The sequence below is a fragment of the Mesorhizobium kowhaii genome, assembly GCF_003253745.1.
Classification (GTDB): domain Bacteria; phylum Pseudomonadota; class Alphaproteobacteria; order Rhizobiales; family Rhizobiaceae; genus Mesorhizobium; species Mesorhizobium kowhaii.
The window spans coordinates 1-115,343 of the sequence record NZ_MZXV01000017.1; the positions used below are offsets into that span (position 1 = coordinate 1).

The window sequence follows — 115,343 nt, forward strand, 5'->3', positions numbered from 1 at the left end:
TTGTGCAGGTGGTGGGGTCGTGGTTGGTTGCTGTCCAGGGGTGGGAGCGAGTGTTCTGGGAGGGGGGGTTCGGAACGGAGCTTAACCTCGCGGGCTGGGCCCAAAAGCTTTCGGGTAAACCAGCTATCACTGTCGGTTCGGTGACGCTCAAGCGCGATGTCATTGATAGCCGCGGAGGCTCGGGCAGTGAGGCTGCCGACAATCTTCCTCTACTCTTTGAGATGATGGCGCGCGGTGACTTCGATTTCGTTGCGGTCGGACGCGCGCTGATCGCAAACCCGTCCTGGCCACAAAACGTACGCGACGGGCAGCCGATTCAGCCCTTCTTGGAAAGCGCGCTGGCGCAACTCAGCTAACGCTCAGACCCGAACCCGTCTTTTGCCGGCGTGAGATCAGCAAAAAATGCATTTGTTGCGTGAACTTTTGGAAGCGACGTCGCACGCCCAAATCTCGCCCGTTTCTGTTCGGCCCGCTGCTTTGGACGGGAACGCCTGTCTCCGCGTTGCATGGTGAATGGCCAATAACCATCGCGTTTTTCGATAAATCAAATCAGAAAATATTGTCTTCCTAGATGCATTGGCAGGAACCATATGGAAAGTGGAAGTAAACACGAAGCGGCCGAGGAACCGTTTCTGAGCCACAACCTTCGATATCAGGAGTATTTAAAATGACCAAAATCGCTCTTACCGCCGCCGCCATCCTGGTTGTCACTGGCAGTGCCTTTGCCGGCAGCGACAACTATGGCTCAAGCAATTCCCACGGAGGTCACGTCGACAGCACTTCCACGGCCTCCGTTCGCGCGCCCGCGACCGGCGTTGACCACAACTCCAACGGTGTCCGCGAATCCGGCCAGCGCATTTGGGGCCGTTGAGGCGCCTCGTTTAACTAGACGGGAGCTAACCCCAGATCAAAAGTCCGTAAGGCGACCGCGGTCGCTTCCACTACCACTGCCACCACTGCGCTTCTTGTTGCCAGCAACGCCGCGTTTACAGGCGCGGACCGTTCATACGGCTCGGCCAACGCCGCTTTGGTTGACAGATCATACAGCGTCCCAATCAAGAATCCGGACGCAATGCCCAGAAGCGTTGATCCGGGGCAGCGACCGCGATTTGTTCGGCACCACCAATGAGAGAACTTTCTGGAGAACTTTAAAGCGGTGGGATCGTCCCGCCGCTTTAAAGTCGTTTCCCAAACCAAACCACGGATCTGGCGGCGTAGAGCTACGGGCCCGAAGAAGATAGAAACAGGCGGTCCACACACCAGTCAATTAGAGGGCGTCCTGCGCACGGCCATTCCTCGTCACGCTTCACCGAAACGCAATCAAATGGGCTCGAGAGGTGTTGATATGACCGAGGTCAGCCACAGGACGGTGTCCCCCCTACTAGCTGCAGTTGAACAGCGCGCCTGGCGCGGCGAGTTCAGCCATCCCCGTCGGAGGCCACTGCCATCGGCTGTTACCAGGGGAGGGAAAGGAACCTCCGACCGCGAGGGGCGCTATCGGAGGTTCCAGGATCGGCATTTTTCCATAGCGGGATGCGCCGACCCCATGCACTTTCTTCCTCTGTTGGGGACCAGAGCGCGAGAGCGTAAATTGTCAATCCAAATTGATATTTCCAATGTCTATAAAATAGCATCGAGCGTGCATCGTGATAGCCTCTATCATTCGATACAACATATCACCTTCGCCGATACACGGTCGTTGATCACGTCCGAGAACCCCAGGACCATCGTGGAAGCGAACATGCAAGGTTGTTCCGCTGCGTTACGCAACGATCACAGCGTCCCCTCGCCCAGCGCCTTTCCGATTTCCTCGGCAAAGAGCCGCATCCTGAGATTAAGCCGGCGGTCTTCCGCGTGTACCAGAAAAATCCCCCATTCCGGCACGCCGAGATCCGGGAGAACGGTTACAAGGTCACCGGTCGACAGAGCGCCGGCCGCTACAAAATCGGGAAGCCGGCCGATACCCATACCTTTGCGGACGGCCTCCAACAGGAAAACGCCGCTGTTTGAATTCAGGAAGGGTTGACACTCGAATATGATCGGTTTTCCATTCTCAGTGATGAAATCCCAAGAGGCCCGCCGCGCATTGCCGAAGTACAGCAGCTTGTGCTGTCGCAAATCCTCAAGGGATGTCGGTTCTGAGTTTACTTCGAGATATTCGCTACTTCCGACAAGCAGATGCTGCATCCTGCCAATCTTTGTCGCCGACGCGTCTATTTCTTTGCCCGATGCGATACGGATTGCAAAATCATAGTTTTCTCGAGCCAGGTCGACTTTGCGATCGTCGAAATCGATCGTGAGTTTGATTTCGGGATGCCTTTGCTTAAAGGCAATCAGGGTCGGATTGAGGAATGCAAGGCCAAATTCACGGGGAACGGAGACAGACAAGGGTCCGGCAAGATTGCGTGGCGCATTTGCGAAGTCGCCGTCTATTTCTTCGACATCCCCAACGATACGAACCGCACGCTGGAAGAGCTCCCGCCCCGTCTCGGTGAGGGCCCAAACCCCCGGCGCGCGATCAATCAGTCGCGTACCGTATCGTTCTTCTAGCAAGTTGAGCCGCCGACTGACCGCCGACTTAGCGATCCGAAGCTTATCCGCAGCCTTCGAGATGCTGCTGTTCTCGACCACAAGCACAAACAATCGGAGATCTTCGACCTGTCCCAATCCGCTCTCCTTTTAGGCTCCTCGCTGCCTGTTTTTTTCCCTTATCAAATGCTTGGAACCGTCGGTTCTGAGCGTCCAGAAGCGAAGAAGCCCCCGCCAAGAAGTCATCGTAGATCAATCGTTCTTGCCGACATTTTCGCCGCGAGCGGATCCGCGCGGTCGCATCCGAGGGCCAAGTGCCCAGCGACTGAAAACGGGCGCGAATAGGTCATCGGCTCACAGAATCGCACCTCCGAAAATAGGCGATCAGATGTTCTAAAAATTAGAACATATCGGCAGAATTTTAGCGACTTGTCGTGAAATGAGGTCGGTATAACTTTGAGACAATACAGATCGCTGAGCGCTGTTGATGATTGAAGGGTGAAGACCATGTCGCCGAAAACGAAGCAATACGGATTGACCGCAATCAAGGTCGTGCTCACGCTGGCTTTTGCTGCGGCGGGAATCGCCAAGCTAGCCGGCGTCGATATGATGGTTCAGATATTTGGTGCCATCGGCCTTGGCCAGTGGTTCCGGTATCTGACCGGATCGATTGAAATCATCGGCGTGGTGCTTCTCTGGGTGAACGGTACGCAGTTTATCGGCGCGGGCCTTCTGCTGTGCACAATGATCGGCGCGCTGGTGGCGCACACCTTTGTCCTCGGGCTCGGCTCGGCCCCCCCTGCCGTCGTCCTTGGCGTGCTGGCAGCTGTCTTGGTCTTCACCTACCGCAAACAGAATCCAGTCGCCGGATTTTAGCGATAGGGCCGCAAGGACCGCACAATGGGATTCAACCACATTCTGGCGTTTTGCATGCCCATCCAACCGGAGGATGACGTCGGGCTTCATGCCGGGTGCTTTTTACCGATACCAAGCTGAGCAATTGTTGTCAGGACAAATGCGATCACCCAAAGCAGAGGACCCGCGAGGCCCGGCCACGGTGGGATTAATCCCGGCATCAGCACGAAAATGACGAATGGGATATCGGCAACAGCCAGAAGAACCGCGTTAAGCCAATAACCTCGACGATCATTGCGCCAGTTCAGCAAAACCGCGATCACGATGGCCGCCAGAGCAAAGGCCAGAAGATAAAACGCGTCCTGCTGAAGGCGAGCTCGGATCATTCCGTCCGCCTGCCCCGCGAGCCCATTGACGGCTTGGGCTGCCATCAAGTGAAAAATACCCCACAAGATGTAGAAAACAGCGCCAATTCTTGCAGCCCATTTCGACAATTCCGGCATCGTCACTCCCATTTTCCGTGCTGCATCCAGTATGCCGGCATCCGTTCGATCGGCAAGGAGATCCGCAGGACGTTTCCGTGACTGGATCCAACGATAATCCGCTCCTGGAGATGATATACCTGCGAGGCTCACGACCATTCGAGTTATGTTGATGATGACCGCAAGGTTCGGAATTTCCCGCGCTCTAGAGCCATGCAGCCAGCCGCGGATAACGCCGCTTTTCCTACCAGGAGAGGCGCAAATCAAGCCGTAGCCGCGCCGTCGACCGCCAATTCAGCCCCGCTGATATAAGCGCTCGCGGGCGAAGCCAAAAATGACACGCTGCTGGCAACTTCCTTCGGCTTGCCCAGACGGCCAAGCGGAATTGAGGCGCGCAGGCTTTCCAGGAACTCCTCCGAGTTTTCGTTCGCCATTGGCGTATCGCAGAGGCCTGGGTGAATAGAGTTTACCCGAATTCCCAATTCCGCAAGCTCTCTCGCCGCAACTTTGGTCATCCCCCGGACAGCCCATTTTGTCGACGCGTAGGCGATGGTGCCAGGATAACCCGTTAATCCGCCCGTGGAGGAAACATTGATGATCGAACCCCCGCCCTTCCTTCGCATCAGGGGGATCGCCGTTTGGATCCCAAGCAGGACCGAGAGTTGGTTGACCCGAAATATCTCGCCAAATCCTTCAGACGTTTCATCGGCGATGGCTTTTGGCCGGTAGATGGCTGCGTTGTTCACGAGGACGTCTAGACCCTGAAATTGCTCATCGAGAACATGCGCCAATGCAAGCCAATCTTCGTTACTGCTCACATCCATCTTCACAAATGAAGCGCTCGGTAGACTTTCGGCTAACGATCTCCCTGTCGGCTCGTTCAGATCGGCCACGACAAGATGAAAACCATCGTTCGAAAGGCTCGCCGCAATTGCGGCACCGAGACCGGAGGCGCCGCCAGTCACAACCGCGACGCGTCCTGGCGTGTCATTGACCAAGATAGCCTCCGTCGACGGGCAGTTGGACGCCGGTGATGTAACTTGCTTCATCGCTCGCCAGGAAAAGCACAGCGTTTGCCACCTCTTCAGGCAGACCAATGCGGCCCAGTGGTGTGAGCGAAACTGTCTGCGCCTGTCCCTCGCCGTCTCTAGCCCTTGCCATAGGGGTGTCGATAAGGCCGGGATGGATCGAGTTGACCCGAATCTTGTCCTTCGCGTAGGTCATCGCGGCGTTTCGCGACATCATCGTGACCGCGCCCTTGCTTGCGTGATAGGCCGCAATGCCGGCGACAGCTCCTAGTCCAAAGATCGATGAGATCGTGACAATGCTGCCGCCGCCACCGGTCTTCATCACCGGGACCAGGGCGCGAAAGGCGCGCATCAACCCGTTTTGATTGACCTCTATGACCTCGTCCCAGACGGAATCGGTAACCTCGTGATAGGCCTCGTAGGCCGTTATCCCGGCGGCTGCGACAAAAATATCCAATCGTCCGTGGGTCTGTTGGATCGCCCGGGCAATTGCCTTCCATTGGCTGTCCGAGCGAACATCGAACGGACGATAGTCAATGCCAGGCACGGCGAAGTCGGGCCCGTTCGACTTGATGTCAAGGCCAATAACCGTCGCGCCTTCTCGTGCGAGAAGCTCCGCCGAGGCTTTTCCAATGCCACCGAACGCGCCGGTGACAAGGGCGACTTTGCCCGAGACCCGCGTCGTCAAAGTGTTGAATCCCACGCCCTTGAACGGGCCGGTCCGGCGCCATCGGGAAGGCTCGGCGTCTTACCCTTTCTCCATTGTCGGGTATAGGCGTCGCAGGTCGAGAAGGATACACCTTCGTGCTTCACGACATGTTCAAGGAAACGCTCGAGCATCAGCATACGATACCCTCTACCGATAACCTGCGGATGCATGGTTATCGTCAAGAGGCCGGCGCCGATGTTCTGATAGAGATAGTCGAATTCTTCCTTCCACACAGTGAGAGGATCATTAGGGTTGCGCAGACCAGTGGTCGTCCCCATGGGAGTGACAACAAATTCAAAATAGGGCCAATCATCGAGATGCCAGGCAACGGGTACCTCGACCAGATCGACGGGTTTCCCGAAGCGATACTCTTCCGTGGTCGACCATTCATCACCGATCCGACACCAGTATGGCGTGAAATCTGCACCCATCATGCTGCTTTCGTATTCGAATCCCATTTCCAATAGCAGCGGTATCGTCGACGGGCTGTTGTCCCAGGCAGGTGATCGATACCCAACCGGCCGAACACCAGCAATTTTATCAAGCGCTTCGAGTCCACGCTCCAAGACGGCGCGTTCCTCGTCGGGCGCCAGGGTGATCGGATTTTCGTGAACCCAGCCGTGATGGCCAATCTCGTGGCCGTTGTCGACGAGTTCGCGGACGTGGTCAGGAAAGGCAAGGGCAGTGTGGCCAGGCGTGAAAAAAGTCCCTTTGGCGTCGTACCGTTTCAGCAAAGCTTGGATACGACGAACGCCGACCGGACCGAATTCGCCGCGTGAAAGCATGCTCGGCGATGTCGCCCCGAACGTCCCTATCCATGTTGAATAAGCGTCAAAATCGAATGTGAGGGCAATCGTTACATTCTTATGCGGGGCCATGGCGCGTGCTCCCATCTCGTTTTGAATTGCTCATGGTTTGGAAAAACCCTTTAGAGGCTTCCGACCGGAGGTTTGCGAAGCCAGTTCCTTGGCGGTGCTATTTGCGTCCACCACGCACGCGGGTCAGATAACCGGAGAACGCCACGGCAAGAAGCAGCATCGCGCCGTTGAAGAGATCCTGAACCCAGGGCGCGAACCCAAGCTGTTGAAGCCCACTGACGCCGGCCCCAAGCAGGTAGACACCAACCAGTGTTCCCCAAACATTGAAACGGCCTGGCGTGATGGTCGTGGCGCCGAGGAAGGCACCAGCGTAGGCCGGCAAAAGATACCCGGCCGCGGCAAGAGGCTGCCCAGAGCCGAGTAGGCTGCCGCTGACGATCGCGCCGAGCCCAGCCAAGACTCCGGCGATGACGAAGGCAACCGTCAGCGCACGGGAAATACTGATGCCGGCAAGCCGCGCTGCAGCTCTGTTGCCTCCGACGGCACGCATGTGCCGGCCGGTGCTGGTAAATTCAAACAGCGTGTAGAGCAATATTGCGACGATCACGACATACCAAATCGGCATTGGAATGCCGAGCGGGCTGATTTGAGCGAGATTATAGAACGCGTCCGGAAGCGCGCCCGTGACAACCATGCCGCCAGAGTAGCCGACGGCCAAGCCTCCCACGACCGTGGAGAGGCCCATGGTGGCAACGAACGAGCTCACTTGCATTCGCACGACCAGGAAAGCGTTGATGAGACCAGCTGCCAGGCCTAAAGCCACAACCGCAACGCAGGCAGTTGGCCAGCTCCACGAGCTGTTCGCCATCAAACCGATGACCATGACTTGGCACAATCCGAGAATGCTGGCGAAAGACAGATCGAATTCACCGACGATCAGAACACCTAGGATAGAAAGCGCAAGCAGCGCGACAATGGCCTGCGACGTCGCTATGGACAGCAGGTTGTCGACGGTGAAGTAGGTGTCCGGCTTCAAGATCGCGAAAACGCCTATCATCAGCAGGACAACCAGCACCAAGCCGTAGTTGCTGACTGCCGTATCAACGAGCTGACCAAGCGCAAGTCTTTTCGACTGTGGAGATTTGGTGGCTATCGAGTTCATGCTGCCTCCTGCTGCGCCAGTGTCGCGATTTGTTCTGCATCAAGCGGGTGGTCATCAAGAATCTGCGCAATCCTTCCTGCTCGGAAGACGTACACACGATCGCAGACTGCGGCCACTTCGTCGTGGTCGGACGATGCCACAATGAAACTTATGCCTTTGCGCGCGTGATCCCGCATGAGATCGTAAAGTGCGTATCGTGTTGGCATGTCGACGCCAGCGGTCGGATCGTCGAGGACGACAAGCTTGGGGGAACTTTCCAAGCCACGTGCAAACACCACTTTTTGAGCGTTCCCGCCGGACAACTCGCCGATAGCCTTGTGAGGCGACCGAGGCCTTACATCATAGTCGCGGACCGCCTGCTCGGCGCGCTTGCGTTCCTCGGTGCGGTTTCTAAGCCAGGATGAAAGCGACGTTCGCGTGGGGTGTAAAAACAGGTTCTCCTGAACTGTCATAGTGCGAACGATCGCCGTATCGCGGTCCCCGGTAATAAATGACACGCCCTTTCTGAGGGCGTCATCCACGTTGCGTGGCTTGTAGGTCTTTCCGTCGAGGGAAACGTCCCCGGTGAAGGGTGTAATGCCTGACAGCGCTCGCCCCAAAACATCCTGACCAGCGCCCCGAAGACCCACGCAACCCACGATTTCGCCTCGGCGAACCTCAATCGCGATATCACTGAGATTGCTTGCCGAAAGGTGCCGACACGTCAGCACAATGTCTTCATCGCTGTCGGATTTTCCCGGCTGGCGCACATGCCTTTGGACGGCTTCGGCGCCGATCATATGTTCGATCAGGTTGGTTTCGGTCAGACCTGCGACAGGACCATGAAAGCTTCGCCTGCCGTCTCGAACAACCGTGACCTCGTCTGCAATTGTGAGCACCTCACGCAGCCGATGGCTGACATAAATCATTCCCATGCCAGCAGATTTCAACCGCTTGAGGACGGCGAACAGCTTTTCCACGTCGTTGCCCGGAAGCGTTGCCGTAGGCTCGTCGAGCACGAGGATGCGGGCATCGAGTCTGAGGGCTCTCGCTATGGCAACAAGAGCACGGTCGGCTACAGCGAGTTCCGTTACCGGCGTTGCGGGGTCGAAGTCGGCTCCCACCATCGCCAGGCTTTCGCGAGCGGTCTTGTAGACCGCCTTCCAGTCAATCAAGCCGGCCATCCTGGGATATTCGTGACCCAGGATGATATTTTCAGCTGCGCTCAGTTCAGGCACGAGTCCAAGATCTTGATGAATGAAGACGATTGCCGGGTGATCACGACTGGATTTGACAATTTCGATCGTCCCCTCGTCCGGCTTGTTGATGCCGGCCAGGACTTTGATGAAAGTCGACTTCCCTGCGCCATTCTCGCCGATCAGAGCGTGAATTTGGCCAGGCTTCACAGTCAGGTCAAATTCCTTTAGCGCAACGGTCGCACCGAATGTCTTGGTAACATTCCGAGCTACAAGTAACGGCCTCTCTTCAATCGTCCTGCTCATTGTCCCGTCCTCGCTTTACTTGGCAATTCCCCATAGTTTGCGATATTCGGCTTTGTAATCGAATGTCGAGACATCTTCCGCCATGCCCGAGCCGGTGCATGTTTGCTTGGTCATAAGGAAGGCTGGCACGGCCTGCGGAGCCGCCTTTTCGCCGTTGAACGCGCGGTTGAGCTGATCGACCGCTCCCCAACCGGTCCAAGCAAGCATCGTCACGGCGATGGCATTCACTTTCCCTTGTTGGCAGAGCTGCATCTGCTGTTTGTTTCCATCATAGCCGACAACTTTGACTTCACTCCTGCCCGCAGCGCGAAGTGCCGGCACCACAAGACCATCAACCGTCCCGAAGGGAGCGACGATGTAGGTTGCGTCCTTTCCAAAGCGGGCAAGCAGGCTCTGGACCTGCTGCTGCATCACAGATGGATTCGTCGCCTGCTGGATCGTCAGGCCGACCTCGTCCAAGACCTTGCAGCCTCCACATGTCGCGAGCACCTTGGAAACATTGTCCTGACGCTCCTTGACTCCGGGAAACTCATCATCCCGAAGGATGATCACGCCGGCTTTGCCATCGCTATCGGCAATGATCCACTTTCCGAGCATGACGCCCTGATCGGTCCATTGATGCTCGACGCTTCCGAAGATAAGCGGATCCTTGGAGATAATGTCTGCGGCGTTGATGACCGGAATCTTGTGCTGCGTGGCGTAGCGCAAACCATCCTGAATGAGGGCCGAAGGAAGAGAAATGTCGATAATCCCATCGGCCTTTGCGTTGGTGGCGGAGCGAAGAGCGGCATTGTAAAGGCTTGGATCGCCCTTGCCGTCGACGATCGTTGGCGTCCAGCCGAGTTCCAATGCAGCTTCGTAGGCAGACTGTGCGTCGACGCTGCAGTTTGACGCCTGAGCACACGAAATGATCGTTACGGATTTTCCCTTGGCTACGGTCGGGGATGTTTTGGGACCCGGCCAAGCGCCAGGCATCGCCGAGACTTTCTCCACGTAGGCCTTGGCTTCTGAGATGACCGACGGCTCGGTCCCCGCGGCCATCACCGCAGAACCCAAAGCGGCTATCATTGGCACAGCAATAGCTGCGGAAGCGATGAATCCTCTTTTCATTTCGTTACCCCTGAGTTTTGAGCGTTCAACTGCCATAGGCTAGCGTGAACGAAGATGCCCGATCGGTCAACATATTTTTGCCAATCTCGGTCATTTCGGGAAAAGTTATGACTGGATCGTCAGAATCAGCCAATTTTTTCAATGCCGAATGACCGAGTGTGATACCTTCGTCCGTTGGCGACGGGATGCGAAGGGGCTCGTATCGTGGAACGCGACGAATGCGTTCCGGCTTACGGTGAGTTCGCTGGCTGGAACTGCGTCAAGACTGAAGACGCTGCGATGTCATCCCAATCATAAAGCATCGGGATCGCCTTTCCTTCTGCCCACAACTGGTTTTGATCACCACGGTGCCGGCTGAGAGGCACGCCGGAGGCCCCCTGGAAGACGATCCAACTGCAGTTCTTCCAGGCTCCAACATCAAAATTTGTACGAGCAAGCGCTGAGTATTTGGTGCTGAAATCCTCACCGGCGCTGAAGCCTGTCGCGAACACGGTGTCGTTGTCACCGCCGATTGGACCGCAAGACATGTTCAATTCGTGAGATGCCTCCGGGAAGACCGACGCAAGCGGATGCTTCAGGCTTGGCGCGTGCAGATGCGACCAAGGCTCGTCATCCGCAACCGCCTCCAACATCGCGAGCGCCTCGTCGAAGACCTGCGACCACGTTAAGCCGCCGAGCAAGTCCTCGTCTTGAGCTCGCAGCAAGGAAGGTACAGTCCACCATAGATGCTTTACCAGGGCATCCTTACTGAGAAGGCTCGAGTATAGCGAAGCGGCTCCGTCAACGAGACCGCTGCGTTGACCGACAACCAGCGCAACGGCAACCCTGAGCCTGGCGTAAACAGTGGCGGCTTTGGAGCCTGCCGCCATATGCCCATCCCAGCCCATCAGCAATGCCAGAAGCTTGTTGGCCTTTTCAGTTTTTCCGGCGTGATTGCGCAGTTGTTCCTTGAATAGAAGTGCAGGAGCACTCAGGACGTCCATGTAGATTGGCGACATTGTATCAATCGATGGCCTGTCCATTGCGCTGAGAAGTTCTGATATTCGTCGCGCGCGATAGGGTGGGTGGCAATCTGTGCAGAAGTAATGCCCTTTGTCGTCCGCTACGACACGATTGTTGGCCGTCACAACAAGCCCGTTAAGCGGATCGACACATTCGGGCATCTCTTCATGAGGGATCATGCCCCCCCATTCATATTCCCCGGTCCAACCGGGGACAGGCAACCAGCCGTTCTCCCTTGGTCGAATTGGGACTTTGGCACGAACCCGATGGCCAATGTGCCCATCCACGTCCGCAGCGACCAGATTGTGGTCGATGATGCCCCAGCCTTCTATCGCTTGATAAAGCTCACGGACGCTTTGGGACTTAAGCATCCGTGGCAAACAGTCAAAAGACGTGTCGGTCTCGGCAAACTGGACTGTTTGGATTGCAAGTGCCGAACCATCGCCGGGATTTCCCGCGATGACAGGGCCGTGGCGCGTCACCACGATATCGACCGAAACGTCGCCCGCATTTCGAACTCTGATTGTTTCTTGCCACCGTGCTGTCGGTTCCCACTGGCCCTTAAATAGAGCAGCGGCTCCATCGTCACGGAAGCGCTCAACGAAGAGATCATGGATATCCATGAATGCGTGGGTAACGCACCACGCAACGTTTTCGTTGTGCGCCACATGCGGAAATCCTGGAACTCCCGGGACTGTCAATCCAACCGCATCAAACGTACCGCAAGCGACATGCGCCTGGGCGTACATCGACGGAACCTCGAGTTCACGATGCGGATCCCCCATAAGGATGGGCCGGCCGGTAGACGACAGATTGCCGGAAATGACCCAGTTGTTACTGCCGCCACCGGTAAGGTCGGCTGCTTGCGACGCAAGCAATGCTTCGATCGCCGGCCTCAGTTTCGACAGCGTTGGCCCGACTGCTCGACCGTATTCCGCGCCAGGAGGAATGCATAACAAGTCGATCCCTCCGTCGTCATAACGGAGCTTTCCGATATTCTCAGGCCCAACGGCAGGCAATGCCATTGCTCTAAACAGCTTCAACCAGAATGATCCCATCAAGAATCCGATTTGCCGCATTGCTGCTATCGAATTCCACGGCTGCCACGCCTCAGGTGCCTCGCCAAGCAGAGAGTATTCTCTGGGAAATTCCCCCCTGTCGATGAATGCGTTGACACCAGCTGCATAGGCATCGAGCATCGAGCGCGCCTCATCGGTTAATGCGGCGTAGTCGCGCTCAGCTGCGCGCCGCCCACCCAGGCGCCGGGCAAGTTTGTCTGCCTCGATGCCCGCTGCACCACCCCATTCTGACCAGCGGCCGACAGCTCGCCGTCTCAGCATGTCCATCTGCCAAAGCCGATCTTGTGCGTGGGCGTACCCAAGCAGAAGAAAGGCATCCCACTCGGTGTCGGCCTTGATATGGGGTATGCCCCATTTGTCGCGCCACAGCGCTCCGTTGGCCTTGAGGTTGGAAATAGAGTGTTTCTGGTCGGAGGAAGTATGCATTTCTTTCCGGTCCTCGCTGACAGCCTGCGAAGGCAAGCCGAGCGTCATTCAAAACCCAGCCCAGCCACTGCAGTGGAGGTGCCTCCATAGGCAGCGCCGCGCAGCCTTGGGAGGCCCTGCGCGCATGCGAGGAGACCTCTGCTTGCCCAGCTTCCACACATCTCCAAGGAATAGGCCCCCTGTCAGATTATGCCTTCCAGCTAGACGCGTTTGGTGACCGCGCCGATCGGACCTCGACTCCGCATGTTTCCGCTCGGAGAGCCCCCGCGATAAATCCTGCTTAAAACGGAACTGGCCCCGGGAAGCAAAGCCGGGGCCAGCGAACTTTACTCTCAGACGCTTTGGCCGACGGCCTTTTCAGCACTGGCGATTTCACTGGCGCGTTTGGCGATATCGGCGCCGACCGGCGGGCCCTTGAAGCGGCGGCGTTCAATGCCAAACCACAATGCCAGCATCAACACGATTGCACCGATCGCGTAGTTGATCAGGATATCGAAGGGCGGTTGAATGCCGGCATACATCAGCACAAGAACACCCAATAGTGAGATGCAGGCCAGTGGCTTCGACCAGAAGCCAAGGCGGAATGGCCCGAATTCTGTCCACGTCTTGCCCTCGGCAAACAGACCAGCAGCGATCGGCATGGCATAGGACACATAGAGGAACAGTGCGCAGCCGGCAGCCAGCGCAGCAAAGGCCGGAGAGTAGAGGGTTGCGGCGACCGACAGGACAGCTCCAAGCCAGATGGCAGCAACCGGCGTGCGCCATGTTGGGCTTACGCTTTTCCAGAGGCTCGAACCGGGCAGGCCGCCGTCACGCGCGAAGGCGTAGATCATGCGCGACGTCGAGGTCAGACCCGCCAGCGCGCAGACAAAGTTGGCGGCGACGATGCCAATTGCCAGAACATCCTTCAGCACGACTGGCGCCGGAAGATTGTTGAAGAGATTGAACCAGGCGCTCCCACCGTCCTTGGCCGTCGCGGCCAGATCCGGGCTGGCCATCACGAAGGATGCCGCCATGGCTAGGCCAAACACCAGCGACCAGAACACGGAGTGCAGCATACCGCGTGGAACGGCCACGCGCGCATTCTGCGTCTCCTCGGCAGTATGGGCCGACGCATCGAACCCGGTGATGGTGTAAAGCGGGTAGAGAAGGCCTACCAGGAAGGCGATGATCGCCGGCCGAGCCGCTGGCACATAGCCGCCACCAAGATCACCCGTCGTGTTGACGAAGGTAAAAAGGCGCGAGACATCCCAGGTCGCCCCCCATATCAGGAACGTGCCGGTGAGTACGATCGCGATCACAAAGATCATATAGCCCGAGAAATCCGTGAGCATCGTGGTCAGCTTGATGCCGAAATGATTGATCAGAGCCTGCGAGACCGTGATCAGCGACACAGCCACGATCTGCGCCCAAATCGCATGCGAATTGATGGCATTGGCCTGATCGACGGACATGCCGGCCGGCAGCGGATCGAGTGACTGTACGGTGAGGCTGGTCACATCAACATGAAAAACGCCTCCCATGACGAGATCGCGGAAGAGCAGCCAGACGCCGACATTGACTGAGGCAACCACGAAAATCAGGCCGAGAAGGTTGATCCACGCCGTAGCCCATCCCCAGCCGCGACCGCCGAGGGTCGAGGACCAGTGATAAAGACCGCCGGCGGTCGGATAGGCTGAGCCTATCTGGCCGAGGCAGGCGGCGACCACGAGGGCGAACAGGCCGCCCACCAACCAGCCAACAAAGGCTTCGAAACCGAGCCCGGTGCCGAGCGCCAAAGGGAAGGAGGTGATGCCGCCAGCCAGAATGCAGATGATCGAAAAGGAAATGGCAAAGTTAGAGAATCCGCCCATTCGACGCGCCAATTCCTGCGCGTAGCCCATTGAATGAAGGACCTTTACGTCCTCGTCAGTTGCAGTGCTCATCCCAAAGTCTCCCAGCTGTTGGCGCGCTCACTCAAGAGCGATATATTTGTGTATAGGTGGGTCGACAGAATTATCCTTTGAATACAGAGATTTTGTACCATCAACCTCGTGTTTCTTCGGTATGCTTTGTAAAATCTACTTTGTAAAATCTACTGTCATAGCTCGAAACATACCGAAACCTAGGGGCAGCCTTTTTAGGCCCGGCCGAGACCGCCGCTCCCTCGTTTCGCTTTCGAGCGCCGGCCCTCCCCTCGTTTGGCTCGAGTCGTTGGACTGGCGCCTATATCCTGTCAGAGGAATGCCCGAATAGTCAATGCAAAACGTCATAATTTTGACGATATGACTGTTCGGTCACATCATTTTCCACAATTATCGCCATCAGACCTCCGAGTCACGAGCTGCGGCGTACCAACTGGCGGCAGGCCGAGCGTGCGCCCGGTCCTTCAAACTTTCGCCTCGTTTTTCTGGGCATGCGCGCACCGACGGAACTGATGCTTGTGTTGGCTCAGCGGTTGGCTTCAATTTGACGGAGTTGCCAGGCAGGCGCTCCCGGCAAACAGCCGCTTGGGAAGCGCTGCGGGCCATATCAACATACGCGGCGACCATACAGGCAGGAGGCTTACTGCAGCAACGTCGAGAGGCGTTGTTGGGGGGCGCTGCGAGGTTCAGCCATCTGGATGCGCGTTTCGCTGCCAACCTGGAATCGGCCGCGATCGCGCCGATGCCGACAACCACCAACAGCTCAACGGCTGCGGCAACGCAGCTATGTCGGCATGACGAGAGGATGTCGTCGCCCGCCGCCGCGCCGGGGCCGGTGGTGTGGACCGAGACGATCGTTCCATACGGCCCCTGCGCTGGCTGGAGGTGTTATATGTGTGCCGGTTAGGAATTACATTTATGCGAGAAAGGCTCTCACCAGGTGAGCGGAATACTGAACTTGCCGAGGCGCGCCACCTCGGAGGCGATGTCAGCGATCGTGACTTTTGCCAGTTCGCCTTCCAGCGCCTTGCGTGCGCGCATCAAAGTTGGCTGAAGCGCTTCCAGGATGTTGCCACCCACTGCACATTTCTCACAAGGCGGCGTCCTGTGCAGAGAAAACAACTCTGTGTCCTCCATGGCCTCATAGACGTCGAACAGCCTTATCTTTTTCGCTGGCTTCGCCAGCAACGCACCACCGCCGGCGCCGAGCTGTGAACGGGTCAAACCCGCATCATTAAGGCGCGATAGCAAACCTCGGATTACGACCGGACTGGTGTTGACAGAATAGGCCAGGTCTTCAGACCGCATCGGATTGCCATCGCCAACTGCGAGGGCAGCGAGGGTGTGAACCGCGACGACAAAGCGTGTGCTCGTTGGCATAGTTGTCATCCTGAATGTGTGTCAGTGCCATTATTACATATTTTCATTGACGTCAACATGACCCTCATGCGCTCGTCCGGATCGCTTTAACTGCTCGATCATCCATCGGCCTGCGGGCCCAGGGGGCTCAGCTTCCCGATAAATGGCAAACATCGGCAGCGCCAGTCCCCCGGCGGGCACATCTTGGACTGAAAGCTCAACAAGTCGGCCTTCGGCAATGTCCTTTGCCACCGTGTGAACAGGCATGCCGCCCCACCCCAGGCCACCGACAATGAAGGTGTGCTTCGCGAAGAGATCTGCCAAACGCCATGTTGAGGATGACATCACTCCGAATTCGCGACCTTCCGAGAGATTGGACCGATCCGTCAGAACGAGTTGGATATGTCGTGCCAGCTCTTCTGCTGGGATCATACCCCGATACGAGGCAAGCGGGTGATTGGCGGCGGCAACCATCATAAAGGTGACTTCCGTTACGCGCTCCCTGACTAGTCCAGCCGGGAGAAGCGGCAGGGAACCGACGATACCGAAGCTCGCCCGACCGTCTATAACCGGTTGGACTGCACCCCCCAATGCTTCGACATACAGACGCAATGGGGTGGCCGGAAACTGGATACGAAACGCTCGCGCGGCTTCGGCAATCTCCGAGATGGGAAGGAAAACGTCGACCACAGCCGTCAACTCGGCTTCGAGTCCCGCCGCCATGCCTTTCGCTCGTGCTCTCATGGCATCGACCCCGGAAATGACCGCCCGAGCGTCCGCAAGAAGGGTAACGCCGGCTTTTGTCAGCTTCGGGTATCGGTTTGCGCGATCAAACAAGCCGACACCGAGCTGAGCCTCGAGGCTCGCCACCGCCCCGCTAACGGCCGATTGGGTTCTTCTGACGCGTCGGGCGCCCGCCGAGAAGCTACCTTCATCTGCAGCGGCCACGAAGATCCGCAATTGATCAAGTGATACAGCTTCCAGCATTTCTGTTCCTCCAATCGGTCTGTCCGATAGGTTCCATCGACATATGGCGGCTATTTCTGTTAATGCAATCGTGCCATTTACACACCACCCCTTCAAGAGAAATTGAGGGCACTTTGTGTGCCTGCCGGCGAGCGCCGGCGGATGGGGTGAACAGATCGGTCGATCTATCGGCTCGCAAAGATCAGGGTTTTATCACCGGTCAAGCGTTGCTGGTCGACGGCGGGCTCTACAAGATCGGCTAGCACCCGGGGAGGCTGCAAAAGTCTCCATCGGTCCAGCCGATGGACAGCATCGAAATATGTTGGCTATCACGCGTTGTGAGGTCATGTCACTGACACATGACCATATTGTCGATAAGTGGCGGTTGGGCAGACTGGCCGTCCACCGGCAAACTGGAAGCACCCAAAGGTTCCAAGGATGCGACTGCGTAACAAAGTCTCTGTGATCACCGGTACCGGCGGCAGCATTGGACGTGCGGCGGCGGTGCGTTTCGCCCAAGAGGGCGCGCTGGTTGTCGGCTGCGACGCAAATGCGGCCGCCGCTCAGGACACTCTGGAAATCGTGCAGGCTGCCGGCGGGCAGATGATCTCCCTCCACCCCGTTGATCTGACAACAGTGGCCGGCTGCAGGGAACTGGTCGATTTTGCGATTCGCCAGCAAGGGCGGATCGACGTGCTCTTCAACAACGCGGCGATAGCTCATTTCAATTGGATTGAAGACATCACTGAAGACGAGTGGCGTCGCAACAGCCGCGACGAAGTCGACCTGGTCTTCTTCCTTACGCAAGCGGCGTGGCCACACCTGAAAGAGAGCCATGGCACAATCGTAAACACTGCGTCCCTGACGGGGTGGCGCACCTTCCGGCTGCTGGGCGGCCTTGCTCATGCAACTGCCAAAATGGGTATCGTCGGCATGACGAGGCACTTGGCGATGGAGGGGCGGGAGCACGGCATCCGTGCCAATTCGATCTCACCAGGCGTGATCGAGACCAATCAAACGCGCGAACAGCTCAAGGACAAGGAATGGGCCGATTACATGCTCGGCAAGACCCTTCTTGGCCGCCTTGGCAGGCCCGAGGAAGTCGCCAATGCCGCGCTGTTCCTCGCATCCGACGAAAGTTCATTCGTGACCGGCATCGATATCAAGGTCGATGGCGGAATGGCCGTGTGGTGACGCAGACAAGGAGAAGAGAAATGACCGCTGGCAACAGCAAAATTGCCTTGATAACGGGCGGGAGCCGCGGCCTCGGCCGCAGCACCGCGCTTGCTATCGCGCGAAGCGGCACCGACGTGATCCTCACGTACAACAGCCAGAAGAACGGCGCCCTTGAGGTCGTACACGAGATCGAAGGTCTGGGCCGAAAGGCGAATGCGCTTCAGCTAGATGCAGCAGATCTCTCCACATTCCCGTCCTTCGTCACCAAACTTCGTGCAACCCTGAACAAGACTTGGGAACGAGATAAGCTCGACATCTTGATCAACAATGCTGGTTATGGGCTTACAGCACCATTCGTCGATACGACGGAAGAAATGTTCGATCAAATGATGAACATTCATTTGAAAGGCGTCTTCTTCCTCACGCAAGCTATGGTGCCACACCTCGCCGACGGTGGTCGCATCGTAAATCTTTCGACTGGCCTGACGCGCTTTTCGTTTCCAGGATATTCGGCCTACGCGGCGATGAAAGGCGGTATTGACGTCTTCACTCGCTATCTCGCCAAAGAGCTTGGCTCACGCGGGATCGCTGTCAATGCTGTCGCACCGGGCGCGATCGAGACCGACTTTGGCGGCGGTGTCGTCCGCGACAATGCTGGCTTGAACAAGCTGATTTCGGATCAAACCGCGCTTGGCCGTGTCGGAAAGCCGGAGGACATTGGACCGCTGATAGCTGCATTGGTGTCGGACAGCGGGCAGTGGGTCAATGGCCAGCGGATCGAAGCCTCAGGTGGTATATTTTTGTAATGGTGGATTGGATCGGCGGCGCTACGGCAGAAACTGACTTGATCATGGCGATGATGTCCAGGCCGCCGCTGTCGCGCCGGCAAAGCAACAAATCGAGACGCTCGCAACGTGAGCGGCCGGCATGATTGAGATTGGCATCGACAGCTTCGCTGCAACCATCCCAGATCCCGCAACTGGCAGGACTCTGCCGCCGGTTGATCGAATGGAGAAACTGCTGGCAGAAGTTGAAACTGCGGATCGGGTCGGACTCGATGTGTTCGGCATTGGCGAGCACCACCGAAAGGAGTTCCTCGATTCCGCGCCAGCCGTTATCCTCGCGGCTGCGGCGGCCCGCACCAAGCACATCCGGCTGACCAGCGCTGTCAGCGTCCTCAGCGCAGCCGATCCGGTTCGCATTTTCCAGGAGTTCGCGACGGTTGATCTTATCGCCAGAGGCCGCGCCGAGATCGTGGTCGGACGTGGTTCATTCGCGGAAGCCTATCCTTTGTTTGGGTTCGCCATGGAGGACTATGACGCGCTGTTTGCAGAAAAGCTCGATCTGCTCCTGAAACTGCGCGACGAAACTCACGTGACCTGGCGAGGCCGCTTTCGCGCGCCCCTCACCGGCCAGGGTGTTTTTCCAAGGCCGCAGCAGAAAAAGATACCGATTTGGCTTGGGGTCGGCGGGACCCCGCAGTCTTTCGTACGCGCCGGCGTTCTGGGGCTGCCGCTTATGATTGCCATTATAGGTGGCGACTTCCGCCGGTTCCGTCCGCTTGTTGATCTCTATCGCGAGGCGGGCCGCCGAGCGGGGCACGCGCCTGATTCATTGATCGTAGGCGTTCATGCCATCGGCTTCATTGGCGACACAGACGCAGCGGCAAAAGACGCCTTCTACCCGGGTTGGTCCTACATGTTCACCGAGATCGGCCGTGAGCGTGGCTGGTCAGCGGCGACCCGAGCGCAATTCGAAGCTATGTGCAGCCCTGCCGGTGCGTTCCTGATCGGCGCTCCGAGCACGGTGCGGGACAAGATCCTCAGCGCGCAAGAGGCCCTTGGCGGCCTGTCTCGCATCACCTTTCAGATGAGTTCGGCGATGCTGGAGACCGAGGCAATGCAGCGTTCCATAGAATTGCTCGGCTTGGAGGTCGCGCCGGCCGTTAAATCGGCATTGAGTCAGAAGGAGGCTGTCGGTGGGTGAACTGATAGCGGGAGTCTGGCATCGAAGTGGCATAGAGCGTGTGCTTGCGGATGGGGCGTTGCGGCGCCCGCCATCTGTCTTCCGCAATTGGATTGCCGATTATGACTCAAGCCCTTTCCAGCCGGAGCCCAGGCGCTACCATCTCTATGTGTCCCTCGCCTGTCCTTGGGCGCATCGGACCATCATCATGCGCAACTTAAAGGGGCTCACCGACCTGGTTGGCCTCTCGGTGGTGCATTGGTTCATGGGCGAGGATGGCTGGACGTTCGCGCCAGGCCCGAGAGTCGTTCCCGACACTGTTAACAGGGTCGACATGCTGCGCGATCTCTATACGCTTGCCGATCCTGAATGTACCTCGCGTGTAACAGTGCCGGTCTTATGGGATAAGAAGACTCGCCAGATTGTCTCGAACGAGTCTTCGGACATCATGCGGATGTTTAACAGTGCCTTTGACGGAGTTGGCGCTGCGGAGGGAGATTTTTATCCTCTTCAACATCGCGCCGAAATCGACGTCGTCAATGAACGCGTCTATAGCAAGCTGAACAATGGGGTCTATCGTGCAGGCTTCGCCACGACGCAGGAAGCCTATGAAGCCGCCGTCAGCGATGTCTTCAGCACCTTGGACTGGTTGGAGGGCCGGCTTGAAGAACGGCGCTTTGTAGTTGGTGATCAACTGACTGAAGCCGACATCAGGCTCTTTACGACGCTCATTCGGTTTGATCTCGTCTATCATCACCACTTCAAATGCAATCTGCGCGCTTTAGTCGAGTATCCGGCATTGTGGGACTACAGCCGTTTTCTCTACCAGCTTCCCGCGGTCCGTCCGACGGTCGATTTTGACCATATTAGGGGTCACTATTACCAGAGCCATCCATGGCTCAATCCTAGCCGTGTCGTTCCGATCGGTCCCCGTCGCAATTTCGACGGTCTGTCGGACCGCGACGACGTTAGATGGCGTTCTCTGGATCGCGGCGTTCGGAGCAGGCATGCCATCTCATCGCCCCAGGGCACAAAGCGGCGGCGAACCTCGAACACGACGCCGCCGGTCCTGACACCCTCGGCTGCGTCTGGCGCAACGGGAAGCGAGATGAACCCCGAAAGAGGCGACTGATCGCCCTGTTGTCAGAGGACTGGTCGATGCGGACCGGCGCGGCGACAAGCGCAGTGAATTGGTCTCCAAATTCTCCTGTATTTCTGGCAGTGGCGACCTGCCGGACCCGCTGGCTGGAGGGTGCGAGAGATGTGCTGAAACGAGATGGCAAGTCATCGGGCCATCAATGATCACGACAGCACAGAGTCAAGAACGCCGAACTCATCGCAATACCTGGTGCGGCAACTCTCAACCCGGCGAGCAGCGCAATTCAGCTCGTTGACGACAAACATATGCAACGCGATCTTATCTCGGCATGAGGACGGGGACTGTCGCAGCGGCTTGCAAAGGCGGCCTTGAGCATCGCCTTGGAATTCGGTTTCGCGATGGCACCGGTGAAAAAAGGGACGCCTTGAATGGTATTCAGGGCGCCCCTTCCTCGGGATGATTTTCAGCCATTCGGGCCGTAGCCGTTTGGATAGTAGCCGCCATCGGCGCCGTTGCCGATCAAGAAGGCGCTGCCGGTTTCAGCCCGGAGCTTCTGGCTCAGATCATCGAGCTGATGCAGCAGCTCCTGATATTGCGGAGTCGGTATTGTGCCATGTCCCGCCGCAGCCGTCCTTTTGGCGGCCTGGTTGATGTGAGCGGCCCGCGCATGCAGGCCCTGCGCCACGGCTGGCTCGATCTTGTTCTTCTTGCTCGCGGCCGTGATACCTTGGTCCACGCCCTGTATTTGATTGATCAAGGCTGTCACGCGCGGGCCAGTGATGTCTTTGTCCACGCCCTGTTCCTGACCAATCGAGGCGGTGTAACTGTTGTCGATCGTGGCGTTGGCAAATCCATGGACGGCGTTGGTAGAGCCGTAGTTGGCGTCAGCAGAGCCATAATGATCGCTGCCGGCGAAAGCGGTACTCGTGCCAACAAGAAGGGCGGCGGCAGTGAAAGCGATCTTGAACATTGCAATAACTCCTATTTGATGTTGCTTATTTCAGGAGGCTGCTTGACTGCCGCCTCCATGTCACAACTCAGATATGGATCGCCATATTCATAAAACAGGCAATATTGTCCGATGTCATCTATCGATAATTGAGATACATTACCCCGGAGCACGAGACCGACGCTGCCGTGAACAGGCGGTGACCCGTGTCTGCAGTGGCCAAAGCCGCTCGACCTCGAGATTCGGAAGGGTCGACACTTCGGCCGCCACGATCGCCTCTGTGCTACAGCCCTTGCTGTCTATCTTCGGGAGCGTTCATGTCGACAGAAATTGCTGTACTTTCGCGTTAAAAGTGACTGGATCGTCGATCTGGGCAAAATGCCCGGCGTTTTGCATTGTGAAAAGCTCGGCATTCGGTATCTGCCCGACAAAAGCGTCGGCATAGTTCGGCTCACGCAGATTGTCCTGCGCCCCGGCGACAATCAGCGTCCGGAACGGTATTTGACTATAGTCCGGTTCAGTCCTGAACTCAGAGGCCACGCGGCCAGGAGACTTGAAGCGGGCAGCGGCGGTGCACTCCCAGGCGCCAGGTATCAGTGACGCCCGGTAGCGGCGCTCGATATAAGCCTCGTCGGAATGATAGGCCTTATTGACGAGCAGACGTTGCACCATCCCACGCATATAGGCGAGGCTGCAGTCATAGCCGTTCATGAATTCGCGGGCATCGTTGTTGGGAATTTTTCCACCGCCTGAAACCACCGCCATACGGTCGATCGGCCAGGGGCACTCAGGCATGGCAGCCACCGCCAGCAACATGGTTCCGCCCATCGAATTGCCGATGAAATGTCCATTTTGAACACCAATGGCCAGCAGGAAATCGGCGATATGGCGTACCCGCTTGGCCCACATGTCCTCGAAAGAGAACAGCTTCTCTGTTCTGCCATAACCGAGAAAATCGGGCGCGATGACATGGAAGTTACGGCTGAGCGCGTCCAGATTGAATTGCCAGGTGATTTCGGCGCAGCCGCCAAACTCGCCACTGTGCAGCAGAATTAAGGTCGGCCCCTCTCCGCCTTCGAGATAGTGCGTACGGATGCCGCGTGCGGAAACTTGCCGGCTCACAATTCTCGCTGCGGTATTCTTGGCCATTCGCAGGTCTCTGCTAATTGAGTACGGTCACCTGAGTTCGCCGCCCCTGGCCCGATCAAAGACGTAAATTCCGGCACTTCCCGGAAGAGCCTCCACCGCTACACAACAAATGCAGAATCCGCTCATGGCCCTCGCGGCTCAACCATGGGAACGCTTTTTGATGTCCGCGTCCTGCCATTGCCCGCGCCGGCGGCATCGACAGGACACGGGACCAAATCCTGCAACGGCTGGCTTACGCGGGACCCGATGTCATCCGTTTGCCCATCCCTCGTCGCCTACGACCGCGGCATTGCTGGACCGTTGACCGAAAAGAGCATCAAACGGCCTGTTCAACTCAGTGCCTCGCTTGACCGCATCTTCGACGACGCTGTCATTGGCAATCACCAGCACGCGAGCCAGCACAGTTTCGGCTGACACGCTGTGGAGGACTCCAGCTGGAACATGGACCAGATCGCCTGCGGCCACCGCAAGCCGACTGCCGTCTTCAAGCGTCACGACAAACCGGCCGTCGAGCCCATAGAAAGTGGTGCTCTGACCGTCATAGCGAGCGTTGGGTAGTACCCATCCACCCGGCGCCTGCCATTCCGATACGCTGAAGCGATCTTCGGTCTGCTCGCGAGTTGCCTTGAACTGGATCAAGGCGCCGTTGAGGCCGAATGCCGGGCCGGTATAGGCAGGGGCCGAGAAAATGCGGGCGCGGATCGCGGCCGACAATTCCCGAGGCTCAGCTTCCTGTTTCCAGCCGAACTTACGGCCCACGTCGATCACGCGCTCCAGGGGCGGCACGCCTTGGCCGCCATCAAAGGGCCAGGTTGGCGCCTTTGCCGGGCCTTCCGAAAGGTCGCGGAAAAACTCCTCAAATCCAGCCGGCGTTATGGTAACAAGGAATTTTGCCGTAGCGGATTTGACTAGAAATTCGTGCGGAACTGTCTTTGGTACATAAACGAAGTCACCGCGATCGCAGTTGAAAGTCTGGCCGCCAACCGTGATATCGACATTGCCCTCAATGATGTAGAAGCCTTCGGCCTCAAAGGTGTGGCTGTGCGGCGGCGCCATCATGCCCTTTGGTCCGATCCATTCCGACAGGCCAAGCTTGCCAGCCGTATCGCTAGAATCCGTCAGTATTCCCACATAGGCGCCGATGAACCAAACCGCATTCCCAGTTGCCAGTGCGACCCGGTAAGCATTTGCTTTTCTTGAATCTTTCACGGCTATTCCTCCTCGTACCGTGGCTGGTACTAATTCGAACTTGGGTGAACCGCGCTCATGCATCCGCGTCCGGCTGGCGCGACGGATGGGCGGCGGCGAAGGCCGGCAGGGCCTCGCACCTGTCGCGTACCGCGCGCAGGCGCGGCATCCGTTCGAGATCCACCCCGAAACGGTCGGCTGAGTACATCTGCGGCACCAGGCAAATATCGGCGAGGCCTGGAGCGTCCCCGAAGGCAAAGTCGAATTCGTTGCCCGCGATCAATGCCTCGCAGGCCATCAGTCCTTCCCCGATCCAATGCTGGCACCAGCGGTCCAGCTGGGCCTGATCAAGCTCCAGTTCTGAGGTCAAAAACCGCAGCACACGCAGATTTTGCAGCGGATGGATGTCGCAGGCGATTGCCTGCGCGAAACCGCGAACGAGGGCGCGTTGATCGCTATCTGCCGGCAGCAGCGGTGGTTCAGGATACCTCTCGTCCAGCCACTCAACGATGGCGAGCGATTGCGTCAACACCAGCCCAGCCGTCTCCAATGCGGGCACCAAACCCTGCGGATTTAGCTGTCGGTAGTCCGGCGTGTTCTGTTCACCGCCGCCGCGCCGCAGATGCACCGGTCTCAAATCATATTCGACGTGCTTGAGGCCGAAGGCGATGCGACAGCGATAGGAAGCGGAACTGCGGAAATAGCCGTGAAAGCGGATCACTCGGCTGCTCCGATGGTCAGCCTTATTGGCTCGAGACCGTCAATGCCGCCGGTGATGACATCCCCGGCTACCACAGCTCCGACACCCGCCGGTGTCCCCGTCATTATCAGGTCGCCTGGCTCAAGGTGATAGTAGTGAGAAAGATGGCTGACAATCTCGTCGACCTTCCAGATCAGGTCGCTGAGGTGAGCTTCTTGGCGAGTCTCGCCGTTGACCTCAAGATGAATGCGCTGCGGCCCGATTGTTGCGAGACCGGTGGCCTTCGTGATCGACGCAAGGACCGCAGATTGCTCAACGTCTTTGCCGAGGTCCCAAGGACGCTGCTTGGTGCGTGCGTCCAGTTGGAGATCACGTCGCGTCATGTCCAGGCCGCAAGCGTAGCCGTAGATCGCCTTCTGCGCGGTGGCGCGATCGGACCGGAAGACCGGCTTGCCGATAGCGAGGACCAATTCCATTTCATAGTGGAAGTTCGATGTGCCCGGTGGATAGGCAACGACAGCGCCGGTGTGCTCGGTGGCCAGCGCAGATTTCGTAAAATAGAACGGTGCCTCACGATCCACTTCGACGCCCATTTCGGCGGCATGTGCAGCATAGTTGCGACCCACGCAGAATATGCGATGAACCGGGTAGGCGCTTGCCTCGTCCTTTACAGGCACCGTTGGCCAGCTAGGCGATGGGAAAAGATTCGCTTTCGTCATCGGATTCATCCCTTGCTCTATGTCGGCGATCGTCAACTTCCCAACTCGGAGGGCAGGTCGTGCAGTCGTGCACCACTGTCCAATTGGAACGCCCCGCACCAAAGTCGGCGTGCGCGCTCCATGGCTGTGGCGCGCAATCGCCGTGGAATGCCCTCGGCATCGGTCGCGACCGTATCCCAAGCTGGCCCTGGTATGTCGCGCCAGACAACATTGAGATGGACAGCCGCGTGGTCGAACAGATGCCGTAGCGCCCGGCTGGGTAGGGTGGCGCCAAGCTCGATTTGTCCGATCCGTCCTGCATCGTCGTCGTACATGGGAGGCAGCGCCTCACCTGCCACCGCCGCCTCTGCTTGCCGACTGATTGCCCGTGCCTGATACGCGATGTCACAAATCACATGTGCTCGTGTCCATCCGGGAACTTTGGAGGGCTCATAGAGTGCGTCATCGCCAAGTTCGTTCAGCTTTCGGGCGAAGTAAGCGGTGCCTGACCGGGCAAGCCGCAACTCCTTCGCCGGCGCCTCTGGGGCGTCGTATCGTGCGCCGGACCCCTGCCGTTCACGCAGAGCTTCGCGCGCTGCATCGAGGTCGCTTATCAATTGCCGCTCTCGACAAGTGTGCGGTTAAAGTTCAGCCGCTCGATAATGGGAGCGTCCGAGAACCGGAAGAGGTCGAACTGCGTTCTCGCTTCGAGCGACCAGGGTATCCACGATGGAACCACGAAGATGTCGCCTTTTTCCAGCTCGTACGTTACCCCGCCCATGACGACAGCACCGCGGCCGTCGAACACTTGAAAGACCGAGGATCCGACTTCCCGCCTCGCTGCGGTCTCCGCACCGTCGCGGAGACGGTGGAACTCAGCGCGGATCGTCGGCATGACGTCGCCGCCGGTCGTCGGATTGACGAAGCGGACCGCAGCGTGGCCCTGCTCGACGGTGGCCGGCTGCCCCTCCTCCTCGAGCAACAATTGTTCGGTGAGCGCCCGGTCGGTATGTTCCCAACGATAGGCTGCGATTGGTGAGGAAACAGTGTTCTCCAAACCTGACAGGGGACGCAAGCCAGGGTAGGTCCATAGCCGCTCGCTGCGGGAAAACCTTGGAGTGGCATAGTCGGTCACTCGCTCGGAACCGAACTCGAAGAACCCAACATCGTTGTTGTAAGAGAAAGGAATGTCGAGACCGTCGATCCACGCCATCGGCTGGTCGGTCTCGTTGTGATGGCCGTGGAAATTCCAGCCCGGGGTCAACAAAAAGTCGCCCCTGCTCATGCGAACCGGGTCGCCATTGACAACGGTCCAGACCCCCTCGCCCTCCACGACAAAACGGAAAGCGTTTTGGGAATGGCGGTGTTCAGGCGCAGTTTCCTTGGGGCCAAGATATTGGATCGCACACCAGAGAGTTGGCGAGACATAGGCCTCGCCACCGAAGCCGGGATTGGCAAGGCCGATAGCTCGCCGCTCGCCCCCGCGGCCAACAGGAACAAGATCTCCAGAGGCCTGCGCCAATGGAAAGAGATCCCCCCATTTCCACACATGCGGCACCGCCTTGGGGCGTGGCTGGCGCGGCATCAAATCACCAAGCTGCGTCCAAAGCGGGTTGAGGTGGTGATCCTTGAAATCCGCATAGAGCTTGCGCAGCGCAGGCGTGTCTTCAGGCTGCATCGCACTGGTCATTGGCGTTCTCCAAACGATATTAGTACGTATACGTACTAATTCCGTTTGTCAATTGTTGTCGAGGCGGAGCGCTGCTAGGAGACCATCATGGCAATCATCCATCAGTTTCCTGGCTACCTGATCCGCCGACTGCACCAGCTCTCTGTGTCGATCTTTACCCAAAGGACGCAAGAGGCTGGCTTCGATCTGACCCAGCTTCAGTTCGCTGTGCTCTCTGTGGTGGACGAGAACCCGGAGATCGATCAGGCGAAGCTGTCGATCTTGGTTGATATGGACAAGGTAACGATAGGAGACGTGGTTTCACGGCTCGAGACTCGTCAATTGATCCGCCGCCTCATCAAGACTTCGGATCGGCGGGCTCGCACCCTGACGCTGACGAAGAGCGGCAAGGCTTTACTGAGAGATGTACAGCCGCACGTGATCAAAATTCAGGATGAAATTCTGCGATCGTTGTCGCCCGAGGAGCGCTTCAATTTCGTAAGTCTGATCACCAAAGCATGCCGGCCTTCCGACTGACTCGCCCTTTTGCATGATGAAAACAAGGCAATCTCAACCAGCCGGTGCACAGTGGTGCGCCTCTTGGAAACCGTCCCGTTAATGCGGTGATTTTTTCAGATTTAAATGTAATTATGTCATTGACACATTAATATTCAATTGGCAAGGATACGCACTGAGGGGAGCGGACAGCGTTGAGGCGCTGCCGTTCCGCAACTCACCCCCCCAACATCAATAGGAGCAAGAAATGAGTATCGGTATTATCGGAGCGGGCGCCCTTGGTTCCAACGTGGCGCGCATGCTGGCAAAGAGTGGTGTCTCAGCAACGATAGCCAATAGCCGCGGCCCGGATTCCCTGGCGGGTCTCGTCGCAGAACTGGGCCCGTCGATCACGGCCGGGACCACAAAAGAGGCCGCCAGCGCTGACATTGTCGTCGTGGCCGTGCGCTGGGTCGATCTCCAGAACACCCTTGGCAATCTACCGGCTTGGAACGGCCGCATCGTGATCGACGGCACCAATCCGGTCGAGTTCCTTGACCCGAACTCGCCGGACGCGAAGGACCCGAATAATCCGCTTGCTGCCTACGGCATCAAGGCAATCGATCTTGGCGGCCTGCATTCCAGCCAGGTGTTTCGCAAATTGGTTCCCGGTGCTCGGGTCGTGAAGGCATTGAACCACTTCGACGTCAATCTTCTGCCGGAGCCGGCAGTATCGGGTGGGCAGAGGGTTCTGTTCTACTCGGGCGACGACGCCGATGCGAAAGCTGAAGTCCGCAAGATTCTCGAGCTAACCGGCTCTTTCCCGGTCGACCTCGGCGTGCTCGACGTCGGCGGGCCGCTTGCATCGCTGCCGTTCGGTCCTCTCGCGGCGATCAATTTCATAAAGATCTGACATCACATCTCTGAACAGCCAACCGGCCTGGAGCGCCCATCGAGCCGCTCCGGGCTAACCGGCGACTTAAGCCGTTGTTGAAATCGGCCTATGCGCAATGCGACTCGCAGTTTCTAACGATCTTCAAGAGTTCGGTCGAGACTGGCCCTGGGAACGCGATGCTAGCGCCCCAAAGTCAACTGCAAATCCGGACACAGCGCTCCAGGAACCGGGGCAATTATTTGTGCACGGCTTCAGAAGGCAGTCGATGAATCCAGCCTTTGCGTGAATGGCCCTTCGCATATCCATAGGCGAAGAGCGAGCCCATATAGCTGGTGGAAAGCCCGTCCTTTTCCTGATCGGTAAATTCACTGCCAATGTAGGTTAGATTGAATTTGAAATGCTTGCGCCGGGCTAGGTTGTGAGATTCGAAGATCGCCCACCGCGTTTGCTGCTTTACAAGTGTGCTTGCGCTCCGCGCGGCGATGGTTCTGGTGTCCCCACGAACGACCTGGAAATCGCGATGGATCTTGTTGTTGATCAATATATAGAGATTGATCGGCGGTCCTGGCAGGTGTTGCCCTCGCAACAGGAATGGTTCTGGCAAAGTCAGCACCGGAGCCGTCACGCTGCCGTCGACGTGCATCTCCTGAAAATGGCGGCCGCCGGCCTCAACATCGATTAGGACCGGCGGAAAAATGACGGGAATGCTTGCCGAGGCGGTGACCACGTTACGGAACAGGGCCAGAGCCTCCGGCGTACCCACCTCAGCGATTTTACCCATACTCCAGATGTTGGTTCGCTGTGTATCCAGATTGGTCGTGATGATGAGAAGAATCCGTCCTTTGGCGCTCTCGTCGGCGACGGCGCGGAGCAGCTTGTCGTCGACATAGTGATCGACGAGGTGTTTCAAGCGATTGTTGGCGAACGGCCCCGCCGTGGAGAGCATGCTGAGAGGTCCTTGTCCGTCCAGCAGATTGGCGGCGATGCCGCTAGTGTAAAGCTCTTTGAGCGTCCCGTCATACTGAGGGCCGAGGAAGGCAAACGGGGCGATTAAGGCGCCTGTGCTGACGCCCGATACAGCTGAGAATTGGGGGCGCGTTCCTGAATCCGACAGACCGGCAAGGAAGCCGGCGCCGAAAGCCCCGTGAGCCCCTCCGCCGGAAAGTGCAAGGTAGGTAATCTCTCCGTCGAAGGTCGCGCGAGGTCGGAGTTGGTAGAGCGTCCGGCTGGGATCGTCGACGAAATACCGCAGATTGGACACGTCGAGGACGTTGGGCCTGGCGGCCTCAACGGCGCTGTATGAAGACCGTTGAAGGGTGCCATAGCTGGCCAAGGACAAGACGACGGTTGAAGCCAGCGATCTCGCACCGCCTGATTGACGAATTGTCATCGATTCCTCCGCGTCAACCTTTCCGCTCAGCCAAGGGGACGATCCGATTATCCAGGGCCGCAGGAACAGGAGATCGACCTTGCTGATCCATGGCGCTCCCGAACTTACGCGATGCGGGCTTCCCCGCTCTCGGTGCCCTTTCATCGCCCTTGCCAAAGGCGACAATGTCAGCGACGAGCTGCCTGGGAGCTGTCGCCGCGAGGGGGATGAACCCTTCGCCAAACCAGGGAGCGTTCGCGATGTTCCAAAGGACTTGCAAGCGCATGATTAGCCCGACAGCCAACCCGCAGATTGCAAGTAGCAGTCCGATCATCCTGATCCTTGCGCCGATTATGACCGTCGCTGCCCTGCCCAGTTCCCAGATGCCGACAAGATAGGCGAGCATCCTCGCTTCTGGCACGTGCAGGCTTGCGAGCAATCCGGCAAAGCTGGAAGGGTCAGTCAGCTTCCCCAGCCCGGCCGAGAAGAACAGTATTGCGAACACAGACCGCACAACAAACGGCAAAAAATTGTCGCGCATCGCTATCGTCTTTCCTCGTCAGGCAGCGTGCCTCAGGCTCCGAGTGTGGCCTTGGATCTTTGACCGGGCCGCCGCGATCGCCTGTTCGCGCTGAGCCTTCCCGAGCGCCAACCCTTCCGCGCGGACAAAGGTGATGTCTGTGATGCCGAAGAAGTTGAAAACGCTGCGCAGGTAGGTTTCCTGATGGTCGAGCGCGGCCATCTGGGTTTCGGGCCCGTAAAGCCCTCCGCGCGAGGAGGCGATGATCACGCGTTTGTCACCGGCAAGGCCTACCGGCCCTTTTTCAGTGTATCGGAACGTCTTGCCGGCAACGGCAAGACGGTCAATCCAGGCCTTCAACTGACTTGGAATGCTGAAATTATACATTGGGGCACCGACCACGACCACGTCGGCGGCAAGAAACGCCTCGAGGGCATCGGCGCCGGCGGCGATGTCTTCCGCCAGTGCTGACGTTTCGGGTGCCGAGCCCTGCCCCGCCGCGAGATGATGGCCTGTTAAGTGTCCGATCGGTTGGGCTGCAAGATCAAGCCGCTCGACCTCGAAACTCGGTTGAGCCGCCACTTCGGCCGCCACGATCGCCTGCGACAGCTGCCTGCTGACCGAAGCTTGGCCGAGAATGCTGGAGTCCACATGGAGGAGTTTCATGGCTTCTTCCTCTGCAATCGAGTTGAACTACAGAGGAAAAATGGGCCTCAACACTCCATCCTGTTAGCCTGTATAATCCGATGAGAAGTATCGAATTTTGAGATGGTACGCTAGCTGATCCAAGCTTGGTCTTCCCAGTTCGAGGAGCAGAGGCGACGGCGCCTAGAAAGACTCCGAATGGCGGGGAAACAGGGCCGCAAGCCGGCAAGATCGGGCAGCAATCCGCGGTGGGCCGGACAATCTCAGGGCTGGAGACGCAGCTCAAGATGGTGCTTTTCGAGCGACTGGGACGAGGCCGTCGGCAATCGTTAACTCGCCACTCCTGCCATTGGGCATCCTAGGGCCGGATCGATGTTTTGTTCAGCGCGTAGCTTAGGTTGAAAGCGCACCGGCTGCAGCGGCCTCAGCTTTGATTTCGCCAAGATCGCCAATGGTGAACGAGTGGACCTCATCACCGCGCCCATCTCTCAGCTTCGCGACCCAATCCGGATCGGCTAGTGTACTGCGACCGACCGCGACCAGATCGAATTCGCCTGCATTGAAGCCGCGGAGCAGTTCATCGATATTGCCGCCCAGGTCCTTGTGCCCCTCTTTGCCGTGAAACGTGTCGAACATATCGACGTCTAGTCCCACGCTCCCGACTGCAATCACTGGCGCGCCGCTGAGGCGCTTTGTCCAGCCGGCGAGGCTGAGACTGGAAGTGGGCCATTCTGGTTGCCAGAAGCGGCGAGAGGAGGCGTGGAGTAGATCGGCTCCCGCTTCCTGAAAGCCGTTCAGCATAATTCCGAGCTCTTCGGGGGAATTGAACACCCGGGCCTCTTGATCGGGAATCTTCCATTGCGAGAAGCGAAGTGAGATCGGAAACTCGGCGCCGACCTCTGCCCGAACAGATCGCACGATCTCGACCGGGTAGCGCAGCCGGTCGGCAATCCCGGGGCCACCATATTCATCATCTCTGTGATTGGTTTCTGCCCAGAGAAATTGATCGAGGAGATATCCATGGCATGCAGGGATCTCGATGCCATCAACACCAATCCGCCTGGCCAGTCTGGCGGCCGATACAAACGCATCCCGGATAGACTTCAGGTCCGCAGCAGTGGCTGCGCGCCCCACAGCAACCCCAGCGCTTCTGAGTCCCGAGGGGCTCAACGTCGGGTGAATGGCATAGCTGTCGTCGCCGGTATCAGCCCTAAGCGCTCCCTCATGCCCAATTTGCAGAAAGATATGACCTCCGGCTTGATGCACGGCTTCTACACACCGAGCCCATTCATCGACTGTGTCTTCAGCCAGTCGTCCGTATTTCGACGTGCGTGTCGCCGAGGGATGATCAATTGCGATGCTCTCGCTGATGACCAACTGAACTCCGCCACGAACGCGTGCGGCATAGTACTCGCCCAGTTTGCGCGGCGGATGTCCGTTTACCGCCCATCCACGCTGCATGCTGGGCATAACGAAGCGATTGCGGAGGTTGAGGCCACGGATGGAAAACGGCTGAAACAGCGGCGTAACGTCCGTCCGATGGACAGCGGATGACTGCGACGCAACACCACGTCCTTTTGCTGTCGGTTTCTCATTCATTCTTCAAATCCATCTACAATCGCGACCTTGACCAGGCTGACCCAAACAGCGCCGTGACGCTGTTTGGGCGAGTTCAAGGTCTTCCCGCAGTCGCGCCATCGACAAACTTTCATTCTCAAAAGAATGAGCCGCCAGAGACCTCAATGGTTTGCGCGGTGACCCAGCGATGACTGTCCAAAAGAAGCGCTGCGATCATCGGTCCGACGTCGTCTGGCACTCCCACCCGGCCGAGGGCGGTCTGGGAGGCTACGAACGCATTGATTTCAGAGTTGTCCCGCACTGCTCCTCCGCCAAAGTCCGTTTCGACTGCACCGGGAGAAATCGCGTTCACAGTGATCTTGCGAGATCCGAGCTCTTTTGCAAGGAACCGTGAAAGCGCGTCGGTTGCAGCTTTCATCGAACCGAGCACTGAATAACCCGCAAAAGTAACGCGCGTCAGGTTCCCCGTTACATTCACAATACGCCCACCGTCAGCCAATGCGGGGAGCAAGTTTTGCGTGAGAAAGAAGACACCCTTGAAATGCACATTCAAAAGCTGGTCGAAGGCTTCTTCGGTCGTCTCAGCGAACGGCGCCGCGTAGCCAATCCCAGCGCTGTTGACGAGCGCATAAAGATGCTCCTGATCCCAGCTCCTGAGTATTTCCTGGACCGATCGAGTGAAGGGCTCGAATGATCGAATGTCCCCCGTGTCGAGACGAAGCGCAAAAGCCTTGCGCCCCATGTCCTCGATTTCAGCCACGACCGTTGCAGCTGCACGCTCATTGGAATGGTAAGTGATGATGACATCAATGCCCATTCTGGCGATACTCAACGCTGCGCTCCGGCCGATTCCGCGGCCGCCCCCTGTAACCAGGGCTACCTTCTGAAAAGCCACAGTTGCTTGTGTCATAAACTCGATCCTATTTGTTTTTTTAAGATTGCTTTGCGTATCTATTCAAGCGAATGCAGCATGCTGATTGTGTAGGCACGCAGTTGCTTACCTTCGCGAATTCTGCTGGCCCAATCCGGATTGGCGATCATCGCGCGACCGACCGCGACCAAGTCGAAATCGCCTCGCTCCAGGCTCTTGTAGAGTGGGGCGAGATTGTCCTCGGGGGTACTGCCCTTGCCCTCCATCATTTCCATCATGGAGTTATTCAGGGTCAGCGAACCCACCGTTATGGTCGGCTTACCGGTCAGCTTTTTGGTCCAGCCGGCCAGGTTCATATCTGTGCCAAACTCACCTTCCCAGTAGCGGCGCTGGGAGACATGGAATGCATCAACCCCCGCCTCGGCCAGAGGCGTAACGATGGCGTTCCATTCCTCAGGTGTGGTTGCAAGCTTCGCTTTGTAGTCCTGCTGCTTCCACGTTGAGATGCGCAGCACTATGGGGAAGTCGGGACCGACTCGGCGACGGATTTCGCGGATGACATCCACGCCAAACTGGCTGCGTCCGGCCACTCCACCACCGCCATAGCGGTCGTTGCGGACATTGGTCTTGTCCCACAGGAATTGGTCGATCAGATAGCCATGCGCGCCATGCACCTCCAGGCCATCGAACCCGATACGTTGAGCAGCTTCGGCCGCGATGCCATAGGCTTCTATGATTTCTTCAATTTCCGTTTGCGTTGCCGGCTCACGGACTTTCTCGAGGGGGAGGCCATTTCCACCGATAATCCCGGAGGGTCCCAGTCGCTTCGTATCGTTGGGGTCGCCGTCAAAGAATCCTTCCGCGCCTTCGAGCACTGGTTTGCGAACCAACCCGACGTGCCAGAGTTGAGGAAATATCTTGCCACCAGCCGCATGGACTTCTTCGACAACATGCTTCCATCCGGCCAGGGCATCATCACCGTAGAAGCGCGGGGCGTTTTCATCATGCCCTGCACTCCAATGGGGAATGAAGGTCCCTTCAGTGACAATAAGACCGACCCCTCCCTCGGCGCGACGACGGTAATATGCGGCGACGTTTTTACCGGGGACACCTTTGGGAGACATGGCTCGCGTCATCGGAGCCATGACGATCCGGTTCTTGAGTTCCAGCGTACCAATCTTCACCGGCTGGAAGAGCATATCCTTCGCCTTGGACCGATCATGCCGCTCTAACGTGATGGTTGTCGTTTGCTCGCTCATATTTTATCCTTTTGCCGGACTGGGTACGAAAGCGCGCCAGCGTCGGCGATTCCTCTTCGTAAATGCATCATTCAATGTTACATTATGGTTTCGGATAATGCAATCGTAATAATTGCATTATGGCGCGCTAACGAGAAATTCAAGGCAAGTCTATGATTGATGTACGTTTTTCGACCGCCGTTCAGATGGTGCTGAGCATCGCGCTCGCCGAGCACGATGGCTTTCGCTGTACGAGCCAGACGCTTGCGGACGGACTTGGCGCAAATCCAAGTTTTGTCCGGACGTTGATGGTGCCGCTCAATCGTGACGGCCTTCTCCTTTCGACGAAGGGCAAAGGCGGCGGGATTCGCCTCGGCAGGCCATCCGACAAGATCACGTTGCGCGACATCTATTGTGCCGTGACCGAGGACAAAAAGCTCTTTGTAGCGCGCCCGGATGTCCCCGCGCGGTGCAGGATTAGCGCGAACATCGGAGATTTCTTCCAGATAATCACTCAGGATGCCGAGGGCGCCGTCCTCCACTCGCTTGAAAATCGAACCGTAGCCGACAGCCTCAAGAAAATTTTGCAAATTGATCGAAGACGACAGGCCAAACTCTCGTCGGGCGCTCCCGCGAAGCTTATACGGACCGCCACCTGACGCCATGTCCGATCTGCACCAGCTTTCCGGTGCGGCTCAGACCGTTCCCTTGAGCTTCAACAGGCGATCGGCATTGCCGTGCGCGATCTTTGCACGATCGGAAGGCGAGACCGGCATGGCGTCAAAAAACACCCTCCCTTGCTCGGTTTGGCTGAAAGGATAGTCGATGCTGAACATGATGCGGTCAGCCCCGAATGTGGCCAGGGCCAGTTGCAGCGGCGGCGTCGTGAACATGCCGCTTGTCGTGATGTAGACCCGCTCGACAATCGTCTCGCTAATCGGCCGTTGCAGTCCGCCATGACCTATCAGAATGTCGTCGGCGCGCCCGAGCATAAAGGGCAACATCTCGCCCATATGACCGACGATGACGGTGAGCTTGGGATGTCGCTCGAAAACGCCGGTCAGCACCAAGCGCAGGATGTGAATCGCGGTTTCCGAATGCCAGCCGAACGCGCCGGAGGCGAGCAGGGCCCCCGCTGGTCCGGGAAGTCCATCATAGTAGACATCATAGACCGCCTTCGGGGGCACGTTGGGATGAATGTAGATCGGAACCTCCAGGGCCGCGGCCCGCTCGAGAACGGAGTCGAACCGAGGATCATCGAGGAAGCGGCCTTGAGTCGGACCGTTGATCATCGCGCCGCTGAATCCCAGCTCGCCAACCGCCCGCTCCAGTTCATCCGCGGCCGCTTGGGGCTCGCGCATAGGCAGATGGGCGAAGCCACCAAGCCGTTGCGGGTGCCGCCGTATCGCGGCGCCGAGCGCGTTGTTAATGTCGAGCGCGAGTTGGATGCCGTCCTTCCCATCAAGAAGATCGGCTCCCGGCATGGAGGCAGAAACCACCTGGAAGGTGACGCCATGTTCGTCCATCTCCCCGATGCGTCCGTCGTCCAGATCGGCCAGCCTTGCTTTCCGCGCCGGGGAAAAGCCTGGATTGGTTGTCAAGTCGAAATGGTTCTCGATGAGCGAGGGAACCATGAAATGCTCTTCAAGCGCGACAATCCGCACGGTCTTCGCTCCCAACGCAGACAACGTCCGCTTCTCTTTCGGTTTGACGTCAAAGTCCCGCGAGCTGACCGCGGCGCGCGGCCGGAATTGCCGGCCAAGCGCCGCAGAGACCAGTCTCGGCTGGACTTAGAACCTGATGCCGACCGCCTTGGTCTCTGTGTAAGCCTCCACGCCCGCTCGGCCGAGTTCCTGGCCGATGCCGGACTGTTTGAAGCCGCCGAAAGATAGGACGCCCAAGTCGCCGCCATTGACTTCGAGGATGCCGGCGTCGATCGTCCGCACCAGCCGATTTGCATGGCCGATGTCGCGCGTCCAGACCGAGGCCGCGAGCCCGTAGTCGGTGTCATTGGCGAGGCCGGCAAGCTTGTCGAGATCGTTGTCGGAGAAGGTGGCGACACAAAGCACCGGTCCAAAGATCTCCTCACGCACGACGGTCATATCGGGACGGGTATTGGCCAGCAGGGTCGGCTCAATGAAATAGCCCGGGCCTTCGATCGCCCGCCCGCCGGTCACGAGCTTAGCGCCTTCGCGTTGGCCTGCGGCGATGTAGCCGAGCACGCGATTGCGCTGAGACTGCGAGATGAGAGGCCCCATCTCCGTATCGAGCGCCAGTGGCGCGCCAATCCTCAAGCGCTTGGCGCGCGCCTCGAAGCCCTCCACGACGGAGTCGTAGACTTTCTCGTGGACAAACACGCGCGTGTAGGCGGCACAGAACTGGCCGGTCTTGAAAAAGATCCCCGACGAGATTGCATTGGTCGCAGCGTCGAGATCGGCATCTGGGAAAACGAAGACGGGCGATTTGCCGCCCAGTTCGAGCGTGACGCGCTTCAGCGTTCCGGCGGCATCGACCAGGAGCGACTTGCCAGTATCAGTGGAGCCAGTGAAGGCAATCTTGGCAACATGCGGATGCTTGGCGAGCGCACGGCCGGCGACCGGGCCATCCCCGGTGACGACATTGAAGACGCCGGGCGGAAGATCGGCCTCGACCGTCAGTTCGGCGAGGCGCAGCGCCGTCAAAGGCGCCAAGCCGGCGGGCTTGAGCACCATTGTGCAGCCAGCCGCCAGCGCGGGCCCGATCTTGAACATTGCCAGCAGGAAGGGCGCGTTCCAGGGGGTGATCGCTCCAACCACGCCGAGCGGCTGCCTGATCGAATAGGATATCGATCCAGGCTGGCTGTCGCTCATTGGCACCTCGCCGCCGACCTTGTCGGCCCATCCCGCGCTGTGGCGCAGAATGTCGATGGCGCGAGCAATGTCGCCATAGCGGGTGTGGCTGACTGGATTTCCGCCGTCGATCGATTCCAGCGTGGCCAACTCGTCGACATTGCGTTCGATGGCATCCGCGAGCGCCAAGAGCTTGCGGGTGCGTTCGCGCGCCGGCATCGAGCCCCAAGCGCCGTTGAAGGCTCTCTGCGCGGCGCGTACCGCCCGGTCGATGTCCTCGGCGTTGCCCGAGGCGATCGAGGTCAGGACCTCTCCGGACGCCGGCTCGATCACGTCAGTGCGTCCCTTGCCAAGCGCGTCGACCCACTGGCCGTCAATGAAGAGATTATGCTTTCGCCTGATGAAGTCGGAGCGCAGACGGGTTTCGTGCTCCGCGAACGGATTGCTTATTGAAGTGTCCATTGAATCGATCCTTTTCAAAGATGGAGATGCTGCGGTCCCAGGCGACAATCTCGACACCGGACAGGCCGCAAGCCTCAGGAGATCTTGTACTGGCCGCCGTCGACGACGAGCGCCTGGCCGGTCATGAAGCGAGCATCATCGCTGGTCAGGAAGAGGATTGGACCGGCAATGTCGGCGGGCTCGGCGAAGCGCTTGATGGCCTGCCCCTCCCAGATGTTCTTCTTGAACTCCTCCGGCACGCCGCTGGTGCCGGGGGTGTTGGTGAGCGCCGGAAGGATGGCATTGACCGTAATGCCGTCAGCGGCGACATCATTGGCCAGACCGCGCACAAAGCCGATCACGCCCATCTTCGCCGCCATGTAGTGGCTCAACCCCGTGATAGGCAGGCCGATCGAGTTCGACGACAGATTGACGAAGCGCCCCCACTTTTTCTTGCGCATCCGGGGGACAAAGTGCTTGGCGCTGTAGAAATGCGAATCGAGATTCACCGCGAAGGTGCGGCGCCAAGCCTCCAAATCAAGCTCGTCGATCGTGATGTTCGGATAGATCCCGGCATTGTTGACGACGATATCGGCTTCGCCGAGTTGCTTGTCGACGGTCGCCGCCAGCTCCGCCCAACCGCTGTCGACTGAGATATCGGCCTGAATCGCGATCGCGCCGTTGCCAATCAATTCGGCCGTCTCGACCGGCTTTCTGAGATCGACGAGCGCGAGCTTGGCGCCGCGCGCGGCGAGTTGAAGTGAAATCTCCCGTCCGATGCCCTGGGCAGCGCCCGTGACGATGGCGATCCGGCCTTCATGTGTCCTGTTTGCCATGAGAATCCGTTCTCCCTTGCTGCTGTTAAAAGTCTTTGTGCCTTCTCACCGGCGCCTCACGCGCCCTTGGTGGAGGCGGCCTTTGCCTCTTCGGCAATATCGCCGAGATCGGCGAACTCGAACTGGCGGATGAGATCGTAGCGACCGTCGCGGACCTTCCTGACCCACTCCGGATCGGCGATGTTGCTTCGGCCGACGGCGATCAGATCGAATTCCTTCGCTGCGAAACGTTCGGCCAAAGCACCGAAGTTGATCTCCGCAGGTCCGTCATTGTCCTTGCCGGAGAAAGTCTCGACCATATCGACCGTGAGGCCAACGCCGCCGACCGCGATGACGGGTCTATCAGTGACCTTGCGTGCCCAACCGGCCAGGCTCAGGTCCGAGTCCGCCCACTCTGGCTGTCCGAAACGCCGATTGGAAGCATGGAACAGATCCGCGCCGGCCTCCCTGAATGCCGTCAGCATTGTTGCAAGTTCATCGGGCGTCTCAGCCGACCGAGCGTTGTAGTCGGTCAGCTTCCACTGTGAGAAGCGGACCGAAATCACGAAGTCAGGTCCAACAGCCTCTCGCACCGCCTGTATGACTTCAGCAGGGAAGCGAACCCGCTCCTCCATGGAGGCACCGCCATAGCGGTCTTCGCGGATGTTCGTGCCCGCCCACAGGAACTCATCAAGGAAATAGCCATGGCAAGCGTGGATCTCCACGCCGTCCGCGCCAATATCCTCCGCGATCAAAGCGGAACGCACAAAGGCGTCCTTGATGGCCTGCAGTTCGTCAAGCGTTGCGGGACGTCCAACGACCGTCCCCGGCTTCGAAAGCCCTGACGGGCTGAGGATCGGCGCGTCGGCAAAATAGTCGCCCTCAGCCGCTCCAAGCAGCGCGCCTTCATGGCCGATCTGAGCGAAGAAGCGCCCGCCCGCCTGGTGGATTGCACTAACGCTCTTGGCCCAGCCGGCTGCGGTATCAGGAGCCAGCCGCCCATATTTCCGTGTCCGGCCCGCCGATGGGTGATCGACCGCGACGCACTCGCTGATGATCAACTGCACCCCACCGCGGACACGAGCGGTATAGTAGGCGGCGAGACGCTCGCCCGGATGTCCATCGACACACCAGCCCCGCTGCATGCCCGGCATCACGAAGCGATTGGTGAGGCTGAGCCCCCTTACCGACAACGGATGAAAGAGCGCCGACAGGTCGATGTCCTGGGTGTTCCGGTCGAAGTCTGGGGAGATGTTTTCGGCAAGCGACATGAGAAGTCCTCTCAGTTTTGAGGCGGAGCCCAGCGGTTCGAAGCCTTGGGATCCAACGGAAAATCAAAATGCAATTCCTACTAACACATTTAGCTCCTTAAAGGCAATAGTCATAATTTCATTAAGGTCATGGTCTCCAAAGCCGGTAGAAATCTTCTGAGAAAGAACGGCTCAGCGGTGGGCGTGCGTCGGCTCTAAAGACATGGCAGGACGCGGATCACACAGCCGAGCGATGAGTCACTTGCAAAAGCAATAGTTATTGATACATTTCTCCCTACTAAATGCAAGTATGATGATGGCATTAACACCACGCCGCATAACGGTGCGGGAACAGGGAACTTGCGGGGACGACACCATGATTGATTTGCGTTTTCCGACTGCGCTCCAGATCGTGCTTGGCATTCAAATCGCTGAAGAGGACGGCGTGCGCTGCACCAGCCAGAAGCTCGCCGATTCGCTGGGCGTCACTGCGAGCTTCGTGAGAAGGCTACTTGTTCCGTTGACCCGCGACGGCATCGTGGAATCGTCGTTGGGAAAACGTGGTGGAGTCCGCATGGCGCGTTCGCCAAAAAATATCACCCTTCGCGATATCTACTGCTGTGTCACTGACGATAAACGGCTCTTGACCGCTCGCCCGGACATTCCGTGCCAGTGCGTGGCCAGCGCGAACATCGGCGAGTTCTTCGAGGGCGTCGCCAGTGAGGCGGAAGCCCTGGTGCTTGATATGCTCGCGCGACGCACGGTGGCGGACAGCGTCACTGAAATCCGTAAGCTCGAACAGATGAGGATCGGGCGAGCCAGTGCCGTCAACTGAGGCAACGACACTGGCAGCGCCCTGATCGCACAGACCACCACAGCGCCAGCTGGCTAGGCGTCCCACTGCACCCTTAAGCTTTTCAGCGATGGCACGATTATGCTTTCGGTGTAGCGGAGCGCCTCGTGATTTGGTGCCAAGCGCAAGTTCGGAAGCCTCTCCAGCAGCACCTCGAGCGCTTTCATCATCTCGAGCCGCGCCAGAGGTGCACCCACACAGGCGCGATTGAAGCCGCCGAACGAGACGTGCTTTTGCGCGTTCGCCCGCTCCATATCGAATGTCTCCGGGTGCTCAAACAGGCTCGCGTCACGATTTGCCGATCCCAGGTGCACATAGATCTTTGCGCCCTGAGGGATTGCAACGCCGCTCAACTCAACGTCGCGCATGACGGTGCGGATCACACCGCGAATCGGCAACCGTAGTCGCAGCACTTCTTCGATCATGGGCGCGCGCAACTCAGGATGCTCGCGCAGCTTCTGGAACTGGTCCGGATGGGTGAGCAGCATATAGACCATCTGGGCAATGGAATTCGCCGTTGTGTCGGTGCCAGCGGCGACCATGCCGATCATATTGGTTACGATCTGACGGTCGGTGATCGCTCCTCCGGCCTGCTGGACCTCGATCAGCTTGGAGATCAGATCGTGCTGGGGGTCGGCCCGTCGTGCCTCGAGCAGATCATATGCCCATTGTTCAAAGTCGATAAACCCCATCCAGCAGGCTTCAGCGCGCTCTGGCGAGAGCTTGTCGGATCCGGTAAGTTCAAACCAGTTCTCGGCCCATTCGTTAAACCGTTCGGTCTCCTCGTCGGCCGCGCCGATCAGGTGGGCAACGGTGCTGACCGTGGTTGGCCACGTGAAATTGGCGACCAGGTCCGTCTCCCCATCTTTGACGAAGCGATCGACCAAGCCGTTCAGCTTTGTTTCAAGCCAAGTGTCCATGCCCGGCAACGCCTTGTGGAAGACGCTCATCACCAAGCGCTTCACCGGGAGATGCTCCGGCGGATCCATCACATTCAAGCTGCCATCGACGGGAATCGACCAGTCTTCTCCAACCCGGTCGATGACAGCCTGGCTCTTGGGCGAAAGCGACTGGTGGTTGTTGCCGTTGGAGTAGGTCGCCAAGTCCTTGTATATGGCGAGCACGTCGTCGCGACGCGTCACGACCCACAAATCGTACTTCTCCATATAGAAAACGGGCTGCTCCTCGCGCGCCTTCGCCAAAATGGGAAAGGGGTCCGCCACCTGCCCGGGAGCAAGCGGATCGAACGCGTCGAAATGCGGGCAGCCGCTTGGCTTTACTCCAGTCGGAACTGTATTCATTCTATTCTCTCCCTAACGTCCCGCAATGCCAGAATTCGCGGGTATCTTTCTATCGGTCGAAGCGCGAACCAGCGAAGGCGCTACAAACGGCCGCTTCCGTTTTGCAAATTTCATACACAGCAAGAGACTGTTTCAACCGCCACAACTGATTGTCGGCTAAAACATTATTTTGAAAGATTATATTGATCATCACTCATCATATCGACTAACGTTATCTAATCTATCGATAACTTTTTATGATCGCCGACACGTCTTGCGAGAACAGCGGGAGCTGTTTCCCGCAGGAATAGTCCGCATGATGCGACAAGCAGTGACAACGCGACCAAAATCCATAACGCTGCGGTCAAACCGAAGCTGTCCGCGGCCGCGCCGGCGATCATGGGCGTGAAGACGCCGCCAATGAACTCTCCCACGCCCATCGCCAAACCAAGTACCGTCGCGAGATGAAGTGGGCTCACCGATTCTGAGGGCACGGTCGCCATCACAATCGGGAATACCCCAGTGATCACCGCGCCCAAGGCGAACAAGACGAACAGATGCCATAACGTGCCATCGGCGAAGAGAACCCCGAGCGGAAGGAGCGCCCCTAGGGCCGCCATGGCCACGATGACTGGCTTGCGACCAGCGACATCGGAACCACCAGGCACGAGAACTGAGTAGAGCATCGATGCAAGCCCGAACGTCGCCATGAGCCAGCTCATCGTCGTCTGATCGATCGTCTGATCACTCAACAGCACCAGCGGCATGAAGGCGCCGAAGACCATTATGAACCCGACAAGAAACACTGACATCATCATGCACAGGAGCACGTTTCGGTCCGAGAGCATCTCCAGCAACGCGCCCGTCTTGCGCGTCTTGCGACCGTTTGAAGGCGCGCTGGGCGGGTCCTTGACCAGCAGTATCAACAGGCCGGCCATCACCAGCCCGGGTAAGCCGGCCAGGAAGAAAGCATTCCGCCATCCAAAAGAGAGCGAAACCGCCACAAGGATCAGCGGAGCGAAAAAATTGCCCAGCAGATTCGATCCGAAGTTCTGCATCACGCCCATCGCCAGGCCGCGGCGCAGCGGATCGACCTCCTGCACGATCAGAGCTTGGCTAATCGGCATCACTCCGCCCTCCGCAACTCCCATAAGCAGGCGCGCCGCAAGCAAGGCAAAAAAAGATCCCGCCAAACCTGACAAGAAGGAGGTGCAGGAAAAGCAAAGCGTGCACATCACAAGGATGAGTTTGCGCTTGCCCAGCGCGTCCGAAACTCTGCCGACGAGGAGACAAGAGAGCGCCCAACTCAGTGAAAGCGCGGACGTAAACGCTCCCACTTCCGTGTTACTCAGCTGTAACTCGGGTTTGATGAACGGCATGAGGAAGCTCAGCGCATTGCGGTCGAAGAATACGACGCCGAAATTCAGACTCAACAGGCCTGCCAGCATCCACTGATAACGCACGGTCGGGCGTGCGGCTTCGGTCATCATGATGGCATCGCCATGGGATATTGATGATTGGGTGGTCACGGCAGTCTCCTGCGATGTGCCGTCGCCGCCAGCCGGCATTGCGCGAGCCTGAACACGCGGATGGTGACTTCCGCATGCCAGCCCAAACAGCCGAGCCGAGGAGCGCGCCGGTTGTGCCCGGCAAGCGGTCGTCGTAAATGTCAAACAGCTACGCCGACAAACCGTTCACGGCTTTGAAGTTTCTCATTCAGAGCGGTGACCCCGCCACAACAGCGACGGGGTCAGGCTGATCAATTAGGCCAGCTTCCCTCGAGCGGCGGTGACATATGCCGCTCGACACCTTGTTCGGGCTTGCGATCCGTAAGGATCGGGATAACGTCGCGGAAGGCGCGCTTGATGCGGGTCTCGGGGTCGGTCCAGACGTCGATGATATAGCTGCCTTCGGCAGCAAGCGCGCGCTCAATGGCCGGACCGATGTCGGCTGCGTCGGTCACCTTCTCGCCATCGACGCCCTGGGCCTTCGCCAGCGCCACGAGATCGACATCCTTCGGCATGTCGACCCAGGGATTTTGAATGCCCCACAATGTCATACCCTGACGGTTTGCGTACAGGCAGTGATTGTTGTCGATAATGACGATGACCTTGATCTTGCGCTCCGCCAAGGTGGAGAGTTCCATGGCATCGTAATAGAAGCCGCCATCGCCATGATAGCAGACCACGGTCTTCTCCGGATCCGCGAGCTTCGCACCAGCGGCGATTGACAATCCGGCGCCCAGGGATTGATACCGGCCGCCAACGATCATCGGCGTCGATTCCGAGTACTGGAAGGCACGATAGAGCATATAAGCCTGGCCTCCGGAATCGCCGACGACGATTGTGCCCTTTGGAAGAATGTCCGACATCTTCTTCAGCACATGGTACTGATTGATCGGATTGCCGCCCTCTGCACTCAGGCGACCGAGATACTCCCGCCATTCCTGTTGGCTCTGGGCCACGTCCTTGCGCCGTGCGGTCGCGGTCGCTTCATCGGTAAGCGGCGGATTGAGCTGAGCAACCGCGTCGGTTAGCTGCTCAAGGACCACCTTGGCGTCGCCCACAACGCCGAGCGACGGTTGGAATATCTTGCCCAGCTGATTGGGGTCGATGTCAATCTGGACGATCTCCGCTGGTTTGGCGAGGTTCCAAGCGCCGGTCGTCATTTGCGAGAAACTGGTGCCGATTGTGATCCACAGATCGGCTTCTTGTGCGATCGTATTCGCTCCGACCCAGCCGAACGATCCCATTACGCCAGCATAGAGCGGATGGGAGTCGGCAAGAAGGCCGCGCCCTCCCCAGGAGGTGGAAACGACCGGAATGTTGGCTGCCTCGGCGAATTCGCGCAACTGTTCGGCGCCGAGCGCATGCTGTACGCCAGCACCTGCCAGAATGATCGGTCGCTTGGCCTTGCGGATCGCCTGGATAATCTTGTCGATCGTCGCCGCACTTGCAGCAGGCGGTTCGGGAAGGGTCAGCGGCTCGACGGCACATGTTGTGTTGTCGACGAGGACCTGAAACGCGAAATCGAGCACGGCCGAACCCGGCCGCCCGGTGCTCGCGGCAATGACCGCCTGGCGGATCGAAAGGGGTGCGTCGTCGGCGACCACCAGCTTGCGCGCATATTTCGCCAGCGGCTTCATCGCATGAAACACCTCGGTCGAATCTTGCAGGCCTTCGCGCAAGTCCAGAGCGCTGTCGAGGCTCACATAGCTCAGGATTAGCGGCGTGCTGTCCGTCTTTGCCGCCAGCGCAGCAGCGCTGGCGTGAAGAATCCCCACGCAATGGAACAGACAAGCCGACGCCGCCCGGCCCTTGATGCGGTTGAAGCCGTAGGACATCCAGGCGCCGGCGATCTCGGTGCGGGCGTTCATGTTTTTCATGCCGGTGGTGGCGATCTCGTGGATCAGGCTCCCGGTACCACCACCGCTATAGCCGAATACATATTCTATGCCGCTTGCATGCATCGCCTCGACGATCGCTGCTGCGCCACTGCGACTCTTGTTGCCGCCCTTGGTCGTATCATCAGTACCGACACGTTCCGCTTCCAGGAAGTCAGCCATGTTCTCTCCACCCACGTGTTTGCTGCTGTCATCAAAGGGAGCGTTGAGTCGGTTTGACCGAACCTCCCTGATTGACCGGAGGAGACACCTGGGTATCAGTCGTGTCCATTAATTGAATCTTATGGGCCAATCACATGTAGTTTTCGGTGATATTTGGTGATGCTGTGCAAGCGGCTAGCGATACCAAGAATCATTGGGTTTGGCCGACTTGCGCCCGCTCTCGCATTCCGGTTGTCGTGGTGGTTTCGGACACGGCGATGAGTTCTTGCCAGCCTTGCATGCGACATCGACGATGGGGGCGCAGCTATCGAAGACGCAATTCGAGAGGCTGTGGTGGCGTCTATATTGCGAGACGCTATCGACCGGGGTTCAACTCCGGCGTCCGCTGTGGCAGGAGGCGCTCCATGACGACGCGCTTCAAGTCAACGCGCCGTTATCGACCCTGGCGCTTCTCCACAGCGGACGTGATGAGCAACTTGGCGCGAAGAAGCTGAAGGGAGGATCAGGGCCATAACGGCGCCTGGCTTACCAACTTACCGAGCATTCCCGGCCGCCCGCGGTTCTGCAGACTTGATCGTGGCAAGTTGCCGCTCGAAGGTTGCCAAGTCGAAGTAGTCGCGCCACTCGCTGATCAGGCCGTCGCGAATTCGGAAGACACCCATGATCGGCACCGTTACCCGGTTCCCGTTCGGGTCGATGAATGAGTCGATGCGCTCGGTCATCACGATATCGCCCTGCTCGGCTATATGGACGAGTTCCCATTCGGCCTTCATCGTCGTGCCCACCCCGAAAGCCTCGGCGAACGCGCGCGCGGCACTGCGACCGTGGATCGGCTCCATTGGAATGTTATGATAGGCGATATCCTCGCTCATGAACGAATGGATGCGATCAACATCGTTCTCGTTCCATGCATCGAGAAATGCCTCAATAATTAGCCTCGGACTCATCACCAAATCTCCTTTGACCTACCAGGCAGTCATGCCGCCGTCGACCACCAGGTCGGAGCCCGTGATCCAGCTCGCCTCGTCCGATGCGAGGAATGTCGCCGCCCAGGCGACGTCCTCGGGACGCCCCAGGCGTCCAAGCATCACTTTGGCGTCGATGGCTTCGCGAAAGCCTGGGTTTTGTGCAAACGCGGCCTGGGTTGCATCGCTGACGATCAAGCCCGGCGATAGCGAGTTCGCCCTGATTTGATGGGGTGCTCCCTCCATCGCCAACTGCTTGGTCATGGCGTGGATGCCGCCCTTGCCGGCGGCGTGGGCGATGGCCGGCAGGGTGCGGGTTGCCTGATGTGCGGCAACCGACGCGAAGTTGATGATGGCTCCGCCCCCGCGCCGGACCAAATGCGGCCACACGGCGCGGCAGGAGAGGAAGACGATGTCCAGTTCGCCGACCATCGTCTTCCGCCATTGCGCCAGCGTCATGTCGGGTGTCCAAGCGAACTCGACGACCGCCGCGGCGCTCACCAGGATGTCGATCCCGCCATATCGCTCGGCTGTGGTCTTCATCAGTTCGTGAACCGCGTCTTCATCAAGCAGATCGACCGGGGTACGCAGATCGAAATCCAGTCCGCGGTCGCGCGCGATTGATGCCACCTGGGTCGCTCCGTCGACATTGATGTCGACGCCGACCACGGTTGCGCCCTCGGACGCAAAGGTGATCGCAGTTCCGCTGCCAATACCGCTGGCGATCCCGGTGACGACCGCCACCTTGTCCTTCAGTCGTCCCGCCATATCAGTCTTCCGCCGCTATGGTGACGCGAAGCCCGTCCAGTCTGCGGCTAAATGGGATTTGGCAAGACAGCCGGGAGGTCGCGTCGCGCGTCGATGAACCTTCCAGCAGTTCGTTCTCGTCGTCAGACATCGCGTCGAGCTTGTCGAAGTCTTCTGGATCGACGTGGACATGGCAGGTCGCGCAGGAACGGCATCCGCCACAAAGGGCAAGCAGTTCGTCGATTCCGCCGTCGCGGATGATCTCCATGACTGATAGCCCCTCTGAGGCCGCGAAGCTGCGGGTTTCGCCGCTGCGCGTCGTCACGTTGATCTTTGTCATGAGCTCCTCTCGGTGTGCATAACAAACATCTCCATTTTCTTCACTGTTCAGTTGGTTAAAGGTGTCCATAGTCTCCTCCGTTCAATCGCTTCTCGATCCTGATCGGCAGTTGGCAAACGTTCCATGGTGCACGGCGGTCACGGACGCGGCCGGCGATGTTCTCGCGCCGGTGTAGCGGTGCCGTCGTGCCTACGCCGCCGGCCTTGTCATGGTCGCTTCGGCGTTGAGGTCGACCCGTTTGCAGCCATCGTCATGAGTGCTCCTCGATGCTGTCCAATGTGCTGTCGATGCGCCGCATCGCTCTAATACCGGCCTGCTCCACATCGACCGAATTGCTCGTCCAGCCATGTTCAAGATCGATGAGGGTCTCGCCCAGCCCGTCCGAACGCACCTCGCGCAAGAGAGTCTCAAAATCGATGACACCTGAACCTGGCTGGACCCGCCCTGGCATGTCGGCCAGTTGCAGCAACCCGACGTGTCGACGCGCCTGGCGGTAAGCGCCGAGCACATTTCCATCCATCTCTTGAACATGACCGGTGTCGAAGATCAGTTGGACATTGGGGTGGCTGATCCGGTCAAAGACTCTGACCGCCTGCTCGGTGCTCCTCAAGAGCATGCCTGGGAGCGCCACCATATGCTCCACGCCTATAACGATGCCGGATTTGGCTGCGAGGTCGCCTGCGCGCCGCAGATTGTCGACCAGCACGTCTTCCTGACTGTCAACCGGCGCGCCTTCGATCCCCTGGACGAGCACGGCAAGCATCGGTGCGCCCAGCCGTTGCGCCAGGGGAACCGAGCGCTCGAAGTCGCGGGCGAGATCGTCCCAGCCGTCGGAGCGCACCCAGATAGGGGTCGTCACCCGCCCGAGTGGCGCATAGACGATGACGCTGGAAAGAAGCTGGAAATGCTCGAGCGCGGCGTGGAAACGGTCAACCTCCTCGGCCGGCCGGGATATCGCCCAAGGATAGAGCACACCCGAGAGACCGATGTCAGCTGCGAACGCTACGTGATCCCATGGATCGCGCGAAGGCACGCTCGCGCGAAACAGTGGCTCATCCGGGGACAGATAGCCCAGATGCGAAGCATAGGCGAGGTTCCAGTTCCGGCTCATGCTCGCGCCTCCGATCGCAAGGTCGCCGCGATCTTCTCCGCCGCCATAATAACTGGCAGATTGGTCCCCCCGGCCATCAGCGTTGGGAAGATCGACGTGTCAGCGACGCTCAAGCCCTGGATTCCGAGAACCCTGCCGTTGGAGTCGGTGACACTGGCTGGATGCTCGGGATGGCCCATCCGGCAGGTTCCCGCGACATGTCCGCCTGGCAGCGCACTTTGCACGACAGTTTCCACGAGCTTCCGTTGATCGGCCATCACCACGTCAAGTCTGGTTCCGGCCACTGCGAGTGCTCGCTTGCGTATTGGCTCCGGTCCGCTGAAAGCGGCCGCGCCGGCCACGCTCAACATCTGCGCCTTCCAATTGTCCTGCATGAGTAGGGCGGCGAGCGGGGTCATCGCCGGGAAGAAGGCGGCGTCGACAACGCCGTCACTCTTTGCTTGATCGAGCAGATCGGCGAGCAGATGCACGCTCTCGACCATCCGCTCTTTATCACGATGATCGCCAAGCAGGTTGAAGGAGACGTCGAGCGTGCGGTCGCTGCGCAATGCGACCTGACCCGCCGAAAAGACCTTGTTGATGATCACCATCACGTTTGCGATCTGCCGCCCCAGCGGATCCCAGGAGAGCGTATTCGGCGTTCGCTCCCAGACATTGAGCACCATGTCGGTTCTCGGCACGCCTGGAAACATCGAGGAATATCGCATGATGGCAGGACAGGGGGACAGCACGCCGGGTTGTTGGCGCCCTTGGGGTTTCAGATGGGCTGCCAGGATCAACATCGGATGGTTGATGAGGTTCGAGCCAACGCCGCGAAGGCTGTGTCGAACCGATATGCCTGCCTGCGTGAGTTGGTCACCAGGTCCTATGCCAGAGCGGAGCATCAAGGCAGGAGTATGAAGCGCTCCGCAGCACAGCACGGTCTGGTGCGCGCGGATTTCCTTTGCTTCCTCGCCTTCACCGAACACCGCGCCGAATACATGCCCGTCAGACAAGATCAGCTGGCTTGCGGTCGTTCCGGTTACGATCTTGAGATTGGAGCGCGCGCGCACGGTGGCCGGAAGATAGGCGCGGGCCGATGAGATGCGGTCCGCGCCAACCGAGTTGATCGGAACAGAGCCATAGCCGTCACCATCCTGCCCATTCAGGTCGGGGATGTAATGGATGCCTCTCCTTTCGAAGCTCGATGCTATGGACTTGGTGAGGCCGCTCCACTTCCCGCGCGGTACCCGGTAGAGATGAACGGGGCCTTCCTCGCCGTGCTGCTCGCCGGAGAAGTCGGCATCGGTTTCGAGACGCTTGAAGAAGGGTAGGACGTCCTCCCAAGCCCAGCCGCGTATGCCGAGCTGCGCCCATTCATCATAGTCCGCAGGCAGGCCGCGCTGCGCATGCATACCGTTCACCGAAGAACCGCCGCCCAAGATTCGCGCTTGGCCAAACGGCAAACCGGACGGTCCGTCTCGTGTGTAGGCGGCCGTCAGGTTCGGCCAGAGAAACCGCGGGTCATTGAGCGTCCTGAACCGGGCATCGCGTACCGCCTCCGGCTCAGACGCGCCATCGACGTCCTGTCCAGCCTCGACGAGAATGACCCTGTTCGCGCTGTCCTCGGACAGGCGCGAAGCCAGGGCGCAGCCCGATGAGCCGCCGCCGATGATCAGATAGTCGCAGGTATCGGGTTCACGGTTCATGCCGGGGTCCCGCTTCCCAGTTGAGTGTTGCGGCGCCTGCAGTGACCACTTGGCCCGTTGCGCCATTCGCTAAAATCCTGCACGGTCCCAAAGGCCTGCAGTTCCGATCCGTCCATGGTCTCCCCCGAGGTGAATGTGAACCGCCTCGGCGGTGAGGTTGAGATCCGCGTAGCCTTTGGTGGCCGCGAGGAGCTGGTACGATGTGTCACCACATCTCGGTATCGAGAATTCCTCCGGGCGATGGACAGACCGCGACAAACTCGTCGGCAAAACTACTGCCGCCGCAGCGCCTCCCGTCGCGACACCAACTCATTCACCAGCACTTTCGCCGCCACGGCGGGCCAATTCTAGGCTGTGCGCGCGGCCGATGCCTCGACCGCCGCCACTACAGCACGATCGGGAAATCAAAGGTCATGCATGGCTCGCTCGTTGCGGGCAGGGCATGGTCGTAGGTTGGCAAATAACGCCGTTTCCACGGGTTCACGGCGACTGTTTGTTTGTCCATTTTGTCTTCCGGCATCCGACCCGTCTTTGTTTAATTTCTTTACCGTCCAAAAGGAGCGGCTTGGACGAGGTGAAAGTCTACCCAGGGCCCGATTATGTCCAACAATTAGTTCTAATGGGGCGATCACGAAGCGCGATCGAGCCGGGGAATAGCTTCGGGCAGAGAGATGAGTTGTGCGGTGGCGCGTAGGCTCTCGACGGCCTTATTTGAGTTGTCCTTGCGCCAGGTGAACATCAGTTCATAGAATGCCGTCGGACGGTTAAGCCGAACAAACGAAACGGCATGCACCCCTTCGCGAGCGACCCAAGGCGGTACGAGTGTCACCCCCACCCCCGCATCCACGAGCGCCAGAATCGTGTGAATGTGGAGCGCTTCCTGGGCGACTTTCGGCGTGAAAGCCGCAGTCGCACATGCGGCGATGATCACTTCCAGCAACCGAGATCGCATCGTGGCGGGAAACAGCACGAAGCGGTCTTGGGCGAGTTGATCCAGGTTGATCACTTCGTGGGAGGCAAGGGGATGATTGCGCGGCACTGCCGCCACCAAGGGCGCCGAGACGAAGGGCTCAGAGAGAACGGAAAGGGGCGCTGGGCCAGGCATCAGGCCAATATCGATCCGCCGGTCTTCTAAACCTGCTTGCTGCTCGGCGCGGCTCAAGGATTGAAGCTGCACGTCGACCTCGGGATAGAGGTCGCGAAAGCTGCGCAAGAGCGGAGGCAGGAGAGCACAAACGGCATTGTCGACGAACGCGAAGCTAACCCTGCCACTTGTGCCTGTCCCTGCAGACTTGGCGACTCTGACGGTTTCTTCGGCCTGACGCAGCAACCGTCGGCATTCCGGCAGGATCTGGCGCCCGGCTTCGGTCAACCTGACCTCGTTTCCAATGCGATCGAAAAGCTCGACGCCGAGTTCCTCTTCCAGGCGTTTGATCTGTTGGCTAATCGCCGGCTGCACCACATTCATGCGGTCGGCGGCACGCCCAAAATGTAATTGTTCAGCGGCGGCTACAAAGTAGCGGACTTGACGCAAATCCATTTCATGAACCTCCCCAGATACCTTGGTCGTCGCTTTTGCGCGAGTCGCTGCGCTGGATGCCCAAAACCATCTCCACGGTGCGACATGCAGCGTCCTGCCTCGCTGAAAACAAGGACGCTATCGCATCTGGGTAGTTCGAAACAGTCAGATAAGACTGAACCGATCGTTCAAATACCTTGAACGACCTTGCTTGCTTGGAGGCATCGCGGGAATGGGGGACGGTTGTTTCTGCTACACGCTCGAGGTCCTTCTGCAGTGGATGGCAAACGACGACGGTGATTTGGTGCTGATGCGCCAGATCATCACGCAAGCGTTGCCAGGGCGATCGATGAATCAGCGATCTGACTAGGATTCGGCCGCGCTCCCGCCAGAACCAAGGCTCCGCCCTGAACATAGTCGCGAACCATGTTCACGCAGTCTAAGGCGATGACTTGGCCGTCGTGCAGATAAATGATGGAGAAGCGGCCCGACTCGGGATCTCCTCGAACTATCTCTTGATCGAATCCCGAGGAGATGCCGACCGTCTGCAGGCGGATATCGAACTGGTTCGACCAGAACCACGGCAAAGCCCGGTACGGCTCCGGCGTGCCTATGATGGCCTTGGCGGCGACGACAGCCATATCGTTCGCATTCTGGACGGATTCAAGGCGAATCTCCCGATCTTGCGCAAACCGGTTGCGATGCACTGCACAGTCGCCGATTGCGAAGACATCGGCCAGCGACGTGCGGCAATGCTCGTCGACGCGCACACCCGCGGCGGTTGCCGCCGCGCCGGCCTGCCGCAACGGTTCAACCGAGGCGTCTATGCCTATGCCTACGATGAGGATGTCGGCCGCAATCACCTCACCGCTGGCCAATTGGGTGAACACTCGGCCGTCGTCTGTCCTGCCTGCACGCTCGATAGTGCAACCCAAGCGAATATCGACGCCATGCGAGCGATGCGCCTTTGCGTAAAAGTCCGACAAGGTTTCGCCGCCCACCCTCGCCAGCAACCGGTTGGCTGCTTCCAGGACCGTGACCTGCTTTCCCAGTTTGTTGAGCGCCGCTGCCGTCTCAAGGCCAATATAGCCCCCGCCTATGATAAGAGCGCTCGACACGGCGGACAGTTGGGCAAGTAAGTGATCGACATCATTGCGCGTCCGCACGAACAACGGTTCGACATCCTGCCCCCCTGGGGATGAAAGCGCTCGTGCCCGGCCACCGGCTGCCCATATCAGCTGTCCATAGTGGAAGCGCTCGCCGCGACTGGAAACGATGACCTTGGCGACAGAATCGACCTGATCGATCCTGGTATTCGACAGGAGCTGTATTTCTCGGTCCAACCAGAAGCTGACGGGGCGCAAGAGAATGCGCTCGAAGGACTTTTTCCCTGCGAGGTACTCCTTTGAAAGAGGCGGGCGCTCGTAGGGCGGATGCGACTCTTCGCCGACCAGCGCTATGGAACCCTGAAAACCATGGTGACGCAGCGCGATTGCGGCTTGGGCGCCAGCGTGCCCGCTGCCGACAATGATCACGTCGAAATATTGCGGATCAGTATTGGACATAGTTGCTATCAAGCCTGATGCCGACGCTCTTCCATCTCTGTAGACTCCTCCACCGAGAGCCGCCGGAGTGCGTGGCGCTGCCGGGACGAGCTGAAGCCGCAAAATCCCCCGGTTCCACCGCAGCCAAATTTGGGATTTCGGCATCGCCAAAGCGAGCCGCATAGAGCGCCAGACCAAAGATTTCCTCGCGCACGATGCTCATGCTGGGGCGAGCGTTTGCCAACAGCAGCGACGTGAAATAGCCGAGACCTTTTGACCCACCTTCGCCGGAAACCAACTCGGCGCCAGGCCGTGCCTGTGCTGCAAGTGGACCACCGGCCACGACCGTTGCCAGAGCCATGGACCTCATTTTCGAGACGCCCGAAGTCGCACGTGGAAACGTCAGCAACTTATCTCCTCCCGCTTTTTGCTACCTCCGTACTGATCGCGAGGCTCAAACAGCGAGGGTCGAATTTAGGGACGATCATGTCCACTAAGATGTTTTTATCCACCGATCATGATTCATGATCACAAAGCGCTTACGTGCGGTTGCGAAACCTTAATCAGTTCTATGTTGCTGCAGAAACCGCTCGAGCAGCCACCTGCCCGCCGGCCCCGGCGGCGTCGCGGTCTTGTAAATCGCCTGGAGCGGATAGAAGCCGCCACCTTCTGGAATGTCCAGGCGGACGAGCCGCCCTTCCTCGATGTCGGAACGCACAAGCGGTTCGGGCATGTTTCCCCAACCCAATCCCGCGAGCAGCAGCGCATGCTTGGCTCCAAGATCCGCCAAGCGCCAGTTATTCACGCCAAACACGCCGAACCGACCGCCCTCGTCGTAGGACGATCGGACCGTCAGTATGAGTTGCCGATGGCGCCGGACATCGCCAGGTGTCTTGATACCGCTGCGCGTCAGCGGATGCGACGGCGTGGCAACGGGGATCATGTCAATTCCCCCTAGGTCGATGCGCTCCATGCCGTAGGTGTTCGTGTGCAAGGTGCCGCATATTCCGAGGCCCGCTACGCCGGCGGCGACGAGTTCGCCGATCACGCCAAGTGCTTCGACATAGAGCCGGAGCGCCACCGTGGGGAACTCTTCGGCGAAAGCCTTCAGCACGTCGGCCACGCGATCTGTGTGCAACATGACGTCGATTGCGATTGAAAGCTGCGGCTCTAGTCCATGTCGCAGCCCTATTACCGCCGCCTTGAAGTTATTCACCTCGCCGATCACTGCTGTGGCCTTTGCAAGCAACAATTGGCCCGCCTCGGTCAGCACGGGCTTACGGGGGCGGGTACGATCGAATACAGGGACGCCAAGTTGCGCCTCCAGGCTCGAAATCGAATAGCTGATGGCCGATGGAGCCCTGCCGAGTCTTCGCGCCGCTGCTGCGAATCCGCCTGCGTCAACGACCGTCAGCAGCACCGAGAGCTGATCGACGCTAGGTACTCCACCTTCCGACATGTTCAGCTTCCTTGAACAAGGTCATCAATAATATACGGCTACAGTGAATAGAGAGCCTTTTCCAGACTGATCCTGCGGCTCAGCACGATGGTCCGGACGTGGCGATGCCTCGTCGATGGCGAGCAAACAAAGATGCTCTAGCCTTCTAATTCGTTGGAAGCACTATGCATCGCACGGGTCATGGGACACAGTATCGACGACTTGGCTCCCCGACAAATCAAGCGGCCTGCTATCCGAGACTTCCCGCGCACCGTTCCGCGAGCCGCTGCCGCCTGAACTCATCCGCGACAAAATCAACAAAAATACGGGTCTTCGCGGGCATGAGCGTCTTTGAACTATAGTAGAGCGAGATTGCGCCAGCATCCGCATACCAATTCGGGAGCAGGCGAACCAACTCCCCGCGTTCAAGTTCGAGCAGTATGTCGGCGACTGCGATCATGGCGATGCCAAGCCCAAGCCGGACGGCCTCGCGCATGGCTGCGGGATCGTTGACGATGATCGTTTCCGCAAGTGGCCCGGCCATTTCCGACCCGGTTGCATTTCGTAGCGTCCACGGGCGAATTCGTCCCGTTCGCAGTGAACGCATTACGATCCCGCTATACGCGACAAGATCGGAAGGGTTCGTCGGAGGCGTCCGGCCCGCCATGTAACCAGGAGAAGCGACGGTGACAATATGGGCGGGCGCCAATGTACGCGACACGATTCCGGGCGCCAAATCGAAGCCGCCACCGATAGCAACGTCGTATCCTTCCGACACGAGATTAACCGCCCGGTTCTCGAAATGCCATTCGGGCTTCAGGCGTGGATGTTTGGCAAGGAAGGCTGGTAGCAATGGCATGATGTGCGAAAGCCCAAAGGTCGGACTCATGCTCACTTTAAGAACGCCCGCCGGCTCGTTGTCGTCGGCCGTAATGTCTGCAATTGCAGCTTGAAGTGCCTCAAGATTACCTCGGGTAGAGAAGAGGAAGCGTTCCCCGATCTCCGTCAGCACCAGTTTTCGTGTAGACCGCTGGAAGAGCCGCACCCCGAGGTTCCGCTCAAGCATGGCGACGTTCCGGCTGACCGCCGCGGGCGTCAATCCCAACTGGCGCGCTGCTTCCGAAAAGCTGTGGTTCTCCGCACTTCGGACGAAGGATTCAAGGTTCGCGAGAGTCTCCATGCAGCAATCATATTCAACGATTGCTTGATTCTAAATCAAGCAAATACCGCCTAATCATCCACCAACATGTACCCCAATCTTAGCTGCAGCGAGAGCACGATTGGAGCCAAACCAACAGCATCAAAAGAAAAACCCTTAAGCAAAGGGGCGCTCGCAATGGACGATTCCCCCTCTGTTGGAGCGAACATTGCCGAAGGGCTCGAGGCAAGCGGAGTAGCTGCTGCGCCATCCGCAACGCATCCCCCAAACGGCCGAAGGCCGACATCAAGATCACTACTGAAAAGGTCATCGCTGTCGAGGCGTATGGCGTGCTTTGCACGCCGTCCGAGCGCGATGACACGTCAAAAACGAGGAAATTGAAGGAGACGAACATGGGCAAAAAAATCGGAGTAGGCATCGTCGGCGCGAGTTCGGAACGCGGCTGGGCGGCTTTCGCCCACATCCCCGCACTGAAGAGCTTAGGGCAATTCGAGATCCGGGGTGTCAGCACGACGAAACGGGAATCGGCTGAGACAACGGCAAAATCCCTCGGGATCAAACTTGCCTTTGACAACCATCGTGATCTCGTTGAGAGGCCGGAAATTGACCTGGTCGTGGTCTCCGTGAAAGTGCCGGATCACTACGCGGTGGTCTCAGACGCGATCTCGGCGGGCAAGATGGTTTACTGCGAGTGGCCGCTTGGCCGGAATTTGACAGAGGCGCTCGACCTCGAACACAAGGCTCGAGAGGGAAAAGTCAAAACGATCATTGGCCTGCAAGGACGCTTTTCGCCGGGAGTCCAGTATCTGCGCGATCTCATCGCTCAAGGCTACATCGGCCAGCCGCTCAGCACGAACGTCAAAAGCTACACGCCGGATGATCAGTGGATGGGTCGCTTGGAGCCTGCCTATGAATTCATGGCGCTAAAGGCCAATGGGGCAACGTTTCTGACCGTCGTTTTGGGTCACGCTCTGGACGCATTCGCCCACGTTCTTGGAGCTTTTGAGTCCCTCTCCGCAGTCGCCTCCAACCGCTTGGGACAAGCTATCCGCACACGTGACTCCCAACCGATACCGTCAGACGTTCCCGATGAGGTGGCGATAACGGGAACACTCTCCGGAGGCATCGTGGCTTCTGTTCACTATACCGCCGGCCGGGTGCCCGCGCGCCCGTTCGTGTGGGAAATTACTGGCCGTGATGGAAGCCTTCTGATCGAGGCCACGAACGGCTATATCAACATGGCGGACCTCTCGATAAGAGGTCGCCGCGGCAACGGCGATCTTGAAGCGCTTCCTATTCCCGATTCCTACCAAAAGATCGACGGTGGCTTGGCCGGTCCTCCGGGGAACGTGGCGCGGGTGTATGCGCAATTCGATTCCGACGTGAAGACAGGCACCGCCTTTGCGCCGGGATTTGGCGCAGCTGTAATCCGTCATCGTGTGATCGATGCCATCGAACGCGCCGCTGATACCGGACAGCGACAAGACGTCAACCTGGGATAAGTGCCCTTGCCCTCGTGGCGTGCCTTGGACGGCAAGACAGCGGCATCTGTCCAGTCAATCCAATCGGACGTGTGCATAAATGCTTGGCGTAGGGTTGAAAGCGCCTCCCGACTTCCGTGCTTAGTGTGAGGGCTGGCGGACAGGTGTGAGCCGAGTCCTGCCGTCTGGCCACTCATTCTCGGGGATGTTGCGCGAGGGCGAGGCGCTTTAGGGTTGCCGCAGACGTACCCGCCGCGGTGTTTGGGGCAGCGCGTCGCTTGTTCGGCTTCTCTGTCGAATACGAGCTGCCGCTGTTGTCCGTAGCTAATCGCTTCGATTCAATGGCCGCTCAGTTATAGGCCAGCATGGTCAAGGCCTCGTCCCGCAAAGAACGCACCGCTACAAAGGCGGTGCGTTCTGGCTTCTACCCTAGACTAGCACCCTAGCCAGCTATTGCCCGTGCCTGGCTGAATTTCCAAAATAGAAGAACTCGCGATCATAATCCTTGATGCTGTCGGCGGTTAGGACTAGTCGAGACTCCGCAAGGTTCCGCTTCCGCTTTTGAGCGTTAACCCAGGAATCCGCCGCTTGCAGTGTCGACAGTGCGGAAGACACGCCTTTCTGCAGATAATGTGTGGGAATCACGATTTTTGGCTTCAAGCGCTCGACTATCTCGTTGCCTTGCTCGAAGCTGAGAACGTGCTCCGAACCGTCAACTGGTAGGGTAAGCACGTCCACCCGACCCCACCTCTTCCAAACGTCCTCCGGCGGCTTCGCTCGATTATCGCCCCATATGAGGGTTCGTATGCCAGCGGATTCTACCAGATAGGTTACATTGTCCAGATGGCCTGGATTGTTGGGCGGATAAGGGTCTGCACCGGACTCTTTCACAGCTTCAATCCATTTGTACGAACCAGGTTGATCGGTCGCGTGCTTGTCGGCAACACCCGTGATTTCAACATCGGCAAAAGAAAACTTGCCAACGAACCTGTCGAGCACGCTAGTCGCATCAACCTTGTCGATAGCGTCGTGATCGAAATGCGTATGGGTTGAAAGAGCCAGATCAACGACAATGCGCGGAAAGTCAGCCGGAAACCACAAACCCCATGCGCCAGATGGATCATTGCGCCAAGGATCAAAGAGGAGAGAAAGCCCTGCCGGCGTAGTTAGTCGGAACGCGGTATGGCCGAAATAATCTAAATGTAGCTCACCGCCGCCGGAATGGTCGGCAGACGTCTGAAGTGCGCGGACGTGCTCGTTATTGCCCTTCTGTTTCCATGCGACACTACCGCTTACCGGGGCGCAATTAATTTCTTGAGCTTCGACATCGGTTTCTGTTGCAAGACTTGCTGCCGCTAGTCCTCCGACGGCAGATAGAAGTAGAAATTTTCGGCGCGAGGTATCATGATTGTCTGCCTTTGGTTCATCAGTCATGGTCTTAAAGGCCTCGTTCTTGCTCGGTGTCCTCTTGGCCTCGCCGCAGTTACGAACGGCAATACCAAGCACGCAGAGCATATCGGGCACACGAAGGACCCAACGAGCCAAAAACTTCTATTTAATTGACCTGTTAGCGCTGAGATTCATCAGAAGCGCCTAATTGACGCAATGAGGATTCGGCGCTTCGACGGTCGAGACGGCGGGAGCAAGGCGTACGGCAGTCTGGGCGACACTAGCCTTGGTTGGCGTGTTCTAGCGGGAGGGACAGGCTGATAAAGGGCGACAAGCCGTCCTCCACCATCAGTCGGATGCCGAATAAAAGCCCTCCTCGGCGGCCGGTTAAGCAAACTCACTAGCGCGCGATTGGGATCAGATATTCATTCGTCGAGACCGTAATGGCACCGACGACTTCCCAAGACGCGGTTAGATATCAGGGCATTGGTTAGACTGTCTTCGGGACTCTTAAGGCCACGGCCTCAAACTTTGACCAGAAGTAGTTTCTGGCAGAATTCTCCAGATCAGCCGGCCGGTTGAGGAGCCCAGGCATCTGCGTTTCGCATTTTCGAAATCCAGAAAGCCGGTCGCCGGCCTAGCTGTGACCTTTTCGGCGACAGGGCGGCCGCTTACGCTCGCAATGATTTCGGCGACGGGAGTTCCGATTGCACTGACGCGTTCCGCAAACAGGTATCGTTCTTTAGGCTTGCTCTGCGCCGTTCTCGCCGATTCCCGCTCGGGTCAATATTCTCGCGACTACTTCCACTAGCGGCCCCTATCTGAACGAGCCTTACCGTATGCCAAGCCTCACCGAGGATGCGCCAGAACTGTTGATCTCATTGGCTTTTCGTCGACCAATCGTCTCGTATGGTGGCGCGGCTTCTGAGCTGACATTCGAGCGTCCACCCACCAGAGCCCCTCGCCCACAGTGCGTGGATGCAAAAGTTGACCAACTGCCAACCGACGGTGGTTCCTAGTCGATCTCAATCCGTCCGGCACGCAGCTAACCCTCTGCCTCCCTGAAGAACTTGATAATAGCGGAAAAGTCCTCACCGCCGTGGCCGAGTTTGTCGAATAAGCCGTAGAGCTGTGCAGCCTGCGAGCCGAGCGGCGTCGAGGCTCCGGCAGCGAGCGCCGCCTCCTGCGCGAGCTTCAAGTCCTTGAGCATCAGCGCAGTCGCAAAGCCCGGCCTGTAGTCGTTGTTGGCAGGCGAGTTCGGCACGGGGCCAGGCACGGGACAGTAAGTGGTGATCGACCAGCACTGACCAGATGAGGTTGAGGCCACGTCGAACAGCGCCTGGTGTGAGAGGCCGAGTTTTTCGGCCAGCACAAAGGCTTCGCCGACACCAGCCATGGTGATGCCGAGGATCATATTGTTGCAGATCTTAGCCGCCTGGCCGGCGCCAGCATCGCCGCAGTGGACGATACGCTTGCCCATGCTCTGAAGGATAGGTTCGCCGCGCTCAAAGGCGCCTTGCGTACCTCCCACCATGAAGGTGAGCGTGCCGGCAGCCGCGCCACCCGTTCCGCCCGAGACGGGTGCATCGAGCGACCGGAAACTATCGCCAGAAAATAGCCCATGTGCCTTGCGCGCGCTTTCGACATCAATGGTGGAACAGTCGATCAACAGGGTACCGGCTTTGACAATGCCTGCGAGCTCGGTCCAGACCGAAAGCACATGCTTGCCGCTCGGCAGCATAGTGATCACGGTGCCGGCCCCGGCGACGGCCTCGGCCAGGGTTTTGCAGATCGCGATGCCGGTCTTGGCAGCAGCTTCTAGCGAGGCTGCGGCGCGGTCGAAGCCTTGGACACGAAAACCCGCCTTTACCAAATTGGCCGCCATCGGCCCGCCCATATTGCCGAGCCCGATGAATGCGATGGTCTCAACCATGTGTTCCTCCTAAATCCTGGATGCACCGAACAGCGTTGGCGACCGTGGTTCCAAAGCAGCTTCGACCATCTCGTCGGTGACGTCGGCAAGGCTATCCGGCGACCATTTTGGGTTGCGGTCCTTTTCGATAATGGCCGCCCGTATGCCCTCGTAAAAATCATGCGTGGAGAGCATTTTCGCGCTGGCCGCGAATTCCCGCTCCAAGCATGCCTCGAGGCTGGAACTGGTGCGACCGAGCCTTAGCAGGCGAAGTGTGAGTTTGAGGCTGGTCGGTGATCGACCGAGCAGGGTGGCCCAGGTTTTTTGCGCAAACTCGCTAGCGTCGGTCTTCAGTGCCGAAACGATTGCTTCAACACTGTCGAACGCCAAGAAACGGTCGATCTCCAAACGATAAGGCGTCAACGTCCCAGCCGGAACCGGCTGGGAGAACCGCTGCAGCGCAATGTCAACGGTTTCGGCCTTACAGCCTGTGGGCAAGGCCGATAATTCGCGCACGAGATCTTCAAGTTCACTGCTTGAGACAAAGATGTCCGCCAGGTTGGCTTCGATCGAATCGGCCGCTCCTATGGATTCTCCCGTGAGGCCGAGATAGGTCCCCAATTCTCCCGCCCCTCGCGACAGCAGCCACGTCGCCCCGACGTCGGGGAAATAGCCGATGCCGGTTTCCGGGAGCGCCAGCCGCGTTCGCTCCGTCACAACTCGGCGGCTGCCATGGGAAGAAATGCCGACACCACCGCCCATCGTGATCCCATCCATAATGGCGATGTAGGGTTTCGGAAAATGGCTAATGGCGGCGTTGAGGAGAAACTCCTCGCGCCAGAACGTTCCGGCTAGTTCGGTCCCGGCGCTGCCGCTTTCATGAATCGCGCGAATGTCACCGCCGGCGCACAGGCCGCGATTCCCCTCTCCCGTGACAAGCACGGCCGCGATCGACGGATCATCCCCGAATGCATTCAGAGCCGCATACATAGCTCGCACCATCTCGAGCGTGAGGCTGTTCAGTGCCTTGGGCCGGTTGAGCCGCAACCGGCCGATCGCGCCAACGCGTTCGACGATGATTTGCGGATCGCCGGCGGTGCTCCCTGCCGTGCTCACCGTCCCCGATCCCCTGGTTCCTGGCGATAATCCAGCGCGCCACGCAGTTCGGGCGGGATGACGACGAGATCGCCGACGAAGCCGATCCTGAACAACGGCGCCTGCTCATCCTTGTCGATCTTCCTGGGAGCCTTGACGTTCGCATTCACAACCCGCTTCGCGGGCACACGGATCTTCATTTGCGCACTCCTATTCGAATTCCATGATCAGTTCGTCGACGGCCAAGTTTGATCCAGGTGACGCCGCGATATGTTCACCCTGCTCTTGCGCTCGGCGCGCTGCACTGGCGCTAATTCTCTTCCCAGGCGGGCCGGAGTTCGCGGCGAGGCAACAGTCGCTATGGTTGCTGATTGCGATGACACAAACTCGCGCCACATTCGCTTCAGGTAGCTTAGGTGTCCGGCTGCCAGAAACGCCGGCTTACGCGGTGTTTCGCCCTCTGCCCTCCAACAGATCAAGCACGGCGCGTGCGGCGTCGATAACATTGGTGCCGGGGCCGAAGATAGCTGACACCCCGTGCTCAAATAGCACCTGATGATCTCGGCGCGGCACGACGCCGCCGCACACTACGATGATGTTGCTCGCGTCCTTTTGCTTCAGCACCTCGACAAGTTGCGGCAACAGCGTCTTGTGGCCGGCCGCCAAGGAAGATACGCCGACGACATGTACCTTCGAGGCTATCGCCAAGTCGACCGCCTCACCCGGGGTCTGGAACAAGGGGCCAGTTATCACCTCGAAGCCGATGTCGCCGAAGGCCGAAGCAATTATCTTCGCGCCACGATCGTGCCCATCCTGGCCTAGCTTGGCGACCATGATCCTCGGCCTTGAGCCAAGCAAGGCCGAGACTTCCTCCAGGCGCGCAACCAGTGTGATGAATTCGGGTTCACGCTCATAAGCCTTGCCATAGACCTTGCTGACCACTTCGGGAATCGCTGAATGGTCGCCAAAGGCACTGCGTAGAGCATCGGAAATCTCGCCGACCGTCGCGCGCGCTCTGGCTGCCTCGACCGCGGCTTTCAGGATGTTGCCCTTGCCACTGGCCGCGACCTCGTCAAGCACGGCAAGGGCTGCGTCAACGCGCTTGGGATCTCGCTGACGCTTCGTCTGTTCAAGACGGGCGATCTGCGAACGGCGCACCGCCGCGTTGTCGATGTCGCGGCTGTCGATCCTGTCTTCCTCGTCGAGCCGGTATCTGTTGACGCCGATGATGACGTCCTCGCCCTTGTCGACTGCAGTCTGGCGACGGGTCGCAGCCTCCTCGATCATACGTTTGGGCAGGCCGGTGGCGACGGCTTTGGTCATACCGCCCAGGGCCTCGACCTGGTCGATTAGTGTCCAGGCCTTTTCGGCAAGTTCATGGGTCAGGCTCTCGACATAGTAGGAACCGGCGAGCGGGTCGACGACCTTGGTCACGCCAGTCTCATGTTGCAGGATGAGTTGCGTGTTGCGCGCGATGCGGGCCGAAAACTCCGTCGGCAGTGCGATCGCCTCGTCGAAGGAATTGGTGTGCAGCGACTGCGTGCCGCCAAGTGCAGCGGCCATTGCCTCGTAGGCGGTGCGCACGATGTTGTTGTAGGGATCTTGCTCCTGCAGCGACACGCCCGATGTCTGGCAATGGGTGCGCAGCATCAGGGAGGACGGCTTGCTCGGCTTGAACTCCTCCATGATGCGTGACCAGAGCAGCCGCGCGGCACGCAGCTTGGCAGCTTCCATGAAGAAGTTCATGCCGATGGCGAAAAAGAACGAGAGCCGGCCGGCGAAATCATCGACGTTCAGCCCCTTGGCCAGTGCCGCCCGGACATATTCTCGCCCATCGGCCAGCGTGAAGGCAAGTTCCTGCACCAACGTCGAGCCAGCCTCCTGCATGTGATAGCCGGAGATGGAGATGGAGTTGAACTTCGGCATTTCTTTTGCCGTGTACTCGATGATGTCGGCGATGATCCGCATCGAGGGTTCGGGCGGATAGATGTAGGTGTTGCGAACCATGAACTCCTTGAGGATGTCGTTCTGGATGGTCCCCGAAAGTCGGTCGCGCGAAACGCCCTGTTCCTCGCCGGCAACGATGAAGTTGGCCAGGATCGGAATCACGGCTCCGTTCATGGTCATGGAAACCGACATCTCTTCCAGTGGGATGCCGTCGAACAGGATCTTCATGTCCTCGACGGAATCGATGGCTACGCCGGCCTTGCCGACATCGCCCTCGACGCGAGGATGGTCTGAATCGTAGCCGCGATGCGTGGCAAGATCGAAGGCCACCGAGAGGCCCTTTTGCCCGGCGGCGAGGGCCTTGCGATAGAAGGCGTTCGATTCTTCTGCCGTCGAGAAGCCGGCATACTGACGGATTGTCCACGGCCGGCCGGCATACATAGTGGCGCGCGGTCCGCGCAGGAACGGCTTCAGGCCGGGCAGGGAATCGAGTTGCCCGATGCCGTCGAGGTCCGCGGCTGTATAGAGCGGCTTGATCGCGATGCCTTCTGGCGTCTGCCAGACAAGACCGTCCGGCGAGCCCTTCAGTTCGCGCTCCGCGAGTTTGCGCCAGTCCTCGTAACGCATCCGCTCGGTCATTGCCTTGCCCTCACGCGAATTCCATGATGAGTTCGTCCACGGCGAGGCTGGCGCCGGCTTTCGCCACGATGCGACGCACCGTAGCGCGGCGTTCGGCACGCAGCACGTTCTCCATCTTCATCGCTTCGACGGTGGCGAGAGCCTGTCCCGCCTCAACCGTATCCCCCTCCTCGACCGCAATGGCGGTGATGATGCCGGGCATCGGGCAGAGCAGCATCCGGGACGTGTCCTGCGGCGGCTTGTGCAGCATCAGCCGCGCAAGTTCGGCGACACGGGGCGTGTGGACATGGGCCACGACATCCATGCCGCGCCAGCGCAGGCGGATACCTGCCGCGACGAACGACGTCTTTACCCCAATGATCTCGTCTTCGACCGCCTCGATGCCGAGCGTGAACCGCGCGTGGGCGCGGCCCGGCAGCCAGTCGCTAGCAATCGCGACCGGTGGACCGTCGGCGAAGCTGACGACAATGCTGCCGTCCTCCTGCCTGGCCGTCACAGCATAGCGTTGGCCGGCAAGCGTCACGCCCCAGTCGCTGCCCACCACCCGGCGGTGATTGTCCAGCGCACCCGAAATCAGCACATCGCGCTGTTGCGTCCTCAGATTGATAAAGGCAGCAATCGCCGCAAGCTTGCGCGCATCTTGCGGCGATGGTTCGACACCGGAAAACCCATCCGGATATTCCTCGGCGATAAAGGCCGTTGTCAGCCGTCCCTCGCGAAAGCGAGGATGATCCATGACAGCCGAGAGAAACGGCAGATTGTGGCCGATGCCCTCGAGCTCAAAATCGTCGAGGGCGCGCCCCATCGCTTCGATCGCGGCCAGCCGATCGGGCGCCCAGCTGCAGAGCTTGACGATCATCGGGTCGTAGTACATCGAGATCTCGCCGCCCTCGAAGACGCCGGTGTCATTGCGGATGACGGTGCCGTCTTCGCGCCTTCCCTCGACAGGAGGGCGATAGCGTGTCAACCGCCCGATGGAGGGCAGGAAGTTGCGATAGGGATCCTCGGCATAGAGCCGGCTTTCGATTGCCCAGCCGTTCAACTTGACATCGTCCTGATTGAGACGAAGCCGCTCGCCAGCGGCGACACGGATCATCTCCTCGACGAGATCGATGCCTGTGATCAGTTCGGTCACCGGGTGCTCGACCTGAAGCCGGGTGTTCATCTCGAGGAAATAGAATTTCCGCTCAGCATCCACGATGAATTCGACCGTGCCGGCGGAGAAGTATCCGACGGCCCTGGCAAGCGCGACCGCTTGCTCGCCCATTGCCTTGCGCGTGGCCGTGTCGAGGAATGGCGAGGGGGCCTCCTCGATGACTTTCTGATTGCGGCGCTGGATCGAACATTCGCGTTCGCCGAGATAGAGGAGGTTGCCATGCTGATCGCCGAGCACCTGGATCTCGATATGCCGCGGCTGGGTCACGAACTTCTCTATGAAGATGCGGTCGTCGCCAAAGGAGGATTTCGCCTCGTTCCTCGACGACTGGAAGCCGTCGCGCGCCTCCGCGTCGTTCCTTGCAATGCGCATGCCCTTGCCGCCGCCGCCGGCCGAGGCCTTGATCATCACGGGATAGCCGATCTCGCCGGCGATGCTCACCGCCTCTTCAGCATCCTCTATCAGGCCCATATGGCCAGGAACCGTTGAGACGCCGGCCGATGCCGCGATCTTCTTGGATGTGATCTTGTCGCCCATAGCCTCGATGGCCACCGGCGGTGGCCCGATGAAGGCGACCCCAGCAGCTTTCAACGCCTCGGCGAAGTTGGCGTTTTCCGACAGAAAGCCGTAGCCGGGATGCACGGCATCCGCGCCGCTGTGCTTCACTGCATCAAGGATCTTGGCGATGACGATATAGGACTGGTTCGAGGGCGACGGGCCGATATGCACGGCCTCGTCTGCCATCCTCACATGCAGGGCCTCGCGGTCGGCATCAGAATAGATCGCGACCGTGGCGATGCCGAGCCTTTTTGCTGTCTTGATGATACGACAGGCGATCTCGCCGCGATTGGCTATGAGGATTTTCTTGAACATGGAGCGCCTATCGTTCGACACGGAAATTCATGGGGTCGCAATCGCGCTTCCATCTCAACCCGGCGCGGTTCAGGGTCTCGGGGACATCGATCACGCACAGGCACCAGTCCATTTCGTTATCGTGTGTCAGACCAACCCACCTGGCCCGCCGATGAAATCGGCGAGTTGTCCGGGTGTGGCGCAAGTCGTTGGCCCGCAGAACACATGGGTACACATCGTTTTGGCCTACAGCGGCATCGTGTCGTGCTTCCTCCAGCGCGGATCGACGCTTTTGCCGCGCAGCGCTGCGAAGGCGCGGGCAATGCGGCGGCGCGAGGAATGCGGCATGATCACTTCGTCGATGAACCCGCGCTCGGCAGCGACGAACGGATTGGCGAAACGCTGCTCGTAGTCCCTGGTACGCCGGGCGATTTTGTCCCCGTCGCCAAGTTCCGAGCGATACAGGATTTCTGTCGCGCCCTTGGCGCCCATCACAGCGATCTCCGCGGTCGGCCACGCATAATTCACATCGGCTCCGATGTGCTTGGAGGCCATGACGTCGTAAGCCCCGCCATAGGCCTTGCGCGTGATCAAGGTCACCATTGGCACCGTGGCCTGGCTGTAGGCAAACAGCAGCTTCGCCCCATGCTTGATAACGCCGCCATATTCCTGCGCCGTGCCGGGCAGGAAACCGGGTACGTCGACCAGGGTCAGGATCGGGATCGAGAAGGCATCGCAGAAGCGGACGAAACGCGCCGCCTTGCGCGAGGAGTCGATGTCGAGGCAGCCTGCCAGCACCATCGGCTGGTTGGCAACGACACCGACCGTCTGCCCTTCGATGCGCAGGAAGCCGGTGAGGATGTTCCTGGCGAAGGCCTCCTGGATCTCGAAGAAGTCGCCCTCGTCGGCGATCGCAAGGATCAGTTCCCGCATGTCGTAGGGTTTGGCCGCGCTGTCTGGAACCAGTGTGTCGAGCCGCATTTCGAGCCGCGACGGATCGTCGTGGAATGGGCGGACTGGGGGCTTCTCGCGATTGTTGAGCGGCAGGAAATCGAACAGGGCGCGAACCCGCTCCAGCGTCTCGATGTCGTTGTCATAGGCGCCGTCGGCGACAGATGACCTGGTTGTGTGCGTGCGCGCGCCGCCCAGCTCCTCCGCGGTAACAATCTCGTTGGTAACAGTCTTCACCACGTCCGGGCCGGTGACGAACATGTAGGACGAGTCACGGACCATGAAGATGAAATCGGTCATGGCCGGCGAATACACCGCGCCACCGGCGCAGGGACCCATGATGACGGAGATCTGCGGCACGACACCGGACGCATCGACATTGCGCTTGAAGACGTCGGCATAGCCGGCAAGCGAAGCGACACCCTCCTGGATGCGCGCGCCGCCGGAATCGTTGAGCCCGATCACCGGCGCGCCATTGCGCACCGCCATGTCCATGATCTTACAGATCTTCTGGGCGTGGGTCTCCGACAGCGAGCCGCCAAGCACAGTGAAATCCTGGGAGAAGACATAGACCAGACGGCCGTTGATCGTCCCCCAGCCGGTGACAACGCCGTCACCGGCTACCTTTTGGCCAGCCATGCCGAAGTCGACGGCGCGATGGGTGACGTACATGTCGTATTCCTCGAAGGAACCTTCGTCGAGGAGCACATCGAGCCGTTCGCGCGCCGTCAGCTTGCCCTTGCCATGCTGCGCGTCGATACGCTTTTGGCCGCCGCCGAGACGCGCCTCGGCGCGACGGGAGTCCAATTGTTCGAGGATGGCGCGCATCAACCGCCGCCCTGCGCGCCGAGCCATTTCAAGGTGGCGGGAAAGACGAGAGCCGCCAGCAATGCTTTGACGATATCGCCGAAGATGAAAGGGTATAGTCCAAGCTGAAAAAGCGGCTTGTCGAAGCCGAGCACGGCACCAAGCCACAGCAGCCCCGGCACATAAATGACAGCACCAGCAACCAGGGCCGCAGCCACTGCATAGAGCGGATCGCGATCCCAGCCGCGGACAGCGAGCCAACCGGCAAAGAGCACAGCCGGCAAATAGCCCAGGAGATACCCTCCCGTCGGCCCCATCATATAGGCAAGGCCGATGCCTTTTTCGGGTGTGCCGGCGAAAACCGGGAAACCGGCGGCGCCCTCGGCCAGATAGAGAGTAATGGCGGCGACGCCGCGTGCAGGTCCGAGCGTCAGTCCCAGGCCAATGACGACGAAAGTCTGCATGGTGATCGGTACCGGGTAGAACGGCACCGCAATCCCGGCCGAAAGAGCAAGCAGCAGCGAGGCTGCGAAGATGGTGGTTCCGTCGATGGCAAGGTTGCGCGTGCCCCACCGCCCGGCAATGACACTGTAGATCGTCATTTTGGCTCTCCTGCTTAAACGTCCTACTGCGTCATCAGCCTTTACGCGGCGCAATCGAATGAGAAAACGCTTGAACAGGCGGGACAGTGTAATATAGAAAGTTGCAATCTGTATTTTGCGAAATTGCGAACATGGCCTCGGGAAAACTCTTTATCGGCAGAAAAGTCCGCGAACTGCGCGAAAGCAGCAAGGCGACCCAGGCCGCCTTCGCCGAGCGCATTGGCATCTCGACCAGCTACCTCAATCAGATAGAAAACAATCAACGGCCGGTTTCGGCCTCGGTGCTCCTATCGCTAGCCGAGAACTTCAAGATCGATATCGGATCGATGTCCGGAAGCGATAGCGACCGTTTGCTCTCCGCACTCAGCGAGGCTCTTTCAGATCCGGTTTTCAATGCCTATTCGCCGAGCCTGCAGGAACTGAAACTGGTCACGCAAAATGCTCCCGGCTTTGCCCACGCGTTGATCGCCAGCCATCAGGCGTACCGACGAAACAGCGAGCAACTGGCGAGCTTTGACGATCACATGGTGCGGACCAACACGTTCAGCGATCCGACGCCATATGAAGAGGTTCGCGACTTCTTCCACTTCGTCGACAACTACATTCCGGACCTCGATCAGGCGGCCGAAAACCTGGCGACGAGCCTTGGCATTCCCGACCGCGATGCCGGGCTTGTCCTAGCGAACCATCTGGAGAGCCGGCATGGTGTTCGCATACTGCGCGCGGAACCCGATGAGGATGTGCTGCGCCGATATGACGGCACCTCCCGCGCACTCTTCCTCAATCCTTATTCGCCGGCGTCGACACGAACTTTTCAGATGGCGTTCCAGGTCGCCGCCTTGGAACTGGTCCGGGAGATCGATGCGATTGTCCAGCGGGCGAACTTCCGCACGCAAGAATCTGGTGAGATTTGCAAGATAGGTTTGCGCAATTACTTCGCCGGAGCGCTGATGCTTCCCTACCAGCATTTTCTGACGGCGGCGAACGCGCTCCGTCACGATCTTGAATTGATGGGAACGCATTTCGGCGCCAGCATTGAACAGGTCGCCCATCGTCTCTCTACCTTGCAGCGACCGGGCCAGAAGGGAGTGCCTGTGTTCTTCGCCCGTATCGATCGCGCGGGGAACATTACCAAGCGTCACAGCGCGGCGAAACTTCAGTTCGCCCGCTTTGGGGCAGCATGCCCGCTGTGGAACGTGCATCAGGCGTTTGAGACGCCGGGCCGCATTATCCGCCAACTTGCCGAGACGCCCGATGGCGCCCGCTATTTGAGCATTGCAACAGAAATTTCAAAGGGCAGCGGTGGTTTCAATGCGCCGCAACGACGATACGCAATCGCCCTGGGCTGCGAGATCACCTATGCGCAGGACTTCGTCTACGGCGACGGTCTCGACCTCACCAACCGTGCGGCGTTCGATCCGATTGGCATATCGTGCCGCATCTGCGAGCGCGCGAACTGTCTTCAACGGGCAGTGCCTCCACTGAAGAGCCGGTTGACCGTCGATCACCAACGGCGAGGAATACTGCCTTATCAGGTCTCTTGATTGAACTCCTAGCCAGCGGGTGACTGTCGGATCGAACACGCGGACGCACTGAGTTCAGGCGTGCAGGAATGTGGCCGACACGATCACGTACGGGCCGACCAAAGAACCCAGATTGAAGCAAGCGGCATGACGATGTCTTGTGTCGCTATCCGCCGACAGCAATGCCGCTGTTGTCGTCCCTGAGGCGCTCTGCGCCGATTGCCAACTCAGGCGGGATCTTCTCACCTCGGCGCGTCGCGACGTCATCCATAAGCGTGGACGATCGATAGTATCTGGATAAATCGTCTAACGCGACATGGAGACCCGATCTAACCTTGACTATCGCTAACCGACGAAGGGGAGAAGAGCGGAGCGGAGCGGAGCAATGAGTGGAACATCGCTCGAACATCGCAAGTCATTACCGTTTGGACGGCCTAAGTCGCGCGGAGGGAGCCGGCGTATCAATGATACACAAACGGAGATTGGCAACGCTTGCCGGCGACTGGAGCTCCTGGCACTGCAGGGAGCCGTCGCTGCCATCTTCTTTATTTCCGGTGTGGCCAAACTCACAGATGGATCGACTCAATGGTTTCGGCCGGTCACCGCAGTGATTGAGATCGTCGGGGCCATTGCCTTGGCCTTTCCGGGCCTGGCTGCCCTTGGCGCGCTTTGGCTTGGTTTCGCCATGCTCTGTGCAGCCGCCATGAACCTGTTCGTTTTGCATTCGAGCCCGATGCCGGCATTTTCGCTTGGGTTCCTTAACGCCTTGATCATTTACGCTCGCCGGGATGAGATCAGGGCGCTGGCCTCAAGAATTCGTGGCTAGGCCGGTGAGATTTAGACCCTGAATGCACTCGCTGGGTCTTAAGCATGATCCTCGCGTGGTTCCGGGCTGCATCCTGCGCACCGTCGCTATGTGGCAGTTAAGCTGGAACGCCCGGATCTGACAACATGGGAACATCGCTCCCCTGCTTGTGCCTTGCTTCCGGCGATAACGATTCCTTCTATGCTGCCGAAACCGCGAGTGCGCGATTGGGCCTCCGATTGGAATCAGAGCGTCGAAGACATCCCAAGCGAGACCTTGGACTAGCAAGCTTAGAAGAAGCCGTAACAGGTGCTGTCCTGCCAACGCGTTAGAAAGCTCGCGATTCAGACCGTATGACCGAACGGGCAACGGACAGGCCTTTCGGCATAGAGCGGGCAAGAGAAATGTACCGGCTTTTCCATGGCGAAAAAATAGCTGTTTAACAATAGCTTGGCGTGAAGCGACAGCCGCGAAACAAGCTCCGAACAATGGGGGAAAGGTTGACCATATGACCGAACTACCGTACTGACTTGATGATTCTTCTGGCAACCGCGCGTTGCGAACTGCGACCTCGATTGTTCAGCCTTGCCGGTTCGGTCCACGTTAGATTGAGAGGGGTATCAGTGCGACCTTCAGAGCGACACGACGAGATCACCTCTTTGCTCAACCATGCCGGTGAGATGACGGTCGAAGAGCTTGCAGAGAAGCTGCAGGTTTCGAGAGAAACGATCAGGCGGGATTTGTCCAAGTTAGATGCCAGTGGACAATTGAGGAAATTTCACGGGGGCGCCAGAGCATCGGCCGTGGCGAGCGAGCCCTTCGAGAAGGAAGGTCCCTTCCCGGTTCGCATGGCGCAGAACTCCGAGGCGAAGAAGAAGATTGCGGTCGCCGCTGCGCGCTTGTTCAAGCCTGACGACGCCATCTTTATCGACACTGGCAGCACCACGGTTGCGATGGCGGAAGAACTGGCGAAGCTTCAATCGCTTGTCATCATAACCAATTCACCAAGGATTGCCGCCACGGTTTCGACGAACCCAAGTCACCGCGTGTTTCTCATCGGGGGCGCTTATGGAGCGGATGCTGGCGAAAGTGTCGGACCTCTCGCCTTGGAACAGATCACGAAGTTCAGGGCGCGCTACGCAATCATCACAATCGGCGCGATAGATGCATCCTCGCTGATGGACTTCGATCTCCAGGAAGCAGAAGTCGCCAAGGCGATGATTTCGCGCGCTGACAAGGTGATTGTTCTCGCCGATCATTCCAAATTCGACAAGCGCGCCGTCTTCGAGGTTGCGCCGTTAGCCAAGATCAGCGCAATCGTCACAGACAGACCTCTTTCGGCTCAGCTTTCGGCCGCCTTTAGCAATCTGAGCATCGAGATGATAATTGCGTAGCGCAGTTCCTGGAACTGGCCGGTGGATCTTTAACACGGCGCGATAAAGTCGCCGTCGCCCAGAGATGCCAATCCAAAGTCAGTTTGCCATCACCGCCGCGGCTCCATGGTTTCAGTGGTTTGAGTGTCGCGAGATGCTCGAAAGCCTCACCCTCGCGACATTAGAAAAATCAGTTTTGTGGACGCGCAAGCGCGTCAGCCCCCGGTCCGCGCCTATGGGTCTCGGCCGCCTGATCCTCGTCGAACACGTCACTGAGGAGAGGTTGCTATCAATCGCATGCCACCTCTGCGCAAATGGTCTCAGATTCACGTCAAAAAAAGACCGAACGGTCAGAAATATATAAAATTCATATTGCTTACGGGCGTTAGTGTGGTACGTTCGGTCAATTACTACAGGATTGATGTGGAAGGGGGCAGAAACTGATCCGACGATCAGACTTCTGTCTATCAGATAGGCGCACTCTTTCTCGTGAAAAGCCGCTTTCCGTCGAGATCGGCCGGTCGAAAGAAGAACGGTTTTGAATCGGTATCGCAGCAACAAGAGCCCAAACAGGTAGCGAGGGTTCGTCACGCTGCGGCTCTGCGTCTGAGATTCGCTCAGCGCCGAACGGGAGGGGCGATTGTTTGCCGATCCAGGAACCCGACAAACGGTCCTGGCGAGATCAAAATTCAGTGGGACCAGACATGCGAAAAATCTTTCTCGCGTGCCCGTACGGGCACGCGGACAAGTCAATCGTGGAAAAGCGGTTCGAGGCTTCCAACGCCGTTGCGGCTCAGATCGCGCGTTCGGGGTCGGTGGTCTTCAGCCAAGTGTCGATGTCCCACCCAATCAACAAGCACCTGGCGGACCTCGACAAGGTCGGCATCGGCAGCCTGTGGGCCCCGATCGACCAAGTGTTCCTGGAGGCAATGGACGAGTTGATCGTGGTCGACGAACCCGGCTGGAAAGAAAGCGCCGGGATTGCTCGCGAAATCGAATTCTTCTCGACCCGAGACCGGCGCGTCAGTCTCTGGAGCGACGTCAAGACCGAGTTTGCCTAGGGATCTTTCAAACTGTAGGGAGAGGAAAATACCATGGGAATGTACCATAGTGACGATCGCCCACCGGAGTTGAAGGCGCCCGATCACATCACCTGAAGCGTACCGTTTCGTCGTATCAATCGTTCGCAATGGCTTTTGGATTCATTTCGATCGCCACCGGCATTTTCACCACATATGGCGCGATGCTGACCAGTTCCGGACCCATAGGAATCTGGACTTGGCCTGTTGTGGTCGTCGGTCAATTGATGGTCGCACTAATCATCGGATCGCTCTCTGCGCGGATTCCGGTGACGGGGTACATTTATCAGTGGGCCTCGCGGCTTACAAACCCGGTATTTGGGTGGATGATGGGTTGGCTTGGCTTTACATTTCTCGCCGTCGTGCTGTGCGCGGTGGACGATACCATTCCATCAACCGTGCTGCCGGTGTTGTTCGGATATGAAGGAACCGCGGCGAATGCCTGGGTCATCACCGGTTTGCTGATCGTTGCCCAGGCGGTGGTGATTGCCTTGTCGACCAAGCTTACCCAGAGGGTCAACTCGTTCGCGGTTACGATCGAATTGTTCGGGATGATTGCCTTGGTGATCCTGTTGTTCGCGGTAGGGTACTTCCGCAACGAGCTGAACTTCGCCGATCTGTTCAGCACCGGGACTGTTCCTGCCGAAGGCTATTTCTCGTTTGGTGGGCTGACGAACGCGGGCCCATGGATAATGGGAACGCTTCTTGGCGCCTTCACAATCGTTGGCTTCGAATCCGCAGCCAATCTTGCGGAAGAGACGCATCAGCCCGAGATCGTCGTGCCGCGCGCAATGTGGCAGGCAATAGTGAGCGTTGGCGTACTGGGGATGCTGTTTCTTATCGCCGTCACCGCGCTGCTCGGCGATCCCACGACCTTCAAGCCATCCGCCACCCCCATCGCTGACGTCATCAGCCATGTGCTCGGACCGATCGTCGGCAATCTTCTGCTGGTCATGGTTGTTATATCGATCTACGCCTGCGGTCAGATCATCTTCCTGAGCGCTACGCGCCTGGTTTGGGCAATGTCGCGCGACAAGCGGTTTCCCGGTTGGCGCCTTTGGCATCGCATTCATCCGACGTTTCACACGCCGGCCAATGCGACGATCCTCGTTGCGATCGTGGGACAAATCATCCTTGCGATCTTTGCGCACCAGACCGATGCGCTGTTCGCACTCTTCTCCGCGGCAACTATCTTGCCAGTCATCATCTACGCTGTGACGGTCTGGATATACGCCGCGAAACGAAACAGGCTTCCGGCAAGCCGTGGCTTTACGCTGGGTTCATTCGAACTTCCCGTCATTGCTATCGCGGCCGCCTGGATCATTTTTGAACTGGCGATTTTCAGGGATGCGTCCTTCCTGGTTCCATGGCTTTATGTGGCCGCGATGTTCGCGCTCGGCGCATTGTATCTGGCATTCATCGTGTTTGTGGATGGTGTCGCCAAGCTCAAGATGCCGGACCTGTCCTCCGTCGACGCCAAATTGGATGCTGACATTGAAGGCGCTCCGCTTCCAGCACCCGCGCGCTGACTTCGAAGACCGGCGCGCAGCCCTTCGCGCCGGCTTCCCTTTTTGGCAGTTTGGCCGCGGCAGGGTGAGCGTTCAACATGATAGCCTGCCCCCCTGGGACCTTGGGGCTGACATTCGTCCCGCTCAACCACCGCGAAACGATAGAACTCACAAGACGTCGGGATAGGCGTCGTCGAGGCGAACCGCTCGTCATGGCGCGAGCAGCCACGCTACAATCAACAAGCGCGACCAAACGGATGCTTTTGGACTCGCGCAACGCGAATTCGACCGAACGGGCAATATCTGGCTCTAATTTGTTGATATCGGGCAATTTGGTGGTATGTTCAGCCAAGCTGAGAGCATAGGAGGAATTTGATGGTCGACACGACCAGCGTTGCGTCCGGCGAACTTTTTGATGTCGCGATTATTGGGGCCGGCGTCGTGGGTTGCGCGACAGCCCGCAGGTTCGCAATTGCCGGTGCAAATGTGGTCCTGATTGAAAAGGGTTCCGATATACTTTCCGGCGCCTCGAAGGCGAATAGCGCGATCCTTCACACCGGGTTTGACGCGCCTCCAGGCAGTCTCGAACTTGAGCTTGTTCGGGCCGGCCGGCAGGAATATCTCGAGATTCGCGAGACGTTGGGGCTGTCACTTGTGCAGACCGGTGCCCTTGTTTGCGCCTGGAACGAACTGGAGGCTGACAAATTGGCCTCAATCGAGGCCCAGGGAAGAGGCAATGGCATAGAGGACCTAAAAGTCCTCAGCGCGACGCAGGCCCGGGAGACCGTGCCGTCGCTCTCAGGTCACTTGGTTGCCGCTCTGGAAGTCTCAGGGGAGCATGTGATTGATCCCTGGTCGGCTCCCCTCGCCTACCTAACGCAGGCCGCCGGGCTTGGGGCAACGTTCCTTCGCAATACGGAGCTTCACAGCGGGCAGTTTGATGGCCACTGGATATTGAAGACCTCGTCCGGTGTGATCAATGCCCGGTCGGTCATCAACGCAGCGGGCCTCTATGGCGACGTGGTCGACCAGAGGCTCGGATTTGAGGCCGAGTTTCGGATCAAGCCGCGCAAGGGTCAGTTCGTCGTTTTGGACAAGGCAGCATTTAAACATGTGCCGCGGATCGTCCTTCCTGTTCCCACGGAAATAACCAAGGGAATTGTCATTTGCCCGACCGCCTTCGGCAATGTGCTGATTGGGCCCACTGCGGAAGACCAAGACGACCGCGTTAGGGCCACTGTTGACACCGAGACGCTTCGGGCATTGCTCAAGCGCGGAGTGGAACTGGTGCCTGCTCTGGAGGGTATGCCGGTGACCGCCGTCTATGCAGGGCTGAGGCCGGCGAGTGAAAGCAAGGCTTATCGGGTTTTCTCGCGGCCGGCTCAAAAAGCGATCACGCTTGGGGGCATCCGCTCGACGGGCCTCAGTTCGTCACTGGGTCTCGCACAGCATGCTTTGAAACTCCACAACGCGTTTGGCGAGAAATTCGAGCCACGCCACGACATTCCAAACATCGGCGTTCCAAATCTCACCGAGACGCAAGAGAGGGACTGGCAGCGTTCGGATCATGGCGAGATCGTCTGCCATTGCGAACTCGTGACGAAGCGAGAGATCGAGGCGGCCCTCGAGAGCGTCGTTCCCCCTGGCGATTTCGGAGGATTGCGCCGCCGAACCAGAGCCGGGATGGGACGTTGCCAGGGGTTTTATTGCAACGCCCGTCTCGCCGAAATGACAAAAGGAAGGCTCGCTACTTCTCTTGCTGCGGCAGAGGAAGGGCAGGCATGAACATGCTCGCTGACGTTATCGTAATAGGCGGCGGCCCGTCCGGTGTAGCAGCCGCGCTTGAGCTGCGCCGCCAAGGCGTGGAAAAGGTCATTATCCTCGAGCGCGAGCCCTATCTTGGCGGGGCGACGCGCCACTGTTCTCATTCCCCTTTTGGGATGCTGGAATTTGGACGGGTCTATTTCGGCGAATCCTATGGCCGCAAGCTCGAAGACGAAGCAGCGAAAGCCGGCGTTGAAGTCCGCACCGGCTACTCGGTTGTCGACCTCGAAGACGATGGTACGCTGAGGGTGACATCGCCCCATGGCGTCGAGGAAATGCGCGCATCGCGTATCTTGTACGCGACTGGCGCTCGCGAGAAGCCGCGCTCTGCCCGCTTGATCACCGGTGACCGGCCGATCGGCGTCGTAACGACTGGAACTCTCCAATCCTATGTCGCCTTTCACGGCCTAATGCCTTTTCGAAAGCCGGTCATCGTCGGCTCAGAGCTCGTCGCGCTGTCGGCAACTCTTACTTGCCTGATGCATGGGGCAAGGCCGGTGGCCGTGCTTGAGCCTCGCCCGCACGCGCTAGCCCGCGCTCCCCTCACCTGGTTTCCGACGCTTGTCGGAATTCCTTTTCATCGCGGGACCGAATTGGTCGATATCAAGGGTCGCACCCGCGTGGAAGCGGTGACGATCCGCAAGAATGGGTCTGAACAAACACTGGAGTGCGACGGCGTTCTGCTGACAGGGCAGTTCACTCCCGAATCGTCGCTGTTTTTGAAATCTACCATGGGCATCGATCGTGGCAGCGATGGCCCGAAGGTGGATCAGAGCGGGCGAACGGTAAACCCAATATTCTTCGCTGCCGGCAACGTGCTGCGAGCCGTGGAAACAGGCGGTTGGGCGTTTTGCGAGGGGCGTGCGGTGGGAAAGTCGCTTGCGTCAGACCTTCAAAGTGGGATCAAGGCGAGTGATCACGTGCCGGTCACACATGACGATCCAATAAAGCTCGTTATGCCGAGCATCCTGCGACGCGCCGACACGACGTCGGCCGCATTCAATCAGTTCCAACTGCGGGTAACCCGTCGGGTGAAAGGTCGCCTTTCCCTCGAAATTGACGGCAAGGAGGTTTGGAGCAGCAGGAAGGTCTGGATGCCAGAACGAAGGATTTTGGTTCCCATCCCGCCGCAAGCGCTCAGCGCTCAGGCGGTTGGCTTTCGAATTGTGGAGGATTAGCAGATGCGCGTAGCTGCGATCGATCAGGGAACGACGTCAACTCGATGCCTCGTGGTTGAGGACGGAGGCACCTGGCATGTCGCGGGCAGCCGCCGTCACAACCAGTTCCATCCTGCACCAGGCCGGGTTGAGCACGACCCGGAGGAACTGCTGCGAAACATCGAAGCCGTCCTGCAGGCGGCTGGCCCTGTCGATGCTATCGGAATAGCAAACCAAGGTGAGAGCTGCCTGGCGTGGGATGCCCAGACGGGAAAGGCTTTTTCCCCAGTCATCGTTTGGCAAGATGCGAGGACGGCTGATGCGCTTGGACGGCTCGACCCTTCCGCCGAACGGCGTTCGAAAGAGGTTTGCGGCCTACCGCTTGATCCGTATTTTTCGGCCAGCAAACTTGCCTGGCTTCTAAACAATGTCCCTGCGGCCGCGGAAGCTCATGCGGTCGGGCGATTGAGGCTTGGGACGACAGACGCGTTCTTCCTGGACAGACTTGCGGGCTCGTTCGCCACAGACCTAGCCACCGCGTCGAGGACCGGTCTCCTGGACCTGAAGAGCGGTGCTTGGAGTCCGCAAATGTGCGAGTTGCACGGTGTGCCGATCGAGTGCTTGCCCGAGATCCGCACCGTCAATGGGGGCTTCGGAAGGATCGGCGAAACGCCTGTCAAAGTATCGATCGTCGATCAGCAAGGCGCCCTCTACGGCCACAATTGCCGGAAGCCGGGCGATTGCAAAATCACCTTCGGTACCGGCGCCTTTCTCTTGGCGGTGTCGGGAAGCGAGCGACCTCAGGATTCTGAGTTGCTCCCAACGATTGCTTGGCAGCTTGACGGCCATCCGCCGACCTTCGCAATCGAAGGCGGGGTATACGACGCCGGCTCAGCTTTGGAGTGGGCGCGTAGCATCGGTCTGTTTTCGGCATTGGAAGAACTTGGCACGTTTGAGGGACCTTCCGCGCTCAGCCGGGGCATCGTTTTCGTGCCCGCGCTCTCTGGTCTGGCTGCGCCATACTGGGATCGCAAGGCTGCCCCCCTGTTCATCGGGATGGACCATTCGACCGATCGGCGCGACATGGTTCGCGCCGTCTTGGAAGGGATTGCCATGCTGACGGTCGGGCTTGTTGACGCTGCCTCCAAGGTTGCCGAACTTGGTGCGAGCATCTCAATCGATGGTGGTCTGTCCCAGAGTTCCTATTTCGCGCAATTCCTGGCTTCGGCAAGCAAGCGAACCATCACGGTGCCGCCGATGCACGAATTGACCGCCCTTGGCCTGGCGGAATTCTGCGGTGTCGATGTTGCAGCGACGCGGTCCGCAGCGCAGAGCTTCGTACCTGACGGATCTGTCACGGACGAGGACCACCGTCGATTTGGTCAAGCCGTTGAACGTGCGCGTGGCTGGAAAGTATGATGTCTCATCCCCCGGCCGAACGCCTCGCGCCCCCAGCAATCAGGCGATCGGAAAGATGCCGCTTGGTTTTCAAACCCGGAGCTTAGTCTTTCGAGACCGTCCGGCCATCTGGGCAACCCCGAGGAATCGCTAACGCAGTGTGTCGTCTCCAGCTTCGCCGGCGATTGGTGTGTCACTGGTTCAGAGTTGATGGGGTGACGTCGCCACCACGGCTTTGACCGCGACAGATGCTGGCGGCCAGCGAACCCGGAACTCAGTTCTGCTTGCATAGGCCCGCCTGGAAATGCGGCGCAACAGTAGCGCATTCCGTTTACGCTGCTGCCGCGCCGCACCCGCCTGGGAGGCATGGCCCTATCTCACCGCCGCGCCCCCACATGGGAGTTTAGGGCGGCCGTAAACTCCGCAAAGCTGAAAAGTCGACAGTGGACCGGCGAACTGAAACCTACCGGATCTCGTTGTGGCGACTCTCAAGCGCGGGCATTTGCATTCCCGCAGAAACTGCATGGGTCGACGATCTGAAGAACTCCACGATTTCCGCGGCAACTTCTTTGCCCTGCAGCGACTCGTCGTTGGCGTTGTTCGCCAATGCACGCATCGCCACTGGCAGCTCAATCTCACGCAGCGAGAGCAGGTCACGCACATAGTCCGAGGTCAGTTCCGGATGGAACTGCATCGTGAAGGCCTTCTCGCCGTACCGAAGGACGGCGTACTCGCAGGTGTCAGACGATCCGACCACGCGTGCCTCGGGCGGCAGGCCAGTCACCTGGTCCTGGTGAAACGCAAGGACCTCCTGTTGCTGTCCATTGTCGAGGCGAGCATACTTCACCGGGCCTGCCGTCCAGCCGTCCTTGTAGCGCTCGACGCGACCGCCTAACGCGCTGGCGATGACCTGATGGCCAAAGCATATGCCCACCAGCGGCTTCTGAGCCTTGTAGATATCCTGGATGAGACCTTTGAGCCTCAATATCCAAGGAAGCTCTTCCCAAGCCGAGTGTTTGGAGCCCGTCACAAACCAGCCATCGGCATCCTCGATCGAGTGCGGGAAAACTCCCTCGAACACGGGATAGACCACGCACTCGAAGTCGCCGTCGGCCAGAAGCCGAACGTAGAATTCGTCATACCTGCCGTGGCGGGTAACCAACCCGCCAGGCGTTTCGTCTGCTTTCAGGATTCCAATCCGCATCGTCTAATCGTTCATCAATGGAGAAATCGATATCGATAGGCGTCGCGCGTTTATAGCCGGCCCGCCTCGACAATGTTTTTGAGGAACACTTGCGTTCTCTCCTTTATCGGTGCGCCGAAGATCTGCTTGGGCGGGCCCTCTTCATGCACGACGCCGTCGCACAGAAAGCACACCTTGCTGGCAACTTCACGGGCAAAGCCCATCTCGTGGGTGGCAAGAAGCATCGTCATGCCATCGCTGGCGAGCTCTCGGACAATGTTCAGGACCTCCGCGACAAGCTCTGGATCCAGTGCCGAGGTGATTTCGTCGAGCAAAAGGATCGACGGGTCCATCGCCAACGCCCTGGCGATGGCAACACGCTGTTGCTGCCCCCCCGACAGACGGTCGGGATACTCGGTGGCTTTGTGATCCAGTCGGATCCGCTTCAGCAACCTGTGCGCCGTCTCTTCAGCCTCACCTTTGGACTGCCCCAACACCTTCATCGGCGCAAGCATGACGTTTTCCATGACGGTCATATGCGGGAAAAGGTTGTAGCTCTGGAAAACAATGCCGACGCTTTGCCGGAGCTTGTTCACATCGACGCCCGGGCCAGTGATGCGATCCCCATTGATGCAAATCTCTCCGGAGTGAATAGGCTCCAATCCGTTCATGGTCCGGAGCAGTGTCGACTTGCCGCAGCCCGACGGCCCAATCAGGCAGACGACCTGGTGTTCCTCGACATCAAGGGACATGCCTTTGAATACCTGGAAACTTCCGTAATGCTTGTTGATGTTGCGAATCTCGATCATCGCCATTTGTACTACTCCCTTTCTAGCCAGCTCGGGTTCGGCGATGGTCGCGTTCGATCAGCTTGTCGACGAAGCGTGCCTGCGGGATCGTGATGAGGATAAACAGGAAGGCGACAGTGGTGACCGCCGACAGATTGAAGTTGTTGCTCGCGACGATCTTTGCCTGATTGAACGAGTCCAGCGATCCGATGACGTTCACAAGTGCGGTGTCTTTCTGGAGACCGATAAAATCGTTCAACAGAGGCGGGATAATCCGCCGTACGGCCTGAGGCACGACGACGTAGCGCAGCGTTTGAAAGTGCGAAAAGCCGAGAGAGCGCGACCCGGCAACCTGGCTCCAGTGAATGCTCTCGATACCTGAGCGATAAACTTCGGCGACGTAGGCACCATAGGTCAGAGTGAGGGCAAGGATCGCATAAAACTCAGGCGAAAAGTCCTTGAGAATAGGGATGCCTGTTAGCGGAATGCCAAAGCCAACCAGGTAGATTGAAATGATCGCCGGCATTCCGCGAAACACGTCCGTGTACACCGTCGCAATGGTCCGGATCGGTTTCGCCGCATCTCCAGGAAGCAGTCGTGCGATGGCGACGACCAGTCCCCAGACCAACACCAGCACTTCGGCGATTACGAAAATGTAGACGTTGACCCAGAATGCCTTGAGGATCAGCCAGAACGACTCGAACATCAGGGGGAAGTAGAAAAACGTCATCCCGACCGCGAGGTCATTGGCAAGGATGAAATTTGCAAACAACAGCGCAACTATGACGACAAAACCATACCCGAACGTATGATTGGCTTGATCCTTTGCCGAGACGGAGGCAATTCGTGCTTCAATAAGTGAATTTTCGGCCAGGTGTTTCTTCGTCTTGTTAGACGCCAGGAGGCTTCGCACGGCTGGCACAAACAGAGCCAGGCCGAGAGCCGCCACCAGGAGAAGTATGATATCGAGCGCGCTGCTGCCACCTAAGTTGGCTTGGAATGCCTGGCGAACGGCTCGCAGTGTCCACCAGGTAGCGACGGTTACGGCCGCTGCAAACAAAAGCGCGCTGAGGGCTGCCCCCACTCGAGCGGAGGGCCTGCCGGTTCCCGCAAATTTGCGCGAACTTTTACGGTCGACGGGCAATTGCCCGCCGACTGAAACATCTTGTTCCATGGACATGACCGATTCCGCCTCGGATCAGGGTTGCAGGTATGGAATTGCGGTCGGGTCGGCGCCCCAGACGCCGGTCAGATACGTCTTGGCGAGCTTATCAAGCGTGCCGTCGTTTTTCAGATCAGCGATGATCTTGTCCAGCGTTGCGGCATTGGGCGAGGACTTCGGATAGATTGCACCGTAGGTCTCGCCCGTATGGTACTGCCCGACCACTTCGAGCTTGCCATGTGAATTGGCCGCGTGCCCAAGCACGATCGAGGTATCGTGGATGAATGCGTCGATCTGGCCCGCCACAAGCGATGTGATCGCCGAGGAGTCGTCCGGGAAAACCTTGACCGCAGCTGGGTGCAGATTCTTGTCGGCGAAACTGGCGCCGGTGGATGCTTGCTTCACGCCGATTCGAAGGTCTTTCACGGTGTCCGAGGAGTAGGTTGTACCCTTCTTCACCACGACGCCGATGTCAGAATTGAAATAGGGCGCCGAGAAGTCGACGACCTTCTTGCGTGCGTCCGTGACCGAAATGGAACTGAGTGCCAGGTCGAAGTCCTTGGTACGGCCGGCAACGAGAGCGTCAAACGCGACATTGACGACGGTGACGCCGTCCAGGCCAGCACGGTTGGCGATGTTGGCTGCCAGGCAGTACTCATAACCATCCTTGATGGTGTCGGGCGTATCTCCGTTCCACCAGCCCGGCGATGGCAGGCTCGTCTCAACCGTCAAAGTGCCCGCGACGGCCGGCTTGAAGGGATCGCTGCCCTTCTTGCCTGTCAGTTCGCAAGCCGCCTGTGATGCGCTCGCGGTCGAGACCACTATAGCCGCGCCTACAATCGCCATCGCTGCGCGACGAGCCCACGTCAGATGGCTCTTCTTGTCATGGATGCTCATTCTGAACCCCTTATTTTTGTGTTTCCCGAGAGAGCAAACTGCTCCTCCCAACGTTTTTGTATCATAACCCCTAAAACTGTCAACTATTGGGAAACACGTTTCTTAAATGGAAACACTCGTGACGCGATGAGGCGCCGTCGAAAAAACAGCTAACCCATTGAAATCGTATTCATCATCAGCAGTTCGCAAGGGCCGTCGGGCGCCACATACGCGTGTGGTTGGTCGGCATCGAAGAGAATGCTGTCGCCAGGCTCCAGAACATATGGATTGTAAAACGCGGTGTGGATCTCAAGTTTGCCCGACAGGATGAAAAGGAACTCTTGGCCCGGGTGCTGCCGCATGCCGCCGCAGTCCTCGACAGAGGTCGCGGTTGCGGTCACTTTCCAAAAAAGATTGGTTTTCTCTTTAAAATCAGAGCACAAGACTTCCAGGCGCATCCCGGGGTTCTGATGGATGACGCCAGTGTCTTTGGGCGTGATACTACGACGAGCCAAGGCCTGAGGGGCCTTCTCGAGTAGAAAAAGCGATGCTGGGACATGCAGAATGCCTGCCAGACGGACCGCGATCTCGACCGTCAGCCTTGCCTTGCCAGATTCAATTTTCGAAAGCGCTGACGCAGATATCCCGGCCTCTTTGGCCAGCGCCCGGAGACTGATATTTTTTAGGGTTCGCTGATACCGGATTTGTTGCGATGCTGTCATAGGGCGTCCTCTGAGTGTTGCCGATATGGAAACATAGCGATCATTTGGGTTTTGTGAAACGCATTTGCGGCGTGAATCAGCAAGGAGTGCGTGCGCCGGCTGTCTGCGACTGCTTTAGGCGGCGGCCCTACGAGGCGAGAAGGGTCCTGGCGCCAAGCTCGCGGGTCGTGCGCCCCGGTGTTGGACCTGCCGCCGTCATGTTCATGGCGAGCCCGACCAGACGAAGGACAGCACGTTTTGAATTCGCGAAATTACCTGGGATGCGCTTATATGAAGATATCGATCTTCAACTGGCTCCAAGGTTCCTGACCGGGCCTTGAGTCAAAACGCGTTGTGCGGCCGACATTCGGCAACGCATTCATGAACATGAATCTCCGGCAGGCAACTCTGGATGCACTCAAGGCGCTGCGCCGAACTCGGCAACGCCAGGCAGACATCCATGTCGGTTCGTCGGTCGGAAGGCGAAGGTAAGATCCAAACGGGAACGACGTTGGAGTGGAAAAGCCAGAGCGCGTCCTTGTTTGGTAAACGGTAGGTGCGTTGCCCCACCCGAGGACAAGACACTATCTGCTCTGCGCCACCGCGAGCGATGAGGCCGTATTCGACCGCAATGTCAAATATCCGCGCCGGCTGCCACAGCCGGAAATCGACCGCCTTGGCGGCGATCTTGTTTGACGAGCTGGGTGGAGAGATCGACGCTCGGCGGAGGCAGTATCGCTCTTCTCATAGTTCTTGCCGACGATGACGGCGAGCCTGTCGCGGGTGACCGGCTCGCGGGCTGCGAAGATCGTTGCCTCTACACGGTTACTGCCACAGCTCTTCGCAGGACCACCGACGCCCACTCATCTGAAACGCGCCTTGAATCACAGTGCGCTCGACACGGCGCGCTACAGAGGCGCGGACCTCATCCCGGCTCATGATGATCGCTGACCAGCCTGCAGCAACGTGCTGTTGAAAAATGGCGTTGGGCGAAAGCCCCTTTAGCCCGCTCTGCTTTCCCATGGGCACGCTGTGATAGGCCTTTAGGAGACCGAAGAATGCCGGAACGAAATCTTCGAAGGTGCCATATGGCGCAACCGTCCGGCCGATCGCCTCCTGGCGCTTGTTCATACGGTTGCCGGCAATCCAGCCAGGCAGCGTGCTCAGATAGCGGGACTCGAAGTCGCCGAACCAACGTTCGATTGGCTTTGCTGGGGCGTTGTATGGTAAGGCCTTGATAACTCGCATCGAGCGACCTGGCCCATCGAACCCGGGGACCGTCAGCGTCATGGCGTCGTCCAGGTACGTCGCGAACCCGTATTCCTTGCCATTATCGATGTAGAGGGCTTCAGGCAGGCCAAAGGCTGGATGCTCCACCATGCCCGCAAATACTTCGATCACATCACGGTTGTTGACGCCGCCGCGCGTGTCGAATGCGATCAAATCACACCAGACGCGGCCAGTCGCCCAATCAAGAAACCCGATCAGCTTCGCAGTACAAGTCGAGCCGTCCGCCCGCGTCAGGTGGATGTCGATCGGGTGCACGTCTCCGACGACCAATTCCATCGGGCGCATGCCTTCGATGGAGCGTCGCCCGCGCGGGCGGCTGTCCTCGTAGGCTTTGCGGTTCGTGCGAAACTGGTGGACCTTTCGATACTGCAACTGTTCCGAAACGAGCGTCCACGGGATCGAACAAGCTTTCTCGAAACTCGCTGGATCACTGGGGCGGAACCCCCATGACCTGGTGGTCTCTATCAGGAAGTTGCGGGCCAGGATTTTGACATGTCCCCAGGCTGCGCCGACCGCCAGAAGGCCTCGGATTTCCTGTTTTAGGTCCTCTGCAATCCCGGCCTTGGTGGTAGGGTCAAAGGGTACCAAAGCATCCCACTGCCGGCTGATGACGACGCGTTTCTTGCCTTTATCCGCTCGGTCGCGCCGGCCTCGCCTTGCAATCGGCTTCGGACGGTTTTGAACCGGCTTTTCAATGGGCTTTAAACGGAGCTGCAACTCGAGTGGGAGGGAAGTTGAGTTGACAAGATACTGCTTGCCCGCGTTGCCGCCCTTACCCCGGACAACGCGCACCTCCAGGGAGTGCCCTCGCCAGTTGCCACGCTGGCAGGCCTTCCAAACTGCCTGCCGGGAGATTCCTGCCAACTGGGCGATCGCCGTGAGTGGCACAAACTCTTTGATCGTCATCGTGCTTGGTCCCTAGCGGCAGAACGGAACCATCGAGTACCAGCTGGAATTATATCTGGCGTGACACGCTCAACGTGCATCGCCACGCAGCCTGGAATAAGCCCCTAGGGAGCCGTGACCCGGTTTACCAATTCTCTCCGTCCCGGGTTGACCAATCCATTGTCGACCGTGAGCGGGTTGACCAACAAGGGCGGCTATATTTTACGCAAATCCAATCACTTAATGCCAATCCAGAATAAACTGTCATTGAGGCCATTGGTAAACTCGGTCTTAGGATCGGAAACCCCTACCCGCAGCCAGAAAACTCTCCTGTTTTCAATCGCATAGGGCACCCACCGGCGACCCAAAATGCCGTACTGGTAAACCCCGTGAAATGCCAAATAATTCCGGACATCACACCGTCAATGGTCGGTTCCTGACTGCCATTTATGCGACTTTTTGAGTACAAAGAGAGAACATCGATTTTGGTAGCCGTGTGGAAACGCGGCCGTTCCACGAGCTCGGTGAGCCCTTGATTCTTTGAAGATCGAGGAACCCCGCACTAAGCTCCCGATCTTGTGAGATTGCAGCGGATGGGCAAGCGATCCGACGACGAGCTGGGGAGTTTTTCTATAGTTAGGCACGGAGGGCATCCGCGCGGCGCGGAGGTAATCGTCTGGGTCTTGCCCACCACATAGCCAAAATCTTCGGATCGGCCAGCTGACATCGTGCTCAACCGAAGGTCGTCCTACTGGAATTCGTGGTCTCGAAGGCCAAGAACTGCGGCCTGTTGATGGCCAACTATCACAAGATCTTCGAGAAGACGACCGTGCCAGGGATCGCCGCGCAAATCCGGGTCGCCGCTACACTTGGGTATTACCTGGTTGACCGAGTTAAACGCTTGTTGACAACAACTTGGCGCGAACTTCTTATAGAAACATGGTGGGCGATTCAGAAATCTTGACTGCAAGTCGCGACGCTGCCGCGCCGTCGATGGACGGCGCGGCAGCGGATTTTGCCGAAATAGCGCCGCCGCCGCCGAGCCCGACGATGCTCTCACCAACGCAGGTGCAGAGCGGGCCGCCAATCGAGCCCCTGGTCCGCATCGTCATCTACGATCCGGCGCAATGGGAGACCTTCATCGACGAGTGGGTCTCGTCCCTCAAAACCAAGTATCATAAGGTCCTGCGTTATACCGGCGCGAACGATCGCGGCATCGATGTCGCCGGGTTCGAAGACAAGAATTATCTGCAAGGCGTCTGGGACAACTACCAATGCAAACACTATCGCGACGCCATCACACCCGGCACCGCGTGGCCCGAAATCGGCAAGATGCTCTGGTATTCATTTCGCGGCGAGTTTGCACCGCCGCGTGCCTACTACTTCGTCGCGCCGCGCGGCACCGGAACGACGCTCACCCAGTACCTGACGACTAGTCCCGCGCTAAAGGCGGCGCTAATCGAGGCGTGGCCGAAAGCTGTCGCCGACAAGATCACCGCAACGCAGCTCATAAAGCTCGAAGGAAAGTTCGCCGAATATGTCGATGCCTTCGACTTCTCGATCTTCCAGCCAGTGTCGCCCCGCGAAATCATCGAGCAACATCGCACCACCCAGTATTTCATCACACGCTTCGGCGGCGGCCTGCCGCCACGGCCCGTCGTTGGCGCACCGCCGTCCGATCTGGCGGAGCACGAGAGCGTCTATGTGGCTCGCCTGCTGGCAGCCTACGCCGACCACACCAAAACGGAAGTTCCCGGCCTGGCCGCGCTAAAGGCGTGGAAGCCGCTCGAAGATCACTTCAAACGGCAGCGCGAATGCTTCTACCACGCGGAAGCTTTACGCGTCTTTGTTCGGGACAAAGTGGAGCCCGGCACATTCGAGGGCTTGCAGGATGAAATCTATCATGGTGTAGCGGACACCGCCGATAGCGACCATGCTGACGGGTTTGAGCGCGTCAAGGCTGTAACACAGGCAGCGCAAGATGTTCTGCTCGACGGCCATCCGCTGGGTGGGAGCGCACTCGTGAAAGATAAGCGCGGTATATGCCATCAACTTGCCAATGAAGACCGTCTAAAATGGACGAAGTAGCGCGCGACCAGTTTTCGCTGACTTTCAACGGCCCCCTTGAAGCAGGTGTTCGTGCGGTCGCGGTTCTCGGCTTTGCATTTCCGCGCGCCTATGACATCCAGCGACTGACGGCTTTCGACTACCTGCTGGTCCGAACGCATCAACTCGGTGGACCCGACGACCTCCATCCGGCAACTCCAATCCAAACGCCGGCAACGGAAGTCCGGCGCCGTGTGGTTCAGGACGCGCTGCACTTGATGATGACGCGCGATCTCGTCGTCCGCATCATCGACGAGAACGGAATCTCCTATCGCGCCGGTGAGTCGGCCGCGATGTTCCTCGATTCTTTGGAAACTCCTTACCTGACTGCCCTGAAGAGCCGCGCTGACTGGCTTGTCTATCATCTCGCCGACTATTCGGACTCCGCCCTCGATGCGTTGATGCGCAAGTTCTTCGATACCTGGGTTGTCGAATTCCAGAACGTCGAACGGAGCCTTGGTGCGTCCGCATGACGAAAGGATTGCGCCTGCGGCATTTGAGTTTTCATGGGCCCTCCCGCAAGAGCGCTACCATCGCTTTCGGCCCCGGCCTTAATGTGGTCTATGGCGCTTCGAATACCGGAAAATCCTTCATAGTCGATGCCATCGACTTCATGCTGGGCGGCAAAGGGCCGCTGCGCGACATTCCGGAACGGGTCGGCTATGACCAGATCATGCTCGCAATGGAAACGCTTGAGGGGCAGCAGTTCACGCTTGTCAGGAGTACGCAGGGCGGCGCGTTCCGCCTCTTCGATGGCGTCTATTCCGATACGCTGCCCGAAGGCGAGGGCACCCCGCTGGCCGATATGCATAGCGACCGCAATGACGAAAATCTTTCAGCTTACCTGCTTGTAAAGCTGGACCTCGCCCACAAGCGGGTGCGCAGAAACAAGCGCGGTGACACGAACAGCCTCAGCTTCCGCAACCTTGCCCGCCTGGTGATTATCAACGAGGAAGAGATTATCCAGCAGCGCTCGCCGCTCTCCGACGGCAACTACACAGCCGACACGACGAACACCTCCGTCTTCAAGTTGCTGCTTACGGGGGTCGACGACTCCAGCCTCGCGACCGCACAGCCGCGAACCCCGGAGGAGCAAAGCCGCAACGCGCAGCTCGACCTGCTGGATCAATTGATAGAAAGCCATCGCCGTCAGGTCAAAGAACTGGCCGGTCCGCCGGATGAGCTGGAAGCCCAGCGCGAGCGGCTTGGCGAGTCCATGCGTTCGCAAGGCGAACTTCTCGCCGTCTCCGAAACGGAGTTCAAGGACGCTGCCGCTCGCCGCAGGGATATCGCACGCAAAGTCGAGGAAGGACGCGACCGTCTTACAGAAATAACCTCCCTTCTCGACCGTTTTACTCTACTCGATGCTCACTATCGCTCGGATACCGACAGGTTGCGCGGTATAGAAGAAGCAGGCAGCCTCTTCGGGGCTCTTGGCGCCGGCGTGTGTCCGTTCTGCGGTTCGGCCCCCGAATACCATCGCAAAGCCGAATGCGATTTCGATGTCGATAAGGCTGTTGCCGCCGCTCAGTCCGAAATACGCAAGATCGAATCGCGCCAAAACGAACTGGGGCAGACGATCACGACACTGCGCAAAGAAGCCGTCAGCTTCGAGCGCCGTCTTCCGGTTCTCGAGAACCAGCTCGCGTCGGTGTCGGGCGAGATAGATCGGGTGGTCGCTCCCAATCTTCGTCAGCTCAGAACAGCCTACAGACAGTTTGCGGACAAGGACGGCGAAGTCCGCGAAGCTCTTGCGATCCATCGCGGCTTATCTGACCTTGAGCAACGCAAGGCCGCGCTGGAACGGGAAGGCGATCCATCCGGCGACGGTGGCAACAGTCTCAGCGAGGTCGACCTTCCCAGCACGACTGCCGACAAATTTGCCAGTATCGTACTCTCCATTCTGAAAGCGTGGCATTTTCCCGAGATCGACCGCGTTCACTTCGAAGCCAAAACGCGGGACCTCGTGATCAACGGAAAGAACCGAACATCGTTCGGCAAGGGGCTGCGCGCAATTACGCAGGCAGCGTTCACGGTCAGCCTTCTCCAGTATTGCAGGGACTCCGAAACCCCGCACCCCGGTTTTATCGTCCTTGACTCTCCACTGCTTTCCTACCGCGAACCGGAAGGAGACGGCGACGACCTCAGCGGCACGGACCTGAATTCTCACTTCTACGGATTCCTAGCAAAGCTGCAGGACGACAGGCAGGTTCTGGTCGTCGAGAACACCGATCCTCCGTCCGATATTCAGGTGTCAGCGCAAGCGATCAAATTCACCAAGATCAAAGGCGTTGGTCGCTATGGGTTCTTCCCGGTCGATTCCGCGCCCCCGGCCACGTAGTCGACGGAGGTCGCTGCCAGCAAAATAATGCAACGGCTGCCAGCGCGGCGATCTTGAAGGCCGCCATAGGCTTTGCAAGGTCAGCCCTTTTTGCAGTAGTTTGTGATGGGGTACGCTATGCAGTTCGAAGCAGTTTGGAGATTTGACTCGCCCGGAGAAATGCCACGCGCCGTGGTAAACGAGTTCAACTCGCTCGCCGGCATCATCGCGTCACAAGGTCCTTCGCGAAAACGTATCCTGGAGCATTTCAAGAGCTATTTTTCCAACTCGTACGGAGCAACCGCATATTCGAGTTCGGATGTAAGTTGGGCGGAATCCGACCTTTACGACAGCATGGTTTCTGCCGGGCAGAACGCACCGTTGTTCATTGATGCGTTCTACGAGGCATGCGAGGCTTTGCGCAGCAACCCAGAAATCGCATTGCCGGACGTCGCCCGTCTGAATCGAGTGCTCGCGGAACACAATGCGGGATATGAACTCCATCCGCCGCGTATAGTGGCCACCGGCATTCACAAGCCGATCCCCGTTCCGGAGCGATATGAATCGCTCGACGAAAAGGCGCAGCAGATTATCAGCGAATCCTTCAGACAGTCAGAACAACTGCTTGCCGAGGGTAGACCGAGGCAAGCGGTAGCGGAAATCCTGTGGCTGATGGAGTCGGTCGTGACGGCTTTTCGCGGGCTGAACGCAGGCGGGGTAACCGTTGAAGAAAGATACTTCAACAAAATCGCGAACGAACTCAGGCGCCACCAGAAGGGAACGATGCTGGAGCAAGTCCTTACGTGGCTAAGCGCCCTTCACGGCTATCTGTCATCGCCGACTGGAGGAGGCGTCCGCCACGGCATCGACCTCAAATCCGGTATCACCATCGGACCTGCCGATGGCAGGCTCTATTGCAATCTCATCCGCAGCTACGTGACCTTCCTCATGTCGGAGCACGAGCGCCTAAGTCGCCAGTCAGGAGACCAGCGTTGAGCTCAACTGTTACCAGCGGCGGCGCTCGGTCCGAGCTTATCGCTCCGGGCAAAACGAAGGACGATTGGACGAAATTTGCCAAGCAACTCGTTCCTGGTGGCGACGCCAATATTTGGGCCGAAGCTTTCGACAAATTTCTCCTCGGCAGGCTGCGGAGCCGCTATCTCAAGCCCATCGCAATAGTGCGAGATAAAGGTGAATGGGAAGGCGAGGGTTTCACTATCGTTTCGATCCAGTGCGCGCTGATCGAGTTTCTTGCGGCGACCCGTGCCGGCAAAAATTATCGACACAAGAGAGCGCAGCCTCCGCATGAATACCAAAACAGCCGCGAACTCTTTGTCGATTTCCTTTTTCAGACTGCACCTTTCGACAAACTATTTTCCAAGGGCGACGCAGAAGATTTTTACAGCAACGTTCGCTGTGCGCTGCTGCACGAGGCCAGAACGAAGAACGGTTGGATCATCTGGGTGACCGGCACCATCGCCATCGACCGCCAGAAGAAGATCGTTTATCGCGACAGCTTCCAGGGCGTTATCGAAGGCTACATCAACAACTACGGTATCGCATTAACGGCCGACGCATCGCTCCAAGAGGCCTTCCTCAGGAAGTTCAATGATCTAGCCGCTTGACGGCGTCTCCGCTGCCGCTGATCGTGCTCTCTCGTGCAGCTCTATGCGCATCACAGCAACTGTACAAGGCTCGTAATCGGTCAGCAATTTTTCGCGCCGCCTGGGTTCTATTGTGAGAGTTTCGTCAGAGATCCGGTGTCGATGCCATTCATAATGCGTTTAGCCAGCTTCAGCCGGCCAAACATTGGATGCCCTTCTCGATCCCGGCGGGATCTGATGGCCAGGTAGCGCCCAAACGCTATCGTGGAGGATTGGATCGGGTCCCGGCTCTCTTCGGCCGAAGAGATTGATGCGCCAGCCCTTGCGTTCCGTCGAGGCGTCGTAACGCCGCTTCGGCACGAACTCCGCAACCCACCATTTCCAGGTCATGGAGTCGTGGATCGGAAGGTCGTACTTTTCGGCATCGACGGCGATTTGTTGAAGCAGTTCGCCTTTGGCCGCGTCTTCTAACAACAACCCATGCTTTTCCGCTTCCTCGAGCATCCAACCTAGTGCAATGCGTGACAGTCCGCTTTGACCTTCCTTATAACCGCCGCCGACGTCACCATGGGCGCCGGCAAACCATATCTGCCGAACGTCCTTACCCTCAGGCGTTGCGGCAAGGTTGGTGCGAAAAAATGCCCGCCTCTCGTCCAAAGCGACGGCATGACGCAGCACCGCGATATCCGGATTGTCGTGCGTGTATGGCAGAGCCGTGGGTGAACCGATCCATCCAACGGAACTGACCGTGTCCCAAACCCCGACGAAATGCGGCCGACAATCTGGGGTCGCAAGCTCTTGCCTGAAGTCGGCTGCAAGCATGAAGTAGGCGTCGCGGCGCTCTTTGTTTTCGCGTGCTTTACCGATTGCCCAAAACATATCCACCAAATAGGGAACCAGCGCGTCGTTGCCGGGCATCAGAAGGCCATACATCTTGATGAGGGCAACCAGCGCACGCGCAGTGTAGGCGCCGCGGCTGAAGCCGAAGACGAACAGATTATCCCCTGGGCGGAAATGCGTCATGATGAAAATATAGGCGTCGGCGATGTCGCGCTTCAGCCCATAGCCAAACGCAAGCCCGGCGACTTTCGCAAGCTTGGTGCCAAAACCCGTGACAAAGCCGGGTGGGGCCTTGGTGCCGATCCCAGGATGGTAATAGACGAGCTGGCGATCGCGATCCTTGCGGAGAATGCGGCACAGCTTGGCTACATTAGTACGGTCTTCGCTGAACTGGTTGGAGGTTCCATCGCAGCAGATGACGAGGTTTCGACTGCTGGCCAGCGGACCTGACGGAGGGAGGGCTAGCATCTCGCTCATGACAGATCCAAAGAGGTTTCGTGGAAGAGCTCGTTCTCATTCAGGCTTTGCGTTGTGAAGAGCGCGCTTTGGCGGTCAAGCGCCTGCACTAGTGTCTGGCGGGGAACCTCCGTGCGCCGTTCTTCGTCCCCATGCTTGTGAGCCATTGTCGACATCAGGGTCTGGAGCCTATCTGGATTCTCTTCGGCAGACTTTCGGTCAAAGAGATCCCACAGCGATTTCGGTGTCGCATTAAGGCTGCCGTGATGTCCTACTTTGTAGAGATCGACCTTTTTGAGTTTCTCCCGCACCGCAGGCTGGCCTAGCGCAAATGACCAATTTTCGATCTGCGCATCACCCGGAAAAAGAAGGCTCTTTGATCCACAGCGAAACAGTAGGATCAGGCTCGTATTGTTCAACACATTGTCGAGGATGCGCACGAGTCTCAACATTTGGTCGGCGCGTAGGCGCTTCGCTTGACTGATGATCCAACGCGCATCTATCGGGAAACGGCCAGCGGTCGGGTCAACTGTAAAATCGGGAAAGAGTGGAGCAACCCTTTGCACTTTTGTTGGGCCGAGGGAGGACGCAGCATTAGCCATGAGGTGCCAGAATTCGTCCTGGTCACGGCTGCGCTGCTTGGTGATTTTTTCCGACTGCTCGATTGAGGGTGGTCCCAGGATGTCGATCTTGATACCGGGTAGCAGGTCTTCAAGCGCAGTCTTATCGCCAGCTTTCGCATATTCTCGGATGGCGGACATCGTCATCAGGTTTTCGACGGCATCGAGATTGGCAAGGTTGTTCTCGCCCATGAAAGAAAGTTCCTGGCGTAGCGAAGGCGACAGATATCGGACGCGCTTGACTTCGCTGAAGATCGCGCCAGCAACCCGCTGCATGGCGGCCAGCGAGGAAACATGGTGAGCGGAGAGCGATACTCCTGGCGGCAACGGACCCTTGGCATTGACGGCTAGTTTCGGATCCTCTGTCCACGGCTGCAAAACCAGTTCCGGTTTCAGGTCCGCGATCGTCTTTCCGGATGATGGTCGCTGCTTCTTCGTCGCAAAGCCGGAAATATGGTCCTTGTGGCGGTGGGTAGCGACGACCGCCAATCTCTGGTCTTTCGTCCGCTCGGCAATGTTATTGGCGATCAGCTCGAGCTGGTTTTTCGGGACGCCATCAGGCAACCCGGTCGAACCGAAATCCATCAGGACATGCCGCTGCTCGTTCGGGTATTCAAACGAGAGCAGGAAGCAGTCGCCAAAACCCACTTGGTAAGAAGTGATGACTACGCGGCTTGGCTTCATCCGGCCCTCTCCTGCACACCGCTTCGCGCGAGATGCAGAGCGGAGAAATCCCCTGTCCTGTCATTTTTCGTATCCAGAAGGCCCTGTTTCCAGAGATAAGCGAGCCGGTCCCCTTGTCGCTTCTTGTCTCCCCGATCCTTCAACAGATGATTGGCGATCTGATACTTCAGCTGGCCATATTCGTCGAAGATCAGCGTTCCGCCGCCGAGCAGCCGCAAAGGACGCCAAGATTTTATGCCGTCTGGGACATCGACGTTGAAATCCTGACGAAGCTCGCCGGCCGTGACTGTCAGGACCTGCACATATTCGGCGATCGTCTCGCGCAAAACGAAACCGTCGGGCGCGATACGCACGCTCGGGCGCACCGATTGCACCTCGATGTAACCGATGTCGCCGATCTTTAGCGTTCTTCGGTTTTCCCACACGAAGCGGAACACCTCCTCGTTATCCCGTAGCATCGAGTCGAAATGCGTGCGGCTATAGATCATTTCGTCGTCGCAACGCAGCCAAGTTCCGTCAGCGGCGGCCCGTTTGCTGGGAAAGATGCCGAAATCCTTGAAGTTCGCCAGCAACGCGTCCCGGTAGCCATAGCGGTCGTCGGGTACGACTTCACGGTCGACGGTTAAAAGAGCGGATAGGTAGTCGGAAAATGAAAGATCGATGGGTGGGCAATAGTCGATGGCACGAATGGCCATGGTCAGAAGATGGTCTGCGGCACGCGCACCTTCCTCTATGACTAGCGAGCGATCCTTTTGCCCGTTGACGATCGTACCGATGCGGCTCAGGCGACTGATCCAGATGTCGAGGAATGAGCGCAACATGGCTGCAACGAGCAGCTCCCCGCGTTTATGAACCTCCTGATATTCTGGATCATCCATGTAATTCTTACCGGGCGACAGCTTGATCGAATGGCGCAGCGCGCAACCTCGGACGCCACTCATTTCTTGTCCCATTTCGTCTGCCAGGCGGAAGAGGACCGAATTGGCGAGCGTGTCCCTTTCGAGCAGCGCCTGGTCGATCAATGCTCCGCCGGCCATTCCATCGAGTGCGGCGCTGACGACATCAGGAAGCGCAAAAATGGAAAGCAGTGCGACGACGTCTGCAAGACCCTCATGAAAGGCGCCCTGATCCGGCGACGACGGTTCGAGATAACGCGAGCGCAGGCCATCTAGGATCGCATGCGTGGTTTCGTGAGCGATGACATCATGCGACAGACAGGAAAACACTGTATGCGTGTTGTCCTGTTTGTCGGGAAAGCTTTCGAAATAACCGAAAAACAACGATCGATCATCGCGCGAGTAAAAAGCATTTGGCTCGGCGAATGCGTGTGGCAAGATGTTGAGCTGATGGCCCTCGCATCCCCATTGCACCCGCCGGCCAAGGGCAAACTCGAAGCGAGCTAGAATACGCATAGCAATGGCATAGACGTTTTGAGCGTGAAACCGCGGATCAGAAAGAAGCGTTTCATCCGGCGCCTCCTGAAAAGGGTCTGCGTACTCCCCTTCGAGCCCCGATGATAAGCTCGCCGGCTGATAGAGGGCATTAGCCGTCGCATCATAGTCTACGACGACAACCCTGTAGCCGCGTGGACCCGGCAACAGTTCTTCGGCGGGAACATCAATCGATGCTCTAACAATCCGATCGTCAACTTTGACAGATGGATCCTGGGCAATGATTGACAGCTGCCGGCTGCTACGAAGACTATGTCGTGTCCCCTTCACATTGCGCATGCTCATCACCCCTTCCGCAAGACAAGATGGCGATAAACTTCTAAGAAAAGCAACTATCGGACTGCACATTGATCGCGATTAACTCCTCCCACTTGGAAAGCCTTGGAGGACACCGAGACGCTCCTTGCAGCCACTGTCGGTGTTCCGACCGGCAACTTCGCAATCGACCGCAATTACCTTATTGCCGCGTCGACCCAGCCGAATGGTTTCGACGGCACGGGATAGGTCCTCTCCCGGGGCGCCGGAGCTGACTGCGGTTTTGGGTACCGATGAGCGAACCGCGGGCGCCCAATTCTGCAGCGGCGAGACAACCCAGCAAAGGTGTGACCTCGTGCCAATAAAGTTGTCTAGCATTGGCGAATTCCATGATTTGCTACCGTCGTCCGAAGTCGACTGCTTATCCGAATGCAAAACACATATTTCTGTTCATAACCCTCAAAAGGGACGAAATTCATTCGTGCTGATTCGCCTTTTCAGCCTTCGTCATTATTAGATGGAGACTTCATATGGAAAGTACTGCTCAACTCTGGTCGACATTGTGATATGAGCCTGTTCGTTGCCTGGCGCGGCACTCTTGATTTCCCCGCGCTTCCAGAGCGCGGCCTGAAGGTCGGCGGCAACCGCATCGTTCAGCGTGTCTTCGGCGGCGCTGCCACCAAAGCTCGAATCTCGCCCTCTCAGATCAAAGGGCACGATCTCATCACCACGGAACTCAGTCATCCGTACCGCGAGATTCTCCTTCGCCGAAAGGGGGCGCGCCGAATATCCACGCCGCTGCCTGTGGTCGTGGCACCAGGCGTCGACGACCTCGATAACCTTTCTGAGACCTTTGAAATCCAATGGGATTCCCTAGGCGAATTGGCGACCTATGCCGACACGCCGGAAAAGGTCCTGCAGTCATGGATCAATAGGTTCGATTTTCGAACCGAGGACGAGGAGAACGACCTTCCGGGCCTGCGCACCCCGCAGATAGGCGCGCTGCACGCGATCTCCGCTCACTTTGCAGTCGGCTCCGCCTTTGAACCAGCCACGGTCGTCCTTCCGACCGGAACCGGCAAAACAGAAACCATGCTGGCAACGCTCGTCTACCGACGGCTTGGACTAACGCTCGTTCTCGTTCCCAGCGATACGCTGCGAAGCCAGATCGCTGGCAAGTTCGTCAGCCTTGGCGTCCTGCCCGAGGCCCAGGTTATCACCCGCGACCTCGCCAAGCCACGCGTTGCAATCATTACCACTGGCATAAGGTCGACGGACGAACTGGACTCGATCATCCAGAACGCAAACGTCATCGTTGCCCTTCCGAACGTCCTTGAGGCCTCGGACGCCGCGGTCGTCCGACGTCTCGCAGACGCATGCTCTGATCTTATCGTCGACGAAGCCCACCACATCACTGCCAGAACGTGGCAGGGTGTTCGGGAGCACTTCGCTACAAAACGTATTCTCCAATTCACCGCAACGCCGTTCCGGCGCGACGGAAAGCGCGTCGATGGCAAGATCATCTTCAACTACAAGCTCGGTGATGCCCAGGCCGCCGGCTACTACCGTCCTATAAACCTCAAAACGATCGAAGAATATGGGGACGAGGAAGCCCGCGATATCGCAATTGCCAAGGAAGCCATTGCGACGCTCCGACATGACCGGGACGACCTGAAGCTCGATCACCTGCTGATGGCGCGGACGTCATCAAAGGACCGAGCCGAAGCGGTGGGCCGCATCTACCAGCGCCTCGCTCCGGACCTCAAACCGGTCGTCGTATACTCTGGTCCCGGGCGCAGCTTGACCAATCGCGAGGCTATGACCCAGCTCTTTGATCGAGGAGCCGATGGAGCCCGGATCGTCATTTGCGTTGACATGCTGGGAGAAGGATTCGACCTGCCATACCTCAAGGTCGCGGCCCTTCACGACACGCATAAGTCGCTGGCTGTAACACTTCAGTTCATCGGCCGCTTCACCCGCAAGGGCCCCGCCGACAGAATCGGCGAGGCCACAGTCGTCACCAACATTGCCGACCCTAACGCAGAGGCGAAACTCGCCGACCTCTACGCAGAAGGAGCCGACTGGGATCTTCTCATCAAGCGCTTAAGCGAGGAAAGAATCGCGCAGGAACTGCGGCTGCAGGACGTGGTACTTGCGCTTAGAGAGTCTGGCGATCTCCATGCCAACCTTTCGCTTTGGAACCTCCGGCCTGCACTTTCAGCACAGCTCTTCCGGACGAAATGCGAGGACTGGAATCCCTTGGCTTTTGAGTCCGTCCTTCAGAAAGACTCTGAAAGCTGGTACGCGTTGAGTGAACAGGACAGCGTTCTGGTCGCAGTAGTCTGCCGTTCTAGCGATGTAGCTTGGGGCAACTACCAGAATGTGTACGACACGATCTACGACCTCCTGATCCTCAAGTGGGACAAGGCTGCCGGATCACTTTGCCTTTTTGCGAGCGACTACGATGCGTTGCGATCCGAGAAGCTCGCGAAGGCGGTCACAAACGACGACACCACGCTGGTATCGGGCACGCCTATCTTCAACATTCTCAATAATGTCGAACTGCCGCTGGTGAAGAGTCTTGGTTCGTCGCGTATCGGTGCGATTAGCTTCACCTCGTATTTCGGGCCTAATGTCACCGAAGGACTCGCCAGCATCGAAAAGGCCGAGTCCTCGCTCAACAACCTTGCCTGCCTTGGATATGAGAACGGAGAGCGCGTCCTGTGGGGAGGAACCCAGCGCCGCGGCAAGGTCTGGCAGCAAAAATCCGGGACGATATCGGACTGGATAGAATGGACCGCCGCGACGTGGGCGAAGGTCTCGTCCGAAGTTGAAAGCGAGAGCAACATTGTCCGCGACTTCCTTCGTCCGGAGAAACTGGCGAAGCCGCATTCCGCATGGCCGATATCGGCCCAATGGGGCGAACAGGCGCAAATGCGCTTCAACGACCGGCAGTTCGTCATCTTTGGTTCGTCAGAAGTCCCAGTTTTCGCCGTCGATCTGAATCTCGGTGATGTAGGACCGAACGGCGAAATCGTTTTCCGTATCGAAAGCGACAGCGCGACATCCGAATACGCCCTTGTCATCAGCGAGGAGATTCCAGGTGGCTACCGCCACGACCATATCTCCGGCCCCTCGCTTCGATTCCGTCACGGGACGCTGCCGGCGGTTCCGCTGGAGGAGTACCTCCAGAAGGATCCTTTCATCGTTCGCTATGCAGACGGGACTTACTCCTACAACTGCTACCACATTCCAGTGAGGCTGGACGCTGGTCTCTTTCAGCGCGACAAGCTGGAGGCGTGGAACTGGGATGGTATCGAGCTGAACAAGGAGTCGAAGATGCGCGATACGCCGATCGACTTCTGCGGGCGAATTACCCCCGACTTACCCGACTTATAAGAGTTCCCTGATGTCGGCATCTGGCACGCGGCAAATCTGATCTCAACGTCCGACATTGCGAAGCATTGCTGCCGCCAGCCGGCAACCGCTAAGAGGATGAGGAAGGACAAACAGGTCGCTGGGAGGCGCCAAGCCACTGTTCACTTGCTATGCATTAAAATGTGCATATATTGTGCTTATGAGAGGTCGGAGAATTGTCATGGCCCACGCACAGCTCGCACATTCCACGGTGATCTCGGGCTTTGTCGATAGCCTGCAGGAGCCGCGCACACCCTATATCTCGCCGAAGCGCCTGTCGGAGGCGCTGGGCGTGAAGGTTGCCAATTTGGCCCAGTTGACCGGCGTCCACCGCAACACGCTGCGCAATCCGTCATCGGAGCGCCTGCAGAGCCGGATGCGCGAGATGGTGAAGGTGATCTCGGCCGCGACGGAGCTCACCGGCGACGTCGACAAGGCGATCTACTGGTATCGCAACGAACCTATCGCTGACTATAGCCATCGCACGGCGGCCGAACTCGTCGCTGACGGTCAGGTCGAAGCGGTTCTTGCCTTCATTCGGGATCTCGAGAACGGGGCGCGCGGGTGAAGGTCACCCGCGTCGGGCCGGACGAGATATTCCATCGCTATCTGACACCCAAATGGGCCTTTCTGCCCACCAGCGGTGCAGGGGCGGCGATCGACGGCGGTCGTTTCAACCGGCCAGGCGTCGAAGCACTCTATCTGTCCCGTTCGACCCAGACGGCTCTTGACGAATACAAGCAGGGCGCCAGCGTCGTCCCGCCGGCAACGCTTGCCGCCTACAAGATCACGCTCGGCCAGGTGGCCGATCTTTCGCAGGGATTCGACCCGGACATCTGGGACGGCGCTTGGCAGGAATGGGATTGTGCCTGGCGCCAGGTCGCTCGCATTGACAAGAAGATCCCGCCATCGTGGAAGCTTGCGGACCTGATCATCACGGCCGGGCTTCGTGGCATCCTGTTTCCGTCGCTGCGTCACGCCGGTGGCACCAACGTGGTGGTCTTTCCGGCCAATCTTGTCGAAGGCGATCATGTCGCGGTTCACGATCCTGATCACCGCCTGCCGCACGATCAGTCGTCCTGGTCCTGAGTGATCGACTGTCTCTGGGATCACAACGCGACAACGCCCTGCTCACGACACCTGGTCCTCAATGACCTCGTCCTCGCCCTTCCCGTTAGCCAAACCGGCTGGAATACCGCCAGCCAGGAACTTTTCCTTCGACAGCAGCCCTGCGTCCTCGAGCGCCTCGAAGTCCGGCAGCTGGCGCAGCGTGTCGAGCCCGAACTGCGAGAGAAAATTTTTCGTCGTCACATAGGTGTAAGGCGCGCCCGGCTGAGGGCTGCGCGGTCCCGAGGCGATAAGGTCCTGCGCGCGCAGCACGCCGATCAGGTCGCGCGATATCTCCTTGCCGAAAAAGCTCGACAGTTCGCCACGCGTGATCGGCTGGAAATAGGCAATGCACATCAAAACCAGCGCTTCGGATTGCGACAGTTCTTTTGCGCCGTCGCCCGCTGCCGTGCCGAAGGCGGCGCGGATGGCGTCGCCAAAAATTTTCTTGGTCCGGTGCTGCCAGCCGCCGGCGACCGCGACCAACTCATAGGGCCGGCCGGCGAGCTCGGCGCGAATGTCGTCGATGATCAGTTCGAGATTGCAGTTTTTTCCCACCACCCGCGCGAGGACACTACGCGTCACCGGTTCGCTGGCGGAAAAAATCACCGCTTCGACGCGGCCCATCCATTCGCGCCAGCGCAGTTCTGGCGGCAGGTGATCGAGCTCGGTGTCAAGCAGCGCCGGCTGATCGTTCGGCTTGCGGCGGGCAGAGGCTTCGCTCATCGCTACAGTCCAAACAGGCGGAAGGTGGGACGGCCGGAGAGCTCGCGCACGGCATCGAGTTGTTGCAGCCGATCGAACAGCCGCCGCGCCGCAAAGCGCGAGAGGCTTTTGGTCGTCAGCGATCCGGAGACGGCGTCGTCGTCGAGCAGTCTTTGGATCACATCGCCCGCCCCCTTTGCCCTGAGCTTCGGTGCGACGGCGATGAGCCGCTCCGCGCGACGCGACAGCTCGGCGGCCAACCGGCAGGCGTCGGTCGCGGACCGAAGCAGCGCCAGGCACACCGCCCGCTCAAACCCGTTTTCGCCCGGCCGAATGCGCTTGCCGCCGGCGTCGGGGCGAAATGCCGGACCAAAGGCCTGAGCCATCAACAGCGGCAGCGGCCGCGGCCAGCGCAGGCTTTGCGCCAGCACCAGATCGGCGAGCCACCAGGCAAAAAGCTCGGCATCGGGGCACATAGCGACGACGCGGGCGGCGATTGCCGCGGCGGCGAACGGCGCCGGCCGCCGCGACCCCGCCACATCCTCAATCTCCGTGCAGAGGTCGGCGAGAGCCGCGCCGTCCCAATGGAGCCCGAGTTGGTCAACGATCTTTTCGAGCCGATCGGCGCTGGCGGCGGGCGGCTGCCCGGCCAACTGCCGCCAGGCACCAAAGATGGTGCCGGCGGGTCCAGGGTCCGACCCGGCCTGGCGCAGATACCATGCGTCGCGAAGGGCGGCCGCGTCCTCGGCGCGGCCGGCGAGCCGCATGTTGGCGGCGGCGCAGTTAAGCGCCAGCCGCTGCCGCCAGGCCCCGGCCCAGGCAGGCTGCGCGCGGGCAAGCATGTCGAGCGCGCTCAAGGCGGCGCCGGCGCAAAAGGCGGCGTCCGCATCATCGGGTACGCCGCCGGGGGCGAGCGCCCAAGGCGGGACGGTGGGCGGCACAGACGAGCTGGCGGTCGCGGGATCGAGGCGAATCATAGTTTTGGAGGGTAAAGCGTCCGTGCGCTTTGCGCCATGATTTCCAGGCCGAAACGCACAGCCTGTCGAGCGGCAAAAACGAATGATAATGTTGCATTATCGTTCATTCTTGCGCTAGATGGGGAAATGGCCGTTTTCGTCGAGCAGAAGCCCAAAATTCACGCCCAGCGACCCTCCGGACCATCCCACAGCGCGACGGTCTTTCCTGGAACGGCTACGATAGCGCTGGTGCATCCCACTGACGCTTTTAAGCCTGCGGGCGCAAACCTGGCGCTGCCCGGTAGAAGATCACCCGCACCGACGGAACAAGCTGGCTGAGGTAATCGAAATCGCCAACATTGCCGGTCAGGACCGTCGCCCCGAGCATACCGGCCTGGTGAAAGATCAGCGCATCGTTGAGGAAGCGGCGTTCATGCCCCTTCCCTTTCGGCAGATGGCTCAGCCGGAACAACAGGCCGGCCAGCATGCCGGCGCGTCCCCAAGCGGTGGCGTCGGGTGCATGCAGCCGGTGCGCCGGAATATCCTCGATCGTATCAGCAACGGCTCCCAGGACCGACTTCGTCGTCGGGTGCGCCGGGTCGAGCCGGCCGAACACGTGGCTGAGCTCGGCAAGGCAGACGGCCGAGTGGTGACAGAGCCGATACGTCAGAAGGTTATCGACCGCTTCGGGCGTACGTCCCTGCAGGACATCCAGATAGACGCTGGTGTCGAGGAGCAATACGCCGCCGACAGGCGGCTGGTCACCTGCCCAGGACAGGGTGGAATCTGGTCGCCGTTCCAGCCCTGCCCTACGCCGCTGTGGTTTTAGGGACCGCAGTGCGCCGCCTAGATCAAATGCCAAGATCGATGTCCGCGGAGATGCTGCCCTTGCGGCCGACGAGCCGGGCGCCAAAATCATCCTCGAGGGCCAGCCGCGACAAGGCGAGCTCAAGCAGTTCGGTGTCGGAGGTCACATGGGCGCGCTTCTTTGCCGCCTCGATCAATTCCGACGGCACCCTGCCGGAAAGGCGTGTGTTCTTGGCCGCGCCAAGCAGGCCGACCGCCCTCGCCTGCTCAAGCACCAGACGGTTGCGGGTGTGGGCGATCCGCTCCTCGCTTGCGGCTGTCGCTGCGCCACGTATGGTCATCTTGGTATCTCCATCTGTTGAACGGAATATAAAGGATGTTGAACATGAAAGCAAGGAGAGACCACCCCCTGAGAGGCCATCCCTGGATCGGAAAGGCCCGTTGCGCTCCCGCTGATGCGATACCAGGACCGGAGCGGAGGCAATTCCCGCAGCTATTCTGTCACACAGCTCGCGGTGGACAATTCCGGACTTTGGCCGCACCTTCGCTCGTAAGAATCGCATTGCTGCGACAGTAGAATGGACGAGGCTGGATGGGCAAAGCCCGTAATTTGATGGTGTCCACCGACGCAATCGACACCGATGACCTGCCGGACATTGTCGACGTCGTCATGGAGATGGGGCGGCCGGATGAAGGCCCCTCCCCTCCCCCGCCGGTCCTTGACCCGCGACAGACATCGTTGCCTACGCATCTCGAAAAGCTCGCCGACCGTGCGCGCGATTATGTCGAGGCAGCAAGTTCGGCGAACACCCGTCGCGCCTACGCAGCCGACTGGAAGCATTTTTGCGCCTGGTGCCGGCGCCAGTCTTTTGATCCATCGCGGCCCGACCCGCAGACCGTTGGCCTCTATATCACCGCGCAGGCTTCGGGCACTGGAAGGGGCAAAAAGGCGGTGGCGACGATCGAGCGCCGCCTGTCATCCCTGACCTGGAACTACACGCAGCGCGGCCAATCGCTTGACCGGAAGGACCGTCATATCGCCACCGTGCTCGCCGGCATCCGCAACACGCACGCCGCCCCGCCCCGTCAGAAGGAGGCCGTACTGCGCGACGATCTTGTTGCCATGCTGGAGACGCTCGACCGCGGCACGCTGCGTGGCCTGCGTGACCGCGCCATGCTGCTTTTGGGCTTCGCAGGCGGCTTGCGCCGCTCCGAAATCGTCGGCCTCGATCTCGCCCGCGATCAAACCGAGGATGGCTGCGGCTGGGTTGAGGTGCTCGACAAAGGTGCTCTTGTGACACTGCGCGGCAAGACCGGCTGGCGCGAGGTCGAGATCGGCCGCGGTTCGTCCGACGCCACCTGCCCGGTTGTCGCGCTCGAGACCTGGCTGAGGTTTGCCCGCATCGCGCATGGCCCCTTGTTCCGCCGTGTTACTGGTCAGGGTAAAACGGTCGGCGTCGATCGGCTCAACGATCAGGAGGTGGCCCGGTTGGTCAAGCGCACGGCCTTGGCCGCCGGCGTGCGCGGCGATCTCTCCGAGGGCGAGCGGGGACAGAAGTTTTCCGGACATTCACTGCGCGCTGGCCTGGCTTCCTCTGCCGAGGTTGATGAGCGTTATGTGCAGAAGCAGCTTGGCCACGCCAGCGCCGAGATGACCCGCAAGTACCAGCGGCGTCGCGACCGTTTCCGGATCAACCTCACTAAGGCGTCCGGGCTCTGAAAAGCCCTCTCTTTTCCCATTGAGCGAACTCGACACCATTACTCCGTCCTCCCACTTGGCGCTTATCGTGAGGCAACGGACTGATGAGCGCTGCCCTCTCTCCTCCGACAGCTATCACCTGGAACGCTTTGCTTAGCGTCTTCAAGGGAGGTGAAAGACAACATGGCGCTTTGCGATGTCGGGTCAGAACGCGGTCGAGTTTGATCTGCAAATACTCGTCATAGGCTCAGAGTGTCGTGATCACTTGCCAGGCAACGGTGCGGAGCGCCTTAGGAAGCCGATAAGAACTGGGCGTGATGCCTGGGTAAGCAGGATTTGTGCTTGGATGGTAGGCTTTGTCCGCAGACAAAATCGCCGAATTGTGCAGCATATTCAGTTGCATGAATCATATTATTGAGCCCAGTTCCGCGACCGTTAAGCTTTTGTTAACTTTAAATTTCTTGCCCGGGCGAACGAATCGGACATAATGACGGTTGCTTGGCGCTTTTACGTCAAAAATCGTTTTTAGAGAGTCTCGATCGAATGAACGTGAACTCGCCCGTTCCTACAAAGATCCCGCTGCTGTTCGAGAAAAGCATCCTCGATCAGGGCGACCAGATATCGAAGAAGTTGCACCTGCTTTCGATGCAGCGCTTCCCTCCCCACGCGAAGAAAGATCTTCGTTCGTTCTCGCTGGCGGAGGTTGCCACGTATCTGGGGGTTTCCCAGAGCCATCTGAAGAAACTGCATCTGGAAGGAAAGGGACCGGTGCCTGAAACCTCGACGTCGGGCAGACGTTCGTACACTGCTGAACAGATGCTTGAGCTGCGCCAGTATCTGGACCAGTACGGTCGATCTGACGCCCGCATGTATGTTCCCCATCGGCGGCCCAGCGAGAAGCTTCAGATTTTAGCTGTGGTTAATTTCAAGGGAGGCAGCGGGAAGACCACTACAGCTGCCCACCTCGCCCAATACCTTGCGCTTACCGGTCACCGTGTCCTAGCGGTCGATCTCGATCCGCAGGCGTCGCTTTCTTCATTGCATGGGTTCCAGCCTGAACTCGACCAGACGAAATCCCTTTACGACGCGATTCGTTATGACGACGAGAGGGTGCCTCTCTCCGAGATCATCAAGCCGACGAATTTCCCGGGCTTGGACATCGTCCCAGCGAACCTAGAGCTCCAGGAATTCGAATACGACACGCCTCTGGCAATGACTGACAAGTCTTCGAATGCGGGCAGGGCGTTTTTCACACGCATCTCGAAGGCATTGATGGAGGTCGACGATCGCTACGATGTCATAGTTATCGATTGTCCGCCGCAGCTTGGCTACCTGACGATCACTGCACTGACCGCGGCGACTTCAGTGTTGATCACGATCCATCCGCAGATGCTCGATGTGATGAGCATGGGCCAGTTTCTGCTGATGCTCGGGAACATCCTGGAGCCGATCAGAGCGGCCGGTGCCGAGGTGAATCTGGAGTGGTATCGCTACCTTGTTACTCGATTCGAACCTACGGACCAGCCGCAAGCGCAGATGGTGGCATTCCTGCATACGCTGTTCGGCGAATTCATCCTAAAGAACCAGATGCTGAAATCAACGGCGATTTCCGATGCGGGGATTACCAAGCAGACCCTCTACGAAGTCGAAAAGAGTGCGATGACCCGGTCCACATACGAGCGGGCAATGGAAGCCTTGGACGTCGTCAATGGCGAAATCGTAGCTTTGATTCATGAAGCATGGGGGCGCTGACTTGTCTGCTGACAAAAGTGCACCTTTTCCAAATGTATTCAACGGCCTACGCTGCCTGGAGGTAAAATATGGCACGTAAAAATCTTCTTTCTGGCCTCGTAGAAGCGGAAGCCGGCGAGCGGGAGTCATCTACCGCGGCTGCAGCATATCCGATCCGCGGAGCGTCAAAATCCATGATCCGTTCGGTCAACGAGTTGGCAAAGCAAGCGGATGCGTATCTTGAGGGCGAGCATGTCGTGGAACTCGACCCAAGCGCAGTCGACGGCTCGTTCGTTTCCGACCGCATGGGCGACGACCAGGAGCAGTACCAAGAACTGCTGGAAGCTATTCGGGAAAGGGGGCAAGATTCTCCCATACTTGTCCGTCCGCATCCAGGCTCCGACGGCCGCTATATGATTGTCTTCGGCCACCGCAGAGTCCGAGTCGCTCGTGAGCTGGGACGGAAGGTAAGGGCAGTCGTCAAGGAGATCGACGACAGGGCCCATGTAATTGCCCAGGGTCAGGAGAATTCCGCTCGTGCAAATCTTAGCTTCATCGAGAAGGCGATGTTCGCAAAGCGTCTTGAGGATTTGGGGTACGACAGAGATGTGATCTCGTCAGCATTGGCCTCGAACGCCGCTGCGGTATCAAAGATGGTATCAGTCGTCTCAAGAATTCCGGCGTCTGTGATCGGCAAGATTGGATCCGCTACGTCTGTGGGCCGCGAGCGGTGGGTTGAGCTGTCTCTCCTCGCCGGCAAGAAATTCGAAATGGTTAATGCAATCTTGTCCGAACCAGAATTCGGTGAGTTGGAAAGCAACGAACGTTTCGAAAGGCTGCTGGGAGCCCTGAATGCGAAGGGGAAGCCGGTTCGCAAGGTAGGTCTGAAGTCCCAAGCACAATCCTGGGTCCCGGAGGACAAAGCAGTTAGCGTCAGCGTTAAGAAGGCAGGCAAGGCCATCACGATCGCCGTGAAGGAGATGGACGGCAGCCGCTTTGGTACGTGGATTTCCGATAATCTGAGCAACCTCTATGAGGCGTTCAGAAAGTCGGAGCAGACCTCAACAGGAGACTGAAACCGCAAAAGAAAAAGGCCCCCGAACGTCACCGTCGCGGAAGCCCTTCTCGTCTGTCGCAAGCTGAGAATCGCATTTCCCCGAATCACTGTCAAGAGTCGTGGCGCCGTTTTGGCGAGCAGATTTCTTTTGCCTAATCGAAGGTGAAAGAAAATGGAGACGGGTATTGCAACGACGCCCTTTGGGCGGCGGCCGATGTCGCTTGCCATGCTGGCAGCGCAAAACGATTCACGTGAAATCCCCAAGGGCAGGGTCGTCGACAAATGGCAGATCTACCGCAACCTCTGCGAGGGCAAGAGCATCGTCGGTATCGGCGATCGTGCGCTGGCCGTCCTGAATGCGTTGCTATCATTCTATCCTGACAGCGAATTGGGTGAGGAAAACGACCTCATCGTCTTTCCCTCGAACGCACAGCTGTCGCTCAGGGCGCACGGAATGCCCGAGCCCACAGTCAGACGACACCTGGCGGCTCTTGTTGACTGCGGGCTGATCATCCGTCGGGATAGTCCGAACGGCAAGCGCTACGCGCGCAAGGGCAGAGGAGGGGAGATCGAGGAAGCATTTGGCTTCTCCCTGGCACCGCTGCTTGCCCGCGCTCACGAGTTCGAGGCGGCGGCCGAGCGTGTTCGCGCCGACAACAGGGCGCTCAGGCTGATGCGCGAGCGGATCACCTTGCACCGCCGAGACATCCAGAAGCTGATCGAGGCGGCTGTTGACGAAGATGTTCCAGGCGACTGGGGAGGCCTGTGGAAGCGCTTCCGCGGCGTTGTGGAGGCAATTCCGCGCCGAGCCTGCATTGCCGAACTAGAGCCCATCGTTGCCGATCTGGCCGCCTTGCGTGATGATGTGGATAAGCTGCTGGAAATCCATATGAAATCCATGAATCCGAGCGGCGATGACTCTCAAAACGAGCGGCAGCAATCTGATTCAAATACCGACTCTATTTTTGAATTTGAACCTGCTTTAGAGAAAGGCGGGGCGTCGGCCGAGCCCAAGACGAGGACCGCAGAGGCGCCAAAAACATACCCACTAGGGATGGTGCTGAAGGCTTGCCCCGAAATTGCGGATTATGCCGTCGACGGGATCGGCAATTGGCGCGATCTCATGATAACGGCCGCCCAGGTGCGGGGATATCTGGGCGTTTCGCCGTCTGCGTATGAGGAGGCGTGCCATGTGATGGGCCAAGAGATCGCGGCGATCGTGATTGCCTGCATTCTGCAAAGGGCGCAGCACATCAACTCGGCCGGCGGCTATTTGCGGGTACTGACCGAAAAGGCGACGTCAGGGCAGTTCTCTGTCGGGCCGATGCTGATGGCGGCGCTCAAGGCGAACGGCGCGATGGCGAAGATGACGGGATGACGATCGCCGATCCCGCAGCTTGTCGCTTTGCGCCCAGCTCAAAGCCAATGCGGCCTTTTCGGTCTTTGGTTTCGTCGACCGGCAGCTGTCTTGGTGGTTGTTGTCCGCGCGTCTGACCGACACGGCACAAGGGTGGGACAGTATTCCGAGAGTCTTGTTTTCAAGCATACGATGCTGGCACTGCTCAATTATCGAGGTGGCGTCAGCGCCCCCACCGCTTGGCGCCAAAAGGTCGTCAAACAGGCCAAAGACTTGCTATGAGGGCCATTTGCTGCATGTATCTGAAACACCTGCGGCCAGTGCGGTCGGCCAGCGGACAGGTAGACACTTACGGCAAGGAAACACCTTTATGGCGACTGGAACGGTAAAGTGGTTCAACGCGACCAAGGGCTTTGGCTTCATTCAACCCGACGGTGGTGGACAGGACGTGTTTGTCCATATTTCTGCTGTCGAGCGCGCTGGCCTATCGACGCTTGCTGACGGCCAGAAGGTCAACTACGAGATAGAACAGGATCGGCGGACCGGTAAATCGTCTGCCGGCAACCTGAGCAAGGCTGGCTGAACCAGGCACTCAAATTGGCAATCGCATCAAGCACGCAAGCTTCAGTGCACCAAGAGGACAGGTCTGGTGGCCTACCGGCATGTTGTTGAAGTGTCACCTTTGCTGACCCATATGCGCGGTGCGTCGGATGTTTCCTCCCATTCGTCCGGCGCGTTCCCCTCTGGAGGTTTTAGCCTTCATACCTGGCCGGACCTTGGTCCGGCCTTTTTCTTGCGCGCGAGAAACGGGTAAACTGAGGTGACGAGGCCCGGCGGTGATTGCGCGATTTCGCAGCCAGAATTGGGCAGTATCGCGTTGCCACTTCATCGGTGAATTGAGAACCATGGTCGGAGCGGTTAAGCCGATGGCTTATATTCGCCAGCCCGGCTGGCGAAGACTGACCTAAGGCCGTTTCTCGGCCTGCCATTCTCTCCGGTCATTCGAAGGACAATGGCAATTCGCCGCCTGCTTTTGCCGATATTTTCACAAGAGATGTGGAAGAATTGACTATTCTGCAGGCTTGTCGAAGACCATGGGCAACCCGCGTGTCGATGCCATCTCGACCACCAGTTCTTCGATAGCTTGGTCGGAAAGGCGGGTCTGCAGTATCGTACGAATCCGCTTGACCAGTTCGTGCACCGGCAAAGGCAAGAGATCCTCGGCATCATCGATAAGCCGACTGACTTCGATCACAACGTCAGCATCGATGTCGCTCGGCAAATTTCGCATATGCCATCTCCGATCGAGGTAAATATTGCCGGTCTACCTGCCCGTTGTCGAGAGGCGCGATGTTCCGCTTCGACCTCAGTCGCTGCGTAGGATTTTCGCTTCTAACGCCGCTACAACGAAGGCCCGTCTCGCTACCGGCGGCTGAGCTTCACCACGCAGAACCTGAAGACATGCATCCATGGCCAGTTTTCGCTTGTTCGTCTGATGAGGGAAACTCCGCAGCAGGATCGTCGCTGCGTCGTTCACATCGAATATGATGCGCTCACGGTCATGCCGGCCAACTTGCACCACCACGGGCCGGACGAACCTGCTCGACATGCAATTACACTCTCAATTCCGACCGTGACACGGTCTTCGCTATCATGACGTTGGGTCAATTTATACATTTGTGGCTAGGGCCAGAACAGAACTGACGGTTGCCCAATCTCAAGACAAGTTGCCTGCCGAATTTCAGCAGGCCGCTACCTGAATTCGGATGGGCACCGGTCTTGTTGCGCAAGGAAGCACAGAGAATTCTGACGTGTCCGGAAGGTGAAGCGGCGCCTGGTCTTAGGCTCGGGCTTTCCTGGACGGTGCCAGCCTTGAGGCGGCCGCTGCTGCAATGGCGACGCTGCTAGTGGCGCGCGGGTGCCGGGAGAGAAAGAGGGCGGGCGGGATGCGGTGGCGGGTAAAGGTCCGGGAGAGAGTCTCCCGGCGTCCGCCGAGGAGCTACAACCATGACCCAAATGGAAATTCTTGCGCCTAAGCGCAACGAGCGTGCCGGATACAAGGTCGACCTCAGCCGCGGCCAGCGTATTGGCCGCGTGTCGTCAGAATGGTTCAACCGGCCGGCGGATGAGCGATACCTGTCGCTCAACGACCTTGGAAATGCGGTGAAGAGCCGGTCGGAGCGCAGCAAGACCCGCATCGTCGAAAGTGAGCTGATCCGCGTCGAGGCCAGCCGCGACGACCCGGAGCGGCTGAGGCTAATGCTGCCCGATGCGCCTGGCCCTGTTGCCCCCACGCATTGGAGTTTTGGCCAACTCGCCTCCTTGGTCGGCGCACCGGCCACCTATCTGCGGCAGCTTCCAGCCCCGCTCGCGGCGATAAACCTTCAGCACGGTCTCCTCAACCACCGCGTCGAACAGGTGAAGACGCTGGAGATCGAGAATGGACGCCTTGAGTTGCGGGCGGTAACAGGCCCTGATTACGGCAGAATATTTGACTCAGAACTGGTCGACGCCGTGCAAAAGATCGCCGGCAACGGTACCGGCGACACCCGCTGGAAGGTGCCCGGTGTGCTCGACTGGTCGACAGGTATCTACAATCCGCACGTCGACATCTCCCGCGATACCACGACGCTCTACGCGTCAGACCGCGATGTCTTTGTGTTCCTCGTCGACGATCTGAACCCGATCCAGGCCGGACGGCTGCCAAATGGGGAACCGGATCTCTATTTCCGCGGCTTCTACTGCTGGAATTCCGAGGTCGGTGCCCGCACCCTCGGGATCGCCAGCTTTTATCTGCGCGCCGTGTGTCAGAATCGCAATTTGTGGGGCGTGGAAGATTTCGAGGAAATCACCATCCGCCATTCAAAATACGCGGCCTCCCGTTTCGCACTGGAAGCCGAGCCGGCCCTGATCCAGTTTGCCGATTCCTCCCCCATGCCGTTCGTCAACGGCATCAAGACGGCGCGGCAAAGGATCGTGGCCCGAGATGACGAAGACCGCCAAAACTTCCTGCGCAAGCGCGGCTTCTCCAAGTCCGAGACCACGAAGATCATCGATACTGTTCTCATGGAGGAAGGCCGACCACCGGAATCGATCTTTGATTTCGTGCAGGGCATCACGCGGGTCGCGCGCGACAAGCCGCATCAGGATGTCCGCCTGGACCTGGAGGGCAAAGCCAAGAAGCTCCTCGATTTCGCCGCCTGATCCTGCGGAAGCCGGCAGCGAAAACTGTCGTTGTCGGCCTCGTCTCCGGGCCGTCTCCATCGATCCCAGCGCCGTCCTCCGAAGTAAGAGGACGGCGCTTTTTTCGTTTGAGAACCCGGTGAAGCCAACATGCTGGAGGGATGCACCTCCGGCGGCTCGGCCGCGTCGAGGTCTGAGCCGGGGCCGGGTCGGCGTGAGGCCTGGAGGCAGAGGGGGGAGGGGAGGGTTTTTGACGGGCTTGGAGGTTCGGGGAGAGGCCCCGGGCCGCCCGTCATGGAGAACCTGACCATGGCAAAGAACGCCATTCAGAAGATCGCGATGAACGCCGCGGAGAATATTCCCTATGACAAGCTGATGCTGTCGCAGAAAAATGTCCGGCGCATCAAGGACGGCGTGTCGATTGAGCAGCTGGCCGAAGACATCGGACGGCGAAAGCTGATCCAGAGCCTGAACGTCCGTCCCGTGCTCGACGGCGAGGGCGAGGAGACCGGCACGTACGAGGTGCCCGCCGGCGGCCGGCGTTATCTCGCGCTCGGCATCCTCATCAAGCAAAAGCGCCTGGCCAAGAATGAGCCAATCCCCTGCATCGTCAATCGCGGGCAGGAGACCTCGGCCGAGGAGGATTCGCTTGCCGAAAACCTGCGGCGCGCCGACCTGCACCCGCTCGACCAGTTTCGGGCCTTCAAGACACTCAGCGACCAGGGCCTCGATCCGGACGAGATCGGCGCCCGCCTCTTCGTATCGCCGGCGACGGTCCGGCAGCGCCTGCGGCTAGCCTCGGTGTCGCCAAAACTTCTCGATCACTACGAGAACGACGAAATCCGTCTCGAACAGATCATGGCGTTTTCGATCTCGGACGATCACGCGCGCCAGGAACAGGTCTGGGAGCGGATTTCCAGCTCGCACACGCAGGAACCCTATTACATCAGGCGCCTGCTGACCGAGACTACCGTTCGCGCCGACGATCGCCGGGCCGTCTATGTCGGCACCCAAGCCTATGAAGCGGCTGGAGGGGTCATCCTTCGCGACCTGTTCGAGCAGGATTCCGGCGGCTGGTTCCAGGATGCCGCACTCCTCGAGCAGCTTGTCTTCGACAGGCTGAAGGTGGATGCCGAGGCGATCCGCGCTGAAGGCTGGAAATGGGTGGAGGCGGCGATCAGCTTTCCCTATGGCCACACCTCCGGAATGCGGCGCATCTACGCCGAGGCGCAGGAGCTCAGCGCCGAGGAGATCGGACGCTACGATGCACTGAAAGCCGAATACGACAAGCTCGATGCGGACTATGCCAAGGCCGAGGATGCCGACGAAGCAATCGAGGCGAAGCTCGACCAGCTGGGCGCCGAGCTTGATGCGATCGATGATCGTCCTCAAAGCTACGATCCCGCCCAGAAGGCCACTGCCGGTGTGTTCGTTACCCTTGCCGCGAATGGCAAGCTTCAGGTCGACGTCGGTTTCGTGCGGCCCGAGGACGAGCCGCGGACCGAAACCGGCGACGTCGATGAGGGCGAGGAAGGCGGCGCTGCCGGCGGAACCCGGTCCGATGGCGACGACGATTGCGATGGTGTTGTCGTCAACGGCAAGCCGGTGAACGACGCCTCTGGCGACGACGGCGAGGACGATGGCATCAAGCCATTGCCCGATCGGCTCGTCTTCGATCTGACCGCGCAGCGGACGCTGGCGCTGCGCAACGCGCTCGTCGGTGACGTCGACATCGCCTTCGTCGCCGCACTCCATGCCTTCGTCCTGCAGGTCTTCTATCGCTTCGCGCCGAACACGTGCCTGGAGATCAGCATGAAGAGCGGCAGCTTCAGCCAGGTTGACGGTCTTGCCGAGACCTCCTGGGCCAAGGAGATCGCCGAGCGGCACGAAGCCTGGGACCGCGATTTGCCCGATGAGGCGGAAGGCCTGTGGGACTTCCTTCTCGGCC

General features: G+C 58.7%; 99 protein-coding genes and 1 pseudogene (1 of these 100 running past the window's edge). 35 read left to right on the top strand and 65 right to left on the bottom strand.

All coding sequences use genetic code 11. From position 1 onward, the window contains the following. Positions 1–356: pseudogene (locus B5V02_RS40500) on the top strand (hypothetical protein); the annotation flags it as partial. Positions 357–667: 311 nt separating this feature from the next. Continuing rightward, a complete protein-coding gene (locus tag B5V02_RS08950; RefSeq protein WP_111543876.1) occupies positions 668–871 on the top strand; it encodes a DUF680 domain-containing protein in 204 nt (67 codons plus the stop codon). A gap of 902 nt (positions 872–1,773) precedes the next feature. Here B5V02_RS08950 and B5V02_RS08955 read toward each other — a convergent pair. Beyond that, a complete protein-coding gene (locus tag B5V02_RS08955; RefSeq protein ID WP_111543877.1) occupies positions 1,774–2,667 on the bottom strand; it encodes a LysR family transcriptional regulator in 894 nt (297 codons plus the stop codon). Positions 2,668–3,036: 369 nt separating this feature from the next. Here B5V02_RS08955 and B5V02_RS08960 point away from each other — a divergent pair, with 369 nt between their 5' ends. Continuing rightward, positions 3,037–3,405: a DoxX family protein gene (locus B5V02_RS08960; protein ID WP_111543878.1), complete on the top strand. Its 369-nt coding sequence runs from the start codon at positions 3,037–3,039 to the stop codon at positions 3,403–3,405. Between the two features lie 86 nt (positions 3,406–3,491). Here the strand turns inward: B5V02_RS08960 and B5V02_RS08965 are convergent, their stop codons facing one another. The 11 genes from B5V02_RS08965 to B5V02_RS09015 form a co-directional block, all read right to left on the bottom strand. After that, positions 3,492–3,887, bottom strand: a complete 396-nt coding sequence (locus tag B5V02_RS08965; protein WP_146606033.1) for a hypothetical protein — start codon at positions 3,885–3,887, stop codon at positions 3,492–3,494. Between the two features lie 242 nt (positions 3,888–4,129). Next, complete coding sequence (locus B5V02_RS08970) at positions 4,130–4,864, bottom strand: SDR family NAD(P)-dependent oxidoreductase (RefSeq protein WP_167458432.1); 735 nt, start codon at positions 4,862–4,864, stop codon at positions 4,130–4,132. Further along, the gene (locus B5V02_RS08975) at positions 4,854–5,582 is read right to left on the bottom strand and encodes an SDR family NAD(P)-dependent oxidoreductase (protein ID WP_111543881.1); all 729 of its coding nucleotides are present in this window, start codon (positions 5,580–5,582) and stop codon (positions 4,854–4,856) included. The genes B5V02_RS08970 and B5V02_RS08975 overlap by 11 nt, the downstream gene beginning before the upstream one ends. Beyond that, positions 5,579–6,481: a polysaccharide deacetylase family protein gene (locus tag B5V02_RS08980; RefSeq protein WP_111543975.1), complete on the bottom strand. Its 903-nt coding sequence runs from the start codon at positions 6,479–6,481 to the stop codon at positions 5,579–5,581. Before B5V02_RS08980 ends, B5V02_RS08975 begins: the two co-directional genes overlap by 4 nt. Before the next feature lie 97 nt (positions 6,482–6,578). Further along, positions 6,579–7,583 (bottom strand): ABC transporter permease, encoded by a 1,005-nt coding sequence (locus B5V02_RS08985; RefSeq protein ID WP_111543882.1) that lies wholly within the window; start codon positions 7,581–7,583, stop codon positions 6,579–6,581. After that, positions 7,580–9,064, bottom strand: coding sequence for a sugar ABC transporter ATP-binding protein (locus tag B5V02_RS08990; RefSeq protein WP_111543883.1), 1,485 nt, complete (start codon positions 9,062–9,064; stop codon positions 7,580–7,582). The genes B5V02_RS08985 and B5V02_RS08990 overlap by 4 nt, the downstream gene beginning before the upstream one ends. Positions 9,065–9,079: 15 nt before the next feature. Continuing rightward, complete coding sequence (locus tag B5V02_RS08995) at positions 9,080–10,174, bottom strand: substrate-binding domain-containing protein (protein WP_167458433.1); 1,095 nt, start codon at positions 10,172–10,174, stop codon at positions 9,080–9,082. A gap of 230 nt (positions 10,175–10,404) precedes the next feature. Continuing rightward, the gene (locus B5V02_RS09000; RefSeq protein ID WP_111543885.1) at positions 10,405–12,729 is read right to left on the bottom strand and encodes a penicillin acylase family protein; all 2,325 of its coding nucleotides are present in this window, start codon (positions 12,727–12,729) and stop codon (positions 10,405–10,407) included. 284 nt (positions 12,730–13,013) lie between these two features. Further along, positions 13,014–14,606, bottom strand: a complete 1,593-nt coding sequence (locus tag B5V02_RS09005; protein ID WP_111543886.1) for an amino acid permease — start codon at positions 14,604–14,606, stop codon at positions 13,014–13,016. Between the two features lie 912 nt (positions 14,607–15,518). Further along, entirely contained in the window at positions 15,519–15,965 is a 447-nt protein-coding gene (locus tag B5V02_RS09010) for an Rrf2 family transcriptional regulator (protein WP_111543887.1), read from the bottom strand. A gap of 33 nt (positions 15,966–15,998) precedes the next feature. Further along, the gene (locus tag B5V02_RS09015; protein ID WP_111543888.1) at positions 15,999–16,931 is read right to left on the bottom strand and encodes a LysR family transcriptional regulator; all 933 of its coding nucleotides are present in this window, start codon (positions 16,929–16,931) and stop codon (positions 15,999–16,001) included. A 417-nt stretch (positions 16,932–17,348) separates the two neighbouring features. Between B5V02_RS09015 and B5V02_RS09020 the strand changes: the two genes are divergently transcribed. The 4 genes from B5V02_RS09020 to B5V02_RS09035 all read left to right on the top strand — a co-directional run bounded on the left by B5V02_RS09020 (position 17,349) and on the right by B5V02_RS09035 (position 21,183). Continuing rightward, a complete protein-coding gene (locus tag B5V02_RS09020; protein ID WP_111543889.1) occupies positions 17,349–18,104 on the top strand; it encodes an SDR family NAD(P)-dependent oxidoreductase in 756 nt (251 codons plus the stop codon). Between the two features lie 20 nt (positions 18,105–18,124). Beyond that, entirely contained in the window at positions 18,125–18,892 is a 768-nt protein-coding gene (locus B5V02_RS09025) for an SDR family NAD(P)-dependent oxidoreductase (RefSeq protein ID WP_111543890.1), read from the top strand. A 124-nt stretch (positions 18,893–19,016) separates the two neighbouring features. Beyond that, complete coding sequence (locus tag B5V02_RS09030) at positions 19,017–20,072, top strand: Atu2307/SP_0267 family LLM class monooxygenase (protein ID WP_111543976.1); 1,056 nt, start codon at positions 19,017–19,019, stop codon at positions 20,070–20,072. Next, positions 20,065–21,183, top strand: coding sequence for a glutathione S-transferase family protein (locus tag B5V02_RS09035; protein WP_111543891.1), 1,119 nt, complete (start codon positions 20,065–20,067; stop codon positions 21,181–21,183). The genes B5V02_RS09030 and B5V02_RS09035 overlap by 8 nt, the downstream gene beginning before the upstream one ends. Before the next feature lie 430 nt (positions 21,184–21,613). Here B5V02_RS09035 and B5V02_RS09040 read toward each other — a convergent pair whose 3' ends face one another. The 7 genes from B5V02_RS09040 to B5V02_RS09070 all read right to left on the bottom strand — a co-directional run bounded on the left by B5V02_RS09040 (position 21,614) and on the right by B5V02_RS09070 (position 27,524). Beyond that, a complete protein-coding gene (locus tag B5V02_RS09040; RefSeq protein WP_111543892.1) occupies positions 21,614–22,120 on the bottom strand; it encodes a hypothetical protein in 507 nt (168 codons plus the stop codon). Positions 22,121–22,414: 294 nt separating this feature from the next. Further along, positions 22,415–23,248, bottom strand: a complete 834-nt coding sequence (locus B5V02_RS09045; RefSeq protein WP_111543893.1) for an alpha/beta fold hydrolase — start codon at positions 23,246–23,248, stop codon at positions 22,415–22,417. A 249-nt stretch (positions 23,249–23,497) separates the two neighbouring features. Beyond that, positions 23,498–24,457, bottom strand: coding sequence for a cupin domain-containing protein (locus B5V02_RS09050; protein WP_167458434.1), 960 nt, complete (start codon positions 24,455–24,457; stop codon positions 23,498–23,500). A gap of 55 nt (positions 24,458–24,512) precedes the next feature. After that, positions 24,513–25,154 (bottom strand): maleylacetoacetate isomerase, encoded by a 642-nt coding sequence (maiA, locus tag B5V02_RS09055; protein WP_111543977.1) that lies wholly within the window; start codon positions 25,152–25,154, stop codon positions 24,513–24,515. Continuing rightward, positions 25,154–25,891 (bottom strand): fumarylacetoacetate hydrolase family protein, encoded by a 738-nt coding sequence (locus B5V02_RS09060; protein ID WP_245445806.1) that lies wholly within the window; start codon positions 25,889–25,891, stop codon positions 25,154–25,156. The genes maiA and B5V02_RS09060 overlap by 1 nt, the downstream gene beginning before the upstream one ends. Beyond that, positions 25,888–26,451, bottom strand: coding sequence for a maleylpyruvate isomerase N-terminal domain-containing protein (locus B5V02_RS09065; protein WP_245445808.1), 564 nt, complete (start codon positions 26,449–26,451; stop codon positions 25,888–25,890). The genes B5V02_RS09060 and B5V02_RS09065 overlap by 4 nt, the downstream gene beginning before the upstream one ends. Continuing rightward, on the bottom strand, positions 26,448–27,524 hold the full coding sequence (locus tag B5V02_RS09070; RefSeq protein ID WP_245445810.1) for a cupin domain-containing protein: 1,077 nt from the start codon (positions 27,522–27,524) through the stop codon (positions 26,448–26,450). The genes B5V02_RS09065 and B5V02_RS09070 overlap by 4 nt, the downstream gene beginning before the upstream one ends. 87 nt (positions 27,525–27,611) lie before the next feature. On the opposite strand from B5V02_RS09070, the gene B5V02_RS09075 reads away from it, so the two are divergent. Together B5V02_RS09075 and B5V02_RS09080 are read left to right on the top strand one after the other, a co-directional pair. Further along, a complete protein-coding gene (locus B5V02_RS09075; RefSeq protein WP_111543896.1) occupies positions 27,612–28,040 on the top strand; it encodes a MarR family winged helix-turn-helix transcriptional regulator in 429 nt (142 codons plus the stop codon). Positions 28,041–28,266: 226 nt separating this feature from the next. After that, the gene (locus B5V02_RS09080; protein WP_111543897.1) at positions 28,267–28,911 is read left to right on the top strand and encodes an NADPH-dependent F420 reductase; all 645 of its coding nucleotides are present in this window, start codon (positions 28,267–28,269) and stop codon (positions 28,909–28,911) included. A 217-nt stretch (positions 28,912–29,128) separates the two neighbouring features. Here B5V02_RS09080 and B5V02_RS09085 read toward each other — a convergent pair whose 3' ends face one another. From B5V02_RS09085 to B5V02_RS09110, 6 genes are all read right to left on the bottom strand, one after another. Then, positions 29,129–30,283: a patatin-like phospholipase family protein gene (locus tag B5V02_RS09085; protein ID WP_111543898.1), complete on the bottom strand. Its 1,155-nt coding sequence runs from the start codon at positions 30,281–30,283 to the stop codon at positions 29,129–29,131. A 13-nt stretch (positions 30,284–30,296) separates the two neighbouring features. After that, positions 30,297–30,803, bottom strand: a complete 507-nt coding sequence (locus B5V02_RS09090) for a DoxX family protein (protein ID WP_111543899.1) — start codon at positions 30,801–30,803, stop codon at positions 30,297–30,299. 18 nt (positions 30,804–30,821) lie between these two features. Next, positions 30,822–31,448: an FMN-dependent NADH-azoreductase gene (locus B5V02_RS09095; protein ID WP_111543900.1), complete on the bottom strand. Its 627-nt coding sequence runs from the start codon at positions 31,446–31,448 to the stop codon at positions 30,822–30,824. Positions 31,449–31,820: 372 nt separating this feature from the next. Continuing rightward, complete coding sequence (locus B5V02_RS09100; protein ID WP_111543901.1) at positions 31,821–33,026, bottom strand: oxidoreductase; 1,206 nt, start codon at positions 33,024–33,026, stop codon at positions 31,821–31,823. A 115-nt stretch (positions 33,027–33,141) separates the two neighbouring features. Next, positions 33,142–33,915 carry an SDR family NAD(P)-dependent oxidoreductase gene (locus tag B5V02_RS09105; protein WP_111543902.1) on the bottom strand — a complete coding sequence of 258 codons (774 nt, stop codon included), beginning with the start codon at positions 33,913–33,915 and terminating at the stop codon, positions 33,142–33,144. 41 nt (positions 33,916–33,956) lie between these two features. Continuing rightward, positions 33,957–35,135, bottom strand: a complete 1,179-nt coding sequence (locus tag B5V02_RS09110; protein ID WP_111543903.1) for an NADH:flavin oxidoreductase — start codon at positions 35,133–35,135, stop codon at positions 33,957–33,959. A gap of 185 nt (positions 35,136–35,320) precedes the next feature. Here B5V02_RS09110 and B5V02_RS42630 point away from each other — a divergent pair, with 185 nt between their 5' ends. Then, entirely contained in the window at positions 35,321–35,773 is a 453-nt protein-coding gene (locus tag B5V02_RS42630) for an RrF2 family transcriptional regulator (protein WP_425374386.1), read from the top strand. 36 nt (positions 35,774–35,809) lie between these two features. Here the strand turns inward: B5V02_RS42630 and B5V02_RS09120 are convergent, their stop codons facing one another. The 4 genes from B5V02_RS09120 to B5V02_RS09135 form a co-directional block, all read right to left on the bottom strand. Next, positions 35,810–36,778: an amidohydrolase family protein gene (locus B5V02_RS09120; RefSeq protein ID WP_146606034.1), complete on the bottom strand. Its 969-nt coding sequence runs from the start codon at positions 36,776–36,778 to the stop codon at positions 35,810–35,812. A 126-nt stretch (positions 36,779–36,904) separates the two neighbouring features. Continuing rightward, the gene (locus B5V02_RS09125) at positions 36,905–38,404 is read right to left on the bottom strand and encodes an aldehyde dehydrogenase family protein (protein ID WP_111543906.1); all 1,500 of its coding nucleotides are present in this window, start codon (positions 38,402–38,404) and stop codon (positions 36,905–36,907) included. A 74-nt stretch (positions 38,405–38,478) separates the two neighbouring features. Then, entirely contained in the window at positions 38,479–39,219 is a 741-nt protein-coding gene (locus tag B5V02_RS09130; protein ID WP_111543907.1) for an SDR family NAD(P)-dependent oxidoreductase, read from the bottom strand. A gap of 56 nt (positions 39,220–39,275) precedes the next feature. Continuing rightward, the gene (locus B5V02_RS09135) at positions 39,276–40,469 is read right to left on the bottom strand and encodes an oxidoreductase (protein WP_111543908.1); all 1,194 of its coding nucleotides are present in this window, start codon (positions 40,467–40,469) and stop codon (positions 39,276–39,278) included. 355 nt (positions 40,470–40,824) lie between these two features. Here B5V02_RS09135 and B5V02_RS09140 point away from each other — a divergent pair, with 355 nt between their 5' ends. Continuing rightward, positions 40,825–41,283 (top strand): Rrf2 family transcriptional regulator, encoded by a 459-nt coding sequence (locus tag B5V02_RS09140; protein WP_111543980.1) that lies wholly within the window; start codon positions 40,825–40,827, stop codon positions 41,281–41,283. A 53-nt stretch (positions 41,284–41,336) separates the two neighbouring features. Here the strand turns inward: B5V02_RS09140 and B5V02_RS09145 are convergent, their stop codons facing one another. The 13 genes from B5V02_RS09145 to B5V02_RS09215 all read right to left on the bottom strand — a co-directional run bounded on the left by B5V02_RS09145 (position 41,337) and on the right by B5V02_RS09215 (position 56,678). Next, positions 41,337–42,602 (bottom strand): cytochrome P450, encoded by a 1,266-nt coding sequence (locus tag B5V02_RS09145; RefSeq protein ID WP_111543909.1) that lies wholly within the window; start codon positions 42,600–42,602, stop codon positions 41,337–41,339. Between the two features lie 215 nt (positions 42,603–42,817). Next, entirely contained in the window at positions 42,818–44,110 is a 1,293-nt protein-coding gene (locus B5V02_RS09150) for an MFS transporter (RefSeq protein ID WP_208647062.1), read from the bottom strand. 230 nt (positions 44,111–44,340) lie between these two features. After that, positions 44,341–46,146, bottom strand: a complete 1,806-nt coding sequence (locus B5V02_RS09155) for a thiamine pyrophosphate-binding protein (RefSeq protein ID WP_111543910.1) — start codon at positions 46,144–46,146, stop codon at positions 44,341–44,343. Between the two features lie 533 nt (positions 46,147–46,679). After that, a complete protein-coding gene (locus B5V02_RS09165; RefSeq protein WP_111543912.1) occupies positions 46,680–47,093 on the bottom strand; it encodes a limonene-1,2-epoxide hydrolase family protein in 414 nt (137 codons plus the stop codon). A gap of 18 nt (positions 47,094–47,111) precedes the next feature. Beyond that, positions 47,112–47,855, bottom strand: a complete 744-nt coding sequence (locus B5V02_RS09170; RefSeq protein WP_245445814.1) for an SDR family NAD(P)-dependent oxidoreductase — start codon at positions 47,853–47,855, stop codon at positions 47,112–47,114. A gap of 25 nt (positions 47,856–47,880) precedes the next feature. Next, a complete protein-coding gene (locus B5V02_RS09175; protein ID WP_245445816.1) occupies positions 47,881–48,267 on the bottom strand; it encodes a 2Fe-2S iron-sulfur cluster-binding protein in 387 nt (128 codons plus the stop codon). Between the two features lie 181 nt (positions 48,268–48,448). Then, complete coding sequence (locus B5V02_RS09180; RefSeq protein ID WP_111543915.1) at positions 48,449–49,309, bottom strand: sugar phosphate isomerase/epimerase family protein; 861 nt, start codon at positions 49,307–49,309, stop codon at positions 48,449–48,451. Then, positions 49,306–50,997 (bottom strand): GMC family oxidoreductase, encoded by a 1,692-nt coding sequence (locus B5V02_RS09185; protein WP_167458435.1) that lies wholly within the window; start codon positions 50,995–50,997, stop codon positions 49,306–49,308. Before B5V02_RS09185 ends, B5V02_RS09180 begins: the two co-directional genes overlap by 4 nt. Positions 50,998–51,625: 628 nt before the next feature. Beyond that, positions 51,626–52,537 (bottom strand): LysR family transcriptional regulator, encoded by a 912-nt coding sequence (locus B5V02_RS09190; protein ID WP_111543917.1) that lies wholly within the window; start codon positions 52,535–52,537, stop codon positions 51,626–51,628. A gap of 302 nt (positions 52,538–52,839) precedes the next feature. Beyond that, on the bottom strand, positions 52,840–54,081 hold the full coding sequence (locus tag B5V02_RS09200) for an NAD(P)/FAD-dependent oxidoreductase (protein WP_111543919.1): 1,242 nt from the start codon (positions 54,079–54,081) through the stop codon (positions 52,840–52,842). Further along, on the bottom strand, positions 54,068–54,421 hold the full coding sequence (locus tag B5V02_RS09205; protein WP_146606035.1) for a hypothetical protein: 354 nt from the start codon (positions 54,419–54,421) through the stop codon (positions 54,068–54,070). The genes B5V02_RS09200 and B5V02_RS09205 overlap by 14 nt, the downstream gene beginning before the upstream one ends. A 198-nt stretch (positions 54,422–54,619) precedes the next feature. Then, entirely contained in the window at positions 54,620–55,519 is a 900-nt protein-coding gene (locus B5V02_RS09210) for a LysR family transcriptional regulator (protein WP_111543921.1), read from the bottom strand. Between the two features lie 229 nt (positions 55,520–55,748). After that, complete coding sequence (locus tag B5V02_RS09215; protein ID WP_111543922.1) at positions 55,749–56,678, bottom strand: LysR family transcriptional regulator; 930 nt, start codon at positions 56,676–56,678, stop codon at positions 55,749–55,751. Positions 56,679–57,049: 371 nt separating this feature from the next. Between B5V02_RS09215 and B5V02_RS09225 the strand changes: the two genes are divergently transcribed. Then, on the top strand, positions 57,050–58,159 hold the full coding sequence (locus B5V02_RS09225) for a Gfo/Idh/MocA family protein (RefSeq protein WP_111543924.1): 1,110 nt from the start codon (positions 57,050–57,052) through the stop codon (positions 58,157–58,159). A 429-nt stretch (positions 58,160–58,588) separates the two neighbouring features. Here B5V02_RS09225 and B5V02_RS09230 read toward each other — a convergent pair whose 3' ends face one another. From B5V02_RS09230 to B5V02_RS09270, 8 genes are all read right to left on the bottom strand, one after another. Then, a complete protein-coding gene (locus B5V02_RS09230; RefSeq protein WP_111543925.1) occupies positions 58,589–59,653 on the bottom strand; it encodes an MBL fold metallo-hydrolase in 1,065 nt (354 codons plus the stop codon). 919 nt (positions 59,654–60,572) lie between these two features. After that, positions 60,573–61,460, bottom strand: coding sequence for a 3-hydroxyisobutyrate dehydrogenase (gene mmsB / locus B5V02_RS09235; RefSeq protein ID WP_111543926.1), 888 nt, complete (start codon positions 61,458–61,460; stop codon positions 60,573–60,575). 9 nt (positions 61,461–61,469) lie between these two features. Continuing rightward, the gene (locus B5V02_RS09240) at positions 61,470–62,555 is read right to left on the bottom strand and encodes an enoyl-CoA hydratase/isomerase family protein (protein WP_111543927.1); all 1,086 of its coding nucleotides are present in this window, start codon (positions 62,553–62,555) and stop codon (positions 61,470–61,472) included. Then, positions 62,552–62,734 (bottom strand): hypothetical protein, encoded by a 183-nt coding sequence (locus B5V02_RS09245; protein ID WP_111543928.1) that lies wholly within the window; start codon positions 62,732–62,734, stop codon positions 62,552–62,554. Before B5V02_RS09245 ends, B5V02_RS09240 begins: the two co-directional genes overlap by 4 nt. Before the next feature lie 241 nt (positions 62,735–62,975). After that, positions 62,976–65,120 (bottom strand): methylmalonyl-CoA mutase, encoded by a 2,145-nt coding sequence (gene scpA, locus B5V02_RS09250; protein WP_111543929.1) that lies wholly within the window; start codon positions 65,118–65,120, stop codon positions 62,976–62,978. A 10-nt stretch (positions 65,121–65,130) separates the two neighbouring features. After that, a complete protein-coding gene (locus tag B5V02_RS09255; protein ID WP_111543930.1) occupies positions 65,131–67,149 on the bottom strand; it encodes an acetyl-CoA carboxylase biotin carboxylase subunit in 2,019 nt (672 codons plus the stop codon). 225 nt (positions 67,150–67,374) lie between these two features. Then, complete coding sequence (locus tag B5V02_RS09265) at positions 67,375–68,907, bottom strand: acyl-CoA carboxylase subunit beta (protein ID WP_111543982.1); 1,533 nt, start codon at positions 68,905–68,907, stop codon at positions 67,375–67,377. After that, the gene (locus B5V02_RS09270) at positions 68,907–69,488 is read right to left on the bottom strand and encodes a biotin transporter BioY (RefSeq protein WP_111543931.1); all 582 of its coding nucleotides are present in this window, start codon (positions 69,486–69,488) and stop codon (positions 68,907–68,909) included. Before B5V02_RS09270 ends, B5V02_RS09265 begins: the two co-directional genes overlap by 1 nt. Positions 69,489–69,619: 131 nt before the next feature. Here B5V02_RS09270 and B5V02_RS09275 point away from each other — a divergent pair, with 131 nt between their 5' ends. The 8 genes from B5V02_RS09275 to B5V02_RS09315 all read left to right on the top strand — a co-directional run bounded on the left by B5V02_RS09275 (position 69,620) and on the right by B5V02_RS09315 (position 80,176). Then, positions 69,620–71,032 carry a helix-turn-helix domain-containing protein gene (locus tag B5V02_RS09275; RefSeq protein ID WP_111543932.1) on the top strand — a complete coding sequence of 471 codons (1,413 nt, stop codon included), beginning with the start codon at positions 69,620–69,622 and terminating at the stop codon, positions 71,030–71,032. A 364-nt stretch (positions 71,033–71,396) separates the two neighbouring features. Then, positions 71,397–71,837: a DoxX family protein gene (locus B5V02_RS40045; protein WP_146606037.1), complete on the top strand. Its 441-nt coding sequence runs from the start codon at positions 71,397–71,399 to the stop codon at positions 71,835–71,837. 602 nt (positions 71,838–72,439) lie between these two features. Next, positions 72,440–73,210 carry a DeoR/GlpR family DNA-binding transcription regulator gene (locus B5V02_RS09285; RefSeq protein ID WP_111543934.1) on the top strand — a complete coding sequence of 257 codons (771 nt, stop codon included), beginning with the start codon at positions 72,440–72,442 and terminating at the stop codon, positions 73,208–73,210. Positions 73,211–73,893: 683 nt separating this feature from the next. Continuing rightward, complete coding sequence (locus tag B5V02_RS09295) at positions 73,894–74,250, top strand: DUF1937 family protein (RefSeq protein ID WP_111543936.1); 357 nt, start codon at positions 73,894–73,896, stop codon at positions 74,248–74,250. Positions 74,251–74,378: 128 nt separating this feature from the next. Next, entirely contained in the window at positions 74,379–75,797 is a 1,419-nt protein-coding gene (locus B5V02_RS09300; RefSeq protein ID WP_111543937.1) for an amino acid permease, read from the top strand. Positions 75,798–76,151: 354 nt separating this feature from the next. Next, positions 76,152–77,561 carry an NAD(P)/FAD-dependent oxidoreductase gene (locus tag B5V02_RS09305; protein ID WP_111543938.1) on the top strand — a complete coding sequence of 470 codons (1,410 nt, stop codon included), beginning with the start codon at positions 76,152–76,154 and terminating at the stop codon, positions 77,559–77,561. After that, positions 77,558–78,778 (top strand): NAD(P)/FAD-dependent oxidoreductase, encoded by a 1,221-nt coding sequence (locus B5V02_RS09310; RefSeq protein ID WP_111543939.1) that lies wholly within the window; start codon positions 77,558–77,560, stop codon positions 78,776–78,778. Before B5V02_RS09305 ends, B5V02_RS09310 begins: the two co-directional genes overlap by 4 nt. 3 nt (positions 78,779–78,781) lie before the next feature. Next, positions 78,782–80,176 carry an FGGY family carbohydrate kinase gene (locus tag B5V02_RS09315; protein ID WP_111543940.1) on the top strand — a complete coding sequence of 465 codons (1,395 nt, stop codon included), beginning with the start codon at positions 78,782–78,784 and terminating at the stop codon, positions 80,174–80,176. A gap of 442 nt (positions 80,177–80,618) precedes the next feature. Here B5V02_RS09315 and B5V02_RS09320 read toward each other — a convergent pair whose 3' ends face one another. The 6 genes from B5V02_RS09320 to B5V02_RS09350 form a co-directional block, all read right to left on the bottom strand. Beyond that, positions 80,619–81,359 (bottom strand): type 1 glutamine amidotransferase, encoded by a 741-nt coding sequence (locus tag B5V02_RS09320; RefSeq protein ID WP_111543941.1) that lies wholly within the window; start codon positions 81,357–81,359, stop codon positions 80,619–80,621. Positions 81,360–81,409: 50 nt separating this feature from the next. Continuing rightward, positions 81,410–82,153, bottom strand: coding sequence for an amino acid ABC transporter ATP-binding protein (locus B5V02_RS09325; RefSeq protein WP_111543942.1), 744 nt, complete (start codon positions 82,151–82,153; stop codon positions 81,410–81,412). A gap of 16 nt (positions 82,154–82,169) precedes the next feature. Then, positions 82,170–83,306: an amino acid ABC transporter permease gene (locus B5V02_RS09330; protein ID WP_245445820.1), complete on the bottom strand. Its 1,137-nt coding sequence runs from the start codon at positions 83,304–83,306 to the stop codon at positions 82,170–82,172. Between the two features lie 18 nt (positions 83,307–83,324). Continuing rightward, a complete protein-coding gene (locus B5V02_RS09335) occupies positions 83,325–84,236 on the bottom strand; it encodes an ABC transporter substrate-binding protein (RefSeq protein WP_245445822.1) in 912 nt (303 codons plus the stop codon). 98 nt (positions 84,237–84,334) lie between these two features. Then, a complete protein-coding gene (locus B5V02_RS09340) occupies positions 84,335–84,886 on the bottom strand; it encodes a helix-turn-helix domain-containing protein (protein ID WP_111543943.1) in 552 nt (183 codons plus the stop codon). A gap of 804 nt (positions 84,887–85,690) precedes the next feature. Next, positions 85,691–87,061 (bottom strand): hypothetical protein, encoded by a 1,371-nt coding sequence (locus B5V02_RS09350; protein ID WP_111543944.1) that lies wholly within the window; start codon positions 87,059–87,061, stop codon positions 85,691–85,693. A 918-nt stretch (positions 87,062–87,979) separates the two neighbouring features. On the opposite strand from B5V02_RS09350, the gene B5V02_RS09360 reads away from it, so the two are divergent. The 5 genes from B5V02_RS09360 (at position 87,980) to B5V02_RS09380 (ending at position 93,091) form a co-directional block, all read left to right on the top strand. Beyond that, the gene (locus B5V02_RS09360; protein ID WP_245445824.1) at positions 87,980–89,128 is read left to right on the top strand and encodes an ABC-three component system protein; all 1,149 of its coding nucleotides are present in this window, start codon (positions 87,980–87,982) and stop codon (positions 89,126–89,128) included. Then, complete coding sequence (locus B5V02_RS09365; protein ID WP_111543946.1) at positions 89,116–89,619, top strand: ABC-three component system middle component 2; 504 nt, start codon at positions 89,116–89,118, stop codon at positions 89,617–89,619. The genes B5V02_RS09360 and B5V02_RS09365 overlap by 13 nt, the downstream gene beginning before the upstream one ends. Beyond that, complete coding sequence (locus B5V02_RS09370; RefSeq protein ID WP_111543947.1) at positions 89,616–91,487, top strand: AAA family ATPase; 1,872 nt, start codon at positions 89,616–89,618, stop codon at positions 91,485–91,487. Before B5V02_RS09365 ends, B5V02_RS09370 begins: the two co-directional genes overlap by 4 nt. 117 nt (positions 91,488–91,604) lie before the next feature. Next, a complete protein-coding gene (locus B5V02_RS09375) occupies positions 91,605–92,462 on the top strand; it encodes a hypothetical protein (RefSeq protein WP_111543986.1) in 858 nt (285 codons plus the stop codon). Then, positions 92,459–93,091, top strand: a complete 633-nt coding sequence (locus B5V02_RS09380) for a hypothetical protein (protein ID WP_111543948.1) — start codon at positions 92,459–92,461, stop codon at positions 93,089–93,091. The genes B5V02_RS09375 and B5V02_RS09380 overlap by 4 nt, the downstream gene beginning before the upstream one ends. 159 nt (positions 93,092–93,250) lie before the next feature. On the opposite strand, the gene B5V02_RS09385 is transcribed toward B5V02_RS09380, so the two are convergent. Genes B5V02_RS09385 through B5V02_RS09395 form a run of 3 tightly spaced genes read right to left on the bottom strand, consistent with a single transcriptional unit; the run spans position 93,251 to position 97,406 of the window. Next, positions 93,251–94,387, bottom strand: a complete 1,137-nt coding sequence (locus B5V02_RS09385) for a T6SS phospholipase effector Tle1-like catalytic domain-containing protein (protein ID WP_111543949.1) — start codon at positions 94,385–94,387, stop codon at positions 93,251–93,253. After that, positions 94,384–95,670 (bottom strand): ComEC/Rec2 family competence protein, encoded by a 1,287-nt coding sequence (locus B5V02_RS09390; protein ID WP_111543950.1) that lies wholly within the window; start codon positions 95,668–95,670, stop codon positions 94,384–94,386. Before B5V02_RS09390 ends, B5V02_RS09385 begins: the two co-directional genes overlap by 4 nt. Next, a complete protein-coding gene (locus tag B5V02_RS09395) occupies positions 95,667–97,406 on the bottom strand; it encodes a gluzincin family metallopeptidase (RefSeq protein ID WP_245445826.1) in 1,740 nt (579 codons plus the stop codon). Before B5V02_RS09395 ends, B5V02_RS09390 begins: the two co-directional genes overlap by 4 nt. 537 nt (positions 97,407–97,943) lie before the next feature. Between B5V02_RS09395 and B5V02_RS09400 the strand changes: the two genes are divergently transcribed. The 3 genes from B5V02_RS09400 (at position 97,944) to B5V02_RS09410 (ending at position 101,882) form a co-directional block, all read left to right on the top strand. Then, complete coding sequence (locus B5V02_RS09400; RefSeq protein WP_245445828.1) at positions 97,944–100,775, top strand: DEAD/DEAH box helicase; 2,832 nt, start codon at positions 97,944–97,946, stop codon at positions 100,773–100,775. A gap of 199 nt (positions 100,776–100,974) precedes the next feature. Further along, a complete protein-coding gene (locus B5V02_RS09405) occupies positions 100,975–101,361 on the top strand; it encodes a hypothetical protein (RefSeq protein WP_111543951.1) in 387 nt (128 codons plus the stop codon). Further along, positions 101,358–101,882: an RES family NAD+ phosphorylase gene (locus tag B5V02_RS09410; protein ID WP_111543952.1), complete on the top strand. Its 525-nt coding sequence runs from the start codon at positions 101,358–101,360 to the stop codon at positions 101,880–101,882. Before B5V02_RS09405 ends, B5V02_RS09410 begins: the two co-directional genes overlap by 4 nt. 42 nt (positions 101,883–101,924) lie before the next feature. Here B5V02_RS09410 and scpB read toward each other — a convergent pair whose 3' ends face one another. From scpB to B5V02_RS09430, 4 genes are all read right to left on the bottom strand, one after another. Next, positions 101,925–102,626: an SMC-Scp complex subunit ScpB gene (scpB, locus tag B5V02_RS09415; RefSeq protein WP_111543953.1), complete on the bottom strand. Its 702-nt coding sequence runs from the start codon at positions 102,624–102,626 to the stop codon at positions 101,925–101,927. 2 nt (positions 102,627–102,628) lie between these two features. Further along, positions 102,629–103,582 carry a DUF1403 family protein gene (locus B5V02_RS09420; protein WP_111543954.1) on the bottom strand — a complete coding sequence of 318 codons (954 nt, stop codon included), beginning with the start codon at positions 103,580–103,582 and terminating at the stop codon, positions 102,629–102,631. Between the two features lie 247 nt (positions 103,583–103,829). After that, positions 103,830–104,423, bottom strand: coding sequence for a type II toxin-antitoxin system VapC family toxin (locus B5V02_RS09425; protein ID WP_111543955.1), 594 nt, complete (start codon positions 104,421–104,423; stop codon positions 103,830–103,832). Continuing rightward, complete coding sequence (locus B5V02_RS09430) at positions 104,413–104,709, bottom strand: hypothetical protein (RefSeq protein WP_111543956.1); 297 nt, start codon at positions 104,707–104,709, stop codon at positions 104,413–104,415. Before B5V02_RS09430 ends, B5V02_RS09425 begins: the two co-directional genes overlap by 11 nt. Positions 104,710–104,960: 251 nt before the next feature. Between B5V02_RS09430 and B5V02_RS09435 the strand changes: the two genes are divergently transcribed. The 5 genes from B5V02_RS09435 to B5V02_RS09455 all read left to right on the top strand — a co-directional run bounded on the left by B5V02_RS09435 (position 104,961) and on the right by B5V02_RS09455 (position 110,795). Beyond that, positions 104,961–106,088: a site-specific integrase gene (locus B5V02_RS09435; RefSeq protein ID WP_111543957.1), complete on the top strand. Its 1,128-nt coding sequence runs from the start codon at positions 104,961–104,963 to the stop codon at positions 106,086–106,088. A 522-nt stretch (positions 106,089–106,610) separates the two neighbouring features. Beyond that, complete coding sequence (gene repA, locus B5V02_RS09440) at positions 106,611–107,819, top strand: plasmid partitioning protein RepA (RefSeq protein ID WP_111543958.1); 1,209 nt, start codon at positions 106,611–106,613, stop codon at positions 107,817–107,819. Between the two features lie 68 nt (positions 107,820–107,887). Next, entirely contained in the window at positions 107,888–108,874 is a 987-nt protein-coding gene (repB, locus tag B5V02_RS09445) for a plasmid partitioning protein RepB (protein ID WP_111543959.1), read from the top strand. 153 nt (positions 108,875–109,027) lie between these two features. After that, positions 109,028–110,233 (top strand): plasmid replication protein RepC, encoded by a 1,206-nt coding sequence (gene repC, locus B5V02_RS09450; RefSeq protein WP_111543960.1) that lies wholly within the window; start codon positions 109,028–109,030, stop codon positions 110,231–110,233. Between the two features lie 349 nt (positions 110,234–110,582). Then, positions 110,583–110,795 carry a cold-shock protein gene (locus tag B5V02_RS09455; RefSeq protein WP_057143290.1) on the top strand — a complete coding sequence of 71 codons (213 nt, stop codon included), beginning with the start codon at positions 110,583–110,585 and terminating at the stop codon, positions 110,793–110,795. A 486-nt stretch (positions 110,796–111,281) separates the two neighbouring features. On the opposite strand, the gene B5V02_RS09460 is transcribed toward B5V02_RS09455, so the two are convergent. Both B5V02_RS09460 and B5V02_RS09465 read right to left on the bottom strand, forming a co-directional pair. Next, positions 111,282–111,503: a hypothetical protein gene (locus B5V02_RS09460; protein WP_111543961.1), complete on the bottom strand. Its 222-nt coding sequence runs from the start codon at positions 111,501–111,503 to the stop codon at positions 111,282–111,284. A 75-nt stretch (positions 111,504–111,578) separates the two neighbouring features. Beyond that, positions 111,579–111,821, bottom strand: coding sequence for a DUF982 domain-containing protein (locus B5V02_RS09465; protein WP_111543962.1), 243 nt, complete (start codon positions 111,819–111,821; stop codon positions 111,579–111,581). 398 nt (positions 111,822–112,219) lie between these two features. Between B5V02_RS09465 and B5V02_RS09470 the strand changes: the two genes are divergently transcribed. Together B5V02_RS09470 and B5V02_RS09475 are read left to right on the top strand one after the other, a co-directional pair. Beyond that, positions 112,220–113,416 (top strand): DUF932 domain-containing protein, encoded by a 1,197-nt coding sequence (locus B5V02_RS09470; RefSeq protein WP_111543963.1) that lies wholly within the window; start codon positions 112,220–112,222, stop codon positions 113,414–113,416. A 288-nt stretch (positions 113,417–113,704) separates the two neighbouring features. Continuing rightward, positions 113,705–115,343, top strand: the 5' portion of a protein-coding gene (locus B5V02_RS09475; RefSeq protein ID WP_167458436.1) for a ParB/RepB/Spo0J family partition protein. It continues 512 nt past the right edge of the window; the window shows 1,639 of its 2,151 coding nt (coding positions 1–1,639); the start codon lies at positions 113,705–113,707; its stop codon lies beyond the right edge, outside the window.

Excerpts from the sequence above, each read along its gene's own strand:
- B5V02_RS08950 (WP_111543876.1), top strand. The coding sequence starts at position 668 with ATGACCAAAATCGCTCTTACCGCCGCCGCCATCCTGGTTGTCACTGGC.
- B5V02_RS08960 (WP_111543878.1), top strand. The coding sequence starts at position 3,037 with ATGTCGCCGAAAACGAAGCAATACGGATTGACCGCAATCAAGGTCGTG.
- B5V02_RS08965 (WP_146606033.1), bottom strand. The coding sequence starts at position 3,887 with ATGCCGGAATTGTCGAAATGGGCTGCAAGAATTGGCGCTGTTTTCTAC.
- B5V02_RS08980 (WP_111543975.1), bottom strand. The coding sequence starts at position 6,481 with ATGGCCCCGCATAAGAATGTAACGATTGCCCTCACATTCGATTTTGAC.
- B5V02_RS08985 (WP_111543882.1), bottom strand. The coding sequence starts at position 7,583 with ATGAACTCGATAGCCACCAAATCTCCACAGTCGAAAAGACTTGCGCTT.
- B5V02_RS08990 (WP_111543883.1), bottom strand. The coding sequence starts at position 9,064 with ATGAGCAGGACGATTGAAGAGAGGCCGTTACTTGTAGCTCGGAATGTT.
- B5V02_RS08995 (WP_167458433.1), bottom strand. The coding sequence starts at position 10,174 with ATGAAAAGAGGATTCATCGCTTCCGCAGCTATTGCTGTGCCAATGATA.
- B5V02_RS09000 (WP_111543885.1), bottom strand. The coding sequence starts at position 12,729 with ATGACGCTCGGCTTGCCTTCGCAGGCTGTCAGCGAGGACCGGAAAGAA.
- B5V02_RS09005 (WP_111543886.1), bottom strand. The coding sequence starts at position 14,606 with ATGAGCACTGCAACTGACGAGGACGTAAAGGTCCTTCATTCAATGGGC.
- B5V02_RS09010 (WP_111543887.1), bottom strand. The coding sequence starts at position 15,965 with ATGCCAACGAGCACACGCTTTGTCGTCGCGGTTCACACCCTCGCTGCC.
- B5V02_RS09015 (WP_111543888.1), bottom strand. The coding sequence starts at position 16,931 with ATGCTGGAAGCTGTATCACTTGATCAATTGCGGATCTTCGTGGCCGCT.
- B5V02_RS09020 (WP_111543889.1), top strand. The coding sequence starts at position 17,349 with ATGCGACTGCGTAACAAAGTCTCTGTGATCACCGGTACCGGCGGCAGC.
- B5V02_RS09025 (WP_111543890.1), top strand. The coding sequence starts at position 18,125 with ATGACCGCTGGCAACAGCAAAATTGCCTTGATAACGGGCGGGAGCCGC.
- B5V02_RS09040 (WP_111543892.1), bottom strand. The coding sequence starts at position 22,120 with ATGTTCAAGATCGCTTTCACTGCCGCCGCCCTTCTTGTTGGCACGAGT.
- B5V02_RS09045 (WP_111543893.1), bottom strand. The coding sequence starts at position 23,248 with ATGGCCAAGAATACCGCAGCGAGAATTGTGAGCCGGCAAGTTTCCGCA.
- B5V02_RS09070 (WP_245445810.1), bottom strand. The coding sequence starts at position 27,524 with ATGACCAGTGCGATGCAGCCTGAAGACACGCCTGCGCTGCGCAAGCTC.
- B5V02_RS09075 (WP_111543896.1), top strand. The coding sequence starts at position 27,612 with ATGGCAATCATCCATCAGTTTCCTGGCTACCTGATCCGCCGACTGCAC.
- B5V02_RS09080 (WP_111543897.1), top strand. The coding sequence starts at position 28,267 with ATGAGTATCGGTATTATCGGAGCGGGCGCCCTTGGTTCCAACGTGGCG.
- B5V02_RS09085 (WP_111543898.1), bottom strand. The coding sequence starts at position 30,283 with ATGACAATTCGTCAATCAGGCGGTGCGAGATCGCTGGCTTCAACCGTC.
- B5V02_RS09090 (WP_111543899.1), bottom strand. The coding sequence starts at position 30,803 with ATGCGCGACAATTTTTTGCCGTTTGTTGTGCGGTCTGTGTTCGCAATA.
- B5V02_RS09095 (WP_111543900.1), bottom strand. The coding sequence starts at position 31,448 with ATGAAACTCCTCCATGTGGACTCCAGCATTCTCGGCCAAGCTTCGGTC.
- B5V02_RS09100 (WP_111543901.1), bottom strand. The coding sequence starts at position 33,026 with ATGAATGAGAAACCGACAGCAAAAGGACGTGGTGTTGCGTCGCAGTCA.
- B5V02_RS09105 (WP_111543902.1), bottom strand. The coding sequence starts at position 33,915 with ATGACACAAGCAACTGTGGCTTTTCAGAAGGTAGCCCTGGTTACAGGG.
- B5V02_RS09110 (WP_111543903.1), bottom strand. The coding sequence starts at position 35,135 with ATGAGCGAGCAAACGACAACCATCACGTTAGAGCGGCATGATCGGTCC.
- B5V02_RS42630 (WP_425374386.1), top strand. The coding sequence starts at position 35,321 with ATGGTGCTGAGCATCGCGCTCGCCGAGCACGATGGCTTTCGCTGTACG.
- B5V02_RS09125 (WP_111543906.1), bottom strand. The coding sequence starts at position 38,404 with ATGGACACTTCAATAAGCAATCCGTTCGCGGAGCACGAAACCCGTCTG.
- B5V02_RS09130 (WP_111543907.1), bottom strand. The coding sequence starts at position 39,219 with ATGGCAAACAGGACACATGAAGGCCGGATCGCCATCGTCACGGGCGCT.
- B5V02_RS09135 (WP_111543908.1), bottom strand. The coding sequence starts at position 40,469 with ATGTCGCTTGCCGAAAACATCTCCCCAGACTTCGACCGGAACACCCAG.
- B5V02_RS09140 (WP_111543980.1), top strand. The coding sequence starts at position 40,825 with ATGATTGATTTGCGTTTTCCGACTGCGCTCCAGATCGTGCTTGGCATT.
- B5V02_RS09145 (WP_111543909.1), bottom strand. The coding sequence starts at position 42,602 with ATGAATACAGTTCCGACTGGAGTAAAGCCAAGCGGCTGCCCGCATTTC.
- B5V02_RS09155 (WP_111543910.1), bottom strand. The coding sequence starts at position 46,146 with ATGGCTGACTTCCTGGAAGCGGAACGTGTCGGTACTGATGATACGACC.
- B5V02_RS09165 (WP_111543912.1), bottom strand. The coding sequence starts at position 47,093 with ATGAGTCCGAGGCTAATTATTGAGGCATTTCTCGATGCATGGAACGAG.
- B5V02_RS09175 (WP_245445816.1), bottom strand. The coding sequence starts at position 48,267 with ATGGACACCTTTAACCAACTGAACAGTGAAGAAAATGGAGATGTTTGT.
- B5V02_RS09180 (WP_111543915.1), bottom strand. The coding sequence starts at position 49,309 with ATGAGCCGGAACTGGAACCTCGCCTATGCTTCGCATCTGGGCTATCTG.
- B5V02_RS09185 (WP_167458435.1), bottom strand. The coding sequence starts at position 50,997 with ATGAACCGTGAACCCGATACCTGCGACTATCTGATCATCGGCGGCGGC.
- B5V02_RS09190 (WP_111543917.1), bottom strand. The coding sequence starts at position 52,537 with ATGGATTTGCGTCAAGTCCGCTACTTTGTAGCCGCCGCTGAACAATTA.
- B5V02_RS09200 (WP_111543919.1), bottom strand. The coding sequence starts at position 54,081 with ATGTCCAATACTGATCCGCAATATTTCGACGTGATCATTGTCGGCAGC.
- B5V02_RS09205 (WP_146606035.1), bottom strand. The coding sequence starts at position 54,421 with ATGGCTCTGGCAACGGTCGTGGCCGGTGGTCCACTTGCAGCACAGGCA.
- B5V02_RS09210 (WP_111543921.1), bottom strand. The coding sequence starts at position 55,519 with ATGTCGGAAGGTGGAGTACCTAGCGTCGATCAGCTCTCGGTGCTGCTG.
- B5V02_RS09215 (WP_111543922.1), bottom strand. The coding sequence starts at position 56,678 with ATGGAGACTCTCGCGAACCTTGAATCCTTCGTCCGAAGTGCGGAGAAC.
- B5V02_RS09225 (WP_111543924.1), top strand. The coding sequence starts at position 57,050 with ATGGGCAAAAAAATCGGAGTAGGCATCGTCGGCGCGAGTTCGGAACGC.
- B5V02_RS09230 (WP_111543925.1), bottom strand. The coding sequence starts at position 59,653 with ATGCTCTGCGTGCTTGGTATTGCCGTTCGTAACTGCGGCGAGGCCAAG.
- mmsB (WP_111543926.1), bottom strand. The coding sequence starts at position 61,460 with ATGGTTGAGACCATCGCATTCATCGGGCTCGGCAATATGGGCGGGCCG.
- B5V02_RS09245 (WP_111543928.1), bottom strand. The coding sequence starts at position 62,734 with ATGAAGATCCGTGTGCCCGCGAAGCGGGTTGTGAATGCGAACGTCAAG.
- scpA (WP_111543929.1), bottom strand. The coding sequence starts at position 65,120 with ATGACCGAGCGGATGCGTTACGAGGACTGGCGCAAACTCGCGGAGCGC.
- B5V02_RS09255 (WP_111543930.1), bottom strand. The coding sequence starts at position 67,149 with ATGTTCAAGAAAATCCTCATAGCCAATCGCGGCGAGATCGCCTGTCGT.
- B5V02_RS09265 (WP_111543982.1), bottom strand. The coding sequence starts at position 68,907 with ATGCGCGCCATCCTCGAACAATTGGACTCCCGTCGCGCCGAGGCGCGT.
- B5V02_RS09270 (WP_111543931.1), bottom strand. The coding sequence starts at position 69,488 with ATGACGATCTACAGTGTCATTGCCGGGCGGTGGGGCACGCGCAACCTT.
- B5V02_RS09275 (WP_111543932.1), top strand. The coding sequence starts at position 69,620 with ATGGCCTCGGGAAAACTCTTTATCGGCAGAAAAGTCCGCGAACTGCGC.
- B5V02_RS40045 (WP_146606037.1), top strand. The coding sequence starts at position 71,397 with ATGAGTGGAACATCGCTCGAACATCGCAAGTCATTACCGTTTGGACGG.
- B5V02_RS09295 (WP_111543936.1), top strand. The coding sequence starts at position 73,894 with ATGCGAAAAATCTTTCTCGCGTGCCCGTACGGGCACGCGGACAAGTCA.
- B5V02_RS09300 (WP_111543937.1), top strand. The coding sequence starts at position 74,379 with ATGGCTTTTGGATTCATTTCGATCGCCACCGGCATTTTCACCACATAT.
- B5V02_RS09305 (WP_111543938.1), top strand. The coding sequence starts at position 76,152 with ATGGTCGACACGACCAGCGTTGCGTCCGGCGAACTTTTTGATGTCGCG.
- B5V02_RS09310 (WP_111543939.1), top strand. The coding sequence starts at position 77,558 with ATGAACATGCTCGCTGACGTTATCGTAATAGGCGGCGGCCCGTCCGGT.
- B5V02_RS09315 (WP_111543940.1), top strand. The coding sequence starts at position 78,782 with ATGCGCGTAGCTGCGATCGATCAGGGAACGACGTCAACTCGATGCCTC.
- B5V02_RS09320 (WP_111543941.1), bottom strand. The coding sequence starts at position 81,359 with ATGCGGATTGGAATCCTGAAAGCAGACGAAACGCCTGGCGGGTTGGTT.
- B5V02_RS09325 (WP_111543942.1), bottom strand. The coding sequence starts at position 82,153 with ATGGCGATGATCGAGATTCGCAACATCAACAAGCATTACGGAAGTTTC.
- B5V02_RS09330 (WP_245445820.1), bottom strand. The coding sequence starts at position 83,306 with ATGTCCATGGAACAAGATGTTTCAGTCGGCGGGCAATTGCCCGTCGAC.
- B5V02_RS09340 (WP_111543943.1), bottom strand. The coding sequence starts at position 84,886 with ATGACAGCATCGCAACAAATCCGGTATCAGCGAACCCTAAAAAATATC.
- B5V02_RS09350 (WP_111543944.1), bottom strand. The coding sequence starts at position 87,061 with ATGACGATCAAAGAGTTTGTGCCACTCACGGCGATCGCCCAGTTGGCA.
- B5V02_RS09360 (WP_245445824.1), top strand. The coding sequence starts at position 87,980 with ATGGTGGGCGATTCAGAAATCTTGACTGCAAGTCGCGACGCTGCCGCG.
- B5V02_RS09365 (WP_111543946.1), top strand. The coding sequence starts at position 89,116 with ATGGACGAAGTAGCGCGCGACCAGTTTTCGCTGACTTTCAACGGCCCC.
- B5V02_RS09370 (WP_111543947.1), top strand. The coding sequence starts at position 89,616 with ATGACGAAAGGATTGCGCCTGCGGCATTTGAGTTTTCATGGGCCCTCC.
- B5V02_RS09375 (WP_111543986.1), top strand. The coding sequence starts at position 91,605 with ATGCAGTTCGAAGCAGTTTGGAGATTTGACTCGCCCGGAGAAATGCCA.
- B5V02_RS09385 (WP_111543949.1), bottom strand. The coding sequence starts at position 94,387 with ATGAGCGAGATGCTAGCCCTCCCTCCGTCAGGTCCGCTGGCCAGCAGT.
- B5V02_RS09390 (WP_111543950.1), bottom strand. The coding sequence starts at position 95,670 with ATGAAGCCAAGCCGCGTAGTCATCACTTCTTACCAAGTGGGTTTTGGC.
- B5V02_RS09395 (WP_245445826.1), bottom strand. The coding sequence starts at position 97,406 with ATGAGCATGCGCAATGTGAAGGGGACACGACATAGTCTTCGTAGCAGC.
- B5V02_RS09400 (WP_245445828.1), top strand. The coding sequence starts at position 97,944 with ATGAGCCTGTTCGTTGCCTGGCGCGGCACTCTTGATTTCCCCGCGCTT.
- B5V02_RS09405 (WP_111543951.1), top strand. The coding sequence starts at position 100,975 with ATGGCCCACGCACAGCTCGCACATTCCACGGTGATCTCGGGCTTTGTC.
- scpB (WP_111543953.1), bottom strand. The coding sequence starts at position 102,626 with ATGAGCGAAGCCTCTGCCCGCCGCAAGCCGAACGATCAGCCGGCGCTG.
- B5V02_RS09420 (WP_111543954.1), bottom strand. The coding sequence starts at position 103,582 with ATGATTCGCCTCGATCCCGCGACCGCCAGCTCGTCTGTGCCGCCCACC.
- B5V02_RS09430 (WP_111543956.1), bottom strand. The coding sequence starts at position 104,709 with ATGACCATACGTGGCGCAGCGACAGCCGCAAGCGAGGAGCGGATCGCC.
- B5V02_RS09435 (WP_111543957.1), top strand. The coding sequence starts at position 104,961 with ATGGGCAAAGCCCGTAATTTGATGGTGTCCACCGACGCAATCGACACC.
- repA (WP_111543958.1), top strand. The coding sequence starts at position 106,611 with ATGAACGTGAACTCGCCCGTTCCTACAAAGATCCCGCTGCTGTTCGAG.
- repB (WP_111543959.1), top strand. The coding sequence starts at position 107,888 with ATGGCACGTAAAAATCTTCTTTCTGGCCTCGTAGAAGCGGAAGCCGGC.
- repC (WP_111543960.1), top strand. The coding sequence starts at position 109,028 with ATGGAGACGGGTATTGCAACGACGCCCTTTGGGCGGCGGCCGATGTCG.
- B5V02_RS09455 (WP_057143290.1), top strand. The coding sequence starts at position 110,583 with ATGGCGACTGGAACGGTAAAGTGGTTCAACGCGACCAAGGGCTTTGGC.
- B5V02_RS09460 (WP_111543961.1), bottom strand. The coding sequence starts at position 111,503 with ATGCGAAATTTGCCGAGCGACATCGATGCTGACGTTGTGATCGAAGTC.
- B5V02_RS09465 (WP_111543962.1), bottom strand. The coding sequence starts at position 111,821 with ATGTCGAGCAGGTTCGTCCGGCCCGTGGTGGTGCAAGTTGGCCGGCAT.
- B5V02_RS09470 (WP_111543963.1), top strand. The coding sequence starts at position 112,220 with ATGACCCAAATGGAAATTCTTGCGCCTAAGCGCAACGAGCGTGCCGGA.